Source organism: Streptomyces sp. NPDC003635 (genome assembly GCF_053587635.1).
The window spans coordinates 165,844-277,896 of the sequence record NZ_JBSFOK010000002.1 but is presented as its reverse complement, the minus strand read 5'-3'; the positions used below and the strand labels follow the sequence as shown (position 1 = coordinate 277,896).

Here is a 112,053-nt window from a genome sequence, read left to right as displayed (position 1 = left end):
CGGTGAGCGCGGTCAGGACGCCCTGCGTGGACTGCTCGGCCCGGCGGGCCAGGGAGGCGTTGTCCAGGGCGCGCTCGGGGTCGTCGGACAGCGCGAAGTGGACCTCGGCGGGCAGCCCGCCGGACCGGTACTGGGCACGGGCGGCGGCGCCGGCCAGCGAGGTGAGCCGGTCCAGCCTCGTCTCGGCGGTCCTGACCTGGGAAGTGAGTGCGCGGACCCGTTTCTCCTGCCGGGTCACCCGTTCGTCGGCGGCGTTGTACTTCTCCGTGGCGACCTCGGCATCGTGGTAGAGGCGCCGGAGTTCGGCCCGTACCTCGGTGAGGGTGTCGGGCTCGGCCCGGGCCGGCTGCTGGACCGCCGCGGTCAGGGCGCAGGCCAGGGTGACGGCCACCGCCGTCCGCCGGGCGCGCGCGTGCGGACTCTGTGTCGTCTGGTTCATCTGTGCCGAAGCTCCCTTCGGGGAGACGTGCGGGGCGCGATGCGTCGTGGATCGTTCTCACAACGCCGCGCCACCGTCCGGCGGTTCAAGGAGGATGAACCGGGCTCGGTCCGGAGCCCGTTGTGCCTGCCACAGGTGCCGGAGGGCGGCCGGGGACGGTGAAGGAGTGGGGATGTACGCGGAGTTGTTGCTGCTGGCCCTGTGCACGGGGTTCGGCCTCGGCTTTCTGCTGCTGGCCCTGCGGGCGTCGGCGGCGGCGGTCCGCCTGTGGCTGCGCGGACTGCGGGTGCCGGGTGTGGTGGCGGCCCGCGCGGTGGCCGACCGGCGACACGGCGCTCTGGTGCTGTTCCGCGATCACCTCGGCCGGGACCTCGTGCTCGACCCGGGCCGGTACGCGCCGCTGTGCGGCCTGCCGCCGGTCGGCGGCGAGGTGATCGTGGTCTACGCGCGGGCCCGGCCCGCCGCGGCCCGGCTGTGGACGCTGCGGCATCTGCTGGCACCGTCCTTCGGATGGTTCCTGTCCTCGACGCTGACCTTCGGCACCGGCGTCGTGGTGGCGTCGTGAGGTCCGGTCGTCCCGCGCGCGTGGGCGAGCTCGATGTGCTGCGCGGCTTCGCCCTCTTCGGCATCCTGCTGGTCAACGCCCAGCTGGCGGCGGGCCCGTACGCGGCTTTCGGCGGCGGTCCCGGGGCCTCGACGCTCGACCGGGCCGCGACCTGGGCGGTGACAGCGCTGGTCACCACCAAGTTCTATCTGCTGTTCTCCTTCCTGTTCGGCTACAGCTTCGTGCTCCAGGAGCGCTCCGCCCGGGACGCGGGCGCCGCGTTCGCGCCGCGTCATCTGCGGCGCGCGGCGGGGTTGTTCGGGCTCGGCCTCGCCCACGCCGTCCTGCTGTATCCCGGCGACATCCTCATGACGTACGCGGTTCTGTCGCTGGTCCTGTACGGCCTGCGTGGCCTCGCCCCGCGCACCGCGCTGCGCCTGGCGGCGGGCCTCGTCCTCGGTCTCGGCGTGGTCCTGTCCGGGCTTGGAGTGTTGACGGTCGCGTTCAGCGAGCCGTACACCGCCGGCCAGTACGCCCCGCAGGTCGCGGACATCGTGGCCGCCTACCGCGGGGACGCCCTGTCGGTGCTCGGGGCCCATCTGCGCGACCTGCCGGCGGCGATCGGCGCCGACCTGCTGGCCGCGCCCGATCTGCTGGCCGCGTTCCTGGCGGGGTTCGCGGCGGCCAGGGTCCGACTTGTGGAGCGACGGGGCCGGGACCGGGCGTGGCTGCGCGGGGTCGCCGTGCGGTGGCTGCCGGTCGGCCTGACCGGCGGGCTGGTCACCGCGGCCTGCGCCAACTGGCCCGCGGACAGCCGCTGGTTCCATGTCGGCCACGCGGTCGCCGTCCTGACCGCACCGGCGCTGACCGCGTCGTACGCCTGCGGACTGCTCCTGCTCCTCCCCCGCGCCCGTCCGGCGGCGGCGCTGCTCGGCGCCGCCGGTCGGATGGCGCTCACCCACTACCTCACCCAGTCACTGGTCCTCGCCTGCGTCTTCACCGGCTACGGACTCGGGCTCTACGACCGGCTCGGTGCCGCGACCGTCCTCACGGGCTGCGTCCTGCTCTACGGCGTCCAACTCCTGCTTGGCGCGCGCCTGATGAGGAGGGCGCGGTACGGGCCCGCCGAACTGCTGCTGCGTAGGGTGACCTTGGGGGGCCGCCGCCCTACCCCTTCCCCAGGCTCACGCCGGGCAGACGTCGCGCGGCCCGTTCCGTGATAGCGGCCGTCTCCGCCTTCGCCGCCGCCGAGATCGCCGCCGCCCCGGGCTCCTTGTACCAGGGCCGCAGCCGGATCAGGGCGGGCCGGACGCCGGTGGCGAGGAGCAGCGCGGTGCCCTTGGGCAGGGCACGGATCCGGTCCGGTGGCAGGACGGCCTCCTGGCGGTAGGAGTACGAGCGGGACGTGCCGTCCTTGCTGCGCGAGACGCTCGGGGTGCGCACGTCGTGCTGGCCGACCAGGGTGGAGATCTTCTGCACGAAGTCGGCGTCGTCGAGGCCCGCGCCGAGGAGCTTGATCGTGGCCGCGCTCCACAGGGCGTCCATGCCCACCTCGCCCCACACCCGGGCGCCCTGCCGGTAACTCTGCAGGAGAGTGACGACGTTGATGCCACGGGAGCCGAAGTGCGAGTACAGGTCGGGCAGGTCGGAGATGCGGCACACGTTGGCGGCCTCGTCCAGGACCGCCGTCAGCGGCGGGTCGAGCCGGCCGCCCATGCGTTCGGCGGCGACCACCCCGGCCCGCATCGTCGCGTCGGCGAGGCCCGCGATGACCCCGGCCGCCGAACCACCGCCGTCCTTGGAGAGCAGATAGAGGGTGTCCTTGCCGAGAACGTGCCGGTGGGGGTCGAACTCCGGCAGGTCCGGGTCGGGGGTGACCCAGGCGAGGATCTCCGGGTCGAGCAGGCAGGAGACGGTCTGGCGGGCCGTCTCGTAGATGCCGTCCCGGGTCTCCACCGCGCCCCGGACCGTGCCCTGCAACTGCTCGGCCATCGCGCTGAGCCGGGCCTCACGGAGCAGGTCGATCGGGGTGCGGTCGGCGGGGTCGGCGAGCCAGCCGAGGAGGTCGGTGACCGGGGCCCGGCCACGGGCGGCGGCGAGGAAGAGGGCGGTGAGGGTGTTCTGGGCGGCCGAGATCCAGAAGTCCTTCTTCGCCGTGTCGTCGTTCACGGAGGCCACGAAATGCCCGGCGAGCCTGCGGGCGCCCTCGATGGTGTGGCACTCGCCGAGCAGGTTCCACCACATGGCGCGCGGGCTGTGCGCGATGCCCTGCGGGTCGAACGTCCACACCGTGCCCGCCTGCTCGCGGGCGGCGCGGGTGACGGCGTACACGTCCGACTTGTTGGAGGTGAGCAGCACGGCGCCCTGGGCGCGCAGCACCCGCGGGACGGCGATGCCGGTGGACTTGCCGGCCCGGGGAGCCATGAGGTCGAGCTCCACGTCCTCGTAACTGCTGCGCAGCTCCGGGCCGTTGGGGTCGAGGTCGCCGAGGAGGTTGCCGGTCTCGTCGGGGTGCACGTCCGGGCGGCCGTCGAGGCTGGGCCGCAGTTCACGGGCACGGGCCTCGATGCCCTTGGGGCACAGGGCGGCCAGCTCCCGGCGGCCGGCGAGACCCTTGGGGCGGGCGGCGCGGTTCAGCAGGTGCCGTACGAGGAGGGCGAGGGGCGACACCACGAGCATCAGCAGGCCGAGCATGCCCGCGTACACGGCGGCTGCCGGTGCCGCGGGCCACAGCGCGGCCGGGCCCTCGGAGGTGAGCCGGACGACGGTGGACAGGGCGAACGGGGGTGCGGCGAGGCCGTGCCCGGACAGCCCGGAGCCCAACGTGCCCCCGGCCCAGGCGACGGTGAACAGAGTGAGCCCGGTACCGGCGATGGCGGCGACGGCCCACGGCAGCTGCTCGTGATAGCCGCCGCCGGCGCGGGGGGCGCTCACGCGGACCACCTCCCGCCCAGTGCGTGGGGGCCCTCCTGGGCGGCCCGCGCGACCTGTGCGGCCGCCTGGGCGACGGCAGGTTCCACGGCCTCCTCGTTCGGGGTCCAGCGGGTGTTGGTGTTGTGCAGCCGTCGTTCGGCGTCGGTGATGGCGACCTTGATGGGGATGCCGGGGCGGCCGCCGACCTTGATGAGGAAGCGGCCCCGGCCGGGCGGCTCCTCGTGCTCGCCGGAGACCCCCCAGCCCGGGGGCGAGGACCAGGACGACACCAGCTCGATCTCGCGCCGGGACAGCCCCACCACCTTGCCCAGCTCCTCCATCTCCGCCCTCGGCAGTCCGGCGCACACCACCATCCCGGCCCGCTCCACGAAGCCACGCGCCTTGGCCCGGTCCGCGTCGGTGCCCAGCGCCTCGGCGTCCTTGAGGGTGTGGGTGATCTTCGCGTCGCCGAGCCCGAGCGAGCGGTTGAGGCGGGTGAGCGCGTCGATCCGGTCGACGATGCCGGAGGCGGCTCGCAGCGGGCGCCACAGCTCGTCGAGCACGGTGAAGAACCAGCGCCGGGGAGCGAGCCCGGCGTCCGCAAGGGCGTGCGAGGCGGCCACCGTGCCGAGCCCGTCGGACCAGGCGGCGAGCATCGCGGCGGCGGTGAGCTGGGTGTCGGCCTCGCCGATGCCGGAGATGTCGATGCACACGGCGGGCGCGTCGGGGTTGATCCGGGTGGACGTCTCGGAGGCGAAGGTGTCGCCGAGCGGGCCGTCGAGGATGCCGAGCAGGGAGCGGTGCAGGGGGTCGACGGCGTCCCGGTAGCGGGTGTCGTCGCCGCGGTCCAGGGTGACCGCGCGGACCCGGTCGGGGCCCTCGGTGAGCACCTGGAGGAGGTCGGGCAGCAGGACCGTACCGCCGGCCGGGGTGCGGGCGCGCAGATGGTGCAGGCACGCGCTCAGCACCGACTGCTCGTGGTCGTCCATCGGGCGGCCCCGCACGATGGTGATGAGCGCGGCGACCATGTTCAGCACCCGCCCGTGCGTCTCGGCCCGCAGCACCTCGCCCGCCTCACCGCCGATCCTCGCCGCCGCCGCGCCCATCGCCCCGGGGTCCAGGACGTTGATGCCGCCCCGGCCCCGGCCGATGGAGATCACCTGACCGCCGAGGGCGCGCACGGTGTCGGCGTAGTCGGGCTTGAGGTCGCCGAGCACCAGCGGGACGACACCGGTGGCCGCGAGGCCGATCAGCATCCGGTTGACGAGGGTGGACTTGCCCAGGCCCGGCATGCCGAGCATGAACAGGGAGGGGTTGGAGATGTAGCGGGCCCGGGTGAACCAGTTCAGCGGGTCGCCGCAGACGGTGGCTCCGGTGAACAGGTGCTGCCCGAGCGGCACGCCGGTCATGGGCGAGCCGGAGCCGGCCGCGAACGGCCACATGCCGCACGCCTGCACGGTGGTGGCCCGCCACATGGTGGGCGAATCCACGTAACCGACGCGGCCGCCGCCGGGCCCCATCCAGCCCCGCGGCGGGACGTACAGCTCCCGGGGCCGGGCGGCGGGCCCGTCCTTGCCGACCGTGCCGCCCTTGCCGCCCTTCGTCCCCTTCCGCCCGCGCGGCTCCGGCGCCCGGGCCGGGTCCGGCCCCGCAAGCCCCGAGTCGAGCGCCTGGCGCGCCCGCTGCTCGGCGAGCCGGTCGGCCCGCTCGGCCTTCTTCTCCTCGCCTCGGCGGCTCACAGCGCCTCCTGGAGCTCGTGCGGGATGAGGGTCTGCTCCCAGGGGAGGATCCCGGCGGGCAGGGTGCAGCTGAACGCGGCCGCCTGCATCCGGTCGGCGGGCCGCATCAGCACCCGGGAGGCCGCGGTCAGGTTCCGGATCATGACGCTGGCGTCGGCCAGCTCCGCCGCGCTGTCCACGGTCACCGTCAGCATCAGCGAGAACTCCACGAGCCCGGCGCCCGACGCCTCCTCGGCCGCGGTCTGTTCCGCCGCCCGCATCTCGGAGGCGGCGCGCGCCTGCACCATGCCGCGTCCGGACGTCGCCATGAACTGGGCGCTGCGCCGGTCCGCCTCGACGATCCGCGCCGAGGTGGCGGGGTCGATGGGCCGGTACACCAGCGCGACCCGCTTGCGGCGGGTGCCGGGGGCCGCCTCCAGCATGCCCCTGAGCACCGAGGAGCGGACGGTGCCGCGGGGCGCGAGCGTGAGCAGCCAGGTCCGGGACACCCCGGAGTCGTGCTGGTAGCTGTTGACCGTCTCGACGGCCGCGGCCGGTCCGGCGTCGTCCCACTCCAGGCCGGTTCCGCCGTGGCGGGCGCGGGCGTCGAGGACGTCGGCGGCGACCGCGGGGTCGTAGGCGACCCGGACGACCTCGGCGATCCGCTCGGCGGACAGCGGGTAGGCCGAGCCGCCACCGGCCGCGACGAGCCCGCTGAGCAGGCCCGGGATACGGATGGCGAGGTCGGAGATCACATCGTCCGGCTTGCGCTTCTGCCCGGGCGGGACGCCGTAGGTGAGGGTGACGTAGGTGTGCATCTCCGAGGAGGCGGTCGGATAGCGCTCGACGACCTCCTCCATCACCGCGCGGGCGGCGGGCGGCGCGTCGGGGTGGATGCGGGGCAGCACCTCGTGGGCGAGCCGGGTGCCCGGGTCGGGGGCGGTCTCCACGATCAGCGAGGCGCCGCGCAGCCCGGGTTCGTGGGCCAGCCGGGCCAGCCACTCGCCCCACAGCGCGACCCATACGTCGACCTGGTCCGGGTCGACCAGAGCGCCGCCGTCGGGGTCGCAGCCGAGGACGATCGTGTACAGGTTGCGGGCCGGGTGGTGCAGGACGCCGAAGGGGCGGTCGTAGGCGTCCCGGCCCTCGGTGGCGGTGACCTTGTTGAGCAGGCCGGGCGGTCGGAACCGGCCGCCCGGCCGGGCGGACAGCGGGCCGGAGGCGTAGAGGTGCGAGCCCTTGGCCTTACGACGCCACCAGCCGACGCGCAGGGTCATCAACTGGTAGACGTTGCGGCCGTCCTGGGTGCGGATGGCGAGCGGCACCAGGAAGACGATGACCGGTACGGCCACCACGAGCGCGGCGTACAGCGAGATCAGCGAGGCGAGCAGGGTGGCGACCAGCCCGCCGAACACCCCGAAGGTCCCGACGAGCCCCAACGGCCCGAGCCCCGGCCGCCGTGGCCGACGCCAGTTCCCGTAGGTCGGATGGGTGACGGCTTCCGTGGACATGAGGCTCCGGTATCCCTTCGAGGAGTGGTGTGGTGGTACGGCGCCGGGTGGGGGAGGGTGGAGACCGCCGAACTCCCAGGGGGGAGCGGGAGTCCGGCGGTCGCTCTAGGGGGCGGGCGGCGTCACTTGTTGTGGCCCAGGTCGCCGTCGGCGCCGTCGAGGGCGCCCGAGGCGGTGCTGCCGACGATCTTCGCGGCGGTGACCGCCGCGGCGACGGCCGCTCCGGCCGGTCCGCCCGCCGCGGCCGCCGCCCGCCCCGCGCCGGCCGCGGCACCCGAGCCGCCTCCGCCCGCCCCGGCGCCCATCGAACCGCCGCCCGGGCCACCGCCGTTGGCGCCGTTGAGGCCGGCGGGTCCGCCAGGACCGGCGGCGCCGCCCGGCGAGCCGCCCGAACTCCCGGCGCCGGACGGCCCCTTGGCTCCGGTCGCGCCCGCCTGTCCGCCGGACCCGCCGCTGCCGCCGATCGGGCGGGCACCGGTGGCCAGCGCGCCCGCCGACGCCAGCGCGCCGGACACGGGGTTGCCGCCGCCGAGCGCGGCGGTGGCCGGCACCACGAGTTTCAGCAGCGCGGGCAGGGAGACCGCGGACAGGAGCATCAGGCCGATCCCGGCGATGCGTTCGTTGATGTCGCCGCCCTGACCGCCTTGCGAGATCATCGCCGAGCCCGAGTACAGCACCAGACCGGCCGCGGGTTTGTACAACAACCAGGCGATCATCCAGCCGATGTGCTTGCGCCACCAGCCGGAGCCCCAGTCGGTCATCGAGGCCGCGGCGGCCAGCGGAAGGGTGCCGAGCAACAGGATCATCACGCCGAGCCGGATGTACATCAGGATCGTGTGGATGATCCCGGAGATCAGCAGCAGGAAGGCGAGGACCAGCAGCAGGAAGGACTGGACGTTGTCCCCGCTCTTGCAGGCCCCGACGTTGCTCAACTGCGCCTGCGCGCCCGCGTTGAACAGGTACGTGGCGTAGTCGTCAGCGACGGCCGCGGCGGCCGTGACGACGGTGGTGGCGGCGCCCGAGACCAGGATGACCCGGAGGATGCCCTTCAGGGCGGTCACGCCCGCGGTGCCGCGCCGTTCCAGCGCCATGCGGACCGAGGCGAAGATCAGCGAACCGACCGCGAGGTAGACCACCAGCCACTGCGTCTGGCTGCCGACGTTCTTCGCCGTGGCCGTCCCCGTCAGCGTCGGCACCCCGGTGATCAGCGCCCCGAACACGGCGACCGCGCCCGCCAGGATGGTGTTCGCGATCAGCTCGATGACGGTGCCGATGGGGTTGCCGAGGAAGTCGAAGAAACCCTTGATCAGGTCGATGACCGGGTTACCGGTCGGGCAGTTCACGTCAGACCCCCCACAGGGTGTAACCGCTGGTGTTGCCCTGGACGGCCGTCACCGGCGAGTGCAGGGAGCCGTCGCTGTTGGGCAGGACCTTCCAGTCGCCGCCGCTCCAGCGCAGCGCGATGGTGGTCGCCGCGTAGCCCTGGCCCGTTCTGAGCAGCAGCTTCACGTGCGCGGCCGTGTCGGTGTACGACGTCACCGAGAACCCGGCGTACGTGGCGACGGCGGTGTCGCCGGTCTGCTCGCCGCTGTCGACGTCCTCGACGGTGGAGCGCTGGAAGACGAACATGTCGCGGGCGCGCCCGGCGACGACCTGCTGCTGGGTGGCGGACCGCCAGTCGGAGCCGCTCATCTGCGACGGGATGACATGGGCGGCCAGGACGGCGCCCAGGGGCGTGCGGGCGTAGCACCAGCGCAGCGACCCCGTCGTCCGGGTGGGCCCCGCCGAGGCGGAGACGGGCACGCGCGTGACGCCGAGCGTGTGCCAACCGACGTCCTCCGGAGGGGCCTTGGGCAGCACGTCACCGGCGCTGTCGTCGGTGGCGCAGCCCTCGGGGCGGCCGCCTCGCAGTGCGGTGTCGCCGGACAGCGGGCCGGGCTCCGCCGCGCGGGCACGCTCGGCGCCGCTCCCCCCGCCGGACGTCAGCGCGACGATCCCGCCCAGTACCAGCACGACGGCGAGGAACCCCGCCGACAACCGCCAGCTGCGCTGCTTCCAGTACGGCTCCGGCTCCTCGGCCCACCGCTGTCTGCGTGTGAACATGTCGACCGCCCGTCGGCTCACGCGAAGACGAAGCTGACCAGCGGGCCGGCGGTGGCCACCAGGACACAGCCGCCGAGGACCATGCCGAGCCGGCTCATGTGCTCGGAGCTCTCGCCCCGCTTGAGGGAGATCGCCATCATCGCGCCGGTGATCAGCACGCCGGCGACACCGGCGGCGGTGCCCGCCCAGGCGGCTATCCCGAGCACGGTGTTGACCTTGGTCTTGAGCGCGTCCGGAGCACCGCTCGTGGGCTGGGGGACACCTGCGGCGAGGACGTTGTGGGCTTCGAGAAGCAGTGACATCGGGATCTCCGGAGAGGTCGGCGCCCTGCCTGGACGGCGGGCGGGGAGGGACGGTCGGTGCGGGTGCGGTCGGTGGGCGGTGCCGTCGTGCGGGCGTGCGTGGGGCGCCGTCGGCGAGCGCACCCGTGCCGACGGAGCCGAGGACGGCGGGGAGTCCTAGGGGCCGAGGAGGGACAGATCGCCGAGGAAGGCGACGAGCGGACCGGCCGAGGAGGCGACGAGGCACCCGAGGGTGACGAAGAAGACGCCGCGGAAGTGGGCGCCGCCCTCGCCGGGTTCACCCCGGTTGAGCTGGACGGCCATGTTGATGCCGACGATCAGCAGGCCCGCGACACCGGCGGCGGTGGCGCACCAGGCGAGGATGCCGAGGATGGTGCCGGCGCCGGCGGGCGGGCTGTAGCCGGCGGGCGGCGCGGCGAGCAGGAATGGGTTCACGACACGGCCTCCCCCGCCCGCGCCTCGGCGCCCACGAGTCCGGCGAGCGAGACGAGCTGCCGGGGCAGGGCCCTGGGCCGACCGCCCAGGCGCCAGGCGGGTATCCAGGGCACGCGATGGACGTGGGTGACGGAGCGCAGGACGCGGATCCGGCGCAGCAGGGTGAGCGGCAGCCGCCCGGGGGCGTCGGCGACGAGAACGACGCCGACCAGTTCGAGCCCCTGGGGAGCCCGCCCCTCCTTGAGCGCGCCCAACGCCTGCGAGACGGCCCGCAGTCCACGGGCGCTGGTCCGTCCGACGATCACCACCCTGCGCGGTTCCCCGGCCCCCGGCTTGGGCCAGCGGACTCCGAGGTCCGCGCCCCCGAGCACCTCGGCCAGGGAGGTGGCCCCGGCGCCCCCGTGCGCCTGGACCCACCCGACCTCGTCCCGCCCCTTGCCCCGCCCGGCGGCACCCCGACCGGCACCAGCGCGCCGGGGCTCACCCCAGGAGGGTTCGGGGGCGGGCGCGGGGGCGGTACGGCGGACCGGAGCGGGGGACGCCGCGGGCGCCGCGGGCCCTGCGGAGACCGGGGCCGCCGGAGGTTTGGGGCCCCGCACCCATCCTGATGGGCCCGTCGGCGTGGTCGATGGTGTGGCCATGGCTGTTCCGCCCCCCTCTTCGCTCGTCATTCCGCTGCTTCGACTCATCTGATTTCAGCCGGTTTGAACTTATTCGCTCCCGGGCCCGTTTGGATCTGCCGAGCCCGACGGACAGCACAACGGGCCGTCCGGCCACAGCGGTTCAAGGTGAGGGGAAGAAGGCACGAGCCCATGGGTTCCGCAACGGGACAGAACGAAGAGGGCGGCACCTCCACAGCCGTCCGGAACTCCATCGCCGCCGGCACCGGCTGCGGTTGTCTGCTGTCACCGGTCGCCCTGGTCGGCACCGTGATCATCGTGATCGTCATCGGCGGATTCGGGGTGCTGCTGGCCCCGCTCATCGCCCTGATCATGCTCTTCGGTGGCGGGGGCAGCGACTCCGACAACCAGGGCACCGCGGACCAGGTGATCGCCTCCCTGCAGGGCGACGGCTCGGGCGAGCTGGACACCTCGACCGTCCCCGAGGACCTGGTGGAGACCATCGAGGAGGCGGGCGAGCTGTGCGGCGCGATCGGCCCGATCGTCATCGCGTCCCAGATCGAGCGGGAGTCCGGCTTCGACGCGGCCCTGGTCGGCCCGGACGGCAAGCAGGGCATCTCGCAACTGCCGCCCGAGAAGTTCACGCAGTACGGCGAGGACGACGACGACAACGACAAGGTGTCCGCCCTGGACGCGGAGGACTCGATCATGGCGCAGGGCCGCTACATGTGCGCCCTCGCGGACGAGGCCCAGAAGATGATCGACAACGGCGAGGTCGTCCGGACCGGCACCACCGACACCGCACTGGACCTCGCCCTGGCCGCCTACCACGTCGGCATGGACGCCGTCCGCGCCGCCAGGGGCGTACCGAACACGAACGAGGCCCAGGGCTACGTCCTCGCCGTGCGCGCCCAGTTCGCCAAGTACGAGGGCATCGCCGCGCCACCCTCCGGGGCCACCCCCGGCGTCACGCCCGAGCCCACCTGAGCCACCACCATCGCCCCCCATGAGGAGGACCGCCATGGCCCACTTCGAGGTGCGCATCACCGACGACAAGCGCGCCGAGATCGACGGACAGCCCCTCGCCCCCGAGCCGGGCCAGTCCGTGCACGACGCCGTACTGGACCGTCTGCAGCGGTACGCGCAGGAGCGCGCCGCCGCAGTTCAGGCCACCGTGAACGACGGCTCCGCCCCCGCCCACTTCGTCCTCGAGGTCTCCCCGGACGGCTCGAGCCGACTCCTCGACCCCGGCGAACTCCCGGCCGGGCGCGCTCCCGAAAGCCCCGAGCCGTCCCCCGCCGAGCCGACAGCGGGTCCCGAGCCAGGGCGTGCCGCGTCGGCGTCCGTGTCCGCTGTGGCCACCGCCGTCGCTCGCGCCCGGGGGCGGGGCCGGGGTCGGGGTCCTGGGCGGGCCGGGGCCGCGGCCCCCGTAGCCGAGTTGCCCGTCGAGCATGCCGAACGGATCGGCCGTATCCACGCGTTGGCGACCGGTGGCCGGCTCGATGAGGCGTACGCCGACGCGAGCGCGCTGCGCGAGCGTCTCACCGGCACGTTCGGCGCCGAGCATCCGCACGCGCTGGAGGCCCGGTCGGTGGAGGCCTACCTCGCGCATCTGCGCGGCGACCACCGCGAGGCCACCGTGCTGGCCCTGGGCGTGGCCCGGATCCGGTGCGGGGCCGGGGACGGACGGGCGCCGGACGAGGTGGCGCGGGCGGCGGCGGCCTGGCAGCGCATCGACGACGACCGGGCGGCCCTGGTCCACGGGCGCGAACTCCTGCACATGTGGGACCAGTTGGACCTCCAGGGCCGGCTGCCGGCCGGCCACGGTGCCCTCGTCGGGCAGGTCCGCAGACACGTCGACGCCTTGGCGGCGTACGCCTGAGTCACCGCCGGAACATCGCGTACGACACCCCTGACCTGCTCGTCCATCGATCCGTACAGCCGGCGTCAAACGAGCGTGGAACGCCCCTGGCAACACTCCGTCCCCAGCGGACCCCGGCCCTCACTCCCGTCCCGGCCGGGGTCGCTCATCCCACGGAGCAGGAGCACACCATGAACGTGACGGTGATCGGATCGGCCGGCGCCACCACCCCAGAGGAACGGGCGCTGCGCGATCTCTACCTCGAGCACGGCCCGGCGCTGTACTCGTACGTGCTGCGCCTGCTGGGCGGAGACACGCACCGCACGGAGGACGTCATCCAGGAGACGCTGCTGCGGTGCTGGAGCAAGCAGAACCTGGTCGACGACGACGGCATGGCGGTACGCCCCTGGATGTTCCGGGTCGCCCGCAACCTCGTCATCGACACGCACCGGACGCGCGCGGCGCGGCCGCAGGAGGTCGGCGGCGCCACCTGGGTGAGCGAACTGGGCATCGAGGTCGACGACATCGACCGGATGCTGTCCTCCCTGGTCGTGCGGGACGCCCTCGAGGCACTGACCCCCGCGCACCGCGAGGTGCTGCTCGCCACGTTCTTCGCGGACCGCACCACCCAGCAGGCCGCCTCGGTCCTCGGCGTCCCGCAGGGGACCGTGAAGTCCCGGGTGTACTACGCCCTGCGCAGCCTGAGGACGGCACTGGAGGAGCGAGGGGTGCGGTAGGACGCGCGGACCGCCGCCCCCTACGGGTCCAGCTCGCGCAGCTCCCGCCGGACCTCTTCCGCGTCCGCGTGCCCGCTCTCCTCCAGCAGCGCGAGCGCCGACTGCCACGCACCGCGCGCCGCTTCAGGATCGCGGTTCGCGCGGTGGGCGTCGCCGAGGTGGCGCAGGGTGTCGGCCTCCAGGAAACCGCTGCCGATCTCCCGGTACAGCTCCACGGCACGCTCGAACCGCTCCACGGCCGCGTCGTACGCGCCGAGGTGGTGGTGGGCGTATCCCACGCTGTCCTGCGCCGAGGCCTCGCCGCTCAGGTCGCCGACCTCCTGGTGCAGCAGGACGGCCTGCTCGCAGTGGACCAGGGCCCGTTGAAGGTCGCCGAGCAGGATGTACGTCCAGCCGATCTCGTTGAGGACGCTGGCCTGGCCGCTGCGGTGGCCGAGGGAGCGGTACAGCTCTCCCGCGCGTGCGTAGTGGTCGAGGGAGACGTCGTGGCGCTTGAGCTGGTTGGCCTGGTAGGCGAGGGCCCGCCGGGTGCGGGCCTCGCCGAAGGCGTCGCCGGCCGCCCGGAACAGGTCCAGGGCCCGGCCCAGGAGCCGGAGCGCCTCGTCCGTGTGCCCGAAGCGGGTGTGGCCGAAGCCCAGGCCGCGCAGGGCGTGCGCCTCGGCGACGGAGTCGCCCAGGGCCCGGGCGGCGCGCAGCGCGGCCTTGTTGATCTCCATCATGTCGTGCCAGTGGCCGAGCCGGTCGAAGTACAGGTCGAGGGCGTAGGCGGTGCGCCAGGCGTGGTCGTGGTGGCCCAGGGCGGTGGCGTGCTCGACGACCGAGCGCAGCACATGGCGCTCGGCGCTCAGCCAGGCGGTCGTCTGTCGGCTGCCGGTGAACCGCAGCGGCCCGCTGTCCGTTGTGCTCGCTGCCAGGGGGACGGTCTCCCGGAACGGGCCGAGCACGGCGGAGGCATGGTGGGCGGTGTGCAGGCAGTGGTCGATCATCCGCAGCACGGCGGCGTCGCGCTCGGGGGCGCCGTCCTGGTGCGCGACGAGTTCACCGGCGTAGGCGCGCAGCAGGTCGTGGAAGACGAACCGGCCCGGGACGTGTTCGATGAGCAGGCTCGCCCCGGTCAGCTCGGTCAGCAGTGCGCGCACGCGGCGGCGGGGCGTTCCGGCCAGCGCGGCGGCGACGGCGGTGCTGATGTCCGGGCCGGGGTGCAGGGCGAGCCGCCGGAAGAGGGCGGCGGCCTCGGGCGTCAGCGCCTGGTAGGACCAGGAGAAGACGGCACGGACGTCGGAGCCGGTGTCGTGGCCCACGGCGAACGCGTCGAGGCTGCCCTGGCCCGCGCGGAGTTCCGCCGCGATGTCGGCCAGCCGGAAGCCGGGGTTGAGGGCGGCGCGGGCCGCGACGATGGCCAGGGCCAGCGGCAGCCCGGCGCAGCGGGCGACGATGGCGTCGGCGGCCTCCGGTTCGGCTTCGACCCGGGCGCTGCCCAGCCGCCGGCTCAGCAGTTCCCCGGCCTCCGCCGCGCCGAGCAGGCCGAGCGGGAGCGGCCGGGCCCCGTGCCGCGCCACGAGGCCGGTGAGCCTGCTGCGGCTGGTGACGATGACGAGGCAGCCGGACGCGCCGGGCAGCAGCGGCCGTACCTGCTCGGTGTCACGGGCGTTGTCCAGCACGATCAGCACCCGGCGGTCGGCCAGGACGCTGCGGTACAGGGCGGTCTGCGCGTCGAGCCCTTCGGGAAGGGCGTGCGGGGCCACACCGAGCGCGACGAGGAAGGTCGAGAGCGCCTCGCCGGGGTCCGTCCGGGCGGCGCCCGGGTCGTAGCCGCGGAGATTGACGTAGAGCTGCCCGTCCGGGAAACGCGGGGCGGCCCGGTGCGCCCAGTGCACGGCGAGGGTGGTCTTCCCGGTGCCGGCCATGCCGTCGATGACGCCGATGGCGGGGAGCGGAGCCGGGGCGGGGGCGCCGGATCCGGTCGCCGCCGTCCGGTCGTCGTCGGCGGACAGCAGTTCGGTAACGCGGTCGATCTCGGCATGGCGACCGGTGAACGTGGCGAGGTCCGCCGGGAGTTGGGAGGGCCGCACCTTGGCGGTTCCGGTGGCGCCGGGGTCCGCCTCCGGTCGGGGGGTGGTGGCGAGGGTGTCGGGGGCGGCGCCGGTCAGGATCGCGGTGTGCAGGGCGCGCAGGGACGGGCCCGGTTCGAGGCCCAGTTCGTCGACCAGGGTCCGGCGCGTGCGCGCGTACGCCTCCAGCGCCTCGGCCCGCCGCCCGCACCGGTACAGGGCGGCGAGCAGCAACTCGCTGACGGCCTCCCGCAGCGGGTGCGCCTCACGCAGCGCGAGGAGCTCCGGCACCAGTGCCTCGTGGCGGCCGAGTCGTAACTCCATCCGCAGTCTGAACTCCACCGCGCTCAGCCGCCGTTCGGCCAGATCCGCGCGGGCCGCCTCGGCGAACGGGCCGGGCACTCCCACCAGCGCGGGACTGCCCCAGTCGGCCAGCGCGGTGCGCAGCAGCCGGAGCGCGGTTTCCGCGTCCCCGGCGGCCCGGTGCCGCTCGGCCCGGGCGACCGCGGCCGTGCAGTCGGCCAGATCGCTGGAGACGGTGTCGGTCCGCAGGGCGTAGCCGTCCCCGGCGGAGACCAGGATCCGGAACGGCTCCCCCTTGGCCCGCTCGGGCTCCAGCAGCTTGCGCAGCCGGGAGGCGTACGTCCGCAGCACCGGGACCGCGCCCGGGGGCGGTCCCGTCCCCCACAACCCGTCGACGAGGTCGGCCAACCCGACCGCGTGCCCTCGGCGCAGCAACAGCAGCATCGCCAGGACGGCACGCTGCTGGGGTGAGCCCAGCGCGAGTTCGCGGGTGCCGCGCCAGGCGCGCAGCGGACCGAGCAAGGAGAACCGGAGGGGCTCTCGTCCAGTTTCCTCCACGGTCGAGGACAGTAGCGGCCCAGATTCCGAACGTCAGATCGAACAGCCAATTCTCGCCAGGTACTTGACTCCCGGCGGCCGACCGGTCCCGGGCCGACCGCGCCCAGGCCGGACCGCGTCTAGGAGCCCAGGCCCCCCGCGAAGTCGTACACCTCGAAGTCCGCCACCGCCCGGTAGCCGAGCCGCTGGTACAGCACGTTGCTGGTGGCGTTGGCGAGGTCGGTGAAGAGCAGGACCTCCTCCGCGCCCGCGCGGACCGCGCCCCGGCTCACCTCGACCGTCACCGCCCCGGCGTATCCGCGTCCACGCAGGTGGGGCGGGGTGTAGACGGGGGCGATACGGACCTGGCCCGCGACCATCGGGGTCACCCCGCACATGGAGACGGGGGTGCCCACCGGGTTCTCCCAGAAGGTGATGCCGCCGTAGGCGATGCGATGGTCGGCCCAGGCCTCGACCTCCCCGGCGGCATGGTCGCCGACCGCCTCGGTGAACTCGCCGTACCAGCGGATCAGCTGGTCCCGGTCCCGTTCGTCCGCCACCCGGGGCGCGCCCTCCGGCAGCGGCCGGGGCGTCATCAACGAGCCCAGCCGGTAGAGCCGTTGGCGCTGGCGCAGGGCCGAGTTCGCGCCGGTGTGGCGCTGCCAGGAGCGGACGAAACCGGTGGTCGTCTCGCGGGTGCCGATGATGCCCGGCACCGGGTGGCCGATGGCGACGAGGTGGGCGGCGAGGGCGTCGGTCTCGTCGGCGGTGAGCGGGGTGACGTTCAGCCGGTAGGGCGGGGTGCGGAAGTAGGCTCCCCGCACTTGGCCGTCGCGTTGCATCACCCCGAACACGGGCGGCTCGTCACCGCCGTACGCGCGCAGTCCGCGCATCCGCAGGGATTCCGTCACCGTCAGGGCGACGGTGTGCAGATCGGGGCGCGACCGCAGGAATCCGCCGGCGTGCGAGAGGAAGCGGTCGAGGTCTTCCGTGACGTACCAGTCGTCCGAGCGCATGTCTCATGATCCCGCCTCCGTACGGGACTTGGCCATGCCTTTCCGGGGTGAAACCCACGGTCGTCACATCGACGCTAGAGTCGTCCGTTCATGATGTCCGGCTCGGGATCCTCCGCCAGCCGCGCGTGCAGATGCATGTCCCTGTATGCGTCGTGCCGGCCCGCCTCCCACATCGCGCCCCTCAGGGTTCCCTCGTAGGTGAAACCGCAGCGCTCGGCTATGCGGCAGGACGCGTCGTGACCCACCGCGTGGTCGAGTTCCAGGCGGTGCAGGCCGAGATCGGTGAACGACCAGCGGGCGGCCAGGGCGAGCGCGCGGGTGGCGAGCCCGCGGCCCCGGGCCTCGGGGAGGACCCAGTAGCCGACGCGCGCCATGTTCATCACGCGGTTGACGACGTTGACGCCGATGTGCCCGAGCGGCCGCCCGCTCGTCGCGTCCGCGATGCAGTACGGCGCCGAGGCGCCCTCCGCCGCGCTCCGCGCCGCCGCCCGAAGCTGCTCCCGCGCGCTGTCGAGGTCCGTGGTGAAGCGCAGGGGTGTGTTCCAGCGCGCGAACTCCGGATCCGTGCGCCCGCGCCACCATGCCTCGACGTCCACCTCGGACTCCGGGTCCCACAGGCGCAGCCGGAGGTCCCCGGCGCGGAGGTCGGGGAGTGCCGGTGCCTTGTGGCGCTGGTCGTCGAGGGTCATGAGGCCATTGAAACCGGTGACCGAGGGCGCCGCTCAGCCAATCGTGAGGTGGCCTCGACTCCAGGGCCGGAACACCGGCACCCCGTCCCGGAACCCCGCCTCCAGCTCCATCCCGGCCCGCAGCGGCGCCTCCCCGGCCGCCCCCGTCCACTCCACGATCTCCGTCATCATCCGCGGCCCCTCGGCCAGGTCGACCACGGCGGCGACGTACGGGGTGCGCTCCCCGAAGGGCGGCAGGTCGTTGCGGTGCACGACCGACCAGGTGTAGAGCGCGGCCCGGCCGCTCGCGGTCTCCCAGGCGACGTCCTCGCTCCAGCAGTACGGGCAGAACTCCCGCGGATAGTGATGGGCCCTTCCGCAGGCCCGGCACCGGCGGACGAGCAGCCGCCCCTCGGCCGCCGCCGCCCAGTAGGGGCGGGTGAAGGCATCGGGCTCGGGGAGGTCGAAGCGGGCGGTCATCGGAACAGCCCCAGCGCCCCGTCCAGCGACCAGGTCTGCCAGGACATCCCGAACAGCGCGACGACCGAGATCAGCGCCATCATCGAGTTCTGCCCCTGCTCCGCCCAGTCGTCGATCATCAGCGCGAAGTACACGCCGTTGAGCAACAGGCCGGCGACCAGGGCGACCGGGGTGAGGAAACCGACGATCAGGCCCAGTCCGAGGGCGAGTTCGGCATAGGCGACGACGTATGCCATCACCCGCGGCCGGGGCGCCACGACGACGTCGAAGCCCGACCGTACGGCGTTCCAGCGGTGCTTGGCCGCCACGTCCGCCGCCCAGGCGATCCCGCCGCCCTGGAACCAGCTCTTCTTGTCCTTGTGCCGCCAGCTCTCCAGCCACCACAGGCCGAGGCCTATGCGGAGCACGGCCAGCCATTCCGCGCCACTGAGCCAGATCGTGTCCATGGATCTGACGGTACGTCAGATGTGGCGCGGGCGGGAGACCCTCCGCCGTCCGCGCTCAACCCGTCCTCCCCCGCCCTCCCCCTGCCGACGCTGTGGACCCCCTGTGAAGCTGTGGGTCTCTCATGAAAGGACGCGGATTGTTGGCAATTTTGTCGCCACCATGACTACCTTCGCAGACGCAAGCCCAATGACCCGAGGGAGTCGAACGTGAAGCACAGGGCAGTCAAGCGCAGGAGCGTCGTGATGGGCATCGGCGCGGCGGCCGGAGTGGCCGCGGTGGGCGGTGTCGCGCTGAGCGCGCAGGCCTCCTCCAGCACCGACGACTCCTCCGCGTCCGGCTCACTGGTCTTCGACCCCGACGGCCACACCGAGCTGACCACGACCGTCACGGACACCGAGGGCACCTCGCACGAGGTGACGTACCGCTTCTGGAAGGCGATCACCTACGTCGCCAAGCCGGTCGATGAGACGTACCAGTCGCTGAACGTCAGCGTCCCGGTGAAGGTCGACGGCAAGGCGGTCGACGCCTCCGGCGCCCCGATCCTGTTCGCGAACTCCGTCGGCGGCTACATGCCGTCCTCCGTCGCGAACGCCACCGGCGTCGGGGGCGGCGGCATGACCGGCGGCGGTGCGGGGGCGCCCAGCGGCACCCCCTCCGCCTCCGGCAGCGCCCTCCCCAACGCCAACGGCAACACCAACGCCACCGGCGGCGCCCTCGCCACCAACCAGAAGCTGGCCCTCGCCGCCGGGTACGTGGTCGTGGAGCCCGGCGCCCGGGGCCGCACCCTGAAGAACGCGGACGGCGAGTACTACGGCACCGCCCCCGCCGCGATCGTCGACCTCAAGGCGGCCGTGCGGTACCTGAAGGCCAACAAGGGCCGGATCCCCGGCGACGTCGACCGCATCGTCTCGGCCGGCACCAGCGCGGGCGGCGCCCTGTCCTCGCTGCTCGGCGCCTCCGGCGACAGCCCCCTCTACGCGAAGCACCTCGAGGAGATCGGCGCGGCCGACGCCTCCGACGCGATCTTCGCGGTCGGCGCCTGGTGCCCGATCACGGACCTGGAGCACGCCGACGGCGCCTATGAGTGGAACTGGGGGACCAACGCCCTCAGCACCGGCGAGCAGGTCGACCAGACGGTGTCCAAGGCCCTTCGGTCCCAGTTCGCCGAGTACCAGGCGGGCCTGAAGCTGCGCGGCCTGAACCGCTTCGGCGCGCTGAACGCCCGCAACTACGACGAGTACCTGGTCAAGCAGTACCTGGAACCCTCGGCCACCACCTACCTCGCGGCCCTGTCGGACGCCGACCGCGAGTCGTACCTGGCGAAGAACGCCTTCATCAGCTGGTCCGGCGGCAAGGCGTCCTTCACCTGGGCGGACTTCCTGACGCACGTGGGCGCGCGGAAGAAGAACACGCCGGCCTTCGACGCCTTCGACCTCTCGTCGGGCGAGAACAACCTCTTCGGCGCGGGCACCACGGCCGCCCGTCACTTCACGGCGTACGGCGCGCGGAACGACTCCACCGGGCTCGGCTCCCGGCGGGTCGCGAGCGACATCCCCGCCAAGCTGGACCTGATGAACCCGATGTACCACCTGGTGGAGCGGGTCAACTCCCGGCGCGCCAAGCACTGGTGGATCCGGCTCGGCACCAAGGACTCCGACACCTCGCTGACGGTCTCGGCGAACCTGGCCGCCGCCGCGCACGCCCTCGGCGACGAGGTGAACCACCTCTACTACTGGGACGAGGGCCACGGCGCCAACACCGACCCGGGCGACTTCATCACCTGGATCGCCAAGGTGACGGGCCACAAGAGCGCCCGGTAGCCCCTGAGCCGCGGTGCCGGTTGCCCGTCATGTCACCGGTCGCCGCACCACCCACGGCGCCGAGCCCCTCCGCCGACGACCGGGCTCGGCGCCGTGGTGTTATGTCCGGCTGGTTCTACTATGTCCAGCATGCAAGCCGTGCCGTACAAGCTGGTCCACCTGGACAGCCCTTTCATCAACTTCCGCGACTTCAAGTTCGCGGAGTCCTCCGCCCACGGCTACCGCTGGATCGACATCAAGCGCTTCCGCCTCCCGTCCCCGGCGCCGGAGGACAGGGCGCTGCTGGCCGCCCTGATCGCCCATCCCCAGTTCCGCGACACCTACGACGGGTCCGGCGCCCAGGACCGGCCCCGGCACGGCCGGTGGCGGCTGGACCGCATCACCCCCGAGGCCTACCGCCCGGTGGACGCGGCGGCGGCGGGCGCGGTGATCCGCTCCTGGGCCGACCAGCACGGCCCGATCCCGAAGGCGCTCTCCCAGGCCGTCCAGGAACAGGTCCACACCCCGATCAACACGGCCACCAGCACGTACCTCCTGGGCCCCCTCCCGGACGACGCCCGCCACGACCACGGCCCGATCCACATCGACTTCCACGAACTGGTGCTCGTCGACCGCCCCGCGAACTCCCTGACACTGCTGGTGGCCGCGGACGACTGACTCCCCGAGGCGCGGGGTCGTATCGCCACGAGGCTCCACCGCGCGGGCGCGACCGGCCACGACGGCGCGGCAGGCCGGGGACACCCCACCCGGCCCCTCCTCCCCGCAACACCCACAACCAGAAGCCCTACGCCACGAGTCCCACCCACTCCTCCAACAGCCGTGATCAATCCGCAACCAATTCCGGTCTTGACCGAGACCCATCAACGGGGTGCGTGATTACGCTCGCGCTCATGGCCGACTCCTCAGCGCACTCACCAGCCGACGCGGACCGCCCCGTGTACGTCATAGGCGGCGGCCCCGGCGGACTCTCCGTCGCGTACGCCCTGCGCGCCCAGGGCATACGCGCCGTCGTCCTGGAGAAGTCCGACCGCGTCGGCGCCTCCTGGCGCGGCCACTACGACCGACTGCACCTGCACACCACCCGCCGCCTCTCAGGCCTGCCCGGACTGCCGATGCCGCGCCGGTTCGGCCGCTGGGTGTCCCGGGACGACGTGGTGCGGTATCTGGAGAAGTACGCCGAGCACCACGAACTGGAGATCGTCACCGGCGTCGAGGTCTCCCGCGTCGACCGCGCCCCCGACGGCGACGGCTGGCTGCTGCACGCCACCGGCGGCCGGGAGCTGACCGGCGCCGCCGTGGTCGTCGCCACCGGCTACAACCACACCCCCCGGTTCCCCGACTGGCCCGGCCGCGACACCTACTCCCGCGACCTCGTGCACGCCTCCGCCTACCGCGCCCCCGAGCCCTACCGCGGCCGTGACGTCCTCGTCGTCGGCGTCGGCAACACCGGCGCCGAGATCGCCGTCGACCTGGTCGAGGGCGGCGCCTCCCGGGTACGGCTCGCGGTGCGCACCGCGCCGCACATCGTCCGCCGCTCCACGGCCGGCTGGGCCGCCCAGTACTCGGGCGTGCTCGTCCGGCGGCTGCCGGTCGGCCTGGTCGACCGCCTCTCCCGCCCGATGGCCCGGCTGAGCGTGCCGGACCTCTCGGCGCACGGTCTGCCCCGCCCCGACACCGGCCTCTACAGCCGGGTCCACGAAGGGGCCATCCCCGTGCAGGACGTCGGCCTCATCGACGCCGTCCGCAAGGGGAGGGTCGAGGTCGTCGCCGCCGTCGACGGCTTCGACGACGGCAAGGTGCGCCTCGCCGACGGCACCCTCGTCGAACCGGACGCCGTCATCGCCGCCACCGGGTACGTGCGCGCCCTGGAGGGTCTCGTCGGCCACCTCGACGTCCTCGACACCCGCGGCAGACCGGTCGCCCACGGCGCCCGCACCCCCGCCCACGCCCCCGGCCTGTACTTCACCGGCTTCACCAACCCCATCAGCGGCATGCTCAGGGAACTGGCCATCGACGCCGGGAAGATCGCCAAAGCGGTGGCGAAGAGGGAAGGCGGCCGGGTGTCCCGGCTGCCCACAAGCTGAGAGCCCGGACCTCGCCTGTTCAACTTTGCGTGCACAGCCATTCCTGACGCAGTGTCAGTTCAGTAATCTGACACTGCGTCAGTTAATCGCTGTCACACAGGAGCGGGCGGACCGATGCTTGGATCAACCCACGGCACCCTCACCACCGACTCCCGCCGGGCCCGGATCATCGCCTGCGGCGAACAGCCGGGCCCCGCCGTCCACGGCCGCCCGGCCGAGGTCGACGATCTCGACGTCGGCGGACGTCCCCTGTACGCGGGCGTCCCCGACCTGGACCGCCTCTTCCGGCCCGAGTCGCTCGCCGTGATCGGCGCCTCGGACACCGGGGGCCGTCCGAACACCGGCGTCACCCGGCAACTGCTCGCCTGGTCCGAGCGGGTCGGCGCCCGGCTCCACCCCGTGCACCCGAGTCGCTCGTCGGTCTTCGGCATCCCCTGCTTCCCTTCGGTCGCCGACCTGCCCGAGCAGGTCGATCTCGCCGTCCTGCTGGTCGCCGATCCCCTCCCGGTGATCGGTGAACTGGCCGAGGCCAAGGTCAAGTTCGCGGTCGTCTTCGCCTCCGGGTTCGCCGAGACCGGTGCGGAGGGCGCCGCCGCGCAGGACCGGCTGGCCGCCGCGGTCGAGCGGTCCGGGATGCGGCTGCTCGGCCCCAACACCAACCTCAACGCCTTCGAGGAGTTCCGCACCGACCTCGACGGACCGGCCATCGCCCTGATCACCCAGTCCGGACACCAGGGCCGGCCCGTCTTCGCCCTCCAGGAACTCGGCGTCCGCCTCTCGCACTGGGCGCCCACCGGCAACGAGGCCGATCTGGAGACCGCCGACTTCATCTCCTACTTCGCCGAGCGTCCCGAGGTGGGCGCCATCGCCTGCTATGTGGAGGGGTTGAAGGACGGCCGCTCCTTCCTGCTCGCCGCCGACCGGGCCGCCCGGCGCAAGGTGCCGGTCGTCGCGATCAAGGTGGGCCGCACCGAGACCGGCGCCCGCACGGCCGCCTCCCACACCGGCAAGCTGACCGGCGCGGACGCGGTGGTGGACGCGGCGATGCGGCAGTACGGAGTGATCCGCGTCGACGGCCTGGACGAACTGCAGGACACCGCGACCCTGTTGGCGCGCGCCCGGCCCCCGCGCGCGGACGGGGTCGTCGTCTATTCGATCTCGGGCGGCACGGGCGCGCACTTCGCGGACCTGGCGACGGAGGCCGGGCTCGGCCTTCCGGTGCTGTCCGAGGCCAAGCAGGCGGAACTGCACCAGTGGATCCCCGAGTACCTGAGCGCGGCCAACCCCGTCGACAACGGCGGCCATCCGGTGGGCGACTGGCGCGGCCGGAAGATCATCGACGCGATCCTCGACGACCCGGCGGTGGGCGTCCTCGTCTGCCCGGTCACCGGGCCCTTCCCACCCCTGAGCGACCGGCTCGTCCAGGACCTGGTCGACGCGGCCGAGCGCACCGACAAGCTGGTGTGCGTGGTGTGGGGTTCGCCGGTCGGCACCGAACCCGCCTACCGCGAAGTCCTCCTCGGCTCCTCGCGGGTGGCCACCTTCCGCACGGTCGCCAACTGCATCACCGCCGTCCGCGCCTACCTCGACCACCACCGCTTCGTCGCCGGCTACCGCTCCCCCTTCGACCGGGCGCCGCGCACCCCTTCGCCCTCCTTCCGCAAGGCCCAGGCCCTGATGCGGCCGGGGCAGCAGCTGAGCGAGCACGCGGCGAAGCAGTTGCTGCGGGCGTACGGCATTCGCGTACCGCGCGAGCAGCTGGTGACCAGCGCGGCGGCCGCGGTCCGGGCGGCGGGCCTGGTCGGCTACCCGGTGGTGATGAAGGCGTCCGGCGCGCGGATCGCGCACAAGACCGAGCTGGGGCTGGTCAAGGTCGGTCTCACCTCGGCCAGTCAGGTCCGCGACGCCTACCGGGAGCTGACGGACACAGCGCGCTACGAGGACGTCTCACTGGACGGCATCCTCGTCTGCCAGATGGTCGAGCGGGGCGTCGAGATGGTCGTGGGCCTCACCCACGACGACCTCTTCGGGCCGACCGTGACCGTCGGGCTCGGCGGGGTACTGGTCGAGGTGCTGCGCGACTCCGCCGTGCGCGTGCCGCCCTTCGGGGAGGAGCAGGCGCGGGACATGCTTCACGAACTGCGCGGTCGGGCCCTCCTGGACGGGGTCCGGGGACGCCCCCCGGCGGACACGGACGCGCTCGTCGAAGTCGTCCTGCGGGTGCAGCGCATGGCGCTGGAGCTCGGGCACGACCTCGCGGAGCTGGACATCAACCCGCTGATGGTGCTGCCGCAGGGGCAGGGCGCGGTGGCGCTGGACGCGTTGGCGGTGTGCGGCGGACATGCCTGATTCCCCCCGCGCGTCCGGAAGTTCCGTTGAGTCATGGGTACGGCACGCCACTGACCATCAGGTCCGCCGCATCACGCTCAACCGCCCCGAGGCCCTCAACGCCATCACCCCTGCCCAGCGCGAACGCATCATCGAGCTGCTGGCCGAAGCGTCGGCGGACCCGGAGGTGAGGGCGGTCGTCCTGACCGGGACGGGGCGCGGCTTCTGCTCGGGGGCGGACCTGCGGGGCACGGCCGCGGTCGGCCCACCGGCCCCCGGCGACGTAGCTCGCGTCCTCCGCCTCGGTGCCCAGCGCCTGATCGGCGCCGTCCTCGACTGCGAGAAGCCCGTGGTCGCCGCCGTGAACGGGACGGCTGCCGGGCTCGGCGCGCATCTGGCGTTCGCCTGCGATCTCGTCCTCGCCGCCGAATCGGCGCGGTTCATCGAGGTGTTCGTCCGCCGTGGTCTCGTCCCCGACGGCGGCGGCGCCTATCTCCTGCCCCGGCTGATCGGCCCACAGCGCGCCAAGGAGCTGATGTTCTTCGGGGACGCGCTGTCGGCGACGGACGCGGAACGGCTCGGGCTGGTCAACCGGGTCGTCCCGGAAGAGGAGTTGGAGAAGACGGCCCGCGAGTGGGCGGAGCGGCTCGCCTCCGGGCCGACCCGCGCCCTCGCCCTGACCAAGCAGCTCGTCAACGCGTCCCTCGACTCCGACCGCGCGACGGCCTTCGCCGCGGAGGCCGCCGCGCAGGAGATCAACATGACGACGGAGGACGCGCGGGAGGGGGTGGCGAGCTTCGTGGAGCGGAGGGGAGCGGTCTACAAGGGGCGCTGAGGCCTCAGGATCCGGAGATCCCCGGCATCGGGGTCCCCGAACAGCACGTACAGCTCCGGGTCACGTTCGGTACCGCCGATCGTCCAGTACGTCCGCCGCCCGCATCCCTCGTCGCCGGTGAGCTCGACGCCGTCGCGGTCGGTGACCCAGCCCTCGGCGTTCTCGCGCTCGAGGGTCCAGGTCCCGGTGCCGTCACAGACGGCGAACTGCCGGCTGGTCGTCCAGTCCTCGATGTCGGTCTCGGTGGGCAGTTCGCTGAACTCGGCCCGCCCGCCCGGCTCCAGCCTCAGCACGGCTCCCTCCTCGCTCCGCCAGACGCCCGTCAGCTGCCCGGCGGACAGCACGGGAGGCTCGTACTCCTTCAGCAGTCCGGTGACCGACGCCAGGACTCCCCCGATGCCCACCAGCACGAACACCGCGAGGGAGGCCAGCCCTGTCCGGAACCAGACCTTCCAGAACCCCCAGTGGGGGCGGCGGCGGATGTAGGTCACACCGAGGACGGGGAGGATCCCGAGCGCGCCGAACTGCAGGGCCGTGCCGCCGACCGGCCGGCCCGTGAGCGCGGCGCCCACCGCGGCCCACCCGACGCCGAGCAGCGCGCCGCAGGCCGCGTCCCACGCCAGGCGAGGGCCACGCGCGTGTGAGGCGACGAAGCGCCCCAGACGGAAGGCCGGCACGGCCTGAAGGACCGCCTGGATCAGGCCGATCGCGTGCAGCACCAGTGGGGCGAAGACGACGACGCAGGCGATCCCGAGGGAGTTGATCCCGTAGCCGTAGTCGTCCCCGGACTGCTCGCCGATCCACCAGACCAGCCAGACCACCGGGATCTGCCCCGCGGCCACGACCGCGGCCGCGGTCAGGTCGGAGGAAAGCCGCGGCGAGTCGTCGCGCGCACGGCCCAGCTGTCCCTTGCCCCACCCCATAACCGCAGGCTACGCCCCAGTTTCCCGACCCTTCCCCCCACCCCTTTCCATCTGACGCACCGTCAGCTTCAATGGGTGGCGTGATGGGACACGCAGGGATGGCGGCAGCCGCCGTCCGCTACCTCAGGTCGGTCGACGCCCCGCGCGTGGAGCCGTTGCCGCGGCCGGAGTTGCGGTGTGTCGGCGAGGGCGAGCGGGCGCCGGTGAGCCAGGCGGAGTTCCGGCGGGTGCTCGGGAACTTCGCGACCGGGGTGACCGTCGTCACCTCACCCGCCACGGGCGGCGAAGCCTCCCCCGCCGGTTTCGCCTGCCAGTCCTTCTCCTCCCTCTCCCTCGACCCACCCCTGATCGCCTTCATGGTCGGCCGTACGTCGACGACGTGGCCGCGCATCGCCCGCGCGGGCGTCTTCTGCGTCAACGTCCTGGGCGCGCACCAGGGCGAGCTGTGCCGCGGCTTCGCGGTCAGCGGCGGCGACAAGTTCGCCGGCGTCGCCCACGACCCGGCGCCGGCCTCCGGCTCCCCGCGCCTGGCGGGCGCCCTGGCCTGGATCGACTGCACGATCCACGCCGTCCACACGGGCGGCGACCACCTCATCGTGGTGGGCAGGGTGGACGCCCTCGGGACGGCCGAGGAGGAAGGGGAGCCGCTGCTGTTCCACCGGGGCCGCTTCCTCTGAAGGCCGGGTGAGGGTCAGGCGACGGCCAACGCACCGGCCGGTCGCCGCCGGATCACCAATGCCATCAGCGCGGCCGCCGCGCACAGCGCCCCGGACGCGTACCAGACGACGTCGTACGACCCGAAGACGTCCCGCGCGACCCCGCCCAGGAAGGCGACCAGCGCCGCGCCCACCTGATGGGACGCGAGAACCCAGCCGAAGACGATCGCGCTGTCCTCCCCGTAGTGCTCCCGGCACAGCGCGACGGTCGGCGGCACGGTGGCCACCCAGTCGAGGCCGTAGAAGACGATGAAGAAGAGCATCGGCGGATGGACGCTCGGCGCCAGCAGGATCGGCAGGAACAGCAGGGACACCCCGCGCAGGGCGTAGTACACCGCCAGCAGTCGGCGCGCGTCGTAGCGGTCGGTGAACCAGCCGGAGGCGATCGTGCCGACGACGTCGAACACGCCGATGACCGCGAGCAGGGAGGCGGCGGCCTGGACCGGCATGTGGTGGTCGTGGGCGGCGGGCACGAAGTGGGTCTGGATCAGTCCGTTGGTGGAGGCCCCGCAGATCGCGAAGGTGCCGGCGAGCAGCCAGAAGGGCCCGGTGCGGGCCGCCTGGAACAGCACCGTCACGGCCCGGCGCGCGGCACCCGTGACCGGCGGGGGCTTCGGCACGAACTCCTTCGCGCCGTACGGCTTCAGGCCCACGTCGGCCGGGTGGTCGCGCAGCAGCAGCCAGACGAACGGAACGACGGCGAGGGCCGCCAGCGCCACCGTCACGGCAGCCGGACGCCAGTCGTGCTCCTCGACGATCCAGGACAGCACGGGCAGGAAGATCAGCTGGCCGGAGGCCGAGGCGGCGGTGAGGATGCCGGTCACCAGTCCGCGTCGCTCGGTGAACCAGCGGTTGGTGACCGTCGCGGCGAACGCCAGCGCCATGGAACCGCTGCCGAGGCCCACCAGCAGGCCCCAGCAGAGCATGAGCTGCCAGGCAGCCGTCATCCAGTAGGTGAGCCCGGAGCCGAGCGCGATCACGGTGAGCGCCACCGCGACGACCCGGCGGATGCCGAACCGGTCCATCAACGCCGCCGCGAAGGGCGCGGTCAGGCCGTAGAGCGCGAGGTTCACGGAGACGGCGGCGCCGATCGTTCCCCGCGACCAGCCGAAGTCCTGGTGCAGCGGGTCGATGAGCAGTCCGGGCAGGGAGCGGAATGCGGCGGCGCCGATGATCGTCACGAAGGTGACGGCGGCGACGAACCACGCGCGGTGGATCCGCCGCCGGCCGCGGGTCGGTTCGTCCTCTGCGGCGGGGGCCTCGGTTGTCTGGGTCACGACATAGAGCATCGCGGCCGGAATCCACCGCATCGAGTGGCCCGGTGGCCACCATTCGTTAGGATCGGGCCATGAGCACTTCCCCGGACACACCCCGGACCGCCGGCCCGGAGGCGGCCCCGTCCCGTCCGCACCGCGTCGTCGTGCTCGCCCTCGACGGCCTGCTCCCCTTCGAGCTGGGTATCCCGCACCGCATCTTCGGTCGGCCGAAGGACCCGGCGGGCCGGCCGCTGTACGAGGTCCTGACCTGCTCGATCCGGCCACCGGGACCGGTCGTCACGGACGCCGACTTCGCTGTGCTGGTCGAGCACGGCCCCGAACTGCTGGCCACCGCCGACACGGTGATCGTCCCGGCCTCCTACGAGCTCGGCCCGGTCTTCACCCAGGGGGTGCTCACCCCCGAACTGGCCGCCGCGCTCGCCCACGTCCGCCCCGGCACCCGGCTCGCCTCGATCTGCACCGGCGTCTTCGTACTGGCCGCCGCCGGGTTCCTGGACGGCCGCCGCGCCACCACGCACTGGGCGGAGACCGACCAGCTCCAGCGCCTCTTCCCGCAGATCGACGTCGACCCGGACGTGCTGTTCATCGACGACGGCGACGTGCTGACCTCGGCCGGTGTCGCCGCCGGGATCGACCTGTGCCTGCACATGGTCCGCCGCGACCACGGCACCGCGGTCGCCAACGAGATCGCCCGCCGCACGGTCGTGCCCCCGCACCGCGACGGCGGTCAGGCGCAGTACATCCACCGGCCCGTTCCCGATCCCCAGCAGGCCACGACGACCTCGGCGCGCGCCTGGGCGCTGGGCCGGCTGCACGAGCCGATCCAGCTGCGGGACATGGCGGCGCAGGAGTCCATGTCGGTGCGCACCTTCACCCGCCGGTTCCGCGAGGAGGTCGGCATCAGCCCGGGGCAGTGGCTCACCCAGCAGCGCGTGGAACGGGCCCGGCACCTGCTGGAGTCCACCGACCTGTCCGTGGACCAGGTGGCGCAGGAGGCCGGTTTCGGCACGGCCCAGTCGATGCGCCAGCACTTGCAGGCGGCACTCGGGGTGACGCCTACGGCCTACCGGCGGACGTTCCGCGCCGAGGGTGTGCAGGCGGCCGGGGATGTGCAGGCGGCCGCCGCCCGTCAGTCGCCATAGATCCAGCTGCCGTAGGACGCCTGCTCGACCAGGCCGGAGATGGCGAGACCGGCAAGGCCCAGGATCAGGCCGAGCAGGCCGACTCGCACGAAGGCGGGGCCGATCAGGGTGATCGAGTCGGCCTGAGTGGTGACGGTCCCCCAGTCACGGAACCGCCGGATGTCGTCGCGGGACAACAGCCAGAAGAACAGTCCCATGAGGAGGAAGCCCGCGCCGAGGATCAGCATGAGAATGCCGAACACCGCGAAGCCCTCCTCCCGGTCGTGATGGTCGCTGACGAAGAGCAGACCGGCGACGACCAGCAGGACGGCCGCGAAGAGCCCGAAGAGCGAGCCGCGCAGCAGGACGTTCCCCAGCCGCAGGCGCGGCGTGATCACTCCGTCTCTGTCCAGGGTCGTCATGATGGCACCCTAACCGAGCGGTGGAGCACGGCCGTTCAGAAGGTGAGCACCGCCCGAGCCACCCGCCCCGCCTCCGCGTCCGCCGCCGCCTTCTCGAAGTCCTCGACCGGATAGGTCCGCGTGACCAGCTCGTCGAGCAGCAGCCGCCCCTCCCGGTACAGGTCGGCGTAGAGCGCTATGTCCCGCTGCGGGCGGGAGGAGCCGTAGCGGCAGCCCAGGATGGACTTGTCCAGGTACAGGGTGGAGACCCGGAAGGACGCCTCGGCCGTGGCCGGTGGCACCCCGAGCAGGATCGCCTGCCCGTGCCGGTCCAGCAGATCGACGGCCGCACGGATCAGCTCGACGCGCCCCACGCACTCGAAGGCGTGGTCCGCCCCCGTGGGCAGGATGTCCCGCACCCCCTCCACGGAGGTCAGGAAGTCGGTCGCACCGAACCTGCGCGCCACCTCCTCCTTGGCCGGATTGGAGTCGACGGCGACGATCCGCAGGGCACCCGCGATCCGCGCGCCCTGCAGCACGTTGAGCCCGATCCCTCCGGTACCGATCACCACCACGCTCTCGCCACGATCCACCCGCGCCCGGTTGAGGACGGCCCCGACACCGGTCAGCACCCCGCACCCGATCAACGCGGCCGACGCGAGCGGAAGTTCCCGCGGGATCCGCACCGCCTGGACCGCCTTCACCACCGTCCGCTCGGCGAAGGCGGAGTTGGCGGCGAACTGGTGCACCGGCCTCCCGGCCCGCCGGAAGGGCTGCCCCGGCCGCCCGATCGCCTGCCGGCACATGGTCGGTCGCCCCCGGTCGCACTCCGCGCAGGTGCCGCAGTTGGCGAGCGTGGACAACGCCACATGGTCCCCGGGCGCGACATGCGTGACCCCGGCTCCGACGGACTCCACCACCCCCGCGCCCTCATGCCCCAGCACCACCGGCGGCGGGAAGGGAATCGTGCCGTCCACGACGGACAGGTCGCTGTGACACAGCCCCGCCGCCGAGATCGCGACCCGCACCTCGCCCGGCCCCGGTGCGCGCACCTCCAGATCGTCCACGACCTCGGTCCGCTTCCCGTCGAACACCACTGCGCGCATCAGACGACCCCCTTGGGCTCCCTGGGCAGGCCGAGCACCCGCTCGGCGATGATCGTGCGCTGGACCTGATCGGAGCCGCCGTAGATGGTGTCGGCCCGCGAGAAGAGGAACAGATGCTGGGCCGGGTCGAGTTCGTACGGCGTGTCGGCCGCCCAGTCGACCGGCCCGACGGCGGCCGCGGGCCCCCGTACCTCCACGGCCAGTTCCCCGAGCCGCTGGTGCCACCCGCCCCAGAGCAGTTTCGCCACGCTGGCCGCCCCCGCGTCCCCGGAACCGCCCAGTGTGCGCAGGGCGTTCCAGCGCATGGCGCGCAGTTCGGCCCACTGCCGGACGAGCCGGTCCCGTAGCACGGGATCCGTGACCGCGCCGGTCTCCACGGCGGTGCGCACGACCCGTTCCAGCTCCCGTGCGAAGCCGATCTGCTGGGCGAGCGTCGACACCCCCCGCTCGAACCCGAGCAGGCTCATCGCCACCTGCCAGCCGTTGCCCTCACCACCGACGACGTGCTCCGCGCGCGCGTGGGCGCCGTCGAAGAAGACCTCGTTGAAGTCGGCGGTGCCGGTCAGCTGCCGGATGGGCCGGACCTCCACGCGCTCCGGCTGGTCCATCGGCACGAGCAGGAAACTGAGCCCCTGATGCCGCACCGAGCCGGGCTCGGTACGGGCGAGGACGAAACACCAGTCCGCCTCGTGCGCGAGCGAGGTCCAGATCTTCTGCCCGGTGACGCGGTAGCCGCCGTCCCCGCCCCGTACCGCCATGGTCCGCACGGACGCCAGGTCCGATCCGGCACCGGGCTCGCTGTACCCCTGGCACCACAGCTCGTCGCCGGCGGCGACGGCGGGCAGGAAACGGTCCTTCTGCTCCTCGGTGCCATGGGCGAGCAGGGTGGGCGCCAACAGCTTCTCGCCGATGTGCCCCGAGCGCGGGGGCGCGGCGGACCGGGCGTACTCCTCGGCCCAGGCGACCTGCTGGGTGAGCGTGGCGGACCGGTTGCCGTACCCCGTCCGGCCCCAGGAGAGCCCGATCCAGCCGGCGGCCCCGAGAGCCCTTTCCCAGGTACGGCGGTCCCCGGCGCCGGGGGCGTGCTCGGCCAGCCACGCCCGCGCTTCGGCACGGAAGGCCTCGTCTTCGGCCGCGAATCCGAATTCCACGAGGATCTCCGATTCACGAGGGGTTCGGCGGCCGGAGCAACGGCATGGGGTCGATGCCCACCGTCCCCGGCAGGAACTCCGCGATCCGTTCCGGCGTCCAGGAACCCTCCGCGTAAGCGGCCCGCAGTTCCCTGGGCTGCGCCCAGACGGCCAGCTTGGGTCCGGCGAGCGTGTACACCTGCCCGGTGATTCCCTGTGCCTTGGCCTGGTCCGAGAGCAGATAGACGACCAGCGCCGCCACGTCCTCCGGCTCCCCGATCTCCGTCAGTTCCATGGGCACCTTCGCGGACATGCGCGTACGGGCGACGGGCGCCACGGCATTCGCCGTCACCCCGTATTTGTTCAGTCCCAGCGCGGCACTTCGCACGAGCGAGATGATCCCGCCTTTCGCCGCGCTGTAATTGGCCTGCGCGTACGACCCCTGATGATTGCCGCTGGTGAATCCGATCAGGGTCCCGGAGCGCTGCCCGCGCATCACCGCCGAGGCCGCGCGGAACACCGTGAACGTCCCTTTGAGATGGGTGGAGATCACCGGATCCCACTCCTCCTCGGTCATGTTGAACAGCATCCGCTCCCGCAGGATCCCGGCGACGCACACGACCCCGTCGAGGCGGCCGTACGACGACAGCGCCACGTCCACGACCCGCTGGCCGCCGGCCATGGTGGAGATGTCGTCGGCGACCGCCACCGCCTCGCCCCCGGCGGCCTCGATCTCCTTGACGACCCCCTCGGCGACCTCGCTCGTGGGCGAGGCGCCGTCCACCGCGACCCCGTAGTCGTTGACGACGACCCGCGCGCCCTCGGCGGCCGCCGCCAGCGCCACCGCCCGGCCGATCCCCCGCCCCGCGCCGGTCACGGCGACGACCTTGCCTGCCAAGAAGTTCCCCACGCCCGGCCCCTTCCCGCGGTTTCTGACGGTCCGTTAGATTTTATGACCCGCCGGACAGTCGGAGACAAGCCCCGGGGAGGGACCGATGTCACTGCCGGACGCGTTCCACGACATCGCCAAGCGCGTGAACAACTGGGGCCGCTGGGGGGCGGACGACGAACTGGGCACCCTCAACCTGATCACCGACGAGGTCGTCCGCGAGGCCGCGGCCTGCGTCCGCAGCGGGCGGCGGATACCGCTCGCGCTGCCCCTGCAACAGGACGGTGTGCAGACCGGGATGATCCCGGGGCGGGTCAATCCGCTGCACGTCATGGTGCAGATCAACCAGGAGCTCTTCGGCCCGGGGACGGTCGCGTGCAACGACGACGCCGTGACCATGGGGCTCCAGGCGGGCACCCACTGGGACGCCCTGCCGCATGTCTCGCACTCCGGCCGGCTCTACAATGGCCGCCCCGCCGGCACCGTGACCGCGCACGGGGGCGCCGAGTTCGCCGGGATGGCGAAGGCCCGGCACATCGTCTCGTGCGGGGTACTGCTGGACGTGGCACGCGCGCGTGGCGTGGAACGCCTGGACGGCGGGCACGCCGTCACACCGGAGGACCTGGAGGCCGCCGAGGAACTCGCGGGCACGCGTGTGCGGGCCGGCGACATCGTGCTCGTACGCACCGGGCAGATACGGGTGTGTCTCGCCGGGGACAGGCACGGTTACGCCCATCCGTCGCCGGGCCTGTCGATCCGCACTCCGGAGTGGTTCCACGCGCGGGACGTGGCCGCCGTCGCCAACGACACCCTCACGTTCGAGATCTTCCCGCCGGAGATCGAGGATCTGTGGCTTCCCGTACACGCGCTCGACCTGGTGGAAATGGGGATGCCGCAGGGGCAGAACTGGAATCTCGAAGAGTTGTCCACAGCCTGTGGACAAGAGGGCCGCCACCGCTTCCTGTTGTCGGCGACACCCGAGCCGTTCGTCGGCGCGACGGGCGCTCCGGTGGCACCGGTGGCAGTCCTCTGAGCGGGTGAAGTGCGGTTGGCGGCGCGCGATCTGCCCGCCCCGAGCACGGCAGCGCGCACCGCCATCCCACTCCGGCGCACCCGCCCCGGCTGTTCCTCGGGCCCTGAGGGAGCCGGCGCCGAATCACGACCCACACTCGTCGAGGGCTCCCGTCACCGAAGCCCTCGTCGTCCCCTCGCGGCGAATCGCTGACCACAAGCGTGATCAAACGGACACGAGTCGTCAACACCTGTTCGCGGATTTATTACTTATGCCCTATATGCGGCAGGCGCACGCTGAAGCATGTCCCGGCGCACCGCGCAGCGTCCGGCGCAAGGGACCGGGGCCGTCACGTCGAGGTGTACATCGCGGGCGCACTGCCCCCCGCGAACGCGTGGCACGTGCGGCGACTTACGAGGCGGGCGGACCCGCTTCACACGGCCTCGTAGGCGAACCCTTCGAAGGCGCCGCCGCCGTAGGCCACCGCGGGTTCGCGCCCTCCGGCGCAGCGGTCGAGTTCGCACCAGATGCGCTTGCCGGGCCCGTCGGGCATCCAGCCCCAGCGGTCGGCGAGGCCGTCGACGAGGGCGAGGCCGCGGCCACCGGTCTCCCCGCCGCCCGCGCAACGCGGCACCGGGGCCCGGCCGCTGGCGTCAACCACTTCCAGCCGGACGGTGACCGGCTCGGCGTCGGCCGGGACCCCGGGCAGGAACAGCCGCAGCACGGCGGGGCAGCCGGTGTGCACCACGGCGTTGGTGACCAGTTCGGACACGAGCAGGATCAGGGTCTCCGACAGCGACTCGTCGGCCTCTATCCCGGATCCGGCGAGCCGCGAGCGAGCCCACCTCCGGGCTCGCCCCACCTCAGCGGGGTCGGGCCGGATCTCCAGCTGCACTTGAAGCACCTGCACCGCTCACACCATCCGAACCGGCGGACTCATAGCCCCGCGCCTCACGAGGGCCACGATCGTAGCCATTTTTTGCATGACCAGAACAATGGCCGGAGCCAGGGTCACGGAACGTGAATCCCTTACGGGATAGCATGGTTGACGTACAGTCACCCCAACAAGCGCTTCGGGCATATTCCAGCGCGAAGGAGTACCCGTGCGGGATACTGTGCGACGCTCTTGACGGGGAGTCGAACAGGCGGAGGACGAAACCGCGCCCGCCCTGCGAGAACCGGCGCGCATCGCCGGATCCGGAGCCGCCTCAAGGGCCACTCCGGCATGGCTCGTGCTCGGAACCACTCGCATCCCACACAAGGTACCGGAGCGAGGCCCTGACTCCGGGCCGTGACGAGTCACACCTAGGACACAACCCGATATCAACGCTCCGTAGTTCCGGTGTGCCACAATCCGCGACACCAATGCGGCCGGAAGTCCGGGTTCCGCAGCCCAGAAGCCCTTTTCGCCGCTCAGGCGACCAACTCGGCCGCGAGCAGTTCCTCGCTCTCCGTCCCGCCACCGGCACGCTGTGCCCGCGCCCACGCCCGCTTCAGGTGCAGATGCACCTCGCACTCCCAGGTGAAGCCCATGCCGCCGTGCACCTGGAGGCAGTCACGCGCACCGCGTACGGCGGCCTCGTCGGCCAGCAGCCGGGCCGCCGCGATCTCGGCGGGGTCCTCGGTCACGGCGGCGGCGTACACGGCGGCACGGGCCGTCTCCGCCCGCACCAGCAGGTCGGCGCACAGATGCTTGACCGCCTGGAAGCCCCCGACCGGCCGGCCGAACTGCTCGCGGGTCCGGGCGTGTTGCACGGCCAGCTCGCACGCGCGCGTGGCGGTCCCGAGTTGCTCGGCTGCGGTGAGCAGCACGGCGAGGGGATCCGCCGGGCCCGCGGCCCCGGACGTGCGGTGCAGCGGCGTCAGCGGATCCGCCGACCGCAGGGGTACGGCCCCGGCGGCGTCCCCGAGGACCACGTCGGCCTGCGTCAGCCACTCCACCAGGCCGGCGTCCACCACCGTCACGACCATCTCGCCGCTCGCCGCGCCCGGCACTACGCCCGCCGCGAGGTGCGTGGCGGCCAACGGCCCCGGCAGCAGCGCCCGTCCCGCCTCCTCGAAGGCCAACACGGCCTCCGGCAGCCCGAGTCCGACGCCGCCGTCCGCCTCGGGCAGCCGCAGCGCGAAGAAGCCCGTCTCACCCAGCTCCCGCCACAGTCCCCGGTCCAGCCGCGGCTCCTCCACAGCGGCCCGCAACACGTCGGCACCGAAGCGCCGGTCCAACAGCTCCCGCATGCCCGCCTTCAAGGCCCGCTGGTCACCGGTCAGTTGGAAACGCATACCGTCACCGCCCTCTCGTCCGTCCCAGCCGTCGGGCCCGCGACGCCCGCTGTCCCGCCCGCACGCGAACGCGCACGCTCACCGCCCCTTCGGCAGCCCCAGAATCCGTTCGGCCACGATGTTCCGCTGGATCTGCGAGGTGCCCGCCGCGATGGTGTACGACAGCGACGAGAGCCGGTCGAGCACCCAGGGCCGGTCGAGATCGAGGGCGTCGGGCCCGAGGACGTCGGCGGCGGCGTCGTAGAGCTCCTGCCGCGCGTGCGAGTACCTCAGTTTGAAGACCGAACCGCCGACGCCCGGCACCCCGTTCACCGAGGCCTCGCTCACGTTCCACTGCGTGAGCCGCCACAGCGCGCGGAACTCGGCGTTCAGCCGGCCGAGCCGACGCCGTAGCACCGGGTCGTCCCAGCGGCCGTTCTTGCGGGCCTGGGTGGCGAGTTCGCGCAGCACACGGCGGCAGCCCACCACCTCGCCGACGAAGGCCGTACCCCGCTCGAACGACAGGGTCACCATTGTCACGCGCCAGCCGTCGTTCTCCGCGCCGACCCGGTTCGCGACCGGCACCCGCACCTCGTCCAGGAACACCTCGGCGAACTCGGTGGACCCGGCGAGGGTCCGCAGCGGCCGTACGGTGACGCCCGGGGCGTCCATGGGCATCGCGAGCCAGGTGATCCCGCGGTGCTTGGGCGCCGAAGGGTCCGTGCGCACCAACAGCTCGCACCAGTCGGCGACTTCGGCGTGCGAGGTCCAGATCTTGGAGCCGGTGACCACATAGTCGTCGCCGTCGCGCCACGCGCGCGTGCGCAGCGCCGCGAGGTCCGAGCCCGCGCCGGGTTCGCTGAAGCCCTGACACCAGACCTCCGCGCCACGCAGGATCGGCGGCAGCCAGCGCGCCCGCTGCCGCGGGCTGCCCTCGGCGGCGATGGTGGGGCCCGCGTGGAGGAGGCCGACGAAGTTGGCGCCCACATAGGGCGCGCCCGCGCGTTCGGTCTCCTCCAGGTAGATCAGACGCAGGGTCGGGGAGGCGTCCCAGTGGACGTCGGCGTACCCGGCGTCGTGGAGCATGCGCTGCCAGCCGAGGTCGTAGGCACGACGACCGGGCCAGTCGGAGGGCGCGGGGGCCGGGGGCAGCGTCGGCAGGACCTCGCCGAGCCACTGCCTCAGGCGTGCCCGGAACTCCTCCTCCTCGGGCGTGTACGCGAGGTCCATACGGTGGCCACCTGTCTGACGATCCGTCAGTTCAGGCTAGCCCCGCTCCTCTGGACCGACAAGGCGGCGAGTCCTACGCTCAGCCCATATCTGACGCACCGTCAGCAAAGGGAGCCGTCGCCGTGACCGACACCGCAACCGACCTGAGCTCCGCCCGGACCCTGTGGGACCTGCTCGCCCGCCGCGCCGACCTCACCCCGGACCGGCCCGTCCTCCTCCAGGGCGACCGCTGCCTGAGCTTCGGCGAGCTGCGCGCGCGTGCCGAACGAGTGGCGGCCGGCCTGTACGCCAGGGGCGTGCGCCCGGGCACGGTCGTCGCCTGGCAACTGCCCACCCGGATCGAGACCGCCGTGCTCTCCTTCGCCCTGGCCCGCCTGGGCGCCGTGCAGTCGCCGGTCATCCCCTTCTACCGCGACCGCGAGGTGGGTTTCGCGCTGCGCGAGTCCAGGGCCGAGTACTTCGCCGTACCGGGCACCTGGCGCGGCTTCGACCACACGGAGATGGCGCGACGGCTCGGCGCGAAGGGCGTCTTCGAGGCGTACGACCGCCTCCCGGACGGCGATCCGCGGGAGCTGCCCGCCCCGCCCGCCGAGGGCGCCTCGGTGCGCTGGGTCTACTGGACCTCGGGCACCACCTCCGACCCCAAGGGCGTGCTGCACACGGACCGTTCGCTCATCGCGGGCGGCTCCTGCCTCGCCCACGCCCTGCGCCCGACCGCCACCGACGTCGGCTCGATCGCCTTTCCCTACGCCCACATCGGCGGCCCGGACTACATGGTGATGCTGCTGCTGTACGGCTTCCCGGCGGTGCTGTTCGAGCAGTTCGCGCTGCCGGACGCGCTGGAGGACTACCGCCGGCACGGGGTGACGATGGCGGGCGGGTCGACGGCGTTCTACTCGATGTTCCTGACCGAGCAGCGCAAGCGGCCCGGCGCCAAGGTGGTTCCGACGCTCCGGCTGCTCGCGGGCGGTGGGGCGCCGAAGCCGCCGGAGCTGTATCACGCGGTCGTCCGGGAGATGGGCGTCCAGCTGACCCACGGCTACGGCATGACGGAGGTGCCGATGATCACCATGGGCGACCCGGACGACGATCCCGAGCTGCTCGCCACCACCGAGGGGCGGCCGCCGGAGGGGATGGAGATCCGGATCGTGGAAGGGGAGGTACGGCTGCGCGGAGAGGCGGTGTGCCGGGGCTACCTGGATCCGGGTCAGACCGCTGAGGCCTTCGACGCGGAGGGGTTCCTGCGCACCGGTGACCTGGGGCGGCTGACCGACGGCGGACATCTGGTGCTCACCGGACGGCTCAAGGACGTGATCATCCGCAAGGGCGAGAACATCTCGGCCAAGGAGATCGAGGACCTGCTGCACCGGCATCCGGCGATCGCGGACGCGGCCGTCATCGGGCTGCCGGACGCCGAGCGCGGGGAACGCGTCTGCGCGGTGGTGGAACAGCCGCCGGGAGCGGAGCAATTGACCCTCACGCGGGTGACGGACTATCTCCGCGCGGAAGGGCTGTCCGTGCACAAGCTGCCCGAGCGGCTCGAAGTGGTGGACGCCCTTCCGCGCAACGACACCCTGCGCAAGGTGCTCAAGTACAAGCTCAGGGAGCGCTATGCGAAGCCCGTGGAGTAGCTCTACTCGGGGACCGTGAAGTACCGGGCGAAGGCGGTCACGATCTCGGATTCCTCCACCCGCCCGTCGTGGTCGGCGTCGAGCGTGTCCGCGGCGGCCCGGGCGATGTCGGGGTGGACGCCGAAGGCGGTCAGTACGCGCACGGTGTCGGTGACCGTCGCCGCTCCGTCGCCGTCCGCGTCGGCCACGGCGAGCGCCGCGTGCAGGAAGGGCCGGGCGATCTCGGCGAACCGGTCGGGGTTGTCGCGCAGCCGCTTGACCGCGCCGCCCACGAACTCGTCCCGCGTGATGCGCTGGTCGCCGTCCCGGTCCGCTATGCCCGCCATGCCCTGCCAGAACGCCTCGGCGCCGCTGTACAGCGCCTGGCCCTTGTCGGACCGGGCCGCCGTACCGAACTCCGCGAGCAGCGCCTTGGCCGCCGCGTTGAAGTCCGCACGGTCGATGTAGCCGTTGCCGTCCTGGTCGAAGGTGGCGAACCGGGCGGCGATCTTGCGCTCGTACTCGCTGCTGACCATGTCTTTTCGTGCCGCCTTTACGTCACGTGGGATGCGTCTGGCACGGAGCGTACGACGCCGGGGGCCGCCTCGGCGCGGGAAAGCGACGGTTGTGCCAAGACCGGGGGAATTTTGGGACAACGGTGTGGCAGAGCGTCGGTCCGCTACGCCGACAGCGGGCCTGACTCCGCGTCGGTCGCCGAGTCCACGTCGGGGTGGACGTCGAACAGACGGCGGACACCGAGGGCGCCGAGGACGCGGTTGACGTGGGAGCCCTCCTCCGCGCCGTGGGCGGGCAGGATCAGGCGCAGGCTGCCCCGGCAGGAGCGGACGAGCCGGCGGGCGGCGATGAGCACGCCGACCCCGCTGGAGTCGCAGAAGAAGACCTCGGACAGGTCGAGCACGAGGCTGTGGCGCCCTTTGGCCACTTCGTCGTGGACGCGTTGGCGCAGCACCGGCGAGGTCACCAGGTCCAGTTCGCCCGACACACGCAGCACGGCCCACCCGTCCTGCTCCCCGCAGGTCACTTTGAACGCCACCGCCATGCCCTTCGCTCGCCGGACCCCCCGCAAGTGGAAGCCGTCCCTACGCTTCCTTGCAGCGCGGCTGCCCAGCGGCTGTGCCCTGAAACACGGGCCCAGAAACGGAAAGGAACGTAAAGAGGCTTGTTTCAGTCCTCTTCGGTCTTGTTCGATCAGAATTGGGCCGGGTAGGTGACGCTTCACTATCACCCTCGGCCTTCCAGGGGGCGCACATTGCGACAAAGGGGCGTGCGCTGTCAGAGGTGCCGACTACATTCGAGGAGACGGTGGGAGCAGGCTTGACCAGGGCACAGGCAGTGTGAGGTGAGGGGGCCGCATGGCGAAGAAGGACGCACCGCCCCGCTGGGACCGCAAGATGCAGCAGCGGCTCGCCCGCGGTGAGGCGGCCGCCCTCGGCGAGCTCTACGACCGGTTCGCCTCCCTCGTACACGGCCTGGCCCACACCGTCCTGGGCGACGAGCACGCCGCCGACGGCGTCACCCGCGAGGTCTTCGCCCACGTCTGGGAGCACCCCGACGCCTACGACCCCAAGCAGGGCCCGCTGCGCTCCTGGGTGGCGAACCTCACCCACCGCCTCGCCGTGCAGCGGCTGCGCGCCTCGCTCACCCAGGGCGACCAGGGCACCCCGGAGGACCTGGAGCGCAAGGTGCGGCACGCGTCCGTGGCGGCCCGCGCCGACTACATCGTCCAGGCCATGCCCCTGCCCCTGCGCGCCGCCCTGGAGCACGCCTACTTCCAGCGCCGCGACTACCGCCAGACGGCGACCGACCTGGGCGTCACGGAGGTCGAGGCACGCCGCCGCCTCCGCCTGGGGCTGCAACTGCTGTCCACGGCCCACGACGCCGGCGCGCCGCCGGGATACGGGGGTGCCGTGTGAGTGACACGGGTCGGTTCGAGGAGTTCGACGATCACGAGGGCGAGCCGAAGGGCGAGGACACGCACGAGAACCGCGGCGGTGGCACCGGGTCCGACGGGCCCGGGGACGGCAACGGCGGCGGCAGGGGCAACGGCCCGAGCGGCGGCCCCGAGCAGCCGCCGCGCATACCGCTGCCCCGGGCCTCCGTCGAGGACACCGGGCGGCCCCTGCCCGACCTCACCGACCCGGCGCCGCTCACGCTGGAGCACCCGGTGCTGAAGTCACTGCTCGGGGCGTGGGCGCTGGCCGCCTGTTCGCCGGAGGAGACCCTCGCGGTCGAGGCGCACCTCGGCGACTGCGGCTCCTGCGCCGACGAGGCGCTGCGGCTGCGCGAGGCCGTGGGCCTGCTGCACCGCGCCGAGAGCCTCGACCTCGACCCCGCGCTGCGCACCCGGGTCCTGGAGAGCTGCCTGGAGCGCCGCCCGCCGCGCATCCCGGTCCCCGGCTGGGCGGCGGCGTACGACGCCGAGACCGCGCGTCTGGACGCGCTGCTCCAGGACTTCGGGGACGCGGAGTGGCACGCGCCCGTGCGGCTGCGGTGGTTCCGGGCCGACGAGGCGACGAGCCGCCGTACGACGGTCGCCGGGGTGATCGCCCATCTGCTGACCGTCGACGGCCTCGTGGCGGTCGCGCTCGGCCTGGACGACCCGCTCGGCGACGTCCCGGCGGACCGGCCCACCCCGTCCTCCAGAACGGAGGCCTACTGGCGCGCCTCGCACTTCCCGCCCACCCGCTCGGTCCGCGCACCCTGGCGGGAACAGAGCCACGACCTGGTCCGCACGGCGTCCTTCACCGGCGGCCAGGCGGGCGGAATGCCGGTCTCCTACGGCGATTTCGAGCTGCCGCTGCACGACGCGCTGCTGGACCGGGCGTTCGAGTGCTGGGTGCACGCGAGTGACATCGCGGAGGCCGTGGACTATCCGTACGAGCCGCCGTCGGGCCGGTATCTGCACGACATGGTCGACCTCGCCGCCCGGATGCTGCCGGTCGCGCTGGCGCGGCGCCGGCAGGACGGGCTCGCGGCCCCCGCGCACGGCCGCCACCTCGGCCTGGCCGGCGGGCCCGGCCGGAGCGTGCGGCTGGAGATCGAGGGGTCGGGCGGGGGCGAGTGGCTGATCCCGCTGGACTCACCGGGCACGGTGGGCTCGAAGGAGCACGAGGTGGCGCACGTGGCGCTGGACGGCGTGGAGTTCTGCCAGCTGGCCGCGGGTCACGTCTCGCCGACGGAGGCGGCCGCGGGGCAGGTGGGCGACCGGGAGGCCATCAAGGACGTGCTGTTCTCGGTGGCCGCGTTGAGCCGGATGTAGGGGCTGGCCGGGGATTCGCCGGCGACCGCGGGCCCGGTGGGGGCAGGTCGCGCAGTCGCCCGAAGACCGACGGACCCGAGCTGTTAGGCGAAAACGACCGTCCGCCGCCCGTTCAGCAGAATCCGGCGCTCCGCATGCCACTTCACGGCCCGCGCCAGCGCCTGGCACTCCACGTCCCGGCCGACCGCGACAAGCTGGTCCGGCGTGACGTCGTGCCCCACCCGCTCGACCTCCTGCTCGATGATCGGTCCCTCGTCGAGGTCCGCGGTGACGTAGTGCGCCGTCGCACCGATCAGCTTCACGCCCCGTGTGTGCGCCTGGTGGTACGGCTTCGCGCCCTTGAAGCTCGGCAGGAAGGAGTGGTGGATGTTGATGATCCGGCCGCTGAGCTGCTTGCACAGGTCGTCGGAGAGCACCTGCATGTAGCGCGCGAGCACCACCAGCTCGACGTTCTGCTCGCGCACGATCTCCAGCAGCCGCGCCTCGGCCTGCGACTTCGTGTCCTTCGTCACCGGGATGTGGTGGAAGGGGATGTTGTACGACCCCACCAGCTCGGCGAAGTCCATGTGGTTGGAGACCACCGCCGCGATCTCCACCGGCAGCGCCCCGATCCGGGCGCGGAACAGCAGGTCGTTCAGGCAGTGCCCGAACTTGGAGACCATCAGGACGATGCGCATCTTCTCGTCGGCCCGGTTGATCTGCCAGTCCATCTGGAAGGAGTCACCGATCGCCGCGAAGCTCGCCCGCAGCTTCTCCACCGTCACCGGCGCCTCCGCCGAGAAGTGGACGCGCATGAAGAACAGACCCGTGTCGTGGTCGCCGAACTGCTGGCTGTCCTCGATGTTGCAGCCGGTCATGAAGAGGTAGCTCGACACGGCGTGCACGATGCCCTGCTTGTCGGGGCAGGACAGGGTGAGGACGTACTGGTCGGTGGGGACCGCGGCTCGGTTGGACTGCTCGTTCATGCACCACAGGGTCCCACAGACGGCGCCCCTCGATCACGGCCGTCCCGGCAGACGGACCGCCCGCCGAACCGCTACGCGGACCTCGTCATGATCCGCAGCACCTCCAGCGTGCGCGGAGGCGTGTCCGGGTCGTCCCCGTCACTCGCCGCCATCCGCACATGCGCGTCCCGCGCCGCCCGCACCGCGTCCGGCCACCCCTGGTGTTCCAGATACGCGGCGACCGGGGCGTCGGGCCCGACCTGGTGCATGATCCGCAGCACCCGGAGCACGGCGGTGTCGACGAGCGCCGCCTCCTGCGAGTCCCGGAAGATCGTGCCGACGTACTTCTCGGCGGACCAGTTGTCCAGCCAGGTGTCCTCGACCAGGCGGTACACGGCATCGGTGACGTCTCCGTAGCCGTCGACACCGGCGAGCCAGACGTCGCGCTGGAACCCGGGGTCGGAGAGCATGTGCAGCGCGGAGCGCACATTGCTGCGCCAGCGCCACCACGGCATGTCGTTCAGTGGCATGCCGCCCATGGTGGATGAGCGACGGCCGCGACGGGAAGAGTTCTCCGAACCTTGCACGGTCATCGATCGTACGTTCCCGCCCGAACGAGGCCCAGGCACCCCCTCAATTCACCTCGCCGTCACCTTCTGTTGCCCTTGGATCGCTCCCTGGTTAGCGATGTGACGGAATCGTGCGTGTCCATGACCGGCAGGCGGCGCAACCGCAATATCCACCTCCCCATGCTCACCCGACCCGTCAGAGCCACCGCGAGCAAAGCGGCGGCCCTGGTCGCGTGCGCATCGCTCGCCGTCGGTTGCGGGGTCATCCCCGGTGTCTCGGGGGGCGCCGGGGACGATCCGATCACCGTCATGACCTGGGCACCCCAGGACACGAGCGCCACCAACAAGCCCGGCATGCCCGCGCTCGCGCTGGCCTACGCCCGCTGGATCAACTCCCAGGGCGGTCTGAACGGCCGCAAGCTCCGGGTGCTGAACTGCAACGACCACAACGACAGCGTCTCCGCGGCGAAGTGCGCCGAGCGCGCCGTCGACGAGAACGTGGTGGCCGTGGTCGGCTCCTACAGCCAGTACGCCGACTCGTTCTTCCCCACGCTGGAGAGCGCGGGCATCCCCTACATAGGCGGCTACGGCGTCACCGGCGCCGAGTTCACCAGCCCGCTGTCCTACCCGGTCAACGGCGGCCAGCCCAGTCTGCTGGCCGGCCTCGGCCGGGAGCTCGCCGAGACCTGCGGTCCGGTCGCCCTCGTACGGCCCGACAGCATCGCGGGCGACGAGCTGCCCCCGCTGCTGAACTCCGGTCTCTCCGCGGGCGGCCACACCGACGCGGGCGACCAGCTGGCGGCGGAGGACGCCACCGAGTACTCGGCGCAGTCGGAGCGGGCACTCGAATACACCAGCACCGACCCGGCGAGCCCGGGCTGCGTGGTGCCCGCCCTCGGGGACCGCACCAGCACCTTCATGGACTCCTTCCGGCGTGGCCGCGAGGAGTTCCCCGACGTGCGCACGGCGACCGTGCTGGGCAGCGTCGACCAGACCGTGATCGACGCCTCCGGCGGCAAGTCCGGACCGTACGAGGGCGCGTACATCACCGGCTGGTATCCCGTCGCCAGCGACCAGCGCTGGGACGAGATGAAGAAGGTGATCAGCGCGCACGCCTTCGGCGACAACCGCATCGACCCCGCGGACGCCGGAGTGCAGACCACCTGGATCGCCTACACCGTCTTCAAGGCCGTGGTCGACTCCATCGGCGACGCCGAGGTGAACGCCCGCTCGATCCGCCGCGCCCTGGACGACGGCCTGGAGATCAGCACGGGCGGGCTCACGCCCAAGCTGAACTGGGAGTACTCCGAGTCCCTCGCCTCGGTCGGCCTCCCTCAGCTGGTCAACGCCGACGTGACCCTCCAGGTCGTACGGGACGGCCGGCTGGTCTCGGCCCGGAAGGGCTTCATCGATGTGACGAAGACCCTTCAGCAGGCCGACCTGCTGGGCTGACCGTCCCGCGAGGGGCCTACAGCTGGGTCGGCTGGCGCTCGGTCAGGCCGTAGGTCTTCGCGATCGAGTTCCACAGGCCCGCGGCCTTGGCCTTCTCGGTGCTCGCCGTCCCGCTGGCCGTGTTGCCGGCCACGGTCTGCGGGGTGCTGCGGGCCTGGCCCTTCTTGCACATCGCGCCCTTGCGCTTGGCCACCTGGTCGGCCCAGGCCGCGTAGTGGTCGTCCGCCGACGCGGACGCCTGCCAGGCCTTGGTGAGGGCGCCGGTCAGCTCGGTGTTCTGCGGCAGCTTGTCCACGGACAGGGTGCCCAGCTCCGTCACCAGGTCGGTGCGCTGCTTGGCCGCGTCCCGCAGGTCCTTCGCGGCCTGGGTGAGGTTGGTGCAGGCCTTCACGTCGGCCACCGCGTTGATGACCATGGTCCGGCTGTCGCCGCTGTCGGCCAGCAGCTTGTCCAGCTCCACGGCCTGCGCCTCGGCCGGGTCGGCGGACGGCGAGGCGGACGCCGACGGGCTCGCCGGGGCCGTGGCGGCGACGGTCTTGTTGTCGTCACCCCCGTCGTCCCCGCCGCCATTGGCCATCAGCGCGCCGGCACCGATCCCGACGACGGCGATGGCCACGCCCACGGCGGCGAACAGCGGCACCCGGGATCCGGTACGGCCGCCGCGGCGACGGTCCTCGTCGTCGTACGACTCCCGCCTCGCAATGACCGGCGGCTGCTGGGAGCCGCCGTACTGCCGCGGCTGGGGCTGCGGCTGCTGGAAGCGCGGGAGCTGCTGGGTGGCCCCGGCCGGGGAGTCGCCCGGGGCGCTGCGGAAGAGGCTGTCGAACTCGGCGGGCGGCTGCCGCTCGCCGTCGCCCGCCGGTACGGGCGCGATGAACTGCGTGGCCTCGGCGTCCGGGTTCGGCGCGGAGTTCCGCACGGGGTGCGGTACGGGGTTCTGCGCGGCGTTCGGCCGGACCCGTCCCAGCACCGTGGTGCTCTCGCCGGGCGCCTCCGGGGTTACCTCGGGCGGCAGGGCCCTACCGCCGACCGGCGGTATGAACTGGGTCGCGCCGTCGTCGGCGACCGGCGGGATGTACTGCGTGGCGCCGTCGTCCGCGACCGGCGGCAGGTACTGGGTGGCGCCCTCGTCCCCGTAGGCAGCGGCCTGCGGGGTGCCGTACGCCGGGGCGGCATGGGTGCCGTATCCCTGGGACGGGGTGCCGTAGTCCTGGCCGCCGTACTGCTGCTGACCGCCGTACGACGGTGCCGGGGCGCCCTCCGGGGGCAGGGGCTGGGACGCCGGGGCGTCCCAGGGCTGCGCGGGCGGGGGCGTCCAGCCCTGCCCCTGAGCCGGGGCCGCCGGGGCCTGCGGCTGGTCGGGGCCCCAGGAGCCGCTCCAGGCCTGACCGGCCGCCGGGGCGGGCGGCGGGGTCGTGGGGGCGGGGTGCTGGGGGCCGCCGTGGCCGCCCGTCATGCCCGGGAGCAGGGGCTCGCCTCCGTCGGAGGGCAGCACGATGCCTTCGCGCGCGGGCCGCGCCGAGGGCTCCTCGCCCTGTCCACTCTGCGTCACCGGGACTCCTACGAATGGGGGACCTTCGGAATCGTCGGCTCACGCTACCGGGTCACGCGAGGCACGTGCCACGCAGCTCAAGGCGTGACCCGGGTCCCTGTGACCGCCGTAACAGATCCGGCCCCCATTCGCTCTTCATGCCCTCCTTTCGCCGTCGGCGCCGGTGTTTCCCTGGTCTTCACGCCTGCGTGGACCGTCCGTTCACGCCGCCGCCTGGAGTTCCAGCCGGGCCCCGAACTCACGTACCACGGGCTCCTCCCGGTACGGATCGAGACGTTGCTGGAAGTCCTCCAGGTACTCGGCGCCCCGGTTGGAGCGCAGCGTCTCCAGCAGCTCCACGGCCTTCAGGCCGGTGTGGCAGGCCTGTTCGACCTCGCGTTGCTGCACCTGGGCCGTGGCGAGGAGCACATAGCCGATCGCCCGCCGCCGCGCCTTCGTCTCCGGCAGCCCGGCGAGGGACTCCTCCGCGCGCCGCGCCGCCGCCTCGGCCTGGCCGAGGTCGCGAAGGCAGTGCGCCAACTCGTCGGCCAGATAGGCCTCGTCGAAGTGCGCGATCCACGCCGGGTCGTCCCCGGTCGCCGGATCCGCCGCCTCCAGCGCGCTCACCGCCCGCCCGGACGCCGACTGAGTGGCCCGTACGTCGCCCATGAGCGCGTGTCCACGGGCCTCGGCCGCGTAGAACATCGCCTCCGCGCGCGGGGTGACGCGCCCCCGCGCCCCCTCCTGCGCCGCCCGCGCCAGCTGCGCGATCTCGCGCGGGTTTCCGAGCTGCGCCGCCAGATGGCTCATGGACGCGGCGAGGACGTAACCGCCGTATCCGCGGTCCCCGGCCGCCTGGGCGAGCCGCAGGGCCTGGATGTAGTACCGCTGGGCCAGCCCGGGTTGGCCGGTGTCGACGGCCATGTAGCCGGCCAGCTCGGTCAACCGGGCGACCGCCGCGAACAGTTCGCGTCCCACGGCCTCCCGGTAGGACCCGGCGAGCAGCCCCGAGACGACGCTGTTGAGGTAGTGCACGACGACCGGGCGCACATGCCCGCTGCCGTACTGGTGGTCCAGGTCGACCAGCGCCTGCGTCATCGCCTTCACGGCCGCCACGTCGGACGTGCCCACACGCGGGCCGGCCGCGCGCGCGACCTGGGAGTCGGGCGCCGAGATCAGCCAGTCCCGGCTGGGCTCGACGAGCGCGGAGGCGGCGACGGAGGAGCCGGACAGGAAGTCCCGGCGGCCCACGTCACTGCGCCACAGCTCACAGACCTGCTCGATGGCGCCCAGTACGGTCGGCGAGAACTGGAGCCCGACACCGGAGGCGAGGTTCTTGCCGTTGGCCATGCCGATCTCGTCGATCGTGACCGTGCGGCCGAGTTTGCGGCCGAGTGCCTCGGCGATGATCGCCGGGGCGCGTCCGCGCGGCTGCTGTCCCCGCAGCCAACGGGCCACGGACGTCTTGTCGTAGCGCAGGTCGAGGCCGTGCTCGGCGCCGCACATGTTGACCCGGCGGGCCAGCCCGGCGTTCGAGCAACCCGCTTCCTGGATGAGCGCCTGCAACCGTTCGTTCGGCTGCCGCGCGACGAGCGGCCTTGCGGCCATTGGCGTACCCCCTGGAGATCCGGCTGTCTCACCGAAAAGATCCGGCCGTGAAGATCAATGCCCCGCGGACATAACGAAAATGCGAGGCATGTGAGGATTGCCGGGGTAAAGGCGGAAGCCGACCCCATTCGTGGCTACCCAGCTCCTGCCACGGATCCTCCCGCGCGCCCCCACACGTGCACCCATGCGCCCCAGTTGCGGAATCGATGCTCCTCCCCCGCGCGCGCTTCAGGCGTAACCCGAGGTGGACGCGGGAGTTGTGATGTTCGTGGAAGAGACCATCGCGAGCACTGAAGCCGCTCAGATTCCGAAGCAGCGTGGGGAATCGCTGCTGGAGACCGCCGTTCGCTACGCCGAGGAGCGCCACTGGGACGTGTTCCCCGGCACCTGGCTGGAAGCCGTCGACGGGGTGCAGCGCTGCTCGTGCGGCGACGGCTCGTGCGGTGCGCCGGGGGCGCATCCCGCTCGGGCGGACTGGGGAACGCAGGCGACGGGCAGTGCGACGGTCGCCCGCCGGATGTGGTCCAAGCAGCCGCTGTCGTCGATCCTGCTGCCCACGGGGCGTACCTTCGACGCGATCTCGGTCGCGGAGACGGCCGGGTTCCTGGCGCTGGCCCGGATGGAGCGGATGGAGCTGACGCTCGGTCCCGTGACGTTGACGCCGGATCGCCGGATGCACTTCTTCGTGCTGCCCGGGGCCTCCGTGAAGGTGCCCGATCTGGTCCGCAAGCTCGGATGGTCGCCGTCCTCGCTCGACCTGCACGCGCTGGGCGAGGGCGGCTACGTGGCCGCGCCGCCCACGCGGTACGGGTCCTCCGGTGCCGTGCAGTGGGCGTGCCGCCCCACGCCCGCGAACCGTTGGCTGCCGGACGCGGAGGAGTTGATCTCGCCGCTGGCCTACGCGTGCGGCCGGGACCGGTGACGTGCGCGGTTCCTCGCACCCCTGGGTCCGCTGCCCGGCCGTAGGGTTCCACCATGACGTCGGCCGTAAGCGTTCATGGTCTCTGGAAGCGGTTCGGGCAGCAGATCGCCGTCGCCGGGATCGATCTGGAGCTGCCCGCCGGGAAGTTCATCGGCCTGGTCGGGCCCAACGGGGCCGGGAAGACCACCACGCTGTCCATGGTGACCGGGCTGTTGCGGCCCGATCAGGGGTCGGTTCGGGTCGTGGGGCATGACGTGTGGCGGGACCCCGTGGAGGTCAAGGCGCGGATCGGGGTGCTGCCGGAGGGGCTGCGGCTGTTCGAGCGGCTGTCGGGGCGGGAGCTGCTGGCCTACTCCGGGCGGCTGCGCGGACTGCCCGGCGCCGAGGTCGACAAGCGGGCCACGCAGCTGCTCGACGTGCTGGACCTGGCCGGCGCCCAGCACAAGCTCGTCGTCGACTACTCGACCGGTATGCGCAAGAAGATCGGGCTCGCCGCCGCTCTCCTCCACAACCCCGAAGTGCTCTTCCTCGACGAGCCGTTCGAGGGCGTCGACCCGGTCTCCGCGCAGACCATCCGGGGCGTCCTCGAGCGGTACACCGCCTCCGGCGCCACCGTCGTCTTCTCCTCCCACGTGATGGAACTCGTCGAATCGCTGTGCGACTGGGTCGCCGTGATGGCGGCGGGCCGGATCCGGGCACACGGCCCCCTGGCCGACGTACGCGGGGACGCGTCCTCCCTGCAGCAGGCGTTCCTGGAACTGGTCGGGGCGCACGGGCGGGACGCCGGGTCCGACCTCGACTGGCTGGGCGGCGGCACCCGATGAGCGCGCCGACGATCACGCCGGTGCTGGTCCGGCTGAAACTGTCGCTGCTGCGCAACGGGCTGCGCCAGTCCTCCGGCCGCCGCGCCGCCTACGTCGCCTCGGCCGCCTTCACGCTCCTGTTCGCCGCGCTGCAGCTGATCGGCCTGATCGCGCTGCGCGGCCACGCCCACGCCGCGTCCGTCGTCGTCCTGCTGGTCGCGGTGCTGGCGCTCGGCTGGGCGGTGATGCCGCTGTTCTTCCCCGGCGGCGACGAGACCCTCGACCCGACCCGCCTGGTCATGCTCCCCCTGCGCCCGCACCCCCTGGTGCGCGCGCTCCTCGCCGCCTCCCTGGTCGGCATCGGCCCCCTGTTCACGCTCTGCCTGCTGGCCGGCTCGGTGATCGCGGTGGCGCACGGCGCGATCGCGTACGTCGTGGGCGTCGTCGGCGTCGTGCTGGCGCTGCTGGTGTGCGTGGCCCTCGCGCGGGCCGTCGCCGCCGCCAACATCCGGCTGCTGACCAGCCGGAAGGGCCGTGATCTCGCGGTACTGAGCGGTCTGGTCATCGCCGTCGGCGCGCAGGTCGTCAACTTCGGCGCGCAGCGCCTCGGTTCCTCCGGGCTGGGACAGCTCGACCCGGCGGCGGACGTGCTGCGCTGGGTGCCACCGGCGTCGGCGATCGGGGCGGCCGACGCGGCGAGCGAGGGGTCGTACGGCGTGGCCCTGCTGCAACTCGCGCTGACGGGCGGGGCGCTGGCGGCCCTGATCGCCGTATGGTCGCGTCATCTGACCCGGCTGATGACCGAACCCGACGGCTCGACCCTCCAGACGGTCACCGAGACGTCCGTACGGCAGTCCACGGGCCTCGCCCGGCTGCTGCCCGCGGGGCGCACGGGGACGGCCATGGAGCGCAGTCTGCGCTACGTCTGGCGCGACCCGAAGACCAAGGCGGCCTGGGTGACCTCGCTGGCGATCGGCCTGATCGTGCCGGTGTTCAACGCCGTCCAGGGCACCGGCTCGATCTACTTCGCCTGTTTCGCGGCGGGGATGATCGGGATCCAGATGTACAACCAGTTCGGCCAGGACACCTCCGCGTTCTGGATGGTCGCGATGACGATCTCGACCCCGCGGGAGGCGTACGTCGAACTACGCGCGCGTGCCCTGGCCCTGCTGGTGATCACCCTGCCGTACGCGGCGCTGGTGACCGTGCTGACGGCGGCCCTGCTGGGCGACTGGGCCCGCCTCCCCGAGGCCCTGGGCCTGTCCTTCGCCCTGCTCGGCGCGATGCTGGCGACCGGTGCCTGGACCTCGGCCCGCTTCCCGTACTCCATCCCGCAGGAGGGCTACAAGAACGTGGCCCCCGGTCAGGTGGGCCTGGCCTGGATCTCCATCTTCGGCGGCATGGTCGCGGCGGCCCTCATCTGCGCCCCCGTCATCGCCCTGACCATCTGGCTGAACGTCTCGGCGAACGGCGACGAATGGACCTGGCTGCTGCTGCCGGTGGGAGCGGCGTACGGGGCGGCGATCACGGCACTGGGGCTCAGGCTGGCGGCGCCGCAGACGGCTGCCAGGCTCCCGGAGATCCTGACGGCGGTGAGCAAGGGGTAGGGCGGCCCTCAGATCGTCCGTACCGCGTCCAGGAACGGCTCGATCGCACCCCGCCAGGCCTCCGGCTGGTCGTAGTGCACCAGGTGACCCGCCTCGGCGACCTCCGCGTACTCGCCCCTCGGCAGCACCCGGACCATCTCCTGCGCCTCGGCCCGGCCCAGTTCGCCGTCGAGGCCCCGGACGACCAGCGTCGGGCACTGCACCTGGGCCAGCTCCTCCCAGTGCGCGTCGTACACCCAGGTCTCGCGGGACTTCAGCATCTGCTCCGGCTCGAACACCGGCCGCCAGCCGTCCTCGTGCTCCTGCATGACCTCGGCGTAGAACTCCCCCCGCGCGGGGTTGGGCCGCTCGACCCAGGGGTCGTCCTCGCCGAACCACTTGCGTACGTCGGCGAGAGTCGCGAAAGGGACCGGCCAGGACTTGAACCAGTCCGCCCACTCCCGCTGCGAGGCCGCGCCCAGCGCGGAGGCCCGCATGTCACAAATGATCAAGCCCGACACCAGGTCGGGCCGTTTCGCGGCCAGTTGCCAGGCCGTCAGCGCGCCCATCGCGTGGCCGATCAGGACGGCCGGGCCGAGGCCCAGCTGCTCCAGGGCGGCCTCCGCGTCCTCCACATACGCCTCACGGGTGAAGGCGGCCTCGGTGGGCTTGTCGCTGCGCCCGTGCCCGCGCTGGTCCAGGGCGACCGCGCGATGCCGTTCGGAGAGCCAGCGGGCCGTGGGCGCCCAGTGCGAGGCACGGCCCATCAGCCCGTGCAGTAACAGCACACCGTGCCCCGGCTCGGGGTCGGCGGCGGGAGGCCGGTCGGTCTTGGGTGGGTCGCCGAACTCCCAGGCCGCGAGGCGTACCCCGCCCTTCCCGGTCACGTCGATACGCCGCGCCATAGGTCCTGGCACCCCCCTAGCTCCGCCTGCCGTGCCCTTGCGTCGGTCACGCGAGCCTCGCGTGGTGTGGTGATCCCTGTGTCCCGCGTGACGTCCGTACATACATCTGCAGCGCACGTCTCGCGCGACCCGTCACTCGCAGGTTATCGAACCCCTATTCGAAAATGCCGTCTCGGCGGGCAACACCCCTCATTCGAGTGACCTCCCCCAAGGATTGACCGCCGCGGTCGAGGGGAGATCTTCAACGGGAGGCGGACCGCTCGGGGAAAACGGTCCGAGGGGAATGACCCTGGGAGCTCGGGGCTCCGGGTCAGAACAGGGGAGGACAGGCCCCGGCGCCGCAGGGCGCCGGGGCCCTCCACACGTCTGCGGCACATACTCCGCCCCCTCAAGTCATATGCCTCACGCGACAGCCTTGCACGCGCAGCGCCGGAGCGCTGCGATTCGGCGGACTGAATCTTGGAAACGACGAGATCGCGACGGTCGCCTCAACTACCCCTGAAACAACAGGAGTTACCCGCTATCGACTGCTCCGAACCGTCAGCTGCTCCGAACCGTCAGCGCTTGGCGACGAACACATGCGAGGCGATCTCCGCCTCCAGCTCGGCCGCCTCACCGCCACTGCCCACCAGCACACCGCCCGCCGACTCCGTCACGCTCACCACCGAGCCGGGCTGCACGCCCGCCCGGCGCAGCGTGTACATCAGCTGCGCGTCCGTCTGGATCGGCTCGCCGATCCGGCGCACGACCACGGTCTTGCCCTCGGTCCCCGGGTCCAGCTCGGCCAGCGACACCATGCCCTCGTCCAGGAAGGGGTCGGCGCCGTCCTTCTCACCCAGCTCCTCCAGGCCCGGGATGGGGTTGCCGTAGGGCGACTCGGTGGGGTGGCGGAGCAGCTCCAGCACACGGCGCTCGACGGCCTCGCTCATCACGTGCTCCCAACGACAGGCCTCCGCGTGCACCTGCTCCCACTCCAGACCGATCACGTCGACGAGCAGGCACTCGGCGAGCCGGTGCTTGCGCATCACGCGGGTGGCCAGCCGGCGACCCTCGTCGGTCAGCTCCAGGTGCCGATCCGTGGCGACGGACACCAGGCCGTCACGCTCCATGCGCGCCACCGTCTGGCTGACCGTCGGTCCGCTCTGGTCGAGCCGCTCGGCGATCCGGGCACGCATGGGGACCACCCCTTCCTCTTCCAGCTCGAGGATGGTGCGGAGATACATCTCCGTGGTGTCGATCAGTCCGGACATACGTGCCCCTCGATGAGATCTGCCGGAAGCGCGACAGCTTCGCGGCGCGTGCGCTGGCCCTGGCTTCAATTCTGACGCATAGCGCTGACAACCGTGCCGCGCCGTTGAAACGAGGGGGTTTCGCACCTGTACAGGTGCGCGCGCGGGTACGCGCAGGGGCGTACGGCGCCCCGCGCCCGGGCGCCCGCGGTCCGCCGCACCCCCGCGGCCGCCGTATTGACAGCGCACTGGTCCAGACCGCACGGTGATCCGCGACACAGACACCGTCGCCCGGACAGACACCGCATGGCAAAGGGGCCCCGCGCATGAGCGACCGCAAGCTGGCCGGCCAGTTCTTCGACGCCGCGATCGGGCTGCTCCAGCGGGTCCGCGACGAGGAGGCCGAGCGCATCGAGGCGGCCGGCACGCTGCTCGCCGACACCGTCGCCGACGGCGGGCGGCTGTTCGCCTTCGGGGCCGGGCACTCCTCGCTGGCCGCGCAGGACGTCGTCTACCGCGCGGGCGGCCTGGCCCTGATGAATCTGCTGGCGGTACCGGGAGTCGTCGGGGTCGACGTGATGCCGGCCACGCTGGGCTCCGCCCTGGAGCGGGTCGACGGTCTCGCGGCGGCCGTCCTGGACACCTCGCCGCTCCGCGCGGGGGACGCGCTGGTGATCGTCTCGCTGTCCGGGCGGAACGCGCTGCCGGTGGAGATGGCGATGAACGCCCGCGCGCTGGGCGCGAAGGTCATCGGGGTGACGTCCGTGGCATACGCCTCCGAGACGAAGTCACGGCACGTCTCCGGGACGTATCTGAAGGACCACTGCGATCTCGTCCTCGACTCCAAGATCGCGGTCGGGGACGCCGAGCTGACCCTGGACACCGTGCCGGCGCCCTTCGCTCCCGCGTCCACCGTCGTCACCTCGGCCCTCCTCCAGGCCGTCATGGCCACGGCGGCCAGCGCCCTGGCCGACCGCGGCATCGAGCCGCCCCTGCTGCGCTCGGGCAACGTGGACGGCGGCCACGAGTGGAACGGGCGGGTGCTGGAGGAGTACGGAGACCGGATCTTCTACCGGCGGTGAGCCCCCGGGCGACGACCGTCCCCTAGCGCGGGTCCGCCAGGTCCAGAGCGGTCGCGATCCGGGCCGCCACGTCCTCCGCGTACGTCGCGTCCGACCGCTCGAAGGGGCTGCGGCCCCCTCCCCGCAGGAACGTCACGACGCCCAGCGTCCGGCCCCGGCTCCTGAGCACCGCGCACAGGGCGTGCACCGACTCGGGCGGCCACTGGCGGGCCTGGGCCCACAGGCGGGCCTGTTCCGCCGGGACCGTGCCCACGCTGGCCCGGACCGATCCGGCGCGCGCCACGCACTGCAGCGCCGGGTGACCCTCCGAGTAGCGGACCGGCAGGCCCGCCTCGCCGGTGGGCAGGCTGGGGCCGGGGGCGCCGGAGGGGGTGGCGGCGATACGGACCAGGCGGACCGGAGCGGCCGCGTCCGCGTCACCGAGCGAGCCGCCCGCGACACGGTCGAGCAGCGCGTGGTCGGCGAATCCGGCCAGCGCGAAGTCCAGGTGGACGGTGGCCGCCTCCGCCGGGTCCTCGCACTCCGCCGCGGCCCGGCCGGCCCGGTGCGTCTGGTTGGTCCGGAACCGCAGCAGCGACGCCTCCTGCTCGCCCTGCTTGGCCTCGGTCACGTCCTGGAAGAGCCAGCCCACGCCGAGCGGCACGGGCTCCTCGGCGAGCGGGGACGCCAGCCGGACGAAGCCGCAGCGCCAGCAGCGCCGCTGCTCGCCCTCGGGGGTGCGCACGCTGACCCAGATCTCGGCGGGCGCGGGCGGCGCGCCCTCGGCGAGGACATGGGTGAGGGCGCTCTCCAGCTCCTCGACACCCTGGGCGAGCAGCTCCCCGAGCGGACGCCCCAGGACGGCCGTGCGCCCGATCCCCAAGGCCCGAGCGGCGTGCGCGTTGACGACGGCGGGCCGCAGATCGGCGTCGACGAGCACGACACCCCAGGAGGCGTCCTCGAACAGGGCCTCGCTCAGCGCGATGGACCGCTCCAGGTCGATCTGCGCGTGCACCTCGCTGAAGGCGCAGTACACCCCGGCGGGCTTGCCGTCAGGCCCGCGTACGGCGGCGGACTGGGTCCGTACGAGCACCCGCCCCCCGTCCTTGGTGAGCAGCGCGAACTCGTGCACCTGCCGCCCGGGGGCGTCCATGGCGGACATGAGCCGCCCCTCGACCTCCTCGGCGTCGGCACTGCGCACGGCCCACCCGGCGAACCCGTGCCGCCCGACCGCCTCCTCGGCGGTCCACCCGAGAATCCGCTCGGCCTCACGGTTCCAGTGGGTGACGACCCCGCCGGCGTCGAAGGCGCACAGGGCCGCGTCCATCCCGTCCAGCAGGGCGGCGAGCAGATCGGAGCCGCCGGTGCCCTCGGGACCGGCCCGCTCGGGCTCGTCCGGCCCCAGCTCGTCGGTGGTCCCACTACGCCGGGAAGCACTCACCTGGACCCCCTGCCAAGCTGCGTCCGCACGCGTACGGTGCGGCGGTTCGCCCACTAACAATCATTCAACTCGAACGTGACGCAGCACACATCAGGTTCCCGCAAGATTTCGAGGAATCGTTGCCCGCCGGAGACGTCATACCACTGCCCGCTCGAGCCGCATCGTGATCCAGACCTCGGCCTCGTCCTCGGGCGCCACATACCGCTCGACCTCGGCGAACCCCCGCGCCTCGGCGAACCGCACCCCGTCACCATTGGCCTCGAGAACAACGGTCCGCACCTCGCGTGCCCCCAGCCCGAGGGCATACGCGAGACAGTGCTCGTACAGCGCGCCCCCGAAGCCGCGCCGGCGGTACTCGGGCAGCACGCGCGCGATGACGGTGGCCACCCCGTCCGTGCCGTCCGGCGGCCGCACGGTGGAGCACCCGACGAGCACGTCCCCGAGATAGACGTTCTCCAGCCGATACCGCCCACTGCGCTCCCGCACCTCGTCGGCACTCAGCTCATCGGGCGGCACGATCCGGTTGTGCACGGCCCGCCACTCCTCGAGCCTGCGGTTCCCGTCGGCCACGACGATACGAAGATCATCCACATCGGCTACCTCCCCAGGAGGCACGGGGGTCAACCAAAAAAAGAGGTTGAACCCGTCGCGAGGGGTTCCTAGTGTGTGGGGCACACGAGAAGGGAGGTGGTTCGGCAGATGTATGGAAACCGGACGCGTGAGGTGGCTGCGGGCTAGCGGCCCGTCACCACATCAGTGCGGTGCCGGACCCGCGCGTGACCTTTGCGTGCAGCCGGCCCAATCCCAGGCAGTCACCCGACCCGCGAGCTCGCCGGTACGTCCGGCCGGCTCCTCCGCCCTGAGGCGGGGGAACCCGAGCTCGCGGGTCGTCTGCGTTGCGCCGCAGGGGATCAGTGGGCGATGTCTCCGTAGCCCTCGATCTCGCGCGGGTCGCGGGAGCCGGGGCCGATGTAGCGGGCCGAGGGGCGCACCAGGCGGCCGGTGCGCTTCTGTTCCAGGATGTGGGCCGACCAGCCCGCCGTGCGGGCGCAGGTGAACATCGAGGTGAACATGTGGGCGGGGACCTCGGCGAAGTCCAGGACGATCGCCGCCCAGAACTCGACGTTCGTGGCCAGGACCCGGTCGGGGCGCCGGGCGTGGAGTTCCGCCAGGGCCGCCTTCTCCAGGGCCTCGGCGACCTCGAAGCGCGGTGCGCCCAGTTCGCGGGCCGTGCGACGCAGGACGCGGGCGCGGGGGTCCTCGGCGCGGTACACGCGGTGGCCGAAGCCCATGAGGCGTTCGCCCCGGTCCAGGGCCTGCTTCACGTACGCCTCGGCGTCCCCGGTGCGCTCGATCTCCTCGATCATGTACAGGACGCGCGAGGGGGCGCCGCCGTGCAGCGGGCCGGACATGGCTCCCACGGCGCCGGAGAGGGCCGCCGCCACGTCCGCGCCCGTGGACGCGATGACCCGTGCGGTGAACGTGGACGCGTTCATGCCGTGCTCCGCCGCGCTCGTCCAGTACGCGTCGACCGCCGCGACATGCTTCGGGTCCGGCTCGCCCCGCCAGCGGATCATGAACCGCTCGACGACGGACTGCGCCTTGTCGATCTCGCGCTGCGGGACCATCGGCAGCCCCTGCCCGCGCGCGGACTGGGCGACGTAGGACAGGGCCATGACGGCCGCCCGCGCGAGGTCGTCGCGGGCCTGTTCGGCGTCGATGTCCAGCAGCGGTTTCAGGCCCCACACGGGGGCCAGCATCGCGAGCGCGGACTGTACGTCGACGCGGATGTCACCGGAGTGGACCGGGATCGGGAACGGCTCGGCGGGCGGCAGGCCGGGATTGAAGGCCCCGTCGACGAGCAGGCCCCAGACGTTGCCGAACGAGACGTGGCCGACGAGATCCTCGATGTCGACGCCCCGGTACCTGAGCGCGCCGCCCTCCTTGTCGGGTTCGGCGATCTCCGTCTCGAACGCGACGACTCCTTCGAGTCCGGGTACGAAGTCGGACATCAGGCGGCTCCCTCGTGATGTGTGCGACGGATGGTGTTGTCGGGGTGATGATGCGGACCGTGTCCGGTGCGGTGGGAACGACTCTGCGCCCGGTGGATCCGCGGTCGTGGCTCTGACGGACTCGCGGTCCTGGGCGGTACCCCTGTGATGCCCCGTGCGGCTGGCGGTCACCCAACCGGAACGGCATCAGAACGATATCCCCGAGTGCCACCTTTGGGGAGTGGTTGCGGCACTGAGTGCCACGCAGTGATGAAGGACACCGTGCCGAACGGGCGCGGCGCATACGGCAAGATGACCGCGTGACCGACCGAGACGCCGCACCAGACGCCGTACCGCCGGACCCCGCCGCGATGCGCAAGCAGTACCGGGCAGCGGGCCTCGCCGAGACCGAGCTGCCGGCCACCCCGGTGGAGCAGTTCGCGCGCTGGTTCAAGCAGGCCGCGAGTGAGGCACACCTGTTCGAACCGAACGCCATGGTCGTGTCCACCGCGGACGCCGAGGGCCGACCCAGCTCCCGCACGGTGCTGCTGAAGCAGTTCGACCAGCAGGGGTTCGTGTTCTACACGAACTACGACTCCCGCAAGGCCCGCGACCTGGCGGAGAACCCTTACGTCTCGCTGCTGTTCCCCTGGCACCCGATGGCCCGCCAGGTCATCGTCCAGGGCGTCGCGCGGCGCACCGGGCGCGACGAGACGGCCGCCTACTTCCGCACCCGCCCGCACGGCTCCCAGCTCGGCGCCTGGGCCAGCGAGCAGTCCTCGGTGATCGCCACCCGGGCCGATCTGGACGCCTCCTACGCCGAGCTGGCCGCCCGCTACCCCGAGGGCGAGCAGGTGCCCGTGCCGCCGAACTGGGGCGGTTTCCGGGTGGCCCCGCAGACGGTGGAGTTCTGGCAGGGCCGCGAGAACCGGCTGCACGACCGGTTGCGGTACGTGACCCAGCCGGACGGGAGCTGGCGGGTGGAGCGGCTCGCTCCCTGAGGGCCCTGGTCGGTGCGGCTCAGTCCGTGAGGGCCTGGTCCAGCAACGCGGCCCATTGGTCCACCACCCGCTTGCGGCGCCCCTCGTCGTCCGTCAGCAGGTTCGCGAGCCCCAGCCCCCGGGCCATGTCCAGCAGTCCCTGCACGGTTTCCCGGGCGCCCGGCTCGGACTCGTCCGCGCCGAGCAGTTCGACGGCGATCCGGTGCGTCTCGCGCCCGACGCGCGCCTCGAGTTCGGTCACGCGCGGGCGCAGCTGCTCCTCGTTCGAGGCGGCGACCCACAGGTGCAGCGCCGCCCGGAACAGCGGGCCGGTGTAGAGGTCGACCAGGGCGGAGACCACCGCCCGCCGGTCGCCCGCCGCTCCTTGCGGGAACAGGGCGCGCAGGGCTGTGGACCGCTCTTCGGCGACGTATTCGACGGCGGCCGTGAACAGGTCCTCCCGTGTGGGGAAGTGGTGCTGCGCCGCGCCCCGGGAGACGCCCGCGCGTTCGGCGACCACCAGCACCGTGGAGCCCGCCCAGCCGTGTTCGGCGAGGCAGGACACGGCGGCCTCCAGGAGCCGCTGCCGGGTGGCCCGGCTGCGGTCCTGCTTGGGAAAGCGGTCGGGCACGCCGTCGCGTTCCGCGGTACTCACACCACCCATGCCGTACTCACACCACCCATGCGGGATCCCGTCGTTCCAGGAAGGCCGTCATCCCCTCCCGGGCCTGTGCCGAGGAGAACAGCCGGGCCGAGAGCGCGGTGAGGTCGGCCGCGTCCCGGTCGAATGACTCCAGCACCCTAGCCGTGAGCAGTCGCTTCGTCTCGGCCAGGGCCTCGGGGGCGGAGCGCCTGAGGCCGTCGAGGACGGGTTCCAGTACGGCGTCCACGTCGTCCCCCGCGGCCGTCAGCAGGCCGATACGGGCCGCCTCGGGGGCGTCGAAGCGCTCGCCGGTGAGGTAGTACCGGGCGAGCGCCCGGGGGTCCGTGCGCGGCAGCAGGGGCAGCGAGATGACCGCGGGCGCCACTCCGATGCGCACCTCGGTGAAGGCGAAGCTCGCCGTGTGCGCGGCGGCGGTGATGTCGCAGGCGGCCAGCAGGCCGAGGCCGCCCGCGCGGACGTGGCCGGTGACCCGCGCGACGACGGGCCGGGGCAGCTCCACGATCCGCCGCAGCAGTGCGACCAGCGCGTCCGGGTGGGGTGGGTCGCGCAGGTCGGCGCCGGCGCTGAAGGTGTTGCCGGTGTGGGTGAGGACGACCGCGCGGACGTCGGCGTCCTTGGCGCAGTCGGCGAGCGCGTCGGCGAGTTCGGCGACCAGAGCCGCGGACAGGGCGTTGCGGTTGTCCGGCGAGTCGAGGCTCAGCGTCTCCACGCCACGCGCGCGTGTGCGGCCGACGAGACTCACGTCCGCTCCCTGAGTTCGCGCCGGAGGATCTTCCCGGAGGCGGCCCGGGGCACGCCGTCGATGAAGGCGACCTGGCGGATCCGCTTGTAGGGGGCGACGCGTTCGGCGACGTACATCATCACCTCTCCTTCGGACAGGTCACCGGCCGACGGCTGGCGTACCACGTACGCGCGGGGGACCTCGTTGCCGTTGTCGTCGTAGACCCCGATGACGGCGGCGTCGGCGATGCCCGGGTGGGTCAGCAGCAGCGCCTCCAGCTCGGCCGGGGCCACCTGGAAGCCCTTGTACTTGATGAGTTCCTTGACCCGGTCGACGACGAACAGCCAGCCGTCGGAGTCGACATGGCCGACGTCCCCGGTGTGCAGCCAGCCGTCCGCGTCGATCAGCGCGGCGGTGGCGTCGGGGCGCCCGAGGTAGCCCTTCATGACCTGGGGGCCCCGGATGAGGATCTCCCCGGGCTCGCCGACGCCGAGGTCCTTGCCGGGGTCGTCGAGGGAGACGATCCGCATCTCGGTGCCGGCTATGAGCCTGCCGACGGTGCCGGGGGGCGCCGCTCGCATGGCGTCCAGGGGGACGACGTGGGTGCCCGGGGAGAGTTCCGTCATGCCGTACGCCTGGCCGATCGGCGGCAGGTTCAGACGCGCCGAGCAGGCCGCGGCGAGCTGGGCGTCGAGGGGGGCGGCGGCGGAGATCAGGTACCGCAGCGACGACAGGTCGTAGTCGGCCACCGCGGGGTGTTTGGCGAGGGCGAGGACGATCGGCGGGGCGACGTACAGCGCGTTGATGCGGTGGTTCTGGATGGCGGCGAGGAAGGTCTCCAGCTCGAAGCGGGGCATGACGACGACGGTGGCGCCCTTGCGCAGGGGTGCGTTCATCAGGGCGGTCAGGCCGTAGATGTGGAAGAACGGCAGGACGGCGAGGACCCGGTCGCCGGGGGCCGCGGGGACGGCCGGATCGAGCTGGGCGAGGTTGGTGGCGATCTGCCGATGGGTGAGCATCACGCCCTTGGGCACCCCGGTGGTGCCCGAGGAGTACGGCAGCGCGGCGACGTCCTCGGCCGGGTCGATGTCGATCTGCGGTTCGGGGGCGGTGGAGGCGAGCAGGTCGATCAGCGAGCGGTGCCCGGGCGCGCTGTCGCAGACGAAGATCTCCTCGACTCCGCCCGCCAGCTCGGCGGCCCGCCGGGCGGCCTCCAGCAGCGGTGAGACGGTGACGATCCAGCGGGCGCCGCTGTCGCCGAGCTGCCGGGCGAACTCCTCGGGCGTGGCGAGCGGGTGCACGGTGGTGACCGAGGCCCCCGCGCGCGTGGCGGCGTAGAACGCGGTCGGGAAGGCCACCGTGTTCGGGCTGTGCAGGGCGAGGACGTCGCCCTTGCGCATCCCGGCCTCGGCGAACGCGGCGGCGATCCTGCGGTGGAACCGGTCCACCTGCGCGTACGTGAGGGTGGTGCCGTCGGTGCCGTCGATCAGCGCGGGCGTGTCGCCGAAGGCGGCGGCACCGCCCAGGACCGCTTCGTGGATGGGCAGGTCCACGGGGGGTACGTCTGCGTACTCGCTGCGGAACATGGTTCCTCCTCGCACAACGCTGTGCCGGTCAGTACGACTTGGGCAGACCCAGGGTCTGGTGGGAGACGTAGTTGAGAATCATCTCCCGGCTCACCGGAGCAATACGAGCCACGCGTGCGGCAGTTATCAATGACGCGAGCCCGAATTCCCGCGTGAGGCCGTTCCCGCCGAGGGTGTGCACGGACTGGTCGACGGCCTTCACACAGGCCTCTCCGGCCGCGTACTTGGCCATGTTGGCCGCCTCTCCCGCGCCGACGTCGTCGCCGGCGTCGTACAGGTACGCGGCCTTCTGCATCATCAGGCGGGCGAGTTCGAGGTCGATGTGCGCCTGGGCGAGGGGGTGGGCGATGGCCTGGTGGGCGCCGATGGGGGCCTTCCAGACGGTCCGTTCGCGGGCGTACGTGATCGCCTGCGCGAGGGCGTAGCGGCCCATGCCGATGGCGAACGCGGCCGTCATGATCCGCTCGGGGTTGAGTCCGGCGAACAGCTGGAGCAGGCCCGCGTCCTCGTCCCCGACGAGCGCCTCGGCGGGCAGCCGTACGTCGTCCAGGGTCAGCTCGAACTGCTTCTCGGCGGCGTTGAGTTCCATGTCGATCCGCCGCCGCGAGAAGCCTTCGGCGTCGCGCGGGACGATGAACAGGCAGGGCTTGAGGTTGCCGGTGCGGGCGTCCTCGGTGCGGCCGACGATGAGGGTGGCGTCCGCGATGTCGACGCCGGAGATGAAGACCTTGCGGCCGGTGAGGAGCCAGTCCCCGGTGTCCGGGTCGCGTCGGGCGGTCGTCGTGATGCGGTGGCTGTTGGAACCGGCGTCGGGTTCGGTGATGCCGAAGGCCATGGTGCGGGTGCCGTCGGCGAGGGCGGGCAGCCAGAGCCGCTTCTGTTCTTCGGTGCCGAAGCGGGCGATGACCGTGCCGCAGATGGCCGGGGACACGACCATCATGAGCAGAGGGCAGCCGGCGGCGCCCAGTTCCTCCAGGACGATGGAGAGTTCGGCGATGCCGCCGCCTCCGCCTCCGTACTCCTCCGGCAGGTTGACGCCGAGGTAGCCGAGCTTGGCCGCTTCCGCCCAGAGGGCCTCGCGGTCGTAGGTGCGGCCGTGGCGTTTGCCGAGGGCGGCCACAGCCGCTCGGAGGTCTTTGTGTTCCTCGGTTTCCAAGGTGGCGCTCACTGGTCCTGGTCCTCCTCTACGACGGCGAGCAGAGCTCCGACGGCGACCTGGTGGCCGACGACGGCGTGGAGAGCGCTGAGCGTCCCCGTGACCGGTGCGGTGATCTTGTGCTCCATCTTCATCGCTTCCAGCCACAGCAGGGGCTCTCCGGCCCGTACGGCGGCTCCCGTGGCGAGTCCCTCGGCGACCCTGACGACCGTGCCGGGCATGGGGGCCAGGAGGGACCCGGGCGCGTGCTGGGCCGTCGGATCGGGGAAGCGGGGCAGGGACGTCAGGGTCGTGGCGTTGACGTGGACCTGGTCGCCGTACCGCGCCACCTCGAACCGGTGCCGCACACCGTCCGCTTCGAGGACGACGAGGTCCGTGCCGGCGTGCACGACACGCACGCCCTCCGACTCCAGGCCGCCGTCGCGCGTGTGCCGGTACCGGACCTCGTGCTCCTCGCCCGCCGTGGCGTAGCGCCTGGTCTGCGGCTGGGACGGCAGGTTCCGCCAGCCGCCGAAGCGGGAGCCGGTGCGGCGGGCGTCGGCGAGCGCGGCGGCCAGGGGCGCGTAGGGGTCGGGGGCGGGCTCGGTCAGCTCCGCGAGGTGGCGGTCGTAGAACCCGGTGTCCATCTGGGCCGTCGTGAACTCCTCGTGGCGCAGGGAGCGGACGAGGAGGTCGCGATTGGTGACCGGGCCGTGGACCGTGGCCCTCTCCAGGGCGCCGGCGAGCTTGCGCAGGGCGCCCGCGCGCGTGGGGGCGTGGGCGATCAGCTTGGCGAGCATCGGGTCGTAGTGGATGCCGATCTCGTCGCCGTCAACGTAGCCGGTGTCCAGTCGGACGCCGTCCGGTACGGCGAGCCGGTGCAGGGTGCCGGTCTGCGGGGCCCAGTCGCTCGCGGGGTCCTCGGCGTAGAGGCGGGCCTCGACGGCGTGGCCACGCGCGTGGGGCGGCTCGGGGTCGAGGGCGTGCCCTTCCGCGACGGCGAGTTGCAGGGCGACCAGGTCGATGCCGAAGACGGCTTCCGTGACGGGGTGCTCGACCTGGAGGCGGGTGTTCATCTCCAGGAAGTGCGCCTGGTCGTCGGCGACGAGGAACTCGACGGTGCCGGCGCCGACGTAGTGCACGGCGCGTGCGGCGCGTACGGCCAGCGCGTGCAGCTCCTGGGCGAGCCGGTCCGAGAGCCCGGGCGCCGGTGCCTCCTCGATCACCTTCTGGTGGCGGCGCTGGAGGGAGCAGTCGCGCGTGCCCAGCGCCCACACCGTGCCGTGCGCGTCCGCGAGCACCTGCACCTCCACGTGCCGGCCGCGCTCCAGGTAGGGCTCGACGAAGACCTCGCCGTCGCCGAACGCGCTCGCGGCCTCGGCACGCGCGCCCTCCAGCGCGGCGCTCAGCTCCTCCAGACGGCGCACGATCCGCATCCCGCGCCCGCCGCCGCCCGCGGCCGCCTTCACGAGTACCGGCAGGTCGCTCTCCGCGACCTCGCCCAGGGGCGCGAGCCCCATCAGCTCCTTCGCGCGCGTCTTGGACGCCATCGCCTCGATCGCCTCCGGGGGCGGCCCGACCCACACCAGGCCCGCGTCCAGGACGGCCCGCGCGAAGTCGGCGTTCTCCGAGAGGAAGCCGTAGCCGGGGTGGACGGCGTCCGCGCCGGCCGCGACGGCGGCCTTCACGATCAGATCCCCGCGCAGATACGTCTCGGCGGGCGTGGCCCCGGGCAGCCGTACCGCCGCGTCGGCCACGCGCGCGTGGAGGGCGTTCTCGTCGGCGTCCGAGTGCACGGCGACCGTCCGGATTCCCAGCTCACTGCACGTGCGGAAGACACGGCAGGCGATCTCGCCACGGTTGGCGACGAGGAGAGTGCTGATCACTGAAGACCTCACATCCGGAAGACGCCGAAGCCGCCGCGCGCGCCCTCGTAGGGGGCGGTGTGGACGGCGGACAGGCACAGGCCGAGGACGGTGCGGGTGTCGCGCGGGTCGATGACGCCGTCGTCGTACAGCCGCCCGGACAGGAACATGGGCAGCGACTCGGACTCGATCTGCTGCTCCACCATGGCCCGCAGCCCCGCGTCGGCCTCCTCGTCGTACGGCAGTCCCTTGGCGGCCGCCGACTGCCGGGCGACGATCGACAGGACGCCCGCGAGCTGCTGGGGACCCATCACGGCCGACTTGGCGCTGGGCCAGGCGAACAGGAAGCGCGGATCGTAGGCCCGCCCGCACATGCCGTAGTGCCCGGCGCCGTAGGAGGCGCCCATGAGCACCGACAGATGCGGCACCCGGCTGTTGCTCACCGCGTTGATCATCATCGCGCCGTGCTTGATGATCCCGCCCTGCTCGTACTCCTGGCCGACCATGTAGCCGGTGGTGTTGTGCAGGAAGAGCAGCGGGATGTCGCGCTGGTTGGCGAGCTGGATGAACTGGGCGGCCTTCTGCGACTCCTCGCTGAAGAGCACGCCCTGGGCGTTGGCGAGGATGCCGACGGGATAGCCGTGCAGCGCCGCCCACCCGGTGACCAGGCTGGAGCCGTACAGCGGCTTGAACTCGTCGAAGTCGGAGGCGTCGACGATCCGGGCGATGACCTCACGCGGGTCGAACGGCACCTTCAGGTCGCCGGGGACGATCCCCAGCAGTTCCTCGGCGTCGTACTTGGGCGGCTCGGCGAGCGGTGGATCCGCGTACGCCTTGCGGTGGTTGAGCCGCGCCACGACCCGCCGGGCCTGCCGCAGCGCGTCCGGCTCGTCCACGGCGAAGTAGTCCGCGAGGCCCGACACGCGCGCGTGCATCTCGGCACCGCCGAGGGACTCGTCGTCGCTCTCCTCGCCGGTGGCCATCTTCACGAGCGGAGGCCCGCCGAGGAACACCTTGGCACGCTCCTTGACCATGATCACGTGGTCGGACATGCCGGGGATGTAGGCACCGCCGGCGGTGGAGTTGCCGAAGACCACGGCGACCGTGGGGATCCCGGCGGCCGACAGCCGGGTGAGGTCCCGGAAGATGGCGCCGCCGGGGATGAAGATCTCCTTCTGGGACGGCAGGTCCGCCCCGCCCGACTCCACCAGGCTGATGCAGGGCAGCCGGTTGGCGAGGGCGATGTCGTTGGCCCGCAGCGCCTTCTTCAGCGACCAGGGATTGCTGGCGCCGCCGCGCACGGTGGGGTCGTTCGCGGTGATCAGGCACTCCACGCCCTCGACGATCCCGATCCCGGTGACGAGCGAGGCGCCGACGGCGTACTCGCTCCCCCAGGCGGCGAGCGGCGACAGTTCCAGGAACGGCGTGTCGGGGTCGAGGAGCAGCTCGATCCGCTCCCGGGCGAGCAGTTTGCCGCGCTTGCGATGGCGCGCGACGTACTTCTCACCACCCCCCGCGAGCGCCTTGTCGTGTTCGGCGTCCAGATCGCCGAGCTTGGCGAGCATGGCCTCGCGATGGGCCCGGAAGTCGGGGCTCGCGGTGTCCAGGGCGGAGCTGATGACCGTCACAGGAGGGTCTCCGGGATGTCCAGGTGGCGGGAGCGCAGCCATTCGCCGAGCGCCTTGGCCTGCGGATCGAAGCGGTGCTGAGCGGCGACACCGGCGCCGAGGATGTCTTCGACGACGAAGTTGAGGGCGCGCAGCTCGGGAAGGGCGTGCCGGGTGACGGACAACCCGGCGGTCTCCGGCAGGAGTTCACGGAAGCGCTCGACGGTGAGGGTGTGCACGAGCCACCGCCAGGCCTCGTCGGTCCGCACCCATACGCCCACGTTGGCGTCCCCGCCCTTGTCCCCGCTGCGGGCTCCGGCGACCAGGCCGAGCGGAGCACGTGTGGTGGACCGCGCCGGGAGGGGCTCGGGCGCAGGGGGCTCTGGCAGAGCTTCCAGGACGAGGGTGTCGTGGGGCGGGGCCACAGGAACCCGCCGCCCGTCGTGGAGGACGGCCACATGGGGTACGGAACCTTGGGCGACGTACACATCCTCGAAGACCCCATAAGGGGCGCCCTTCCCAGGTGGCGCCAGCACATGGAATCCCGGGTAGCTGGCGAGGGCGAGTTCGATGGCGGCGCCGCTCAACGTCCGTCCGACCACGGCCTGGTCCGCGTCCCGCACGACCAGCCGCAGCAGCGCGCTGGCCGTCTCCTCGGTCCCGGCGTCGGCCCGGTCCGTGCGGACGAGTTCCCACCGCACCTCGGCGGGCGGCGACTTGGCGAGCGCGTCGGTCATCTGCGCGCGCACCAGCTCGGCCTTGGCCTCGATGTCGAGCCCGGTGAGCACGAAGACGACCTCGTTGCGGAACCCGCCGAGCCGGTTGACCCCGACCTTGAGCGTGGGCGGCGGAGCCTCGCCCCGGACGCCGTCGACGCGCACCCGGTCGGGCCCGTCCTCGGAGAGCCGGACGCTGTCCAGCCGAGCGGTGACGTCGGGCCCGGCGTAGCGGGCGCCGCCGGTCTCGTAGAGCAGTTGGGCGGTGACGGTGCCGATGTCGACGAAGCCACCGGTGCCGGGGTGCTTGGTGATGACGCAGGACCCGTCGTCGTGGATCTCGGCGAGCGGGAACCCGGGCCGGAGCAGGTCATCGCGCCGGCTGCCGAAGAAGGCGTAGTTACCGCCGGTGGCCTGGGTCCCGCACTCCAGCACATGCCCGGCGACGACGGCGCCGGCGAGCCGGTCGTAGTCCGTGGGGGCCCATCCGAAATGGGCGACGGCGGGCCCGGTGACGAGAGCCGCGTCGGTGACCCGCCCGGTGACGACGACATCGGCGCCTTCCCTGAGGCAGGCGGCGATCCCGAAGCCGCCGAGGTAGGCGTGGGCGGCGAGGCTGCCCGGGTGGAAGGCGGTGAGGTCGTCGCCCTCGACATGGGCGACCCGGACCGGAATGCCGAGCCGTTCGGCCAACTCCCTTACGTCCGCGGCGAGTCCGGCGGGATTGAGCCCACCGGCGTTGGCGACGATCCGAACGCCCCGCGCGTGGGCGAGCCCGAGGCACTCCTCCAGCTGCCGCAGGAAGGTACGGGCATATCCGGCGCCCGGGTCCTTGAGCCGATCCCGCCCGAGGATCAGCATGGTCAGTTCGGCGAGGTAGTCACCGGTGAGCACGTCGAGTTCGCCGCCGGTGAGCATCTCGCGCATGGCGTCGAAACGGTCTCCGTAGAACCCGGAGGCATTGCCGATACGAAGGGTCACCGGCCGTCTCCCTTGGCCGCGCGCCCTTCGCCGGGCGGTCCGGCGAAGGCCTGGGCGATGTCCAGCCACCGCTCGGCGTCCGCGCCCTCGGCCCGCACGCCGAGGTCGGCGCGGTGGGCGCGCCGGGTGACGAGGAGACAGAAGTCGAGACCGGGTCCGGTGACGCGCTGAGCCGCGTCCTCGGGGCCGTGGACCCACGTCTCGCCGCCGGGCCCGACGAGCTCGACGCGGAACTCCTCGGCGGGCGGGGTGAGGCCGCGCACTCCGAAGGCGTAGTCGCGGGCGCGCACCCCGATGCGGGCCACATGCCGGAGCCGGTCGGTGGGTGTGCGGACCACACCCAGGGCATCGGCGACGTCCTGACCATGGGCCCAGGTCTCCATGAGACGGGCGCTGGCCATGGAGGCGGCGGCCATGGGCGGTCCGTACCAGGGGAACCGGGCCCCCGCGGGGGCGGTGCGCAGGGCGTGGTCGAGGGCGTTACGTCCCTGCCGCCACCCCGCGAGAATCTCGGCGGGCGGCTTGCGGGCGCCCTCCTCGGCCCCCTCGTCCACGAAGCTCTCGGGCGCCGCGAACGCCTTCTCGACCTCCTTGCCGAAGGCGTCGGGATCCGTGGCGGCGAGCAGGGCGGCGTGGTCGGTCCAGGCGAGGTGAGCGATCTGGTGGGCGATGGTCCAACCAGGAGCGGGAGTGGGGCGGGCCCACTCCTGAGGACTCAACTCCCCTACCAACAGATCGAGTTCGTCACTTTCGGCGCGCAGGTCGTCGAAGACGGGCGTCGGGTCGGCCATGGGGGGAGCATGGCAGCGGGCCCTGAATCAATCAAGCACGCTTGCATGATTTCTTTTCCACAACTCCCGTACCTGTATGCACTCTTCTGGCTACTCTCGGTGATTGGAGGTGGTCATCATGGCGAACGTCCGGCAGCTTGATCCGAGCGCGTCACCGCTGGACTACTACGGCTACGAGTTGCGCCGGAGGCGCGAGGCGGCGGGACTGACGCTGGCGCAGCTCGGGTCGATCCTGTTCTGCACGGGGTCACTGATCGGCCAGATCGAAACGACGCTGAAGGTTCCGACGCGGGCGTTCTCCGAGCGGGTGGACGCGGCGCTCGGGACGGACGGGGAGTTCTGCCGGCTGGTGGGGCTGGTACTGCGGAGCCAGTTGCCCAGTTGGTTTCAGCCGTACGCGGAGATGGAGGCGAGGGCGGCTTATATCTCGACCTACCAGGCGCAGTTGGTGTACGGACTTCTCCAAACGGACAAGTACGCCCGCGCGGTGTTCGGCACGCGGGACGACGGCGACCTCGACGGCAAAGTCGCGGCGAGGCTGGATCGCCAGCGGATCCTGGAGCGGGAGCAGCCTCCGGTCACGTGGGTCGTGCTGAGCGAGGCGGTGTTGCACCAAGAGGTCGGCTCCCGGGAGATCATGCGGGAGCAGCTTGCGCATCTGCTGGCGATGCAAAAGCGCCGGTGGTTGGAAATCCAGGTGCTGCCCTTCGAAGCGGGCGCCCACACAGGCCTGATGGGCTCGTTCAATCTTCTCCGCTTCGAGAACGACCCGGACATCGTCTACACCGAGGACTTCGTACAGGGGCACATGACGGCCAATCCTGAAGCCGTCAAGGAAGGTTCGGTCCGATACGATCATCTGCAGGCCGCCGCACTCTCCGTGGACGACTCGGCGGCACTGATCGCCCGCGTGATGGAGGAACGGTATGGAGACCAACCTGACGTGGCGTAAGTCTTCGTACAGCGGCGACACCGGCGGCGATTGCGTCGAGGTGGCAGACCTCGCCCCCCTGATCGCCATCCGAGACTCCAAGCACCCCACCCACGGCGTTCTCACCGTCACCCCCGACTGCTTCGCCCGGTTCGTTTCCGCGACCGCTGCCGGGGTTTTCGGCTGACCTGAGAGCCGCTCGCTCCCCCTGAGGGCCGTCCGCTTCCTTTGAAGCGGACGGCCCTCAGTGCGTTCACCTCCCGTCATTGCAACGACTCACCGACCCGACGTTGCATTAAAACCCAATCCAACGCAACGATTTACCTGCATCTAGCTGCAGCAATGCCGTTTGCACGCAACAAACTAGTTGCCGCAACCTCGAACGCAACGTAGCTTTTCCATCATCGGAAACAGCGACAACGCAACCGCAGGAGCTCACGATGCAGAAGTTCGACACCCCCTCCACCATCACCACCGTCCTGAACATCCCCGCCGGCCGTATCCGGCTCGTCGCCACCGACCGCACCGACACCACCGTCGAGGTCCGCCCCGCCGACCCCGACAAGAACCGCGACGTGAAGGCCGCCCAGCAGGCCGAAGTCACCTACGGCGACGGAGTCCTGCGCATCGAGATGCCGGAGGCCAAGGACCGCCTCCTCGGTCCGAGCGGGTCGATCGAGGTCACGGTCCACGTGCCCACCGGCTCCCACGTGCGGACCACGGCCGCCGCCGCCGAACTGCGCGGTGTCGGACGCCTCGGTGACGTCGCCTACGACAGCGCTCAGGGTCCGGTCGAGCTCGACGAGGCCGCGAGCGTCCGCCTCAACCTCGCCGACGGAGACGTCAGCGTCGGCCGGCTGAACGGCACCGCCGAGATCCGCACCCAGCGCGGTGACGTCCGGATCGCCGAGGCCGTCACCGGCACCCTCACCCTGCGCACCGAGCAGGGAGACATCACCGTCGGCGCCGCGCACGGCGTCTCCGCCGCCCTCGACGCCGGGACCGGACACGGCCGCATCAGCAACTCGCTCCACAACAGCGGCGACACCGGTCTCACCATCCACGCCACCACCGGCTACGGCGACATCACCGCCCGCAGCCTCTGACCGACTCCCCACCCGCCACCTGGAAGGACGCCGCCATGCAGTCGCAGTCGCCGCTCACTCAGACGCCCGAGACGGCGACCGCGGCCACCCCCGGCCCGCTCGCGTCCTTCCTGCGGTTCGTGGTCTTCGGGGGCGGCGTGGGGGTCCTCGCCAGCTTCGCCGTAACCCTGCTGGCCACGGTCATGCCCTGGGCGGCGTCCAACGCACTGGTCACCCTCGCCTCCACCGTCCTGTGCACCGAACTGCACGCCCGCTACACCTTCGCCAAGGGCCGCGCCGGGTGGCGGGAGCACTGGCAGTCCGCCGGCTCGGCCACCGCCGCCTATCTGGCCACCGGCCTCGCGACAGCGGTCCTGCACCTGGTACAGCCCGGGGCGGGGACGTGGACCGAGCAGATCGTCTACCTCAGCGCCTCGGGCCTGGCGGGCATCGGCCGGTTCGCCGTCCTGCGGCTGTACGTCTTCGCCACCCGGACCAACCCGGCCGCACACACCCCGGAGCAGCGGCCGACCGCCGCACCCGTCATGCTCGCGGCCTAGGGTCCGTCAGGCCTCGGGCGCCACGCCCGGGGTCTTCGCCCTGCCTCGGCCGACCTGGGTCCGTACCGCTCCCATGCTCGCCGCGATGACCAGGGCGATGGCCAGGGCCTGGGTGGTGGAGAGGGCCTGGTCCAGGATGAGGAAGCCCGCTGTCGCCGCGATGGCGGGCTCCAGGGACATCAGGATGGCGAAAGTGGACGCGGGGAGGCGTCGCAGCGCGAGCAGCTCGAGCGTGTAGGGAAGCACCGACGAGAGGATCGCCACCGCCGCGCCCAGCGCGATCGTCACAGGGTCCAGCAGCTTCCCGCCGGACTCCACCACGCCCAGCGGCAGGAACAGCACCGCCGCCACCGCCATGGCCAGCGCCAGCCCGTCGGCCTGCGGGAAGCGCCGGCCCGTACGCGCGCTGAAGACGATGTACGCCGCCCACATGGCTCCCGCGCCCAGGGCGAAGGCCACACCCACGGGGTCCAGGCCGCTGAAGCCTCCCCCGCCCAGGAGGAAGACGCCCGCCAGAGCCAGGCCGGCCCAGATGAGGTTGACCGCCCGGCGCGAGGCCAGCACCGACAGCGCCAGCGGGCCCAGGACCTCCAGCGTCACCGCCGGGCCCAGGGGGATACGGGCCACCGACTGATAGAAGAGCCCGTTCATCGCGGCCATGGTGATCCCGAAGACCAGGACGGTCCCCCAGTCCGTCCGGGAATGACCGCGCAGCCTGGGACGGCACACCACGAGCAGCACCAGCGCCGCCACCACGAGCCGCAGCGTCACGACACCCAGCGCGCCCGCCCTCGGCATCAGGCTCACCGCGAGGGCGCCGCCGAACTGCACCGACACGCCTCCGGCGAACACCAGCCCGACCGGCCCCAGAGAGCCCCAGCGATGCGGAGCGCCCGACGGGGCGGCCTGGAGAGGGCTCGAGGGGGCGGAGACGGCGGTGTCGGGGCTGCTCACGGGCGGTCCTGGGGCTCGGGTTCGTGCATCGAGATGTACTTTCAAGTTCAGGGTAGTGGACTCAGTCAGGCGTGTGAACCCGTTTCGGAGCTGTCCCACCCAGTGAGAACCACCTCAGCCGTCATCCCCCAGCCCCTCCGCCAGCACCTCCGCCAAGTGCTTCCCCCGCACGCCCGCCAGCTGTTCCAACTGCGTCCGGCAGGAGAAGCCGTCCGCCAGGATCACCGTGTCCTCCGTCGCTTCCCGCACCGCCGGGAGCAGTTGTTCCGCCGCGCAGGCCGCCGAGACCTGGAAGTGGTTCTCCTCGAAGCCGAAGTTGCCCGCCAGGCCGCAGCAGCCCCCGGTCAGGTCGCCGGTGAGGTGGGCGGCCCGGCGCAGGCGGCGGTCCGGTTCGTCGCCCAGCACCGCGTGTTGGTGGCAGTGGGTCTGGCCGGTCACCGGGCGGTCCAGGCGCGGTGGGGTCCAGTCGGGGGCCAGCCGCTCCAACGCCTCCGCGAAGGTCATCACCCGGGTCGCCAGCAGGGCCGCCCTCGGGTCGTCGTGCATCAGCTCCGGTACGTCCGTCCGCAGCGCCGCGGCACAGCTCGGTTCCAGGACCACGAGCGGGGCCCGCGTCGCCAGCACCGGCTCCAGCAGGTCCAGGGTGCGGCGCAGTACCGCGCGGGCGCGATCCAGCTGGCCGGTCGAGAGGTACGTCAGGCCGCAGCACACCCTGCCCCCGCGGCCGGCCCCCTTCAGCAGGGACAGCGCCGATCGCGTCCGGGCATCCCCCACCGGCCGCCCCCGCAGCGTCAGCGTCGGCGGCAGCGCCACCCGCAACCCGGCCGCCTCCAGCACGCGTACCGCCGCACGGCCGACGGACGGGGAGAGGTGCTCGGTGAAGGTGTCCGGCCACAGGACCACCAGGGGGCCGCCGCCACCGTCGCCGGTACCCCCACGGCGCCGCCACCACGTACTGAACGTCTCCCCCGCCAGCTTCGGAAGGGACCGCTCGGGAGCCAGCCCGCCGAGCCGCTTGCCCAGCGCCGCCAGCACCCCCACCGATGCAAGGCCGTTGACCAGGCGCGCGGCCCGCGCCCGCGCCACCCACCGCAGCCAGACCGGCAGCCACCCCATCGCGTAGTGCGCGGCCGGGCGGCGGCGCCCGGCGTAGTGGTGGTGCAGGAACTCCGCCTTGTACGTGGCCATGTCGACCCCGACCGGGCAGTCCGAGCGGCAGCCCTTGCAGGACAGGCACAGATCGAGCGCGTCCCGTACCTCCGTCGAACGCCACCCGTCGGTCACCAGTTCCCCCGCCAGCATCTCGTGCAGCAGCCGGGCCCGCCCGCGCGTGGAGTGCTCCTCCTCGCCCGTCACGCGGAAGGACGGGCACATGACGGCGGGGCCGGCCGAGGACGTCGTACGGCATTTCGCGACGCCCACGCAGCGGCGTACGGCGGCCGAGAAGTCGCCGCCGTCGGACGGGTAGCCGAAGGCCACGTCCACGGGCTCGCTGGGCAGGGCCGCGAAGCGGAGGTTGGCGTCCAGGGGGGCCGGGCGGACCAGCACGCCCGGGTTCAGCAGGTCATCCGGGTCCCACACGCCCTTGGCCCGCTCGAACAGGCCGACCAGTTCCTCGCCGTACATCCTCGGCAGCAGTTCCGCCCGCGCCTGCCCGTCCCCGTGCTCCCCGGACAGCGAACCCCCGTGCGCCACCACCAGATCGGCCAGTTCCTCGGAGAACCGCCGGAAGCGGCCGACGCCCGCCTCGGTGAGCAGGTCGAAGTCGATCCGGACGTGGATGCAGCCGTCCCCGAAGTGCCCGTACGGCGTCCCGCGCAGGCCGTGGGCGGTCAACAGCCCCCGGAAGTCCCGCAGGTACGCCCCCAGCCGGGCCGGCGGCACCGCGCAGTCCTCCCAGCCGGGCCAGGCTTCGCTGCCGTCCGGCATCCGGGTCGCCGTACCGCTGGCGTCCTCGCGGATCCGCCACAGGGCGCGCTGCCCGGCCGGGTCGGTGACCACGAGGGAGTCGACGACATCGGCGGCCCGTACGACGGTCTCCGCACGCGCGCGTGCCTCCTCGGCCGACTCCCCGCCCGTCTCGACGAACAGCCAGGCACCGCCCCTCGGCAGCGCGACCGCCGAGGGCACCAGGTCGGCCGCCATGCCCTCCACCGTCAACGGGCCGTGCGGCAACAACCCCGAGGCGGCCTCGGCGGCCGCGCCCTCGTCCGCATACCCCAGCACCGCGAGGGCACGCGCGCGTGGCGCCGCCACGAGACGCACGGTGGCCTCGGTCAGCACGCCGAACGTCCCCTCGGAGCCGCAGAAGGAACGGGCCACGTCGGCGCCCTTCTCGGGCAGCAGGGCGTCCAGGGCGTATCCGGAGATGCGGCGGGGCAGCTCGGGAAAGCCGGTCCGCAGCAGGGACAGTTCCCCCTCCACCAGTGCCCGCAGCCCGTCGGGCGCCCCGGCCCAGCCCGGCCCGAGCCGCGACCGCCGCCCCCGCGCGGTGACGACGTCCAGTTCGCGGACGCTGTCGGCGGTGGTCCCCCAGGCCACGCTGTGCGAGCCGCACGAGTTGTTCCCGATCATCCCGCCGAGCGAGCACCGGCTGTGCGTGGACGGGTCGGGCCCGAAGCGCAGCCCGTGCGGCGCGGCGGCCTCCTGCAGCCGGTCGAGCACGAGGCCGGGCTGGACGACGGCGGTACGGCTCTGCGGGTCGAGGGAGACCAGACGGTTCATGTGGCGGGTGAAGTCCAGCACCACGCCGACCCCCGTGGCCTGCCCCGCGATGGAGGTGCCGCCGCCGCGCGGGACGACGGGCACGCCGTGCGTCCGGCACACCTCCAGTACGGCGGCCACGTCATCGGCGTCGCGCGGGGCGACGACACCGAGGGGGACCCTTCGGTAGTTGGACGCGTCCATGGTGGTGAGGGCCCGGGCCGTGGTGCCGAAACCGACGTCACCCCGAACGACCTTGCGCAGTTCCGCCTCCAGATCCGTCATGGGTCCACTCAATCAGCGAAACGTCTCAGCCGACGGACTACATTTCGCCCGGGTTTCCCCCACCGGCTAACCTCACCTCCGTGGCTGAGATCCAGATTCCCGCTGACATCAAGCCCGCCGACGGACGTTTCGGCGCGGGCCCCTCCAAGGTGCGGACGGAGGCGCTGGACGCCCTCGCCGCCACCGGTTCCTCCCTGCTGGGCACCTCCCACCGCCAGGCGCCGGTGAAGAACCTCGTCGGCCAGGTCCGCGAGGGCATCTCCGAGCTGTTCTCCCTGCCCGACGGATACGAGGTCGTCCTCGGCAACGGCGGCTCCACCGCGTTCTGGGACATCGCCACCCACGGCCTGATCGAGAACAAGTCGCAGCACCTCACCTTCGGTGAGTTCAGCTCGAAGTTCGCCAAGGCCGCGAAGCTCGCCCCCTGGCTGGCCGAGCCCACCGTCGTCTCCGCCGACCCGGGCACCCACCCCGAGGCCGCCGCCGAGGCGGGCGTGGACGTGTACGCGTTCACCCACAACGAGACCTCGACCGGTGTCGCCATGCCGCTGAACCGCGTGGCCGGTGCCGACGAAGGCTCCCTGGTCCTGGTCGACGCCACCTCCGGCGCCGGCGGTCTGCCCGTGGACATCGCCGAGACGGACGTCTACTACTTCGCCCCGCAGAAGTCCTTCGCCTCCGACGGCGGCCTGTGGATCGGCGTCTTCTCCCCGGCCGCCATCGAGCGCGCCGAGCGGATCCACGCGTCCGGCCGGCACGTCCCGGAGTTCTTCAGCCTGCCGACGGCGATCGACAACTCCCGCAAGAACCAGACGTACAACACCCCGGCCCTCGCGACCCTCTTCCTGCTCAACCAGCAGCTGGAGTGGATCAACGGCCAGGGCGGCCTCGCCTGGTCCACGGCGCGGACGAAGGACTCCTCGACCCGGCTGTACAGCTGGGCGGAGGAGAGCAAGTACGCGACCCCGTTCGTCACCGACCCGGGCAAGCGCTCCCAGGTCATCGGCACGATCGACTTCTCGGACGAGATCGACGCCGCCGCCGTCGCCAAGGCCCTGCGCGCCAACGGCATCGTCGACACCGAGCCCTACCGCAAGCTCGGTCGCAACCAGCTCCGTATCGCCATGTTCCCGGCGATCGACCCGGCGGACGTCGAGGCGCTGACGAAGTGCGTCGACTACGTGATCGAGAAGCTGTAAGCGGCTTCCTCACGGCGAAGAAGGGCGTCCACACCGTGTGGGCGCCCTTCGTTCGTCACCGGCCGAGCTTCTGGAACCTCCGTACCGCGAGCGGCAGGAAGATCGCCGTCAGCACGACCGGCCAGACGCCCGCCATGAGCAGGGCGTGCTCCTCGACCCAGGAGTCGCCGCCGACCCGGTCGCCGAAGAGGTCCCGGGTGGCGGCCGCGGTGGAGGAGACCGGGTTCCAGGCCGCGACCCAGCCCAGCCAGTCGGGCATCAGCTGCGGCGCGACGAAGATGCTGGAGATCATCGTCAGCGGGAAGGCCACCGCGAACAGCCCGCCCGCCGCCTCCGGGTTGGGCACGAGCAGACCGACCCAGACCCCGAGCCAGATCAGCGCGAACCGCAGCCACAGCAGCAGTCCGAAGGCGGCCAGGAAGCCGAGCCCGCCGTCGGGGCGCCAGCCCATCGCGACCGCCGTGAGCATCATGATCGCCAACTCGGCGCAGGCGGCGAGGAGATCGGTCACCCCGCGGCCGGCGACCACCGCCGAGGAGGCCATCGGCATCGAGCGGAACCGGTCGATCACGCCCTTGGTGGAGTCGTACACCACGAGCGTGGCGGTGTTGATGAAGCCGAAGGCCATGGTCATCACGAACATGCCCGGCATCAGGAAGTCCGTGTAGTCCCCACCGCCCGGGACCGACATCGCGCTGCCGAAGACGTAGCCGTAGAGGAGGACGGAGAGGATCGGGAAGCCCAACTGCCAGGCGATGTTGACCGGTTGGCGCTGGTAGTGGGTCAGGCCCCGGCGGACGACGTTCCAGCAGTCGGCGAGCAGCCAGTACGTACGGCCGTGTCCCGCGCCGGTCTCGAGTGCGCTCATGCCGCGGCCTCCGTCTTCTCCGTGCGGTGTCCGGTCAGGCGCAGGAAGACGTCGTCGAGGCTCGGCCTGCGCAGTCCGATGTCCTCCACCGTCACGCCCTCGTCCTGGAGGGTGCGCGCCACCTCGGTGAGCGCGGCGACCCGGTCGGTCACGGGGGCGTGCACCCGCAACTCGGTCTCGTCCGACTCCGGTTCGCCGTCGGACACCCGGGCGACGACCTTCACCGCCCGCGGGATGTCGGCGCGGTCGGCGACGACGACCTCGACGCGGTCGCCGCCGACGCGGTTCTTCAGCCCGTCCGGGGTGTCGTCGGCGATGGCCCGGCCCTGGTCGATGACGGTGATCCGGGACGCCAGCTTGTCGGCCTCCTCCAGATACTGGGTGGTCAGCAGTACGGTCGTCCCGCTCGCCACCAGCGCCCGCACGGATTCCCAGACCTCGCCCCGGCTGCGGGGGTCGAGTCCGGTCGTCGGCTCGTCGAGGAAGAGGACGGCGGGCGCGAGGATCATGGACGCGGCGAGGTCCAGGCGGCGGCGCATGCCCCCGCTGTACTTGCCCACGCCCTTCTCGGCGGCGTCGGTCAGGTCGAACTGCTCCAGCAGCTCGGTGGCGCGGGACTTGGCGCGCCTGCCGCCGAGGTGGAAGAGGCGGCCGAACATCTCCAGGTTCTGCCGGCCGGTGAGCACCTCGTCCACGGCGGCGTACTGCCCGGTCAGACCGATGCGCGCCCGCACCTCGCGCGGCTGCCGGACCACGTCGAGCCCGGCGACCGTCGCCCGGCCGCCGTCCAGCCGCAGCAGCGTGGACAGGATGCGCACGGCGGTGGTCTTGCCCGCGCCGTTCGGGCCGAGCAGTCCGTGCACGGTGCCCTCGCGGACGGTGAGGTCGAAGCCGTCCAGGGCGCGCTTGTCGCCGTAGCGCTTCTCCAGGGCCTCGGCCCGTACGGCGTAACCGTCGCTCATGGGGTCCCCCTTCTCGGTAACTGAGTACACCGTACCCGATTACGCGTACGCCGTACCCAGTTTTTTGCGAAGGACTTAAGCTGAGCACCATGACGAGCGGCAATGACGGCACGGAGACCAGCGGCAGCGGGGACATCGCCCGCACCATGGAGCTGCTGTGGGACACCGGTCGGCGCCCCAGCCGCGGCCCCAAGCCCACGCTCACCCTGGACCGGATCGTGGAAGCGGCCGTCCGGGTGGCGGACGGCGAGGGCCTGGAGGCGCTCTCCATGCGGCGTGTCGCCGCCGAACTCGGCACCGGCACGATGTCGCTGTACCGCTACGTCCCCGGCAAGGCCGAGCTGCTCGACCTGATGCTGGACCGGGTCCAGCGCCCCTCGGAGAACCCGGCCGACCTGGGCGACGGCGGCTGGCGCTCGGCACTGGAGGCGATGGGGCGCGCGACCCTCGCGCTCTACCGCCGCCACCCCTGGCTGCTGCACGTCAACCAGTCCCGCCCGATCCTCGGTCCGAGCGCGCTGGACGGCATGGAGAAGGTGCTCTCCCGGATCAAGCCCATGGGGCTGTCCGACCCCGAGCTGGTCTCGGTGGTCGTCATGATCGACAACTACGTGGTGGGCGCCGCGCGGACGCAGCTGTACGCGCAGGAGGCGGAGCGGCGGACCGGGCTGACCGACACGGAGTTCTGGCAGGCGCAGACGCCGATGCTGGAGAAGGTCATGACGTCCGGCCGCTACCCGCTGCTGGCCTCCCTCGACGAGGACACCTGGGGCCCCGACTTCGACCATTTCGAGTTCGGGCTCCAGCGCATCCTGGACGGCCTGGAGGCGTTCGTGGCCTCCAGGCGCCGGTGACCGCTACCGCCGCCTGAGCAACCGCCGGAAGACGAACACCCCCGCGAACACGGCGGCCACGGCGAGGGCACCGACCTTGTAGTCGCCGCCGTCGCCGTCATCGCCGTCGGAGGCGGAACTGCCGTTCCCCGAAGGCGACTCGGAATCCTCCTCGGCCGGGGCGTCCGGGGCGTCCTCGGGTTCGACCGAGCTGTCGGAGCCCTCCGCGCCGTACATGAGCTGGGAGCCGTCGGCGGTGTAGGTGACGGACTCGCCCTGCCCGAGGAAGGGGACGCTCAGGCGGCCGGTCTTCTTGATCTCGCCGCCGTTCCAGTCGTAGGCGAAGGCGCCGAAGTAACTGCGCACGACGAGCTTCTGGCCGTCCGGGGAGAGGGCGGCGTCGGTCGCCTCCAGGTTGTCCACGGCGGCGACGGGCTTGAAGACATTGGTCCCGGAGGCGCTCAGCTCGGCCGGCCCCTCGTACAGGTGCCCGCCGCCCTCCTTCTTGTCGACGATGTACACGCGCCCGGTCTTCGGGTGAACGACCAGCGACTCGGCGTCGCGGGCGCCGTCGGAGTACTTCACGACGTACTGGGTGGCCTTGATCGTCTGGTCCCGGAGCTGTTTGGGCTCGGGCAGCTCGTAGATCCAGACGTGCGGCCAGGTGCCGCCGAGGTTGTCGCCGATGTCGCCGACGTAGAGACGGTTGTCCGGGCCGACGGAGATCGCCTCGACGTCGCGCGGGGCGCCGACGCCGGTCATGGTGAGGGTGGCGACGGTCTCGCCGGTGGCGCTGTCGACGGCGTAGAGATAGGCGCCGTCGTCGCTGTCGTTGTGGGTCCAGTAGACGCCCGGGTGCTGGCGGGAGGCGGCCAGGCCACTGGACTCCGTGATGCGCGGGTCCGTGATGGTGAAGCCGTCGTCGGCGTGGGCGGCGGGCACGGCGAACGCGCCCGTCAGCAGGGCGGCGGCGAGGACGGCGAAGGGTCGGCGCATGCCGTCAAGCCTGCCATCCCGTCCGACGATTGGCGGGGCGTGTCCGGCCTCACACCCCACCGGGACCGCTGATCGTCCATCATGAGCGGATGCTCAGGTTCATGCCCGTCGGTGACTCCCAGACGATCGGAAGCGCGGGCGAACACACCTGGCGCTACCGACTGTGGCAGCACCTGCGCGATACGTACGGCGGCCCCTTCACCCTGGTCGGCCCGCGCGAGGAGCTGTACGACAAGGCGACGGACACGCCGACGTCGTACGAGTACGCCGACCCCGACTTCCCCCGCGCCCACCTCGCCGGCTGGGGCGAGGGCTGGCTGCACATGGCGCCGCTGATCGGGGACGCGGTCCGCTCGTGCCGCGCGGACGTGCTCCTGGTCGCCCTCGGCCTGATCGACCTCGGCTTCTACACGAACGCGGAGCAGACGGCGGAGAACGTGGGGGCGTTCGTGGCCGAGGCACGGGCGGCCCGGCCGAAGGTGCGGATGGCGATCCTGCCGGTGATCCCGAACATCCGGGCCGTGGACGAGCCGGACTTCGGCGAGCAGGTCTCCCTCTTCAACGAACTGCTCGCGAAGACGGTGGCCGACCTGGACGAACCCCGCTCACCCCTCCTGCTGGCGACCCCGCCGGAGTCGTACGACATCCACCTCGACACCTACGACGGCACCCACCCGAACGGAAGCGGCGAGCACAAGATCGCGGCGGCGTTCGCGGAGACGATGTGGCAGGGGTGGGGGATCGGACAGCCGTACGCGGCCTGAACAGGTTGACCGAAATCCGGAGTCTCCTGGGTGCTGTGCCTATCGTTGTACTGCGCGGCTGCACCTTGTCCGTGGGGCAGCCGGGGAGGAGCGCCACGATGACCGTCCTTCAAGACAGGATCGACATGGCCGACGCCAACACCGAGCGCTTGGACGAGTGGTTCGAGCGGCTTGAGCGCATGCCCGTCCCCGAAGGATTCCGGGTCGAGATCGTCGGGGGCAACGTCCATATGACGCCGCAGCGGGACATTCACTGGATCATCATCCGCCGTATCGTGCGGGCACTGGAGGATGAGTTCGGTATGGATGTCACAGTGTTCTCGGACGTCCGCATCGACTTCCCGGGGCACCAGAACGGTTTCTGCCCCGACGTCGCCATGCTCAAGGACTCGGCGCAGAAGGACGACACGGGCCACTGGCGGTACCAGGACGTCGAGTTCATCGCCGAAGTCATCTCCAGAGGCACGGCCGCCAACGACTACGGCCCCAAGAAGACCGCCTACGCCGTCGCCGAAGTCCCCGTCTACCTCATCGCCGACCCCTACCAGGGCAAGTGTCACCTCTACACCCAGCCCAAGGACGGCGAGTACGTCGCCGAATTCTCCATCGCCTTCGGCGCCGACCTCGACATGACCACGACCCCCCTCGGACTCACCCTCAAGACGGACGGCTTCCCCCGCGACTGACACAATCGGTCACCATGGCGATCATCCATCACACCACCCTCAAGCCCTCCAAAGTCGAGCTGCTCACCGCCTGGCTGCCCACCCGCCCCTGGTATGTCGGTGACGGCGCACCGGAGTTGACCAAGGCGGGCGGCTTCCGGCTGGACGATCCGGCGGGGGAAGTCGGCATCGAGTTCATGGTGGCCGTCGACGCGTCCGGCGTCGCCTACCTCGTCCCGCTCACCTACCGCGGCGCCCCGCTCCCCGGCGCCGAGCACGCCCTCGTCGGGACCATGGAGCACGGTGTGCTGGGCAAGCGCTGGGCCTACGACGGCTGCCACGACCCCGTGCTCGTCGCCGAGTTGCTCGCCCTGATCGAGGGCCGCGTCCAGGCCCAGGCGCAGAGCGTCGACAACACCGTCGACCCTGACATCGCCCGCTCCTGCAGCGGCACCGGCGCCCTGAGGGCCGACGGGGCCCCCGAGGACGACGAGACCGGCACCGAGCTGAACACCACGGGCGGCACCCTGCGCCTCCACCGCCGCCTCACCCTCCCGGACGCCCTGCCCGAGGGCGCGCTCGGGCATGTCTCCGGCCACTGGACGGCCCCCGACGGCTCCCCCGCCCGGGCCCTCTTCGCCGAGCTGCGGTAAAGCTCCTTGCTTCGAGTCCACTCCACGCAGTTGGCTGGGTGGCCATGAAGTACACGCAGCTCGGACGCACGGGACTCAAGGTCAGCCGGCTCGTCCTCGGCACCATGAACTTCGGACCGCAGACCGACGAAGCAGCCAGCCACGCGATCATGGACGCGGCGCTGGACGCGGGCATCAACTTCTTCGACACCGCCAATGTGTACGGCTGGGGCGAGAACAAGGGCCGCACCGAGGAGATCATCGGCAGCTGGTTCGGCAAGGGCGACGGCCGCCGCGACCGGACCGTCCTCGCCACCAAGGTGTACGGCAACATGGGCGCCGACGGCGAGGCCTGGCCCAACCACGACAAGCTCTCGGCCCTCAACATCCGCCGCGCCGTGGACGCCTCACTGAAGCGGCTCGGGACCGACTACATCGACGTCTACCAGTTCCACCACATCGACCGGGACACCCCGTTCGAGGAGATCTGGCAGGCCATCGACGTCCTCGTCCAGCAGGGCAAGATCCTTTACGCCGGGTCCAGCAACTTCCCCGGCTACAAGATCGCCCAGGCCAACGAGGTCGCGGCACGGCGCGGCTCGTACGGGCTCGTGAGCGAGCAGTGCCTCTACAACCTCTACGAGCGCCGCGCCGAGATGGAGGTCATCCCGGCCGCGCAGGACTACGGCCTCGGCGTCATCCCCTGGTCGCCGCTGCACGGCGGGCTGCTCGGCGGGGTGATCAGGAAGGAGGCGGAGGGTGGTCGCCGGGCCTCCGGACGCGCCGCCGACACCCTCGCCGATCCGGCCGCCCGCGCCCGGCTGCAGTCCTACGAGGACCTGCTGGACAAGCACGGCGTCGAGCCCGGCGAGGCCGCCCTGGCCTGGCTGCTCACCCGGCCCGGCGTCACCGGCCCGATCGTCGGCCCGCGCACGGCGGACCAGCTCGACTCCGCGCTGCGGGCGGTCGAGCTGGAGCTGAGCGAGGAACTGCTGGCGGGCCTCGACGAGATCTTCCCCGGCCCCGGGCCCTCTCCGGAGGCCTTCGCCTGGTAGCGGGGGGAGCGGAAACGCGCCCTCGGGGGAGCGGCCCGCACCGGGGCGCTCCCCTACCCGCCGAGGGCCGAGGCCAGGGCCACGACGACGAACATCAGCACAAGCGCACCGGCCATGATCCGGTTCCGGGTTTTCGGGTCCACGGGTCCGAGCCTAACCGGCCGCCCCGAACGCCCAGCGGGCGACCGCCTCGTACCGGGGCTGCTCCCCGGGCACCCCGGACCGCGGCAGACGGCTGCGCACCAGCACCAGCTCCCCCACGGTCCAGGTACGGCTGGTGAATCCGTCGAGCACGTCCAGCCACGGCCGTACCCGCACCGCGTCCCGGCTCCGCGCCACCGTCAGATGCGCCTTGTAGCGCCGGTGCTCCCCCATCTCCACGCCCGCCTTCCGCCCCGCCGCCTCCGCCCGGTCGGCCAGCAGCCGCAGGGCGTCCTGATCACCCTCGGCCCCCACCCACAGCGCCCTTCCGTGCCCGAACTGCCCGCCCCCGCGCAGGGCCAGCGGGAAGGATTCCGTGCGATGCGCCACACGCGCGAGCCGGTCCGACAGGCCGGGGACGAGGGCTTCGTCGACCTCGCCGTAGAACGCGAGCGTGAAGTGCCATCCGGGGCGGTCGGTCCAACGCAGCTGGTCCGCACCCGGCAGCTTCTTCAACTCGTCCACTTCCGCGGCGAGTTCACGGACCACGTCCTCGGGTGGCAGCAGGGCCGCGAAGAGTCTCATGGGCCCAGCCTGCCACCATGACGGCATGGAGATCACGATCAGGGAAGGCGGACCCGAGGACATCCCCGCGATCCTCGGCATGCTCGACAGCAGCGTCGAGTGGCTGGTCTCACAGGGGCGGTCCGGGCAGTGGGGCAGCAAGCCGCTGTCGGGCAACCCGAAGGTCGCGCAGTCCGTCGTCCTGGACCTGGCCGTGGGGGCCGCGTACATCGCCGAGGCCGACGGGGTGCCGGCCGGCACGCTCACCCTCACCGACGCGCCCGGCGCCCATCTGTCCCACCTCCCGCCGCCCGGAGAGCCCGAGCGGTACATCCACTGGCTCGCCTCCGACCGCCGCTTCAAGGGCCACGGTGTGGGCACCGCCCTCCTCGCGCATGCCGCCGAGGTGACCCGGCGGGCGGGGGTGGGGCTGTTGCGGGTGGACTGCTACGCGGGCGGCGACGGCGGGCTCGTCGCCTACTACGTACGCCATGGCTTCGCCCCGACGCAGACGTACACCGGCGGGGAGAACCACGACTGGCCCGGGCAGGTGCTGGCGATGCGGGTCCGGTAGCCGTCCTCACGGCTCAGGCCGCCGGCGCCAGCCGCTCCTGCTCCCTGGGCACGAAGCGGACCACCGGGTGGCCACGGCTCCAGCCGACCGACACCCGCAGTCCGCCGACCCGGGCCAGGACCAGGCCGATGACCGCCGCCGCCAGCGCCGCCACCGCGCCGCCCGCCGCGAGGCCGACCCGGGGGCCGTAGGTGTCCGTGATCCAGCCGACGATCGGGGCGCCCACCGGGGAGCCGCCGAGGAAGACCATCATGTAGAGGGCCATCACCCGGCCGCGCATCGCCGGATCGGTGGACATCTGGATCGTGGTGTTGGCCGTGACGTTCACCGTCATGCCGAACAGGCCGAGCGGGATCATCAGCAGCGCGAACATCCACAGGGACGGCAGCAGCGCCGCCACGATCTCCACAGAGCCGAAGAGCGCCGCGCCCGCGATCAGCAGCCGCAGCCGTGCCGTGCCGCGCCGGGCGGCGAGCAGGGCTCCGGTCACCGAGCCGACCGCCATCAGCGTGTTGAACAGGCTGTAGGAGCCGGCGCCCGCGTGGAAGACGTCGTCGGCGAAGGCGGACAGGTAGACGGGGAAGTTGAAGGCGAAGGTGCCGACGAAACCGACCAGCACGATGGGCCAGATCAGCTCGGGGCGCCCGGCGACATAGCGCAGGCCCTCCCGCAGCTGTCCCTTGCCCCGTGGGGCGCGCTCGACCACGTGCAGTTCACGGGCCCGCATCAGCAGCAGTCCGGCGATGGGCGCGACGAAGGACAGGCCGTTGAAGAGGAAGGCATAGCCGGTGCCCACACCGGTGATCAGCACACCGGCCACCGCCGGGCCGACCAGCCGCGCGGACTGGAAGTTTGCGGAGTTCAGGCTGACCGCGTTCTGGAGCTGGTCGGGGCCGACCATCTCGCTGACGAAGGACTGCCGGGCGGGGTTGTCGAGGACCGTCGCGAGGCCCATGGCGAAGGCGGCGACGTAGACGTGCCATACCTGGACGTGCCCGCTGATGGTCAGGAAGGCGAGCGCCAGGCCCGTCACGGCCATCGCGGTCTGGGTGAACAGGAGCGTGGGCCGCTTGGGCAGTCGGTCGACGAGGACACCGCCGTAGAGGCCGAAGAGCAGCATCGGCAGGAACTGGAGCGCCGTCGTGATGCCGACGGCGGTGGCGGAGCCGGTCAGGCTCAGCACCAGCCAGTCCTGGGCGATGCGCTGCATCCAGGTACCGGTGTTGGAGACGACCTGCCCGAGAAAGAACAGGCGGTAGTTCCTGACCTTCAACGAGCTGAACATCGAGGTGGACTTGGTGGTAGGGGTGGTCGGTGCGGGGGCGGAAGCTGCTCCGGATCCCGTACTCAAAGGGTTCGCCTCCTCGAACGTGCCTTACAGGTGTGCGAGCTTCTCCAGCACGGGGGCGGCGGCGCGGAGTTTCGCCCACTCGTCCTCGTCGAGACCGTCGACCAGGGTGGCCAGGAAGGCGTTGCGCTTGGCGCGGCTCTCGGCGAGCATCGCCTCGGCCTGTTCCGTCTTCGTGACGACCTTCTGGCGCCGGTCCTCGGGGTGCGGCTCCAGGCGGACCAGTCCCTTGGCCTCCAGCAACGCGACGATGCGGGTCATCGACGGCGGCTGTACATGCTCCTTGCGGGCGAGCTCGCCCGGTGTGGCCTGGCCGCAGTTGGACAGGGTGCCGAGCACCGACATCTCGGTGGGGCTCAGCGACTCGTCGACCCGCTGGTGCTTGAGCCGACGGGACAGCCGCATGACAGCGGATCGCAGGGAGTTCACGGCGGCAGCGTCGTCGCCATGGGTAAGGTCCGACATGTTCTTTAGGTTAACTCATTACCCTGACTAAAGACCACCCTGGCACGCCCCGACACCCGTGACGCCGGCCACTGAACCCGGGGCCAACCGGGGTGTCGTAAACCCGACATCACCCATATGAGTGAGCCGATTCCGGAAAGCGACACACCACCCGGCCGCCTGAGGTGACCCTCGATGCATGGGGACCAGCGTGCTCAGCCTGCGGATAGACGGGGAGCTGCTCGAACGGCTCCGGCACCATGCGGCCAAAAGAGGAATGAGCGTCCAGGACTACGTGGTCCGGACGCTCATTCGGGACGACTTCGACGAACGGTTCCAGTCCGCCGTCGAGGAGACCGAGAAGTTCTACGGCCTCGCCTAGGGCCTTACGTCAGGCCCAGTGCCGGCATCAGGTAGTAGAAGGTGAACACCGCCGCCACGACGTACATCGCCACCGGCACCTCCCGGCCCCGCCCGGCGGCGAGCCGCAGCACCACGAAGGTGATGAAGCCCATGCCGATGCCGTTGGTGATCGAGTAGGTGAACGGCATCATCACCATCGTGACGAAGGCCGGGATCGCGATCGTGTAGTCGGCCCAGTCGATCTCCTTGACGGAGTTCGCCAGGATCAGGAAGCCGACCGCGAGCAGCGCGGGGGTGGCCGCCTGGGACGGAACCATGGTGGCGACCGGCGTCAGGAACAGCGCGGCCGTGAAGAGCCCGCCGGTGATGACGTTGGCGAAGCCGGTGCGGGCCCCCTCGCCGACGCCGGCCGTGGACTCCACGAAGGCCGTGGTGGCCGAGGAGGAGCTGGCACCGCCCGCGGCGACCGCGAGGCCGTCGACGAACAGGACCTTGTTGATGCCGGGCATCTGGCCCTGGGCGTCGGTCAGCTTGGCCTCGTCCGAGACGCCCATGATCGTGCCCATGGCGTCGAAGAAGCACGACAGCAGGACCGTGAAGACGAACAGCACGCCGGTGAGCATGCCGACCTTCTCGAAGCCGCCGAACAGGCTGAACTCGCCGACCAGACCGAAGTCGGGGGTGGCGACCGGGTTGCCGGGCCACTTGGGCGTGGTCAGGCCCCAGGACGGGATGTCCGCGACGGCTTCGATGATCAGCGCGAGGACCGTCATGGCGACGATCGAGATCAGGATGGCGCCGGAGACCTTGCGCACGATGAGGGCGAGGGTGAGCAGGGCGCCCAGGACGAAGACGAGCACCGGCCAGCCGTTGAGGTGACCGTCGCCGCCGAGCTGGAGCGGGACAGTGGTCTGGGCGGCGTCCGGGATCCGCGAGACGAAGCCGGAGTCCACCAGGCCGATCAGCATGATGAACAGGCCGATACCGATCGAGATCGCCTTGCGCAGACCGAACGGCACGGCGTTCATCACGCGCTCCCGAAGGCCCGTGGCGACCAGCAGCATCACCACGAAACCGGCCAGCACGACCATGCCCATGGCGTCCGGCCAGGACATCCGGGGGGCGAGCTGGAGCGCCACGACCGAGTTCACGCCCAGACCGGCGGCGAGCGCGATCGGCACATTGCCGATGACACCCATCAGCAGCGTGGTGAACGCAGCCGTCAGCGCCGTCGCGGTGACCAGCTGACCGTTGTCGAGCTGGTTGCCGTACATGTCCTTCGCGCTGCCCAGGATGATCGGGTTCAGCACGATGATGTAGGCCATCGCGAAGAAGGTGGCGAAGCCACCGCGAATCTCGCGCGGCAGGGTGCTGCCCCGCTCGGAGATCTTGAAGAAACGGTCGAGGGCGCCGTAGGCGGGCTTGGCTCCCGGCTCAGGGGCGGGGACCTTGGCGGGGGCCGAGGTGGACATGTATTTGGTGTTTCCTACGAAGAGAAGTGGCCAGGCGTAAACAGTTTCAGTATGAACATATGAGAGCGGGATCGGCCATCTCCGCGCGTAGATACGTCCACCTCGTAAGCTGTCCCCATGGCGAAGTGGACACCGAAGCACGAGGCGCCGGAGCCCCTGGAGGGCCCCGTCGTCGCCACCATCACGGGCGGCACGATCCTCTGGTTCGTCCTCTTCCTGGTCCAGCTCCCGTTCTACGGCTGGTTCGACGACCACGGGCACCTGTGGTGGCTGTGGACCTGCCTGGCCGGCGCCGGGCTCGGCCTGATCGGGATCTGGTACGTCCGCAGGCGGGACGCGGCGATCAAGCGCGAGGCCGTGGCACCGCAGTAGGGCTCTCCTACAACCACGGCACCACTTCGCCCCGTTGCCCGTCCTCCCCAGGTCGGATCTTCCGCGCACTCGGCGGGTGAAGCCCCAAATCCGCACGTACCGTCGAATGCATGACGCACATCGACGCGGGCACCGAAGTCGATCCCGGCCATCCCCTGCCCGCCCCGGTGGACACCGGCGGTCTGACCGCCACCGAGGTGGCCGAGCGGGTCGCCCGGGGGCAGGTCAACGACATCCCGGTGCGCAGCAGCCGGTCCACCGTCGACATCGTCCGCGCCAACGTCTTCACCCGGTTCAACGCGATCATCGGCGTGCTCTGGCTGATCATGCTGATCGTCGCGCCGATCCAGGACAGCCTGTTCGGCTTCGTCATCCTCGCCAACACCGGGATCGGCATCGTCCAGGAGTGGCGGGCGAAGAAGACCCTGGACTCGCTCGCCGTCATCGGCGAGGCCCGCCCCACCGTCCGCCGTGACGGGGTCGCCGCCGAGGTGACCACCGCGGAGATCGTGCTGGACGACCTGATCGAGATCGGGCCGGGCGACAAGGCCGTCGTGGACGGCGTGTGCGTCGAGGCCGACGGCCTGGAGATCGACGAGTCCCTGCTCACCGGCGAGGCCGACCCGGTGGTCAAACGGCCCGGGGACCAGGTCCTGTCCGGCTCCTTCGTGGTCGCGGGCGGCGGCGCCTTCCAGGCCACCAAGGTCGGCCGCGAGGCCTACGCCGCCCAGCTCGCCGAGGAGGCCTCCCGCTTCACCCTCGTCCACTCCGAGCTGCGCTCCGGCATCTCCACCATCCTCAAGTACGTGACCTGGATGATGATCCCGGCCGCGCTCGGCCTGGTCGCCACCCAGCTGTTCGTGAAGAACAAGGACCTCGACGACTCGATCGCCCGGACCGTCGGCGGCATCGTCCCGATGGTCCCGGAAGGCCTGGTGCTGCTCACCTCCGTCGCCTTCGCCATCGGCGTCATCCGGCTTGGCCGGAAACAGTGCCTCGTCCAGGAACTCCCCGCCATCGAGGGCCTCGCCCGCGTCGACGTCGTCTGCCTCGACAAGACCGGCACCCTCACCGAGGGCGGCATGGACGTCACGGAACTGCGGCCCCTGAACGGCAGCGATGAGGCGTACGTCCGCCAGGTGCTCGGCGCCCTGGGGGAATCCGACCCCCGGCCCAACGCCTCCCTGCAGGCCATCATCGACGCCTACCCCGAGACCGACGGCTGGCGCTGCACCGAGTCCCTTCCCTTCTCCTCCGCCCGCAAGTACAGCGGCGCCTCCTTCAGCGAGGACGGCGGCGAATCCAGTACGTGGCTGCTGGGGGCGCCCGACGTCCTGCTCGCCCCGGACGACCCCGCCCTCACCGAGACCGACCGGCTCAACGAACAGGGCCTGCGCGTCCTCCTCCTCACCCGCGCCGGACGTGATCTGAGCGACCCCGAGGTGGCCGCGGACGCCAAGCCGACCGCGCTGGTCGTCCTGGAGCAGCGGCTGCGGCCGGACGCGGCCGACACCCTGCGCTACTTCGCCGAGCAGAACGTCAGCGCCAAGGTCATCTCCGGCGACAACGCGGTCTCCGTGGGCGCGGTCGCGGGCAAGCTGGGCCTGGAGGGCAGCACCGTCGACGCCCGGCTGCTGCCGCGCGACACGGACGGCATGGCCGACGCGCTCGACGCGGGCACGGTGTTCGGGCGGGTCACCCCGCAGCAGAAGCGGGACATGGTGGGGGCGCTGCAGTCCCACGGGCACACGGTCGCGATGACCGGGGACGGGGTGAACGACGTACTCGCCCTGAAGGACGCCGACATCGGGGTCTCCATGGGCTCCGGCTCGGAGGCCACGCGGGCCGTCGCGCAGATCGTGCTGCTGAACAACAGCTTCGCGACGCTTCCCTCGGTGGTCGCCGAGGGGCGGCGGGTGATCGGGAACATCACGCGGGTGGCCACGCTGTTCCTGGTGAAGACCGTGTACTCGGTGCTGCTGGCGGTGCTGGTGGTGTGCTGGCAGGTGGAGTACCCCTTCCTGCCACGGCACTTGACCCTGCTCTCCACCCTGACCATCGGGGTCCCGGCCTTCTTCCTCGCCCTCGCGCCCAACAAGGAACGGGCGAGGCCGCATTTCGTACGGCGGGTGATGCGGTACTCGATCCCGGGTGGCGTGGTGGCCGCGGTCGCGACCTTCGCGACCTACCTGATCGCCCGTCACCACTACACGGGCGAGGGCGCCTTGGACGCCGAGACCAGCGCCGCCACCCTGACCCTGTTCCTGATCTCGATGTGGGTGCTGGCGATCATCGCGCGGCCGTACACCTGGTGGCGGGTGGCGCTGGTCGCCTCGATGGGCCTGGGCTTCGTGATCGTCCTGGTGGTGCCCTGGCTCCAGGAGTTCTTCGCCCTGAAGCTCGTGGGCGTCACGATGCCGTGGATCGCGGTCGGCGTATCGGTGGTGGCGGCGGCCGCCCTGGAGTTCACCTGGAAATGGGTCGACCGCCGCTTTCCCGCGTGAGCGGCGGAGCAGCAGACTCGACGCAGCCCCGCGCCCCTTACGGAGTTGTCCTTACTGCACGTCGACGAAGTCGCCCTTGGCGCTGACGCCCGCGGTGCTCGTGATGCCCGCGTACGTGAAGCGGTAGTAGCCGTCCTTCGTGGCCGTCGTCGTCGTCTTCAGGGAGCCGTCGGTGGCGGTCTTGATGCCCTTGACGTTGACGTACGCCGAGCTGCCCGACTCGCGGTACTGGAGGGTGACCTTCTGGCCCGCGGGCAGGCCCACGTACTTGTTGCTCTCCCAGCTGGCGCGGGTCAGCTTGCCCTTGATCGTGAGGGTCTTGCCCGCCTTCACCGGCTCCGGCGTGGCGTCGACCGTCAGCTTGGCGAGGCGCTGGACCACCGTGCTGCCCAGGTCGCCCTGGTCGGCGTATCCGACCTTGGTGATGTCGTAGTTCTCGCCCAGCGGGTCCTGGCCGTTCTGCGCGAGCGCGAGGGCCGCGCCCTTCCAGCTGCCGGCGTCGGAGTTCAGCAGCTCACCCTCGGCCGGGTAGGCGTCGATCTTGCCCGTGCAGGTGGCGGTGGTGGCCGAAGTGGCCGTGCAGGACGCCGGCTTGTTGCCGAACAGCATGTTGTCCGGGGCCGTGTAGGAGCCCTTGTAGAGGTACGGGCCGGTGGCGAAGTCCTCGGCCTTGATGTCGATGTCCGCCGCGTGGGTCATCGTGTAGGTGACCGACGTCGAGTAGCGGCCGGTCGCCCCGACCTTGAACGTCTTGGCGATCTTGAAGTCCGAGAACTTGACGTCCATGTCGTACGGGCCGTCCGCGCGGGTGTCCTTGCCGAACTGGGCGCGGATCTTCGCGACATCGGCCCGCTGGGCGGACGAGACGTCGTCGGCCTGGGCGGCCGGCACGACGAAGGCGGACAGGGCCAGGGCGCCGGTCACGGCGGCGACGGTGGCGCGTATGCGCATGCTTTCCCCAAGTGGTCGTATGAGGAGCGCGAGTGCTCCAAGTGATCAGATGGAGTCGGCGGGGTTTAGGTTGCCCGGGAGATCCCCCGAAAACACGGACGTCCGGCCCCGGACGGCTTCCGGGACCGGACGTTCGGGCTGGGTCGGTGCTTACTGCACGTCGACGAAGTCACCGGTGGCGGTGGCCGGCGCGGTGCTCGTGATGCCGGCGTAGACGAAGCGGTAGTAGCCGTCGGTCGAGGCCGTCGTCGTGGTCTTCAGGTAGCCACCCGTGGTGGTCTTGATGCCCTTGACGTTGGTGTACGTCGTGCTGTCCTTCTTGCGGAACTGGAGCACGACGCTCTGGCCGCTGGGAATGCCGGAGTAGCCGAGCGTCTCCCAGTTGGCGCGGGTCAGCTTGCCGGAGACCGTGATGGTCTTGCCCTTCGCCACCGGCTCCGGGGAGGCGTTGACCGTCAGCTTCGCCGAGCGCTTGACCTTGTGGGTCGTGTGGAAGTCGTTGATGTAGACGTCGCCGCTGTTGGCGAGGGCGGCCGCGGTCACGTGCCAGGTGCCGGCCAGCGAGTTGAGGTACAGGTCGTCGTACGTGCTCGCGGTGATGGTGAGCTTGCAGGTCGACGTGGTGGCGCTCACCGCGGTGCAGGTGGCGGCCTCCTCGTTCGGCGCGAAGTAGCCGTCGATGTCGTTCACCGGGTCGGTGCCGTGCCACAGGTCGATGTAGGCGTCCGCGATGCCGCTCTCGTGCGTGGCGGTGAGGGACACATCGAAGGTCTTGACGGTGGTGGTGCCGAAGACGAGGTCCTTGCCCGCGTTCACCGTCACCTTGGAGACGGTGGGCGCCGCGGCGGCCGTGCTGAACGCCGACTTGGCGGAAGAGGTGCCGAAGCGCTCGGAGACGCTCGGCCGGTCGAGGCTCGCCGCATCGCGCGAGTCGGCCTGCGCGAGCGGCGCGGCGACGGCGGAGAGAACGAGGGCGCCGGAGACGGCGGCCACGGTGGCGCGAATACGCATGTGTTCCCCAGGTGGAGAGGGGCCCCGACGCTGGTCGTTCCCTACGGCTCGTCGTCGGCCGGGGCCCAAAGTGATCGTGGAGCCTGTTGGCTCGCATGATCAGATTCGCGACGCGAGCGAATGGTTGTACGTCGTACGAAAATTCTGTGGGGAAATCCCGCAGATCCCGTGCGCCTCAGTCGAACCAGCGGTCCCGCGCCAGCTCCCGCGTCCGTGACGGATCCTCCAGCAGCGCCGCGACCTCGAACCGACGCGGCCACTGTCCGGCCGCCCAGGCCAGGCCCGCGGCCACGCCCTCCAGGGTGGCCGCGTGCAGGACGCCGTCGTCGGTGAGCCGCCAGTCGATCTCCACGCCGTCCACGACGAGTTCCTCGTGCTCGACGTAGGAGGACGGGGTCCGCGGGCCCAGCAGCACCCGGACCGACTCCGGTACGTCGTGCTCGGTGCCCTCGGAGTCGACGGACCCCGTGACGGATTCGCTGAGCCGCCGCACCTGGAACAGCTCGGCGAGTTCGGCGGCGCGCGAGGGCCGTACCGGCAGCAGCGCCACGCCCTCGGTGAAGGGCAGCAGGTCGGGCGAGTCGACGACCACGGCGTCGGCCGCGTCCACCACCTCCACCCGGCCGTCGACCACGGCCCGCAGCTCGTCCGGCAGGGTCACCTGCTCGGGGTCGAGGTCGGCCAGGGCGCCGTAGAGGGCGTGCAGTTGGGCTCCGGTGACCTCGCGGTCAGGGTCGGCGAGCCGGTCCAGCAGCTCCGCCGCGCCGCCCGGCTCGTCGAGCAGCGCCGCCACCGACGTCCGTACGCCCAGCGCCCGCAGCACCTGTTCGTCGTCGAAGCCGGTCGCGTCGGCCTCGTCGTAGAGGCCGCGCAGCAGCGGGTCGCCGCCAGCGGCGAGCAGCCCGGCGGGGCGGCGGCCGTCGAGCACCGGGTGCCCGCGCAGCCACCAGGCGGTGTAGGGCCGTACGACCTCGTGCGTGCCGTCGGGGAGCAGGATCCGCACCTGCTGGGTGAGGGCGTCCCTGAGCGGCGGCCGGGCGAGGAGGGCGAGGGCCTGGGGCCACTTGTCGTCGTCGACCAGGTCCAGGTCGCGCACGGCGACGAGTTCGGTGGCGACGGGCGGCACCGGGGTGTCCGGGAAGCGGTCGAGGATGTCCTCGGACCACACGTCCACGGCGTCCAGCAGCCCCGCGTCGTCGGGTTCGGCGAAGTCCCCTTCCCGGGGCTCCAGTTCGTCGGGGTCGAGGACGACGTCCGTGGCGCGGACGAGGGCGAAGTTCGCGAGCACCCCGCAGGCGGCGAGCGGCTGTTCGCCCCACTTCTCGGCCAGTTCGGCGTCGACTGCGGCGAGTTCACCCTCCCGCATGACCTGGTGGAAGGGGCTGCCGGGCAGGACCAGTTCGCCCGCGGGCGCTGGCTCCCCCTCCTCGTCGGGCAGGGCGAGCGCCCCGAGCCAGGGCTCGTCGCCGGGCTCCAGACCGGCGTCCCGCACCAGCGCGAGCACGGTGTCGGCCAGTTCCTCGGCGTCGAGCCCGTCCTGCTCCCAGTCGAGGCTTCCGTCGTCCTCCAGGGAACCCGCGACGGCGGCCCGGACCTGCGGGGTGGTCAGCACGGCCCGCGGGGTGGCGGGCAGCGCGCCGAGCTTCTCCAGCAGCGGGTGGGCGGCGTCCGGATGGGCGATCTTCAGCCCGAGCCGGGCCAGCACCTCCGGGTCCAGGGCCGCGTCCGCGGTGGGCAGCAGGACCTGCCGGGGGCCGATGGTGGTCCGCCCTCCCCCGGTGCCGAAAGCCTGGGAGGTGCCGCCGGCGAGCGGCACCGGCAGCCCGGAGAGCCGGTCCGGGTCGACCCCGGCGAGGCTGTCGTACAACCGCCGCCACCAGTCCGGCTCCTTCTCCAGACCGGCCAGCCGGTCGACGGCCTCGGTCAGCGGCACCCGCGCGACACCCAACGTCCGCAGCTCCACGCGCCGTTCGAGCCCGGCGGGCAGCAGCGTGGGCAGCACCTCCGCGAGGACCCGTACGGTGTCGGCCCCCGCGCCCTCCACGACCTCGGCGTCCCGGGGCCGCAGCGACTCGGGCAGGTCCTCGGTCGGCTCCAGCGCGGGCGGCAGGAAGGAGGTCCGCGGCAGCCGCTCCAGGATGGCCGCCCGCAGGGCCCCGTCCAGCTCGCCCTTGCCGAGCGGGCCGGGCACGAGGTCGATGATCCCGGCGGTCACCGGACGCCACTCGGCGAGCAGCTCGGCGTAGGCGTCGGCGGCCCGTTCGACGAGGAAGTCGGTCAGCGGGCCGGGGGCCGCGTGCCGTCGGGTGGTGTCCAGCGGGAAGGAGGCGATGAGCAGGGCGGGCACGCCGAGCGGTTCGTCGCTGGGGGTGGGGGCGTGCACGAAGGGGCTGGTTCGGGGGCGCGCCGGGGAGCCGTCGGCCTCGACCGGCACGGCCCAGGTCACGGACCAGTGGGGCCGCAGCCGCTCCTCGACGGGCCGGTCGGTCAGCAGCTCGGCCTCGACCGCCCCGTGCGCGGCGGTGGTACGCCAGTGGGTGATGCCGTCCCGGGAGTCCTCCACGACGGTGAAGGCGCCGTCGGTGCGCCGGGTGAGGGTGCGCACGGTGTCGGTCTCGATGACGACCTCGGTGAGACCGGGCAGGGCGAGGAGCAGGGCGTCGTCCACGGCGCCCAGCAGCCGCTCGGCGAGGTCGGCGGCGGCGGCGTCGCGCAGCGGCAGGATGACGACGGTGTCATAGGGGTCGGGAGCGGTCCCCTCGGCGGCGAAGGGCAGCCGGAGCAGGGGCACATGCCCGTCCCGCCGCCGCATCTCGTCCCCGAGCCCGGGGCTGTGCCGGGCGGTGTCGGCGGCCAGCGCCCGGCCCTCGGCGAGGGACCAGCGCACACCGCCGTGCCGTCCGACGACGGCGGGCTCGTCGGTGACGGCGAGGACGGCGGCGAACCCGACGCCGTACCGCCCGACGGAGGGCGTGTCGCGCTTGGCGGAGGCCCGGAGCGTGGAGAGCGACTCGACACCGGCGGCGTCGAGGGGAGCGCCGGTGTTGGCGGCGACGAGGACGCCGTCCCGCAGGGTGAGCCGGAGCCGTCCGGGTACGCCCGCGCGCGCGGCGGCGTCGGCGGCGTTCTGAGCGAGCTCGACGACGAGTCGGTCCCGGTACCCACCGAGGACGAGGTCCTCCTCGGCGTTGGCGTCCTCCCGGAACCGGGCGGGACTGGTCGCCCAGGCGTCCAGCACCCCACGCCGCAGCCGGGCGGTCCCGAACGGATCCGCTCCCTCGACGGCCGGCCGCACGAACTTGCTCACGTTCACTCCACTCATCGGCGTGACGATGAAGGTACCGCGAGCCGGGGCACCCCTGACTACGGCCGGGTGGCCGACAGGGGACTAGGAGTGACCCAGGTCCGCCGCGTCCTCGTCCGAGACCGCCGGGACCGAGCCGGAGTCCGGGGCGGGGCGGAGGGGGAAGGGGTCGACCTTGGTCTCGTCGATCACCGGAGGGGCCGGCTGGGGAGGCTTCGGCATGACCGCGGCCTCCGAATGGCCGCCGCAGCCGTAGGTCAGGGAGACGACGCGGCCGTCGGCCGGGGAGAACTCGTTGGCGCAGACACCGAAGGCCTGACCCAGGGAGCCGCCCAGGCGCATCAGGAAGCCGCAGCTGACGCAGGCGGCGGGGGCCGCCTGGGCCATGGGGGTCTTCGCGCCGAACGACTCCTCCCAGCGGTCCGCGGCGACATGGAGGCCGTAGCGGGACAGCACCCGCGCCCGGCGCATGCCGAGCTCCTCGGCGACCGAGGCGATCGAGCCCCGGGTGGGGACCACCGGGAGGTTGGCGGGCGTGCCGCCGGTGACCTCGGCGTCCTCGGCCTCCACCAGCTCGGCCATCTCGTGCGAGACGGGGGAGCTCGGCATCGGCTCGTCCTCGCCGGTCCAGCCGGGCTCCAGACGCAGGTCCTCGGCGTCGGTGGGGAGCAGATCGCCGGGGCCCATGTCGCCGGGGCGCAGGCGCTCGCTCCACGGCACCCACTCGGGGGCCAGCAGCGCGTCGGGGCCAGGCAGCAGGACGACCTCGTCCAGGGTCACGATCTTCGCGCGGGACGCCCGCGCCACCGTGACGGCCCAGCGCCAGCCGCGGTAGCCCAGCTCCTTGCACTCGAAGAAGTGCGTGACGACGCGGTCGCCCTCGGAGACCAGGCCCGCGTGCTCCCCGACGACGCCGGGCGCGGCGGCCTCCTCGGCTGCGGTGCGGGCGAGGTCGGTCGCCTCGGCGCACAGGCGGTCGGGGGTGCGGCTTCGCGTGGTCGCTGCGCTCACAGGTATCGCTTCTCTCCTACGCCGTCTCTCGGGTGCGGCTGCCTGAAGGCGGCGGGGCGGGCGGACGGAGCGGACCGAAGGACCGCGTCGACGTCCGCGCCCTCTCGCGCTCGGGCGCACCTGTCACCATCCATTCTGCGGGATGGCCGAGATACGCACGCTACCTGCTCACCGGCGCTCGGCCTACACCGACGGTCGCAAACCACTGACAAAGCCGCGCCCATACGCGCGGTAACCGCACTACGCACGGCCATCTCGGGGCACTATGACGTCGTGGCAGCCGCGCGGACGCCTCAAGGAGCCACCGGGGTCGGTGGGGACAGGGGCCGCAGCAAGGGCGGCGGTTCGGGCCGGGTTGGCGGCGCCGTCCGCTCCGTCGGCCGTGCCCTGCACTTTCCGGTCACCGGCACCGCCCGCGGGATCCGCAAGGCGACCCACGCGCAGGGCGCCGGCGAGTCGGGCCTCGGCAAGCTGATCGAACTGCACGCGGTGAACGGCGCCGGCGACATGATGATCACCGTCGCCCTCGCGTCCACCGTCTTCTTCTCCGTCCCGACCGACGAGGCCCGCGGCCGGGTCGCGCTCTACCTCGGCATCACCATGGCGCCGTTCGCCCTCCTCGCGCCCGTGATCGGCCCCCTCCTGGACCGGGTCCCGCACGGCCGCCGGGCGGCGATGGCGAGCGCCATGCTGGCCCGCGCCTTCCTCGCCCTGATCCTCGCCGGGGCCGTCAGCACCGGCAGCATCGAGCTGTACCCGGCGGCACTCGGCGTACTGGTGTCCTCCAAGGCGTACGGCGTGGTCAGAAGCGCCGTCGTGCCCCGTCTGCTGCCACCCCGGTTCTCCCTGGTCAAGGCGAACTCACGGGTCACCCTCGGCGGGCTGCTGGCCACCGGGGTGGCCGCGCCGGTCGGCGCCGGACTCCAGGCGCTCGGCGACCGCTGGCCGCTCTACGGCGCCTTCGTGCTGTTCCTGGTGGGGACGTTCCTGTCGTTCACGCTGCCGCCGAAGGTCGACTCGGCCAAGGGCGAGGACACGGCGCTGCTCGCGGCGGACGAGGCGCATCTGCACGGACCGCATCTGAAGCCGGTCAAACGGCCCGGGCTGCGCACCGTCGGCATCGCCGTCACCCACGCGCTGGGCGCCAACGCCGCCCTGCGCTGTCTGTCCGGCTTCCTGATCTTCTTCCTCGCCTTCCTGCTGCGCGAGCATCCGCTGGCCGGCCAGAGCGCCGCGGTGTCGCTGGGGATAGTGGCCGTCTCGGCCGGGGTGGGCAACGCCCTCGGCACGGCGGTCGGGGCGTGGCTGCGCTCGCGCGCCCCGGAGATCATCATCGTGACCGTCGTGGGCTGTGTGATGACGGCGGCGATCACCGCCGCGGCCTTCTTCAGCGCCGCCCTGGTGGCCTGTCTCGCGGCGGTCGCCGGGTTCTCGCAGGCGCTGGCCAAGCTGTCCCTGGACGCGCTGATCCAGCGGGACGTGCCGGAGCTGGTGCGCACCTCCGCCTTCGCCCGCTCCGAGACGCTGCTGCAGATGTCCTGGGTGCTGGGCGGCGCCATCGGCATCGTGCTGCCGCTGAACGGCACCCTCGGCATGGCGGTGGGCGCCACGATCGTCGCCGCGGGCTGGCTCACCACGGTCCACGGGCTCATCGTCTCGGCCCGGCACGGCGGCGGCCCGCGCACGAGGGTGGCATAAGACACGGCACGACCCCCACGTAAAGAGAGCGTGAGACGCGCCCGATAGCCTTCGCCCATGACCACGCTGCCCCGCGGCGAAGCCGCTGATGTACCACGTGCTGTGCGACGCCGCCGCGCCGTCGCCGCCGCCGGCGCCGTTTCCGCCGGACTGCTCGTTCTGTCGGCCTGTGACAAGCCGACGCCGATGGCCACCGTGACCGTCGGTTCGTCCTCGGTCAGCGAGGAGGCCACCTGCGGTGGCCACGGCGACACCGTGAAGACCGCGGACCTGACCAAGTGCCTGAAGGACACCGACATCAAGTCGATCACCGTGGACCCGGACGAGACCGTCCGCTTCGGTGTCGACCCGGAGATCGCCGACAAGCGCTGGACGATCCTGATGAACGGTCAGCCGCTCACCGAGGACAGCGACAAGACCTACCGCACGATCCCGGGCAGCGTGTTCTTCAACGCCCAGTACGGCGCCCAGGGCAACTCCACCCTCGTCTCCATCAAGGCGGGCGACGGCAAGGAGATGAGCAACACGGTCACCGGGCTGTGGTCCTTCAAGCTGAAGAAGGACGACTGACCACGCCTGCCGTACGCGTCCTCGTCGCCACCGCCGTCCCGGCCGAACGGGACGCGGTGGCCCGCGCGCTCACCGGGTTCCCGGGTGACGTCCTCGCCGTCGGGGTGGGCCCGGCCCGCGCCGCCGCCCGTACCGCCACGGCCCTCGCGAGCGCCCGGTACGACCTGGTGATCTCCGCCGGGATCGCCGGCGGCTTCACCCCGCACGCCCCCGTCGGCTCCCTCGTCGTCGCCGACGAGATCACGGCCGCCGACCTGGGCGCCGAGACGCCCGACGGTTTCCTGCCGGTCACCGAGCTGGGCTTCGGCACCGTCACCCACCGTCCGCCCGAAGCACTCGTACGGGAGACCGCGGCCGCGACCGGCGCCCTGACCGGCGCGGTGCTCACCGTCTCCACCGTCACCGGTACCGCCGCCCGCGCCGCCGCCCTGCGCGACCGCCACCCCACCGCCCTGGCCGAGGCCATGGAGGGCTTCGGGGTCGCCGAGGCGGCCGCGGCGCACCAGGTGCCCGTGCTGGAGATCCGGGCCGTCTCCAACCCGGTGGGCCCGCGCGACCGGGCCGCCTGGCGGATCCCCGAGGCGCTTCAGGCGCTCACCGAGGGCTTCGGGAAGCTCACACCCGTAGTGGAGAGTTGGAAGTCGGCATGAGCCTGCAGATCGCGTACTCCCCCTGCCCGAACGACACCTTCGTCTTCGACGCCCTCGCGCACGGCCGGGTCCCCGGCGCACCCGGGCTGGACGTGACCTTCGCGGACATCGACGTCACCAACGGCATGGCCGAGCGCGGCGAGTTCGACGTGCTGAAGGTGTCGTACGCCGTGCTGCCGTACGTCCTCGACCGGTACGCGCTGCTGCCCTGCGGGGGCGCGCTGGGCCGGGGCTGCGGGCCGCTGGTGCTGACCCGTGAGCCGGGGCTCGACCTGACGGGCCGCACGGTCGCGGTGCCGAGCGAGAGGTCGACGGCGTATCTGCTGTTCCGGCTGTGGGCCGCGGACACCCTGACGGGCGGCGTGGGCGAGATCGTCGTGATGCCGTTCCACGAGATCATGCCGGCCGTGCGGGACGGGAAGGTCGACGCGGGGCTCGTCATCCACGAGGCGCGGTTCACGTACCGGAACTACGGTCTGCACAAGCTCGCCGACATGGGCGAGCACTGGGAGCACACCACCGGGCTGCCGATCCCGCTCGGCGCGATCATCGCCAAGCGGTCGCTGGGCGCCGAGGCCCTGACCCGGCTCGCGGAGTCGGTCCGCGCCTCGGTGCTGGCCGCCTGGGACGATCCGGATGTGTCCCGCCCGTACGTCATGGAGCACGCCCAGGAGATGGACCCGGCCGTCGCCGACCAGCACATCGGGCTGTACGTCAACGAGTTCACGGCCGGACTCGGCGAGGACGGCTACGCGGCGGTGCGTGGCCTGCTCACGCGTGCGGCGGCCGAGGGACTGCTGCCGGCCCTCGGCCCGGACGCGCTCGAATTCCCGTGATGTCGGCTATACGTCGAGCTGGTCGGCGACCGCCCGCAGCAGCCCGGCGATCTTCTTGCCGGAGGCCTTGTCGGGGTAACGGCCCTTCTCCAGCATCGGCGTGATGTTCTCCAGCAGGGTCGTCAGGTCCTGCACGATCGAGGCCAGCTCGTCGGGCTTCTTGCGCTGTGCCGCCGCGACCGAGGGGGTCGGGTCGAGGATCACCACGGAAAGGGCCTGGTCTCCGCGCTGACCGGCGACGACCCCGAACTCCACTCGCTGGCCCGGCTTGAGCGTCTCGACTCCGGCGGGGAGGACCGAGGAATGGACGAAGACGTCACCGCCGTCGTCGCGGGAGAGAAAGCCGAAGCCCTTCTCGCTGTTGAACCACTTGACCTTGCCGGTAGGCACGTCTGTCCTCGTCCTCGTACTCGTCGGAAAACTGCTTCTGAAAACGGCTCTTGATAGCACTCGGGCGGGTCGACCTCGACCCGCCGGTACCAAGGCTAATGGTCTTCGGGCGGGTGACAAGACGTCCCCCGGTTGTTCCTTCGCGCAGGGAACTACCCTGGTCCGGTGCGTGACAAAACCCAAACGAATTCCGCCGCGCCCGGTGACCGACTGATCCGAGTCGGAGGGGTCGTGTTCATCATCGGTGCCGTGGCCACAGTGGTCACGGTGGCCCCGCTGCTGCTCGGAACGACGCCTTTTCCGACGTACATGTTCGGACTGAGCATGCTCATGGGCGTCGGATTCCTGATCGCGGGCGTGGGTGTCTTCCAGTCGATCAGCGCGGGGCGCCGTCAGGCGCGGGCGGGCCAGTAGTCCGTCAGCCACGCGGGGAAGTGCGTGAGGTCCGGCAGGACGACATCGGCGCCGTAGTCGCGCAGCGCTTCCTCGTCGTAGGGTCCGGTGGCCACGGCCACGGCGAGCGCCTTCGCCGTGCGGGCGCCGCGGATGTCTCCGAGGTGGTCGCCCACGTAGACGGCGGCGCCGTGCTCGCGCAGCGCCTCCGCCTTGCGTTCGGCCCACAGGTCGCCGATCACCGCGTCCGGCTCCATGCCGAGGTGGTCGAGGTGCAGCTTGGCGTTGGGCTCGTACTTGGCGGTGACGACGATCGCGCGTCCGCCGACGGCTCGGACGGCCGCGATGGCCTCGGCGGCGCCGGGGAGGGCGGGGGTCGCCCCCACGGCGAAGTCCGGGTACATCGCCCGGTACATCTGCGCGATCTCCCTGACCCGCTCCGCCGGGAACCAGTTGGCGATCTCCTCCTCCAGCGGCGGCCCGAGCCGGGTGATCGCCAGGTCGGCGTCGACATGGGTCCCGGTCCGCTCCGCGAGGGCGGTGTAGCAGGCGTGGATGCCGGGGCGGGAGTCGATGAGGGTCATGTCGAGGTCGAAGCCGACGGTGAGCCGGGGTGTGGAGGCCATATGGGCCATTGTGCCCGTCCGGTACGACAGCCCTACTTCTGCCTCTGCGACCGCCAGACCAGGTACAGCGCCGAGGCGACGGCGGCGCCGCGCACGACCCAGGGCCAGGTCTCCTGCAGCGCCTGGTTCATCTGTCCGTCGGCGATCGGCTCGCCCCAGCGGCCTTCGGTGCGGCCCCACAGCCACACCACACCGGCGGTGACCGCGAGCCCGGGCAGCACGACCACGGCGCCCTTCTTCTCGGCCTCGGTGAGCCGGCGCGATCCGTAGGCGAGGAGCCAGCCGAGGATCAGGACGAGGAGGTTGCCGATGACGGCGCCGGCGAGCAGGAGCACGGCGGCGAGCAGGAGGAGGGGGTTGGACCACTTCTTGCCGGGCTGTCCGGTCTTCGCGGTCTGTCCGGGCTTCGCGGTCCTGCCGGAGGGGAGGAGCCAGGAGAAGCGCCGCCGGGGAGCGACGGTTTCCCCGACGGGCTCCTCCGCCACGGCTTCCGCGGCGGCGCGATCCTCGGGGGTCTCCTTCTTCGGTTGCTGCGGCTTCCTCGGCGGCGGGGGCTTGAGCAGCTCGGGGATCTCGACGCCGCCGACGAACCCGGGGACCTCCTCACCGGCCCCGAACGGACTGGAGTCCACCCGCCACCAGTCGGGCTGGAGGGCGCTGTCGCCCAGTTCCTCGGCACGGGCGAGGTGCGGCGGGGAGGGAACGTCGGCCACCGGCTCCTCGCCGCTCCGCCGCTGCACCGGGACGGCGGCGGTCGGCGTCTGCGGGGTACCGCCATCGCCGCCGGCGGCGCTGACGACCTCATCGGGGGTGCCGAGCCGGGCGATGATCCGGCGGACGGCGGCGGGACTGTCGACGGGAGCCTTGGCGCGGCGCCGGTCGATCTCGTTGCGCAGCTCGGAGACCAACCGCATCCGCGTACCGGACGGCAACTGCCGCTGCTGAGCCACGTCACCGACGCGGCTCAGATACTCGAAGACGACCTGATCGCTCTCGATCCCCACGAAGTCCCTCCGGGGGTTGCAGTGTTGAGACCCCGTCGCAAAAGGTACCGCCTCCGCGGCCGCGGGCAGCCCAGCCGCGGAACCGGCGCCCGCCCACCGGCAGTCGTGCCGCGAGGCCGACGCCCACCCACTGGCGCAGCCGCGGGCAGCCGCGCCGCAAGACCGACGCCCACCCACCCGCACAACCAGGGCGCAGCCGCGGGCAGCCGCGCCGCAAGACCGACGCCCACCCACCCGCACAACCAGGGCGCAGCCGCGGGCAGTCGTGCCGCCGGGGCGGCACCGGCGGGCGCAGCGGCACCCGCAAGCCCGGGCGGGCGAGATCCCCGTGCCGCACCCCGGCCAGGGGCACCCGAGTGACGTAGGCCAACCCCTTCCCCGTAGCCACCCGCTAACGTGAGTCGGATGAGCGACCCGGCACTCTCGCCCCGTTCCCTCGCGGAAGCGCTCCGCGCGCGGGACGACGCCTCCCTGGCCGTACTCCTGCGCGCCCGCCCCGACCTCATCACCCCCGTCCCCACGGACCTCACCCAGCTCGCGACCAGGGCCGGCACCCGGGCCTCCGTCGTCCGCGCGCTGGAGCGGCTCGACCGTTTCGCGCTGCAGACCGCCGAGGCCCTCGCCGTCGCCGCGGACCCCGCCCCGTACGACGAGCTCCTCGCCCTGATGGCCGGCGACGACGGCGACCCCGCCGTGGAGGGCGCCCTCCCCCGGGCCGTCGCCCTCCTGCGCGAGCAGGCCCTCGTCTGGGGCGACAACGACCGGCTCCGCCTCGTCCGCACCGCCCGCGAGCTGCTCACCCCCACCCCGCAGCACCCCTCCCCGACCGGTCTCGGCCCGTCCGTACGGGAGGCCACCGCGGGGATGTCGCCGGGCCGTATCCAGGAGATCGTCACCACCGCCGGGCTGCCGTCCACCCACGACGCCGTCTCCGCGGTGACCGCGCTCGGCGGGCTGTTCACCGACCGCAAGCGGATGGCGGCCCTGCTCGCCGGGGCCCCCGCCGAGTCCCTCGACATCCTGTCCCGCCTGGTCTGGGGCCCGCCGTACGGCCAGGTCACCGCGGATCCGGCGCCCCGTCTGCGCTGGCTGCTGGACCGCGGGCTGCTGCTGCCGACGGCGCCGGGGACCGTCGTACTCCCGCGTGAAGTGGCCCTGCACCTGCGCGACGGCCACGCGCACCGCGCGACCGAGCCGCTGCCGCCCGCCGTGGAGGCCGCCGCGACGCACCGTCCACAGGTTGTGGACACGACGGCGGCCGGGCAGGCGTACACCGCGCTCGCGACCGTGGAGGAGCTGCTGAAGGACTGGCACGAGGGCGGTCCCGCGGTGCTGCGGGCCGGTGGTCTCAGCGTCCGCGACCTCAAGCGCACCGCGGTCGCCCTGGACGTCTCCGAGCCGGTCGCCGCGTTCTGGGTCGAGCTCGCCTACGCGGCGGGCCTGCTCGCCTCCGACGGCGAGGCCGATGAGCGGTACGCCGCGACCCCCGCCTACGACGAGTGGCTGGAACTGGCCCCGGACCTGCGCTGGGTCCAGCTGGCCCAGGCGTGGCTGGCGGCGACCCGGACCCCGGGCCTGGTCGGCGGCCGGGACGCCAAGGACCGCACGCTCTCAGCCCTCGGCCCGGGTCTGGACCGCTCCACCGCCCCCGAGGTACGGCACCGGGTGCTGACCCTGCTCGCCGGGCTGCCCGAGGGCGCCGCCCCGAGCACCGAGTCGGTGCTGGCCCGGCTGCGCTGGGAGCGCCCGCTGCGCGGCCCGCAGCAGGCCGACGACCCGCGCGGGCAGCTCGCCGAGTGGACGCTGGAGGAGGCCGAGCGGCTCGGCGTCACCGGGCGCGGCGCCCTGTCGGCCCACGGGCGCGCGCTGCTCGGTCTGCCGGAGCACAAGCAGCGTCAGGAACCCGTCGGACCGGGCGACAAGCTCCCCGTCCACCACCGCGCGACGGTCTCCCTCTCCCCGCCGGAACAGGCCACCGCCTCCGCCGCGGCCGCCCGTCTGCTCGCCCCTCTCCTGCCCGCGCCCCTGGACCACGTCCTGCTCCAGGCGGACCTGACCGCGGTCGCCCCCGGCCCGCTGGAGCGCCCGCTGGCCGACATGCTCGGGATCCTCGCGGACGTGGAGTCGAAGGGCGGGGCGACGGTGTACCGCTTCACGCCCGGCTCGGTCCGCCGCGCCCTGGACTCCGGCCAGTCCGCCTCCGACCTGCACGCCTTCCTCACCGCCCACTCCCGCACGCCGGTGCCGCAGCCGCTGACGTACCTGATCGACGACGTGGCCCGCAAGCACGGGCACCTCCGGGTGGGCGCGGCCTCCGCCTACGTCCGCTGCGACGACGACGCGGTGCTGAACGAGATCCTCGCCGACAAGCGGGCCGCCGGCCTGCGCCTGCGCCGCCTCGCCCCGACCGTCCTGGCCGCCCAGGCCGATCCGGCCACCCTGCTGGACGGGCTGCGGGCGATGGGGTTCGCCCCGGCCGCCGAGTCCGCCGAGGGCGACGTCCTGATCACCCGGGCCCTGGCCCACCGCACCCCGCCGCGCACGGCCCCCGAGCCGGTGCCGGACGGACCCCCGGTGCCGGACGCGACCCTGCTGTCGGCGGCGATCCGAGCGATCAGGGCGGGCGACATGGCCTCGACGACCCCCCGCAAGCACACCCCGCTCGCCGGCGGCGAACTCCCCCGCACCAGCTCCGCCGAGACCCTCGCCACCATGCAGGCCGCCGTCCTCACCGGCGACGCCCTCTGGATCGGCTACGTCAACGCCGAGGGCGCCGCCAGCCAGCGCGTCATCGCCCCCATCCGGGTCGAGGGCGGCTTCGTGACGGCGTACGACCACACGGCGGACGAGGTCCGCACCTACCCCCTGCACCGGGTGACGGGAGTGGCCGAGCTGGCGGAGGACTGAGACGCCCCCCTTGATCGTCCGCCCGTCAGGCACACTGGACGTTTGGACCAGTCCGGAGGGATGCGTACGTGAACGGACCGCTGATCGTCCAGTCCGACAAGACCCTGCTCCTGGAAGTCGACCACGAGCAGGCCGACGCCTGCCGTCGGGCCATCGCGCCGTTCGCGGAGCTGGAGCGGGCGCCGGAGCACATCCACACCTACCGGGTGACCCCGCTCGGGCTGTGGAACGCGCGCGCCGCCGGGCATGACGCCGAGCAGGTCGTGGACGCGCTCGTGCAGTACAGCCGGTACCCGGTGCCGCACGCGCTGCTCGTCGACGTCGCCGAGACCATGGACCGGTACGGCAGGCTGACGCTCAGCAAGCACCCCGCCCACGGCCTGGTGCTCACGACCACCGACCGGCCGGTGCTGGAGGAGGTGCTGCGCTCCAAGCGGATCGCTCCCCTCGTCGGCGCCCGGATCGACCCGGACACCGTCGTCGTCCACCCCTCCGAGCGCGGGCAGATCAAGCAGACCCTGCTGAAGCTGGGTTGGCCGGCCGAGGATCTCGCCGGGTACGTCGACGGCGAGGCGCATCCGATCGAGCTGGCCGAGGACGGCTGGGCGCTCAGGCCCTACCAGAAGCAGGCCGTGGAGAACTTCTGGCACGGCGGGAGCGGGGTCGTGGTGCTGCCCTGCGGTGCCGGCAAGACCCTCGTCGGCGCCGGGTCGATGGCGCAGGCGAAGTCCACGACGCTGATCCTCGTCACCAACACCGTCTCCGCCCGGCAGTGGAAGCACGAGCTGGTGAAGCGGACCTCGCTGACCGAGGACGAGATCGGCGAGTACAGCGGGACGAGGAAGGAGATCCGGCCCGTCACGATCGCCACGTACCAGGTGCTGACGACCAGGCGGAAGGGCGTCTACCCGCACCTGGAGCTGTTCGACTCCCGGGACTGGGGTCTGATCGTCTACGACGAGGTGCATCTGCTGCCCGCGCCGGTCTTCAAGTTCACGGCGGATCTCCAGGCTCGCAGGCGGCTGGGGCTCACGGCGACCCTGGTCCGTGAGGACGGCCGCGAGTCGGACGTCTTCTCGCTCATCGGCCCCAAGCGGTTCGACGCTCCCTGGAAGGAGATCGAGGCGCAGGGCTACATCGCGCCCGCGGACTGTGTCGAGGTGCGGGTGAACCTCACGGACTCCGAGCGGCTCGCGTACGCCACCGCCGAGCAGGAGGAGAAGTACCGCTTCTGCGCGACGACCGCCACCAAGCGCAAGGTGACCGAGGCGCTGGTACGGCGTTTCGCGGGCCAGCAGATCCTGGTGATCGGCCAGTACATCGACCAGCTCGACGAGCTGGGCGAGCACCTGAACGCCCCCGTCATCAAGGGCGAGACCTCCAACGCCCAGCGCGAGAAGCTCTTCGACGCCTTCCGTGAGGGCGAGATCAGTGTGCTGGTCGTGTCCAAGGTCGCCAACTTCTCCATCGACCTGCCGGAGGCCACGGTCGCCATCCAGGTCTCGGGCACGTTCGGCTCCCGGCAGGAGGAGGCGCAGCGCCTCGGCCGGGTCCTCCGACCGAAGTCCGACGGCCACCAGGCCCACTTCTACTCCGTCGTCGCCCGGGACACGATCGACCAGGACTTCGCCGCCCACCGCCAGCGCTTCCTGGCGGAACAGGGCTACGCGTACCGGATCGTCGACGCGGACGAGATCCTCGCGGAGAGCTGAGCCCCCGGCTGGGCCAGGGCCGGCGGGGCGTACGGCTACTTGCGGCGGACGCCCGCCTCCTCGCCGTACTCACCGAGGATGACGACGTCGAAGGCGGCTCCCGCGAAGACCTTCACGGCGCGCAGGGCGTCGCCGAGGCGGTGGTGGTGGCTGCCGAGGACCGGACTGGCTCCGGAGGCCGGCCGGCGGCCGGGTGCTGGGGTGATGGTTGCTGCGCTCATGTCTCCATGGTGGATTCCGGGACATAAGGAGGGCATCGGTCTACGGGCCGAACCGGTCCCCTGCCCCCGTCCGTCCCAGGACCGACCCGTACCCCTCGGGAAGGAGGGCCGCATCCCCTAGGGGATGCGGAGGGGGCCCGGCAGGGGGGCGGGAAAACCGTTGGCCGCCGTCTCCCCCGTTCACCTAGAATCTCCGCTCTTGCCCGCCTCCCTTCCCGGAGTGCCGCCGTCCGGCCGGAAACCGGACGGCATCTCGCAGCGTCCGCACTGTCAGGCCCCCGGAGGCATCCCCTTGTCCACGTCCACCGACGACCCCCTCTCCCGCGAGCGTTCCCACCTCGCCTCCTCCCGTGCCGCGCTGCGTGCCATGCGCGAGGACGTGGAGGCGCTCGACATCAAGGACGTCACCGCGAACTGGGTCAACGCCGAGGTGCTCGCCCGCCAGATCGACGAGCGGATCAAGGCGCTGGCCGACCTCAGTGACACGCCCCTCTTCTTCGGCCGCCTCGACTACCTGCACGCGCCGGGCGCGGACCGCTCCGAGGGCGCCGAGGGCGAGCAGTTCTACATCGGGCGCCGCCATGTGCACGACGCGGTCGGCGACCCGATGGTGATCGACTGGCGGGCGCCGGTCTCGCAGCCGTTCTACCGGGCGTCCAAGAAGGACCCGATGGACGTGGCGCTGCGCCGCCGCTTCGGCTACACGGGCGGCGACCTGACCGCGTACGAGGACGAGCATCTGTCGGACCCGGCGGAGGCGGCGCGGACGAGCAAGCTGCTCCAGCAGGAGATCGAGCGGCCGCGCGTGGGCCCGATGCGGGACATCGTCGCCACGATCCAGCCCGAGCAGGACGAGATCGTCCGGTCCGGGCTCGGCGGCACGGTGTGTGTGCAGGGAGGCCCCGGGACCGGGAAGACGGCGGTGGGCCTGCACCGGGTGGCGTATCTGCTGTACGCGCACCGCGAGCGGCTCGCCCGGACCGGGACGCTGGTCATCGGCCCGAACCGGTCCTTCCTGCACTACATCGAGCAAGTGCTGCCCGCACTGGGTGAGTTGACGGTCCGCCAGGCCACCGTCGATGACCTGGTCGGGCATGTGGAGGTGCGCGGCACGGACGAGGCGGCGGCGGCCCTGGTGAAGGGCGACGCGCGGATGGCGGAGGTGCTGCGGCGGGCGCTGTACTCGCATGTGACGCTTCCGACGGAGCCGGTCGTGGTGGTCCGCGGGTCGCGACGCTGGCGGGTGCCGGCCTACGAACTCGAGGAAATCGTCCGGGAGTTGCTGGACCGGGACATCCGGTACGGCGCCGCCCGGGACGCTCTTCCGCAGCGGATCGCGCACGCGGTGCTGGTGCAGATGGAGCGGTCCGGGGAGGCGCCGGACGACCGGGTGCAGGACGCGGTGGCGCGGAACACGGCGGTGAAGGCGGCCGTGAAGGCGATCTGGCCGGCGGTCGAACCGGCGAAGCTCGTGCTGCGGCTGCTGACGGACGCGGAGTTCCTCGCGGAGCATGCGGACGGGCTGCTCGGCGAGGACGAGCGGAAGACGATCCTGTGGACGCGGCCGGTGCGGTCGGTGAAGTCGGCGAAGTGGTCGGCGGCGGACGCGGTGCTGATCGACGAGGCGATGGACCTGGTCCAGCGGACGCACTCGCTGGGGCATGTGGTGCTGGACGAGGCGCAGGACCTGTCGCCGATGCAGTACCGGGCGGTGGGGCGGCGCTGTACGACGGGGTCGGCGACCGTGCTGGGCGATCTCGCGCAGGGTACGACGCCTTGGGCGACGCGGAGTTGGGCGGAGGCGCTGTCGCATCTGGGCAAGGCGGACGGGGTGGTGGAGGAGCTGACGGCGGGCTTCCGCGTCCCCACGGACGTGATCACGTACGCCTCCCGGCTGCTCCCGCACATCGCTCCGGGCCTGACACCGGTGGCCTCGGTCCGGGAGAACCCGGGGTTCTTCGAGGTGCGGCCGGTGGGCGGCACGGCGGAGGTGGTGACGGCGTGCGAGGAACTGTTGCGGAACGAGGGCTCCACGGGCCTGATCGCGGCGGACGCGCGCGTGCCGGAACTGGCGCGGGCGCTGGCGTCGGCGGGCATCGGCCACCTCTCCCCCGGCGAGGAGACCACGGCGGACACCCGCCTCACCCTGGTCCCCGCGTCACTGGCGAAGGGCCTGGAGTACGACTACGTGGTCCTGGACGAACCCCAGGCGGTGGTGGACGCCGAACCCGACGAACGCACCGGCCTGCGCCGCCTGTACGTCACCCTGACCCGAGCGGTCTCAGGACTGATCGTGACCCACGCCACCCCACTGCCGCCCCAACTGACGTAGAGCGACTCCCACCCCGACGGGGGGCCGGACACTGAGCGACTCCCACCCCGGCCGCGGGACCGGACGCAGAGCGACTCCCACCCCGGCCGCGGGACCCGACGCAGAACGACTCCCACCCCGGCCGCGGGACCCGACGCAGAGCGCCCCCCCACCCCGGCCGCGGGACCCGACGCAGAACGCCCCCCACCCCCACCGCAGGACCAGACGCAGAGCGCCACCCGCTCCCGCCGCAGGACCGGACGCAGAGCGACTCCCACCCCGACGGCGGGGCCGGACGCAGAACGACCCCCACCCCCACCGCAGGACCAGACGCAGAACGACCCCCACCCCCACCGCAGGACCAGACGCAGAACGACCCCCACCCCCACC

At 72.2% G+C, this 112,053-nt stretch carries 103 protein-coding genes (1 of these 103 only partly in view); 44 read left to right on the top strand and 59 right to left on the bottom strand.

Going from position 1 to position 112,053, the window contains the following annotated elements; translation table 11 throughout:
- A protein-coding gene (locus ACWDRW_RS03305) for an NlpC/P60 family protein (protein ID WP_451719341.1) crosses the window boundary here: on the bottom strand, window positions 1-439 show its 5' end (the start). 605 nt of this gene lie to the left of the window's left edge; only the first 439 of its 1,044 coding nucleotides appear in the window; the start codon lies at window positions 437-439; the stop codon falls past the left edge of the window.
- A gap of 172 nt (window positions 440-611) precedes the next feature.
- Here ACWDRW_RS03305 and ACWDRW_RS03300 point away from each other — a divergent pair, with 172 nt between their 5' ends.
- On the top strand, window positions 612-1,004 hold the full coding sequence (locus ACWDRW_RS03300) for a hypothetical protein (protein WP_451719339.1): 393 nt from the start codon (window positions 612-614) through the stop codon (window positions 1,002-1,004).
- Window positions 1,001-2,203, top strand: a complete 1,203-nt coding sequence (locus tag ACWDRW_RS03295) for a DUF418 domain-containing protein (RefSeq protein ID WP_451719336.1) — start codon at window positions 1,001-1,003, stop codon at window positions 2,201-2,203. Before ACWDRW_RS03300 ends, ACWDRW_RS03295 begins: the two co-directional genes overlap by 4 nt.
- On the opposite strand, the gene ACWDRW_RS03290 is transcribed toward ACWDRW_RS03295, so the two are convergent.
- The 8 genes from ACWDRW_RS03290 to ACWDRW_RS03255 form a co-directional block, all read right to left on the bottom strand.
- A complete protein-coding gene (locus tag ACWDRW_RS03290) occupies window positions 2,151-3,917 on the bottom strand; it encodes a type IV secretory system conjugative DNA transfer family protein (protein ID WP_451719333.1) in 1,767 nt (588 codons plus the stop codon). The genes ACWDRW_RS03295 and ACWDRW_RS03290 overlap by 53 nt on opposite strands.
- On the bottom strand, window positions 3,914-5,416 hold the full coding sequence (locus ACWDRW_RS03285; protein WP_451719578.1) for an ATP/GTP-binding protein: 1,503 nt from the start codon (window positions 5,414-5,416) through the stop codon (window positions 3,914-3,916). The genes ACWDRW_RS03290 and ACWDRW_RS03285 overlap by 4 nt, the downstream gene beginning before the upstream one ends.
- A gap of 215 nt (window positions 5,417-5,631) precedes the next feature.
- Entirely contained in the window at window positions 5,632-7,125 is a 1,494-nt protein-coding gene (locus tag ACWDRW_RS03280; protein ID WP_451719330.1) for an SCO6880 family protein, read from the bottom strand.
- 122 nt (window positions 7,126-7,247) lie between these two features.
- Window positions 7,248-8,468, bottom strand: coding sequence for a hypothetical protein (locus ACWDRW_RS03275; RefSeq protein ID WP_451719327.1), 1,221 nt, complete (start codon window positions 8,466-8,468; stop codon window positions 7,248-7,250).
- Between the two features lies 1 nt (window position 8,469).
- A complete protein-coding gene (locus ACWDRW_RS03270; protein ID WP_451719324.1) occupies window positions 8,470-9,228 on the bottom strand; it encodes a hypothetical protein in 759 nt (252 codons plus the stop codon).
- Between the two features lie 17 nt (window positions 9,229-9,245).
- Window positions 9,246-9,530 (bottom strand): hypothetical protein, encoded by a 285-nt coding sequence (locus ACWDRW_RS03265; RefSeq protein WP_451719321.1) that lies wholly within the window; start codon window positions 9,528-9,530, stop codon window positions 9,246-9,248.
- Between the two features lie 156 nt (window positions 9,531-9,686).
- Window positions 9,687-9,965 (bottom strand): hypothetical protein, encoded by a 279-nt coding sequence (locus ACWDRW_RS03260; RefSeq protein ID WP_451719319.1) that lies wholly within the window; start codon window positions 9,963-9,965, stop codon window positions 9,687-9,689.
- Window positions 9,962-10,564, bottom strand: a complete 603-nt coding sequence (locus tag ACWDRW_RS03255) for a hypothetical protein (RefSeq protein ID WP_451719316.1) — start codon at window positions 10,562-10,564, stop codon at window positions 9,962-9,964. Before ACWDRW_RS03255 ends, ACWDRW_RS03260 begins: the two co-directional genes overlap by 4 nt.
- A gap of 213 nt (window positions 10,565-10,777) precedes the next feature.
- Between ACWDRW_RS03255 and ACWDRW_RS03250 the strand changes: the two genes are divergently transcribed.
- The 3 genes from ACWDRW_RS03250 to ACWDRW_RS03240 all read left to right on the top strand — a co-directional run bounded on the left by ACWDRW_RS03250 (window position 10,778) and on the right by ACWDRW_RS03240 (window position 13,183).
- A complete protein-coding gene (locus ACWDRW_RS03250; protein ID WP_451719313.1) occupies window positions 10,778-11,572 on the top strand; it encodes a transglycosylase SLT domain-containing protein in 795 nt (264 codons plus the stop codon).
- Between the two features lie 19 nt (window positions 11,573-11,591).
- Complete coding sequence (locus tag ACWDRW_RS03245) at window positions 11,592-12,467, top strand: hypothetical protein (RefSeq protein ID WP_451719311.1); 876 nt, start codon at window positions 11,592-11,594, stop codon at window positions 12,465-12,467.
- Between the two features lie 170 nt (window positions 12,468-12,637).
- On the top strand, window positions 12,638-13,183 hold the full coding sequence (locus ACWDRW_RS03240; protein ID WP_451719308.1) for a sigma-70 family RNA polymerase sigma factor: 546 nt from the start codon (window positions 12,638-12,640) through the stop codon (window positions 13,181-13,183).
- 20 nt (window positions 13,184-13,203) lie between these two features.
- Here the strand turns inward: ACWDRW_RS03240 and ACWDRW_RS03235 are convergent, their stop codons facing one another.
- The 5 genes from ACWDRW_RS03235 to ACWDRW_RS03215 form a co-directional block, all read right to left on the bottom strand.
- On the bottom strand, window positions 13,204-16,095 hold the full coding sequence (locus ACWDRW_RS03235; RefSeq protein ID WP_451719306.1) for an AfsR/SARP family transcriptional regulator: 2,892 nt from the start codon (window positions 16,093-16,095) through the stop codon (window positions 13,204-13,206).
- 119 nt (window positions 16,096-16,214) lie between these two features.
- Window positions 16,215-17,090 carry a GNAT family N-acetyltransferase gene (locus tag ACWDRW_RS03230; RefSeq protein ID WP_451719303.1) on the bottom strand — a complete coding sequence of 292 codons (876 nt, stop codon included), beginning with the start codon at window positions 17,088-17,090 and terminating at the stop codon, window positions 16,215-16,217.
- Window positions 17,091-17,164: 74 nt separating this feature from the next.
- Entirely contained in the window at window positions 17,165-17,779 is a 615-nt protein-coding gene (locus ACWDRW_RS03225) for a GNAT family N-acetyltransferase (protein ID WP_451719300.1), read from the bottom strand.
- A 33-nt stretch (window positions 17,780-17,812) separates the two neighbouring features.
- Window positions 17,813-18,238 carry a Zn-ribbon domain-containing OB-fold protein gene (locus tag ACWDRW_RS03220; RefSeq protein WP_451719297.1) on the bottom strand — a complete coding sequence of 142 codons (426 nt, stop codon included), beginning with the start codon at window positions 18,236-18,238 and terminating at the stop codon, window positions 17,813-17,815.
- On the bottom strand, window positions 18,235-18,684 hold the full coding sequence (locus tag ACWDRW_RS03215) for a DoxX family protein (protein ID WP_451719294.1): 450 nt from the start codon (window positions 18,682-18,684) through the stop codon (window positions 18,235-18,237). Before ACWDRW_RS03215 ends, ACWDRW_RS03220 begins: the two co-directional genes overlap by 4 nt.
- Before the next feature lie 243 nt (window positions 18,685-18,927).
- Here ACWDRW_RS03215 and ACWDRW_RS03210 point away from each other — a divergent pair, with 243 nt between their 5' ends.
- The 5 genes from ACWDRW_RS03210 (at window position 18,928) to ACWDRW_RS03190 (ending at window position 25,752) form a co-directional block, all read left to right on the top strand.
- Entirely contained in the window at window positions 18,928-20,505 is a 1,578-nt protein-coding gene (locus tag ACWDRW_RS03210) for a subtype B tannase (protein ID WP_451719575.1), read from the top strand.
- Between the two features lie 129 nt (window positions 20,506-20,634).
- Window positions 20,635-21,162: a hypothetical protein gene (locus ACWDRW_RS03205; RefSeq protein ID WP_451719292.1), complete on the top strand. Its 528-nt coding sequence runs from the start codon at window positions 20,635-20,637 to the stop codon at window positions 21,160-21,162.
- 233 nt (window positions 21,163-21,395) lie between these two features.
- Complete coding sequence (locus ACWDRW_RS03200; protein WP_451719290.1) at window positions 21,396-22,589, top strand: flavin-containing monooxygenase; 1,194 nt, start codon at window positions 21,396-21,398, stop codon at window positions 22,587-22,589.
- A 114-nt stretch (window positions 22,590-22,703) separates the two neighbouring features.
- Complete coding sequence (locus ACWDRW_RS03195) at window positions 22,704-24,938, top strand: acetate--CoA ligase family protein (RefSeq protein WP_451719287.1); 2,235 nt, start codon at window positions 22,704-22,706, stop codon at window positions 24,936-24,938.
- A complete protein-coding gene (locus ACWDRW_RS03190) occupies window positions 24,931-25,752 on the top strand; it encodes an enoyl-CoA hydratase/isomerase family protein (protein WP_451719284.1) in 822 nt (273 codons plus the stop codon). Before ACWDRW_RS03195 ends, ACWDRW_RS03190 begins: the two co-directional genes overlap by 8 nt.
- Here the strand turns inward: ACWDRW_RS03190 and ACWDRW_RS03185 are convergent.
- Window positions 25,737-26,675, bottom strand: coding sequence for a hypothetical protein (locus ACWDRW_RS03185; protein WP_451719281.1), 939 nt, complete (start codon window positions 26,673-26,675; stop codon window positions 25,737-25,739). The genes ACWDRW_RS03190 and ACWDRW_RS03185 overlap by 16 nt on opposite strands.
- 83 nt (window positions 26,676-26,758) lie before the next feature.
- Here ACWDRW_RS03185 and ACWDRW_RS03180 point away from each other — a divergent pair, with 83 nt between their 5' ends.
- Window positions 26,759-27,352: a flavin reductase family protein gene (locus tag ACWDRW_RS03180; RefSeq protein WP_451719572.1), complete on the top strand. Its 594-nt coding sequence runs from the start codon at window positions 26,759-26,761 to the stop codon at window positions 27,350-27,352.
- Window positions 27,353-27,366: 14 nt separating this feature from the next.
- On the opposite strand, the gene ACWDRW_RS03175 is transcribed toward ACWDRW_RS03180, so the two are convergent.
- Window positions 27,367-28,680, bottom strand: a complete 1,314-nt coding sequence (locus ACWDRW_RS03175) for an MFS transporter (RefSeq protein WP_451719569.1) — start codon at window positions 28,678-28,680, stop codon at window positions 27,367-27,369.
- Between the two features lie 59 nt (window positions 28,681-28,739).
- Between ACWDRW_RS03175 and ACWDRW_RS03170 the strand changes: the two genes are divergently transcribed.
- Window positions 28,740-29,810, top strand: a complete 1,071-nt coding sequence (locus ACWDRW_RS03170) for a GlxA family transcriptional regulator (RefSeq protein WP_451719279.1) — start codon at window positions 28,740-28,742, stop codon at window positions 29,808-29,810.
- Here ACWDRW_RS03170 and ACWDRW_RS03165 read toward each other — a convergent pair.
- Genes ACWDRW_RS03165 through ACWDRW_RS03150 form a run of 4 tightly spaced genes read right to left on the bottom strand, consistent with a single transcriptional unit; the run spans window position 29,798 to window position 33,336 of the window.
- Window positions 29,798-30,211, bottom strand: coding sequence for a DUF6336 family protein (locus tag ACWDRW_RS03165; RefSeq protein ID WP_451719276.1), 414 nt, complete (start codon window positions 30,209-30,211; stop codon window positions 29,798-29,800). The two genes, ACWDRW_RS03170 and ACWDRW_RS03165, sit on opposite strands and share 13 nt — an antisense overlap.
- A 35-nt stretch (window positions 30,212-30,246) precedes the next feature.
- The gene (locus ACWDRW_RS03160) at window positions 30,247-31,296 is read right to left on the bottom strand and encodes a Zn-dependent alcohol dehydrogenase (RefSeq protein ID WP_451719273.1); all 1,050 of its coding nucleotides are present in this window, start codon (window positions 31,294-31,296) and stop codon (window positions 30,247-30,249) included.
- On the bottom strand, window positions 31,296-32,447 hold the full coding sequence (locus tag ACWDRW_RS03155; RefSeq protein ID WP_451719270.1) for an acyl-CoA dehydrogenase family protein: 1,152 nt from the start codon (window positions 32,445-32,447) through the stop codon (window positions 31,296-31,298). Before ACWDRW_RS03155 ends, ACWDRW_RS03160 begins: the two co-directional genes overlap by 1 nt.
- 13 nt (window positions 32,448-32,460) lie before the next feature.
- Window positions 32,461-33,336 carry an SDR family NAD(P)-dependent oxidoreductase gene (locus ACWDRW_RS03150; protein WP_451719267.1) on the bottom strand — a complete coding sequence of 292 codons (876 nt, stop codon included), beginning with the start codon at window positions 33,334-33,336 and terminating at the stop codon, window positions 32,461-32,463.
- 85 nt (window positions 33,337-33,421) lie between these two features.
- Between ACWDRW_RS03150 and ACWDRW_RS03145 the strand changes: the two genes are divergently transcribed.
- Entirely contained in the window at window positions 33,422-34,348 is a 927-nt protein-coding gene (locus ACWDRW_RS03145; RefSeq protein WP_451719264.1) for a cyclase family protein, read from the top strand.
- Between the two features lie 412 nt (window positions 34,349-34,760).
- Here ACWDRW_RS03145 and ACWDRW_RS03140 read toward each other — a convergent pair whose 3' ends face one another.
- From ACWDRW_RS03140 to ACWDRW_RS03130, 3 genes are all read right to left on the bottom strand, one after another.
- Window positions 34,761-35,222: an ATP-binding protein gene (locus ACWDRW_RS03140; RefSeq protein WP_451719566.1), complete on the bottom strand. Its 462-nt coding sequence runs from the start codon at window positions 35,220-35,222 to the stop codon at window positions 34,761-34,763.
- A 518-nt stretch (window positions 35,223-35,740) separates the two neighbouring features.
- Complete coding sequence (locus tag ACWDRW_RS03135; protein ID WP_451719261.1) at window positions 35,741-36,607, bottom strand: acyl-CoA dehydrogenase family protein; 867 nt, start codon at window positions 36,605-36,607, stop codon at window positions 35,741-35,743.
- A gap of 78 nt (window positions 36,608-36,685) precedes the next feature.
- Window positions 36,686-37,816 carry an acyl-CoA dehydrogenase family protein gene (locus ACWDRW_RS03130; RefSeq protein ID WP_451719258.1) on the bottom strand — a complete coding sequence of 377 codons (1,131 nt, stop codon included), beginning with the start codon at window positions 37,814-37,816 and terminating at the stop codon, window positions 36,686-36,688.
- Between the two features lie 122 nt (window positions 37,817-37,938).
- Between ACWDRW_RS03130 and ACWDRW_RS03125 the strand changes: the two genes are divergently transcribed.
- On the top strand, window positions 37,939-39,447 hold the full coding sequence (locus ACWDRW_RS03125) for a class I adenylate-forming enzyme family protein (protein WP_451719255.1): 1,509 nt from the start codon (window positions 37,939-37,941) through the stop codon (window positions 39,445-39,447).
- A 2-nt stretch (window positions 39,448-39,449) separates the two neighbouring features.
- Here the strand turns inward: ACWDRW_RS03125 and ACWDRW_RS03120 are convergent, their stop codons facing one another.
- Entirely contained in the window at window positions 39,450-39,962 is a 513-nt protein-coding gene (locus ACWDRW_RS03120) for an EF-hand domain-containing protein (RefSeq protein ID WP_451719253.1), read from the bottom strand.
- A gap of 143 nt (window positions 39,963-40,105) precedes the next feature.
- Complete coding sequence (locus ACWDRW_RS03115) at window positions 40,106-40,486, bottom strand: STAS domain-containing protein (RefSeq protein ID WP_451719250.1); 381 nt, start codon at window positions 40,484-40,486, stop codon at window positions 40,106-40,108.
- Between the two features lie 313 nt (window positions 40,487-40,799).
- Here ACWDRW_RS03115 and ACWDRW_RS03110 point away from each other — a divergent pair, with 313 nt between their 5' ends.
- Both ACWDRW_RS03110 and ACWDRW_RS03105 read left to right on the top strand, forming a co-directional pair.
- A complete protein-coding gene (locus ACWDRW_RS03110) occupies window positions 40,800-41,360 on the top strand; it encodes a sigma-70 family RNA polymerase sigma factor (RefSeq protein ID WP_451719247.1) in 561 nt (186 codons plus the stop codon).
- A complete protein-coding gene (locus tag ACWDRW_RS03105) occupies window positions 41,357-42,706 on the top strand; it encodes a maleylpyruvate isomerase N-terminal domain-containing protein (protein WP_451719244.1) in 1,350 nt (449 codons plus the stop codon). The genes ACWDRW_RS03110 and ACWDRW_RS03105 overlap by 4 nt, the downstream gene beginning before the upstream one ends.
- A gap of 83 nt (window positions 42,707-42,789) precedes the next feature.
- Here the strand turns inward: ACWDRW_RS03105 and purU are convergent, their stop codons facing one another.
- Complete coding sequence (gene purU / locus ACWDRW_RS03100; RefSeq protein WP_451719241.1) at window positions 42,790-43,671, bottom strand: formyltetrahydrofolate deformylase; 882 nt, start codon at window positions 43,669-43,671, stop codon at window positions 42,790-42,792.
- Window positions 43,672-43,742: 71 nt separating this feature from the next.
- Entirely contained in the window at window positions 43,743-44,243 is a 501-nt protein-coding gene (locus ACWDRW_RS03095) for an SCO4402 family protein (protein ID WP_451719239.1), read from the bottom strand.
- 117 nt (window positions 44,244-44,360) lie between these two features.
- On the opposite strand from ACWDRW_RS03095, the gene ACWDRW_RS03090 reads away from it, so the two are divergent.
- Window positions 44,361-45,671, top strand: coding sequence for an ABC transporter substrate-binding protein (locus tag ACWDRW_RS03090; RefSeq protein ID WP_451719236.1), 1,311 nt, complete (start codon window positions 44,361-44,363; stop codon window positions 45,669-45,671).
- Window positions 45,672-45,687: 16 nt separating this feature from the next.
- Here ACWDRW_RS03090 and ACWDRW_RS03085 read toward each other — a convergent pair whose 3' ends face one another.
- Window positions 45,688-47,223, bottom strand: a complete 1,536-nt coding sequence (locus ACWDRW_RS03085; protein WP_451719233.1) for a hypothetical protein — start codon at window positions 47,221-47,223, stop codon at window positions 45,688-45,690.
- Window positions 47,224-47,424: 201 nt separating this feature from the next.
- Window positions 47,425-48,810 (bottom strand): transcriptional regulator, encoded by a 1,386-nt coding sequence (locus ACWDRW_RS03080; protein WP_451719231.1) that lies wholly within the window; start codon window positions 48,808-48,810, stop codon window positions 47,425-47,427.
- 262 nt (window positions 48,811-49,072) lie between these two features.
- Here ACWDRW_RS03080 and ACWDRW_RS03075 point away from each other — a divergent pair, with 262 nt between their 5' ends.
- From ACWDRW_RS03075 to ACWDRW_RS03065, 3 genes are read left to right on the top strand one after another with little or no spacing between them, the layout of a single operon-like run.
- Entirely contained in the window at window positions 49,073-49,732 is a 660-nt protein-coding gene (locus tag ACWDRW_RS03075) for a bifunctional DNA primase/polymerase (protein WP_451719228.1), read from the top strand.
- A gap of 53 nt (window positions 49,733-49,785) precedes the next feature.
- Complete coding sequence (locus tag ACWDRW_RS03070; protein WP_451719225.1) at window positions 49,786-50,556, top strand: ABC transporter ATP-binding protein; 771 nt, start codon at window positions 49,786-49,788, stop codon at window positions 50,554-50,556.
- Entirely contained in the window at window positions 50,553-52,142 is a 1,590-nt protein-coding gene (locus ACWDRW_RS03065; RefSeq protein WP_451719222.1) for a transporter, read from the top strand. The genes ACWDRW_RS03070 and ACWDRW_RS03065 overlap by 4 nt, the downstream gene beginning before the upstream one ends.
- An 8-nt stretch (window positions 52,143-52,150) precedes the next feature.
- Here the strand turns inward: ACWDRW_RS03065 and ACWDRW_RS03060 are convergent, their stop codons facing one another.
- Both ACWDRW_RS03060 and ACWDRW_RS03055 read right to left on the bottom strand, forming a co-directional pair.
- Window positions 52,151-53,026, bottom strand: a complete 876-nt coding sequence (locus ACWDRW_RS03060; protein WP_451719219.1) for an alpha/beta fold hydrolase — start codon at window positions 53,024-53,026, stop codon at window positions 52,151-52,153.
- Window positions 53,027-53,583: 557 nt separating this feature from the next.
- Window positions 53,584-54,276 (bottom strand): metal-dependent transcriptional regulator, encoded by a 693-nt coding sequence (locus tag ACWDRW_RS03055; RefSeq protein ID WP_451719216.1) that lies wholly within the window; start codon window positions 54,274-54,276, stop codon window positions 53,584-53,586.
- 305 nt (window positions 54,277-54,581) lie between these two features.
- On the opposite strand from ACWDRW_RS03055, the gene ACWDRW_RS03050 reads away from it, so the two are divergent.
- Window positions 54,582-55,337: an SIS domain-containing protein gene (locus tag ACWDRW_RS03050; protein ID WP_451719213.1), complete on the top strand. Its 756-nt coding sequence runs from the start codon at window positions 54,582-54,584 to the stop codon at window positions 55,335-55,337.
- Between the two features lie 22 nt (window positions 55,338-55,359).
- Here the strand turns inward: ACWDRW_RS03050 and ACWDRW_RS03045 are convergent, their stop codons facing one another.
- From ACWDRW_RS03045 to ACWDRW_RS03035, 3 genes are all read right to left on the bottom strand, one after another.
- Window positions 55,360-56,757, bottom strand: a complete 1,398-nt coding sequence (locus ACWDRW_RS03045; protein ID WP_451719210.1) for a PAS domain-containing protein — start codon at window positions 56,755-56,757, stop codon at window positions 55,360-55,362.
- Window positions 56,758-56,892: 135 nt separating this feature from the next.
- On the bottom strand, window positions 56,893-57,348 hold the full coding sequence (locus ACWDRW_RS03040; RefSeq protein WP_451719207.1) for a GNAT family N-acetyltransferase: 456 nt from the start codon (window positions 57,346-57,348) through the stop codon (window positions 56,893-56,895).
- A 320-nt stretch (window positions 57,349-57,668) separates the two neighbouring features.
- A complete protein-coding gene (locus ACWDRW_RS03035; RefSeq protein WP_451719204.1) occupies window positions 57,669-58,769 on the bottom strand; it encodes a citrate synthase 2 in 1,101 nt (366 codons plus the stop codon).
- A gap of 299 nt (window positions 58,770-59,068) precedes the next feature.
- Between ACWDRW_RS03035 and pdxH the strand changes: the two genes are divergently transcribed.
- On the top strand, window positions 59,069-59,749 hold the full coding sequence (gene pdxH, locus ACWDRW_RS03030; RefSeq protein ID WP_451719201.1) for a pyridoxamine 5'-phosphate oxidase: 681 nt from the start codon (window positions 59,069-59,071) through the stop codon (window positions 59,747-59,749).
- 19 nt (window positions 59,750-59,768) lie between these two features.
- Here the strand turns inward: pdxH and ACWDRW_RS03025 are convergent, their stop codons facing one another.
- From ACWDRW_RS03025 to ACWDRW_RS02990, 8 genes are read right to left on the bottom strand one after another with little or no spacing between them, the layout of a single operon-like run.
- Window positions 59,769-60,392 (bottom strand): TetR/AcrR family transcriptional regulator, encoded by a 624-nt coding sequence (locus ACWDRW_RS03025; RefSeq protein ID WP_451719198.1) that lies wholly within the window; start codon window positions 60,390-60,392, stop codon window positions 59,769-59,771.
- 7 nt (window positions 60,393-60,399) lie between these two features.
- A complete protein-coding gene (locus tag ACWDRW_RS03020; RefSeq protein ID WP_451719197.1) occupies window positions 60,400-61,134 on the bottom strand; it encodes an enoyl-CoA hydratase family protein in 735 nt (244 codons plus the stop codon).
- Window positions 61,131-62,699 carry a 4-coumarate--CoA ligase family protein gene (locus ACWDRW_RS03015; protein WP_451719195.1) on the bottom strand — a complete coding sequence of 523 codons (1,569 nt, stop codon included), beginning with the start codon at window positions 62,697-62,699 and terminating at the stop codon, window positions 61,131-61,133. Before ACWDRW_RS03015 ends, ACWDRW_RS03020 begins: the two co-directional genes overlap by 4 nt.
- Before the next feature lie 28 nt (window positions 62,700-62,727).
- On the bottom strand, window positions 62,728-63,867 hold the full coding sequence (locus ACWDRW_RS03010; RefSeq protein WP_451719192.1) for an acyl-CoA dehydrogenase family protein: 1,140 nt from the start codon (window positions 63,865-63,867) through the stop codon (window positions 62,728-62,730).
- Complete coding sequence (locus tag ACWDRW_RS03005; RefSeq protein ID WP_451719189.1) at window positions 63,864-65,720, bottom strand: acetyl/propionyl/methylcrotonyl-CoA carboxylase subunit alpha; 1,857 nt, start codon at window positions 65,718-65,720, stop codon at window positions 63,864-63,866. The genes ACWDRW_RS03010 and ACWDRW_RS03005 overlap by 4 nt, the downstream gene beginning before the upstream one ends.
- 8 nt (window positions 65,721-65,728) lie before the next feature.
- Entirely contained in the window at window positions 65,729-67,327 is a 1,599-nt protein-coding gene (locus ACWDRW_RS03000) for an acyl-CoA carboxylase subunit beta (protein ID WP_451719187.1), read from the bottom strand.
- Window positions 67,324-69,003, bottom strand: coding sequence for an acyclic terpene utilization AtuA family protein (locus ACWDRW_RS02995; protein ID WP_451719184.1), 1,680 nt, complete (start codon window positions 69,001-69,003; stop codon window positions 67,324-67,326). Before ACWDRW_RS02995 ends, ACWDRW_RS03000 begins: the two co-directional genes overlap by 4 nt.
- Window positions 69,000-69,794: a TIGR03084 family metal-binding protein gene (locus tag ACWDRW_RS02990; protein WP_451719181.1), complete on the bottom strand. Its 795-nt coding sequence runs from the start codon at window positions 69,792-69,794 to the stop codon at window positions 69,000-69,002. Before ACWDRW_RS02990 ends, ACWDRW_RS02995 begins: the two co-directional genes overlap by 4 nt.
- A 118-nt stretch (window positions 69,795-69,912) precedes the next feature.
- On the opposite strand from ACWDRW_RS02990, the gene ACWDRW_RS02985 reads away from it, so the two are divergent.
- The 4 genes from ACWDRW_RS02985 (at window position 69,913) to ACWDRW_RS02970 (ending at window position 72,370) form a co-directional block, all read left to right on the top strand.
- Window positions 69,913-70,746 carry a helix-turn-helix domain-containing protein gene (locus tag ACWDRW_RS02985; RefSeq protein WP_451719564.1) on the top strand — a complete coding sequence of 278 codons (834 nt, stop codon included), beginning with the start codon at window positions 69,913-69,915 and terminating at the stop codon, window positions 70,744-70,746.
- Window positions 70,721-70,912, top strand: a complete 192-nt coding sequence (locus ACWDRW_RS02980; protein ID WP_451719178.1) for a DUF397 domain-containing protein — start codon at window positions 70,721-70,723, stop codon at window positions 70,910-70,912. Before ACWDRW_RS02985 ends, ACWDRW_RS02980 begins: the two co-directional genes overlap by 26 nt.
- A 253-nt stretch (window positions 70,913-71,165) precedes the next feature.
- On the top strand, window positions 71,166-71,831 hold the full coding sequence (locus ACWDRW_RS02975) for a DUF4097 family beta strand repeat-containing protein (protein WP_451719176.1): 666 nt from the start codon (window positions 71,166-71,168) through the stop codon (window positions 71,829-71,831).
- A gap of 35 nt (window positions 71,832-71,866) precedes the next feature.
- Window positions 71,867-72,370 (top strand): hypothetical protein, encoded by a 504-nt coding sequence (locus ACWDRW_RS02970; protein WP_451719174.1) that lies wholly within the window; start codon window positions 71,867-71,869, stop codon window positions 72,368-72,370.
- A 6-nt stretch (window positions 72,371-72,376) separates the two neighbouring features.
- Here ACWDRW_RS02970 and ACWDRW_RS02965 read toward each other — a convergent pair whose 3' ends face one another.
- A complete protein-coding gene (locus tag ACWDRW_RS02965) occupies window positions 72,377-73,324 on the bottom strand; it encodes an EamA family transporter (RefSeq protein ID WP_451719172.1) in 948 nt (315 codons plus the stop codon).
- Window positions 73,325-73,438: 114 nt separating this feature from the next.
- On the bottom strand, window positions 73,439-76,312 hold the full coding sequence (locus tag ACWDRW_RS02960) for an FAD-binding and (Fe-S)-binding domain-containing protein (RefSeq protein WP_451719169.1): 2,874 nt from the start codon (window positions 76,310-76,312) through the stop codon (window positions 73,439-73,441).
- Between the two features lie 80 nt (window positions 76,313-76,392).
- On the opposite strand from ACWDRW_RS02960, the gene serC reads away from it, so the two are divergent.
- The gene (serC, locus tag ACWDRW_RS02955; RefSeq protein WP_451719166.1) at window positions 76,393-77,511 is read left to right on the top strand and encodes a phosphoserine transaminase; all 1,119 of its coding nucleotides are present in this window, start codon (window positions 76,393-76,395) and stop codon (window positions 77,509-77,511) included.
- A gap of 55 nt (window positions 77,512-77,566) precedes the next feature.
- On the opposite strand, the gene ACWDRW_RS02950 is transcribed toward serC, so the two are convergent.
- Together ACWDRW_RS02950 and ACWDRW_RS02945 are read right to left on the bottom strand one after the other, a co-directional pair.
- Window positions 77,567-78,379, bottom strand: a complete 813-nt coding sequence (locus ACWDRW_RS02950) for an ABC transporter permease (RefSeq protein ID WP_451719163.1) — start codon at window positions 78,377-78,379, stop codon at window positions 77,567-77,569.
- A complete protein-coding gene (locus ACWDRW_RS02945) occupies window positions 78,376-79,341 on the bottom strand; it encodes an ATP-binding cassette domain-containing protein (RefSeq protein WP_451719160.1) in 966 nt (321 codons plus the stop codon). Before ACWDRW_RS02945 ends, ACWDRW_RS02950 begins: the two co-directional genes overlap by 4 nt.
- 89 nt (window positions 79,342-79,430) lie before the next feature.
- Between ACWDRW_RS02945 and ACWDRW_RS02940 the strand changes: the two genes are divergently transcribed.
- A complete protein-coding gene (locus ACWDRW_RS02940; protein WP_451719157.1) occupies window positions 79,431-80,195 on the top strand; it encodes a TetR/AcrR family transcriptional regulator in 765 nt (254 codons plus the stop codon).
- Between the two features lie 3 nt (window positions 80,196-80,198).
- Here the strand turns inward: ACWDRW_RS02940 and ACWDRW_RS02935 are convergent, their stop codons facing one another.
- Window positions 80,199-81,170: a WD40 repeat domain-containing protein gene (locus ACWDRW_RS02935; protein ID WP_451719154.1), complete on the bottom strand. Its 972-nt coding sequence runs from the start codon at window positions 81,168-81,170 to the stop codon at window positions 80,199-80,201.
- Between the two features lie 89 nt (window positions 81,171-81,259).
- On the opposite strand from ACWDRW_RS02935, the gene ACWDRW_RS02930 reads away from it, so the two are divergent.
- The 4 genes from ACWDRW_RS02930 to ACWDRW_RS02915 all read left to right on the top strand — a co-directional run bounded on the left by ACWDRW_RS02930 (window position 81,260) and on the right by ACWDRW_RS02915 (window position 84,286).
- On the top strand, window positions 81,260-81,934 hold the full coding sequence (locus ACWDRW_RS02930) for a GDSL-type esterase/lipase family protein (RefSeq protein ID WP_451719151.1): 675 nt from the start codon (window positions 81,260-81,262) through the stop codon (window positions 81,932-81,934).
- 98 nt (window positions 81,935-82,032) lie between these two features.
- On the top strand, window positions 82,033-82,620 hold the full coding sequence (locus ACWDRW_RS02925; RefSeq protein WP_451719149.1) for a Uma2 family endonuclease: 588 nt from the start codon (window positions 82,033-82,035) through the stop codon (window positions 82,618-82,620).
- A 14-nt stretch (window positions 82,621-82,634) separates the two neighbouring features.
- Complete coding sequence (locus tag ACWDRW_RS02920; RefSeq protein WP_451719146.1) at window positions 82,635-83,252, top strand: maltokinase N-terminal cap-like domain-containing protein; 618 nt, start codon at window positions 82,635-82,637, stop codon at window positions 83,250-83,252.
- Window positions 83,253-83,296: 44 nt separating this feature from the next.
- Window positions 83,297-84,286 carry an aldo/keto reductase gene (locus ACWDRW_RS02915; protein WP_451719143.1) on the top strand — a complete coding sequence of 330 codons (990 nt, stop codon included), beginning with the start codon at window positions 83,297-83,299 and terminating at the stop codon, window positions 84,284-84,286.
- Between the two features lie 153 nt (window positions 84,287-84,439).
- Here the strand turns inward: ACWDRW_RS02915 and thpR are convergent, their stop codons facing one another.
- Complete coding sequence (thpR, locus tag ACWDRW_RS02910; protein ID WP_451719140.1) at window positions 84,440-85,012, bottom strand: RNA 2',3'-cyclic phosphodiesterase; 573 nt, start codon at window positions 85,010-85,012, stop codon at window positions 84,440-84,442.
- A 25-nt stretch (window positions 85,013-85,037) separates the two neighbouring features.
- On the opposite strand from thpR, the gene ACWDRW_RS02905 reads away from it, so the two are divergent.
- Entirely contained in the window at window positions 85,038-85,565 is a 528-nt protein-coding gene (locus ACWDRW_RS02905; protein ID WP_451719138.1) for a GNAT family N-acetyltransferase, read from the top strand.
- Between the two features lie 13 nt (window positions 85,566-85,578).
- Here the strand turns inward: ACWDRW_RS02905 and ACWDRW_RS02900 are convergent, their stop codons facing one another.
- Window positions 85,579-86,916: an MFS transporter gene (locus tag ACWDRW_RS02900; RefSeq protein ID WP_451719135.1), complete on the bottom strand. Its 1,338-nt coding sequence runs from the start codon at window positions 86,914-86,916 to the stop codon at window positions 85,579-85,581.
- 24 nt (window positions 86,917-86,940) lie between these two features.
- The gene (locus ACWDRW_RS02895) at window positions 86,941-87,378 is read right to left on the bottom strand and encodes a MarR family winged helix-turn-helix transcriptional regulator (protein WP_328872166.1); all 438 of its coding nucleotides are present in this window, start codon (window positions 87,376-87,378) and stop codon (window positions 86,941-86,943) included.
- A 178-nt stretch (window positions 87,379-87,556) separates the two neighbouring features.
- Here ACWDRW_RS02895 and ACWDRW_RS02890 point away from each other — a divergent pair, with 178 nt between their 5' ends.
- Entirely contained in the window at window positions 87,557-87,739 is a 183-nt protein-coding gene (locus ACWDRW_RS02890; protein ID WP_451719132.1) for a ribbon-helix-helix protein, CopG family, read from the top strand.
- A gap of 4 nt (window positions 87,740-87,743) precedes the next feature.
- On the opposite strand, the gene ACWDRW_RS02885 is transcribed toward ACWDRW_RS02890, so the two are convergent.
- Window positions 87,744-89,192 (bottom strand): NCS2 family permease, encoded by a 1,449-nt coding sequence (locus tag ACWDRW_RS02885; protein ID WP_451719129.1) that lies wholly within the window; start codon window positions 89,190-89,192, stop codon window positions 87,744-87,746.
- A 117-nt stretch (window positions 89,193-89,309) separates the two neighbouring features.
- Between ACWDRW_RS02885 and ACWDRW_RS02880 the strand changes: the two genes are divergently transcribed.
- Window positions 89,310-89,564, top strand: a complete 255-nt coding sequence (locus ACWDRW_RS02880; RefSeq protein WP_451719126.1) for a DUF2530 domain-containing protein — start codon at window positions 89,310-89,312, stop codon at window positions 89,562-89,564.
- 110 nt (window positions 89,565-89,674) lie between these two features.
- Window positions 89,675-92,068: an HAD-IC family P-type ATPase gene (locus ACWDRW_RS02875; protein ID WP_451719124.1), complete on the top strand. Its 2,394-nt coding sequence runs from the start codon at window positions 89,675-89,677 to the stop codon at window positions 92,066-92,068.
- Window positions 92,069-92,119: 51 nt separating this feature from the next.
- On the opposite strand, the gene ACWDRW_RS02870 is transcribed toward ACWDRW_RS02875, so the two are convergent.
- The 4 genes from ACWDRW_RS02870 to ACWDRW_RS02855 form a co-directional block, all read right to left on the bottom strand.
- Window positions 92,120-93,019, bottom strand: coding sequence for a hypothetical protein (locus ACWDRW_RS02870; protein WP_451719122.1), 900 nt, complete (start codon window positions 93,017-93,019; stop codon window positions 92,120-92,122).
- Window positions 93,020-93,169: 150 nt separating this feature from the next.
- Window positions 93,170-94,030, bottom strand: a complete 861-nt coding sequence (locus ACWDRW_RS02865) for a DUF5707 domain-containing protein (RefSeq protein ID WP_451719119.1) — start codon at window positions 94,028-94,030, stop codon at window positions 93,170-93,172.
- Between the two features lie 175 nt (window positions 94,031-94,205).
- Window positions 94,206-97,352 (bottom strand): sacsin N-terminal ATP-binding-like domain-containing protein, encoded by a 3,147-nt coding sequence (locus ACWDRW_RS02860; RefSeq protein ID WP_451719116.1) that lies wholly within the window; start codon window positions 97,350-97,352, stop codon window positions 94,206-94,208.
- A gap of 66 nt (window positions 97,353-97,418) precedes the next feature.
- On the bottom strand, window positions 97,419-98,345 hold the full coding sequence (locus ACWDRW_RS02855) for a DUF3027 domain-containing protein (protein ID WP_451719114.1): 927 nt from the start codon (window positions 98,343-98,345) through the stop codon (window positions 97,419-97,421).
- Window positions 98,346-98,618: 273 nt separating this feature from the next.
- Between ACWDRW_RS02855 and ACWDRW_RS02850 the strand changes: the two genes are divergently transcribed.
- The 4 genes from ACWDRW_RS02850 to ACWDRW_RS02835 are packed head-to-tail and all read left to right on the top strand — an operon-like array spanning window position 98,619 to window position 102,099.
- Window positions 98,619-100,043 carry an MFS transporter gene (locus tag ACWDRW_RS02850; protein ID WP_451719111.1) on the top strand — a complete coding sequence of 475 codons (1,425 nt, stop codon included), beginning with the start codon at window positions 98,619-98,621 and terminating at the stop codon, window positions 100,041-100,043.
- Window positions 100,044-100,100: 57 nt separating this feature from the next.
- Complete coding sequence (locus ACWDRW_RS02845; protein ID WP_451719108.1) at window positions 100,101-100,613, top strand: DUF2771 domain-containing protein; 513 nt, start codon at window positions 100,101-100,103, stop codon at window positions 100,611-100,613.
- Window positions 100,583-101,263, top strand: coding sequence for a futalosine hydrolase (locus ACWDRW_RS02840; protein ID WP_451719105.1), 681 nt, complete (start codon window positions 100,583-100,585; stop codon window positions 101,261-101,263). Before ACWDRW_RS02845 ends, ACWDRW_RS02840 begins: the two co-directional genes overlap by 31 nt.
- Window positions 101,260-102,099, top strand: a complete 840-nt coding sequence (locus ACWDRW_RS02835) for a 1,4-dihydroxy-6-naphthoate synthase (protein ID WP_451719102.1) — start codon at window positions 101,260-101,262, stop codon at window positions 102,097-102,099. Before ACWDRW_RS02840 ends, ACWDRW_RS02835 begins: the two co-directional genes overlap by 4 nt.
- Window positions 102,100-102,105: 6 nt before the next feature.
- On the opposite strand, the gene ACWDRW_RS02830 is transcribed toward ACWDRW_RS02835, so the two are convergent.
- Window positions 102,106-102,489, bottom strand: coding sequence for a cold-shock protein (locus ACWDRW_RS02830; protein WP_189942254.1), 384 nt, complete (start codon window positions 102,487-102,489; stop codon window positions 102,106-102,108).
- Window positions 102,490-102,654: 165 nt separating this feature from the next.
- Here ACWDRW_RS02830 and ACWDRW_RS02825 point away from each other — a divergent pair, with 165 nt between their 5' ends.
- Window positions 102,655-102,903: a hypothetical protein gene (locus tag ACWDRW_RS02825; RefSeq protein ID WP_451719098.1), complete on the top strand. Its 249-nt coding sequence runs from the start codon at window positions 102,655-102,657 to the stop codon at window positions 102,901-102,903.
- On the opposite strand, the gene ACWDRW_RS02820 is transcribed toward ACWDRW_RS02825, so the two are convergent.
- Together ACWDRW_RS02820 and ACWDRW_RS02815 are read right to left on the bottom strand one after the other, a co-directional pair.
- Window positions 102,882-103,517, bottom strand: coding sequence for an HAD family hydrolase (locus ACWDRW_RS02820; RefSeq protein WP_451719096.1), 636 nt, complete (start codon window positions 103,515-103,517; stop codon window positions 102,882-102,884). The two genes, ACWDRW_RS02825 and ACWDRW_RS02820, sit on opposite strands and share 22 nt — an antisense overlap.
- Before the next feature lie 23 nt (window positions 103,518-103,540).
- On the bottom strand, window positions 103,541-104,512 hold the full coding sequence (locus ACWDRW_RS02815; RefSeq protein ID WP_451719093.1) for a hypothetical protein: 972 nt from the start codon (window positions 104,510-104,512) through the stop codon (window positions 103,541-103,543).
- Between the two features lie 405 nt (window positions 104,513-104,917).
- Here ACWDRW_RS02815 and ACWDRW_RS02810 point away from each other — a divergent pair, with 405 nt between their 5' ends.
- Window positions 104,918-107,419 carry a helicase-associated domain-containing protein gene (locus ACWDRW_RS02810; RefSeq protein ID WP_451719091.1) on the top strand — a complete coding sequence of 834 codons (2,502 nt, stop codon included), beginning with the start codon at window positions 104,918-104,920 and terminating at the stop codon, window positions 107,417-107,419.
- A gap of 68 nt (window positions 107,420-107,487) precedes the next feature.
- Window positions 107,488-109,131, top strand: a complete 1,644-nt coding sequence (locus tag ACWDRW_RS02805; protein ID WP_451719089.1) for a DNA repair helicase XPB — start codon at window positions 107,488-107,490, stop codon at window positions 109,129-109,131.
- Window positions 109,132-109,166: 35 nt separating this feature from the next.
- Here ACWDRW_RS02805 and ACWDRW_RS02800 read toward each other — a convergent pair whose 3' ends face one another.
- Window positions 109,167-109,352, bottom strand: a complete 186-nt coding sequence (locus tag ACWDRW_RS02800) for a hypothetical protein (RefSeq protein WP_451719087.1) — start codon at window positions 109,350-109,352, stop codon at window positions 109,167-109,169.
- A 292-nt stretch (window positions 109,353-109,644) separates the two neighbouring features.
- Here ACWDRW_RS02800 and ACWDRW_RS02795 point away from each other — a divergent pair, with 292 nt between their 5' ends.
- On the top strand, window positions 109,645-111,684 hold the full coding sequence (locus tag ACWDRW_RS02795) for a HelD family protein (protein ID WP_451719084.1): 2,040 nt from the start codon (window positions 109,645-109,647) through the stop codon (window positions 111,682-111,684).
- Window positions 111,685-112,053 lie beyond the last annotated feature (369 nt).

Coding starts and splice junctions, on each gene's coding strand:
- ACWDRW_RS03025 (WP_451719198.1), bottom strand. CDS start 60,392: ATGGGTGGTGTGAGTACCGCGGAACGCGACGGCGTGCCCGACCGCTTT.
- ACWDRW_RS02935 (WP_451719154.1), bottom strand. CDS start 81,170: ATGCGCCGACCCTTCGCCGTCCTCGCCGCCGCCCTGCTGACGGGCGCG.
- ACWDRW_RS03190 (WP_451719284.1), top strand. CDS start 24,931: ATGCCTGATTCCCCCCGCGCGTCCGGAAGTTCCGTTGAGTCATGGGTA.
- ACWDRW_RS03160 (WP_451719273.1), bottom strand. CDS start 31,296: ATGCGCGCAGTGGTGTTCGACGGGAAGCGGACCGAGGTCGTGGACGAT.
- ACWDRW_RS03215 (WP_451719294.1), bottom strand. CDS start 18,684: ATGGACACGATCTGGCTCAGTGGCGCGGAATGGCTGGCCGTGCTCCGC.
- ACWDRW_RS02940 (WP_451719157.1), top strand. CDS start 79,431: ATGACGAGCGGCAATGACGGCACGGAGACCAGCGGCAGCGGGGACATC.
- ACWDRW_RS02820 (WP_451719096.1), bottom strand. CDS start 103,517: ATGGCCCATATGGCCTCCACACCCCGGCTCACCGTCGGCTTCGACCTC.
- ACWDRW_RS03200 (WP_451719290.1), top strand. CDS start 21,396: ATGGCCGACTCCTCAGCGCACTCACCAGCCGACGCGGACCGCCCCGTG.
- ACWDRW_RS03205 (WP_451719292.1), top strand. CDS start 20,635: ATGCAAGCCGTGCCGTACAAGCTGGTCCACCTGGACAGCCCTTTCATC.
- ACWDRW_RS03070 (WP_451719225.1), top strand. CDS start 49,786: ATGACGTCGGCCGTAAGCGTTCATGGTCTCTGGAAGCGGTTCGGGCAG.
- ACWDRW_RS03060 (WP_451719219.1), bottom strand. CDS start 53,026: ATGGCGCGGCGTATCGACGTGACCGGGAAGGGCGGGGTACGCCTCGCG.
- ACWDRW_RS03230 (WP_451719303.1), bottom strand. CDS start 17,090: ATGCGCTCGGACGACTGGTACGTCACGGAAGACCTCGACCGCTTCCTC.
- ACWDRW_RS03095 (WP_451719239.1), bottom strand. CDS start 44,243: ATGACCGTGCAAGGTTCGGAGAACTCTTCCCGTCGCGGCCGTCGCTCA.
- ACWDRW_RS03075 (WP_451719228.1), top strand. CDS start 49,073: ATGTTCGTGGAAGAGACCATCGCGAGCACTGAAGCCGCTCAGATTCCG.
- ACWDRW_RS03050 (WP_451719213.1), top strand. CDS start 54,582: ATGAGCGACCGCAAGCTGGCCGGCCAGTTCTTCGACGCCGCGATCGGG.
- ACWDRW_RS02895 (WP_328872166.1), bottom strand. CDS start 87,378: ATGTCGGACCTTACCCATGGCGACGACGCTGCCGCCGTGAACTCCCTG.
- ACWDRW_RS03110 (WP_451719247.1), top strand. CDS start 40,800: ATGGCGAAGAAGGACGCACCGCCCCGCTGGGACCGCAAGATGCAGCAG.
- ACWDRW_RS03115 (WP_451719250.1), bottom strand. CDS start 40,486: ATGGCGGTGGCGTTCAAAGTGACCTGCGGGGAGCAGGACGGGTGGGCC.
- ACWDRW_RS03015 (WP_451719195.1), bottom strand. CDS start 62,699: ATGTTCCGCAGCGAGTACGCAGACGTACCCCCCGTGGACCTGCCCATC.
- ACWDRW_RS03065 (WP_451719222.1), top strand. CDS start 50,553: ATGAGCGCGCCGACGATCACGCCGGTGCTGGTCCGGCTGAAACTGTCG.
- ACWDRW_RS02970 (WP_451719174.1), top strand. CDS start 71,867: ATGCAGTCGCAGTCGCCGCTCACTCAGACGCCCGAGACGGCGACCGCG.
- ACWDRW_RS03175 (WP_451719569.1), bottom strand. CDS start 28,680: ATGCTCTATGTCGTGACCCAGACAACCGAGGCCCCCGCCGCAGAGGAC.
- ACWDRW_RS03240 (WP_451719308.1), top strand. CDS start 12,638: ATGAACGTGACGGTGATCGGATCGGCCGGCGCCACCACCCCAGAGGAA.
- ACWDRW_RS03080 (WP_451719231.1), bottom strand. CDS start 48,810: ATGGCCGCAAGGCCGCTCGTCGCGCGGCAGCCGAACGAACGGTTGCAG.
- ACWDRW_RS03165 (WP_451719276.1), bottom strand. CDS start 30,211: ATGACGACCCTGGACAGAGACGGAGTGATCACGCCGCGCCTGCGGCTG.
- ACWDRW_RS02870 (WP_451719122.1), bottom strand. CDS start 93,019: ATGCGCATACGCGCCACCGTCGCCGCCGTGACCGGCGCCCTGGCCCTG.
- ACWDRW_RS02835 (WP_451719102.1), top strand. CDS start 101,260: ATGAGCCTGCAGATCGCGTACTCCCCCTGCCCGAACGACACCTTCGTC.
- ACWDRW_RS02980 (WP_451719178.1), top strand. CDS start 70,721: ATGGAGACCAACCTGACGTGGCGTAAGTCTTCGTACAGCGGCGACACC.
- ACWDRW_RS03220 (WP_451719297.1), bottom strand. CDS start 18,238: ATGACCGCCCGCTTCGACCTCCCCGAGCCCGATGCCTTCACCCGCCCC.
- ACWDRW_RS03135 (WP_451719261.1), bottom strand. CDS start 36,607: ATGCGTTTCCAACTGACCGGTGACCAGCGGGCCTTGAAGGCGGGCATG.
- ACWDRW_RS03120 (WP_451719253.1), bottom strand. CDS start 39,962: ATGGTCAGCAGCGAGTACGAGCGCAAGATCGCCGCCCGGTTCGCCACC.
- ACWDRW_RS02890 (WP_451719132.1), top strand. CDS start 87,557: ATGGGGACCAGCGTGCTCAGCCTGCGGATAGACGGGGAGCTGCTCGAA.
- ACWDRW_RS03280 (WP_451719330.1), bottom strand. CDS start 7,125: ATGTCCACGGAAGCCGTCACCCATCCGACCTACGGGAACTGGCGTCGG.
- ACWDRW_RS02925 (WP_451719149.1), top strand. CDS start 82,033: ATGACCGTCCTTCAAGACAGGATCGACATGGCCGACGCCAACACCGAG.
- ACWDRW_RS03210 (WP_451719575.1), top strand. CDS start 18,928: ATGGGCATCGGCGCGGCGGCCGGAGTGGCCGCGGTGGGCGGTGTCGCG.
- ACWDRW_RS02920 (WP_451719146.1), top strand. CDS start 82,635: ATGGCGATCATCCATCACACCACCCTCAAGCCCTCCAAAGTCGAGCTG.
- ACWDRW_RS02930 (WP_451719151.1), top strand. CDS start 81,260: ATGCTCAGGTTCATGCCCGTCGGTGACTCCCAGACGATCGGAAGCGCG.
- thpR (WP_451719140.1), bottom strand. CDS start 85,012: ATGAGACTCTTCGCGGCCCTGCTGCCACCCGAGGACGTGGTCCGTGAA.
- ACWDRW_RS03130 (WP_451719258.1), bottom strand. CDS start 37,816: ATGGACCTCGCGTACACGCCCGAGGAGGAGGAGTTCCGGGCACGCCTG.
- ACWDRW_RS03035 (WP_451719204.1), bottom strand. CDS start 58,769: ATGTCCGACTTCGTACCCGGACTCGAAGGAGTCGTCGCGTTCGAGACG.
- ACWDRW_RS02860 (WP_451719116.1), bottom strand. CDS start 97,352: ATGAGTGGAGTGAACGTGAGCAAGTTCGTGCGGCCGGCCGTCGAGGGA.
- ACWDRW_RS02915 (WP_451719143.1), top strand. CDS start 83,297: ATGAAGTACACGCAGCTCGGACGCACGGGACTCAAGGTCAGCCGGCTC.
- ACWDRW_RS03185 (WP_451719281.1), bottom strand. CDS start 26,675: ATGGGGTGGGGCAAGGGACAGCTGGGCCGTGCGCGCGACGACTCGCCG.
- ACWDRW_RS03300 (WP_451719339.1), top strand. CDS start 612: ATGTACGCGGAGTTGTTGCTGCTGGCCCTGTGCACGGGGTTCGGCCTC.
- ACWDRW_RS03170 (WP_451719279.1), top strand. CDS start 28,740: ATGAGCACTTCCCCGGACACACCCCGGACCGCCGGCCCGGAGGCGGCC.
- ACWDRW_RS02950 (WP_451719163.1), bottom strand. CDS start 78,379: ATGAGCGCACTCGAGACCGGCGCGGGACACGGCCGTACGTACTGGCTG.
- ACWDRW_RS03180 (WP_451719572.1), top strand. CDS start 26,759: ATGGGACACGCAGGGATGGCGGCAGCCGCCGTCCGCTACCTCAGGTCG.
- ACWDRW_RS03285 (WP_451719578.1), bottom strand. CDS start 5,416: ATGGGGCCCGGCGGCGGCCGCGTCGGTTACGTGGATTCGCCCACCATG.
- ACWDRW_RS03145 (WP_451719264.1), top strand. CDS start 33,422: ATGTCACTGCCGGACGCGTTCCACGACATCGCCAAGCGCGTGAACAAC.
- ACWDRW_RS02865 (WP_451719119.1), bottom strand. CDS start 94,030: ATGCGTATTCGCGCCACCGTGGCCGCCGTCTCCGGCGCCCTCGTTCTC.
- ACWDRW_RS03250 (WP_451719313.1), top strand. CDS start 10,778: ATGGGTTCCGCAACGGGACAGAACGAAGAGGGCGGCACCTCCACAGCC.
- ACWDRW_RS03245 (WP_451719311.1), top strand. CDS start 11,592: ATGAGGAGGACCGCCATGGCCCACTTCGAGGTGCGCATCACCGACGAC.
- ACWDRW_RS02960 (WP_451719169.1), bottom strand. CDS start 76,312: ATGACGGATCTGGAGGCGGAACTGCGCAAGGTCGTTCGGGGTGACGTC.
- ACWDRW_RS02875 (WP_451719124.1), top strand. CDS start 89,675: ATGACGCACATCGACGCGGGCACCGAAGTCGATCCCGGCCATCCCCTG.
- ACWDRW_RS02880 (WP_451719126.1), top strand. CDS start 89,310: ATGGCGAAGTGGACACCGAAGCACGAGGCGCCGGAGCCCCTGGAGGGC.
- ACWDRW_RS02975 (WP_451719176.1), top strand. CDS start 71,166: ATGCAGAAGTTCGACACCCCCTCCACCATCACCACCGTCCTGAACATC.
- ACWDRW_RS03195 (WP_451719287.1), top strand. CDS start 22,704: ATGCTTGGATCAACCCACGGCACCCTCACCACCGACTCCCGCCGGGCC.
- ACWDRW_RS03090 (WP_451719236.1), top strand. CDS start 44,361: ATGACCGGCAGGCGGCGCAACCGCAATATCCACCTCCCCATGCTCACC.
- ACWDRW_RS03225 (WP_451719300.1), bottom strand. CDS start 17,779: ATGACCCTCGACGACCAGCGCCACAAGGCACCGGCACTCCCCGACCTC.
- ACWDRW_RS02885 (WP_451719129.1), bottom strand. CDS start 89,192: ATGTCCACCTCGGCCCCCGCCAAGGTCCCCGCCCCTGAGCCGGGAGCC.
- ACWDRW_RS02810 (WP_451719091.1), top strand. CDS start 104,918: ATGAGCGACCCGGCACTCTCGCCCCGTTCCCTCGCGGAAGCGCTCCGC.
- ACWDRW_RS02905 (WP_451719138.1), top strand. CDS start 85,038: ATGGAGATCACGATCAGGGAAGGCGGACCCGAGGACATCCCCGCGATC.
- ACWDRW_RS02800 (WP_451719087.1), bottom strand. CDS start 109,352: ATGAGCGCAGCAACCATCACCCCAGCACCCGGCCGCCGGCCGGCCTCC.
- ACWDRW_RS03265 (WP_451719321.1), bottom strand. CDS start 9,530: ATGTCACTGCTTCTCGAAGCCCACAACGTCCTCGCCGCAGGTGTCCCC.
- ACWDRW_RS02945 (WP_451719160.1), bottom strand. CDS start 79,341: ATGAGCGACGGTTACGCCGTACGGGCCGAGGCCCTGGAGAAGCGCTAC.
- ACWDRW_RS03270 (WP_451719324.1), bottom strand. CDS start 9,228: ATGTTCACACGCAGACAGCGGTGGGCCGAGGAGCCGGAGCCGTACTGG.
- purU (WP_451719241.1), bottom strand. CDS start 43,671: ATGAACGAGCAGTCCAACCGAGCCGCGGTCCCCACCGACCAGTACGTC.
- ACWDRW_RS02845 (WP_451719108.1), top strand. CDS start 100,101: ATGACCACGCTGCCCCGCGGCGAAGCCGCTGATGTACCACGTGCTGTG.
- ACWDRW_RS03055 (WP_451719216.1), bottom strand. CDS start 54,276: ATGTCCGGACTGATCGACACCACGGAGATGTATCTCCGCACCATCCTC.
- ACWDRW_RS02990 (WP_451719181.1), bottom strand. CDS start 69,794: ATGGCCGACCCGACGCCCGTCTTCGACGACCTGCGCGCCGAAAGTGAC.
- ACWDRW_RS02985 (WP_451719564.1), top strand. CDS start 69,913: ATGGCGAACGTCCGGCAGCTTGATCCGAGCGCGTCACCGCTGGACTAC.